At 71.6% G+C, this 112,524-nt stretch carries 107 protein-coding genes, 2 tRNA genes and 2 riboswitches (2 of these 111 only partly in view); of the genes, 49 read left to right on the forward strand and 60 right to left on the reverse strand.

Annotated features, from left to right (window positions below):
- A protein-coding gene (locus Q9S71_RS11195; protein WP_311862412.1) for a S1C family serine protease crosses the window boundary here: on the reverse strand, positions 1–691 show its beginning. Its footprint begins 761 nt before the window's first position; 691 of the gene's 1,452 nt are visible here — the first part of the coding sequence; its start codon is at positions 689–691; the stop codon falls past the left edge of the window.
- Positions 692–838: 147 nt separating this feature from the next.
- Between Q9S71_RS11195 and Q9S71_RS11200 the strand changes: the two genes are divergently transcribed.
- Positions 839–2,047, forward strand: coding sequence for an aminotransferase class I/II-fold pyridoxal phosphate-dependent enzyme (locus Q9S71_RS11200; RefSeq protein ID WP_311862413.1), 1,209 nt, complete (start codon positions 839–841; stop codon positions 2,045–2,047).
- A gap of 15 nt (positions 2,048–2,062) precedes the next feature.
- Here Q9S71_RS11200 and Q9S71_RS11205 read toward each other — a convergent pair whose 3' ends face one another.
- Together Q9S71_RS11205 and Q9S71_RS11210 are read right to left on the reverse strand one after the other, a co-directional pair.
- The gene (locus Q9S71_RS11205) at positions 2,063–2,872 is read right to left on the reverse strand and encodes a carbon-nitrogen hydrolase family protein (RefSeq protein ID WP_217530197.1); all 810 of its coding nucleotides are present in this window, start codon (positions 2,870–2,872) and stop codon (positions 2,063–2,065) included.
- On the reverse strand, positions 2,869–3,378 hold the full coding sequence (locus Q9S71_RS11210) for a DUF6328 family protein (RefSeq protein ID WP_311862414.1): 510 nt from the start codon (positions 3,376–3,378) through the stop codon (positions 2,869–2,871). Before Q9S71_RS11210 ends, Q9S71_RS11205 begins: the two co-directional genes overlap by 4 nt.
- Positions 3,379–3,461: 83 nt before the next feature.
- Here Q9S71_RS11210 and Q9S71_RS11215 point away from each other — a divergent pair.
- Positions 3,462–3,535: transfer RNA gene (locus tag Q9S71_RS11215), tRNA-Met, on the forward strand.
- Positions 3,536–3,603: 68 nt separating this feature from the next.
- On the opposite strand, the gene Q9S71_RS11220 is transcribed toward Q9S71_RS11215, so the two are convergent.
- Positions 3,604–3,957: a MarR family winged helix-turn-helix transcriptional regulator gene (locus Q9S71_RS11220; RefSeq protein WP_311862415.1), complete on the reverse strand. Its 354-nt coding sequence runs from the start codon at positions 3,955–3,957 to the stop codon at positions 3,604–3,606.
- A gap of 191 nt (positions 3,958–4,148) precedes the next feature.
- Here Q9S71_RS11220 and idi point away from each other — a divergent pair, with 191 nt between their 5' ends.
- Genes idi through Q9S71_RS11255 form a run of 7 tightly spaced genes read left to right on the forward strand, consistent with a single transcriptional unit; the run spans position 4,149 to position 9,722 of the window.
- On the forward strand, positions 4,149–4,697 hold the full coding sequence (gene idi, locus Q9S71_RS11225) for an isopentenyl-diphosphate Delta-isomerase (protein WP_064001841.1): 549 nt from the start codon (positions 4,149–4,151) through the stop codon (positions 4,695–4,697).
- Positions 4,694–5,758 (forward strand): polyprenyl synthetase family protein, encoded by a 1,065-nt coding sequence (locus Q9S71_RS11230; protein ID WP_311862416.1) that lies wholly within the window; start codon positions 4,694–4,696, stop codon positions 5,756–5,758. The genes idi and Q9S71_RS11230 overlap by 4 nt, the downstream gene beginning before the upstream one ends.
- Positions 5,755–6,639, forward strand: a complete 885-nt coding sequence (locus Q9S71_RS11235) for a phytoene/squalene synthase family protein (protein ID WP_311862417.1) — start codon at positions 5,755–5,757, stop codon at positions 6,637–6,639. The genes Q9S71_RS11230 and Q9S71_RS11235 overlap by 4 nt, the downstream gene beginning before the upstream one ends.
- On the forward strand, positions 6,636–8,189 hold the full coding sequence (gene crtI, locus Q9S71_RS11240; protein ID WP_311862418.1) for a phytoene desaturase family protein: 1,554 nt from the start codon (positions 6,636–6,638) through the stop codon (positions 8,187–8,189). Before Q9S71_RS11235 ends, crtI begins: the two co-directional genes overlap by 4 nt.
- Positions 8,190–8,194: 5 nt before the next feature.
- Positions 8,195–8,530 (forward strand): lycopene cyclase domain-containing protein, encoded by a 336-nt coding sequence (locus tag Q9S71_RS11245; RefSeq protein WP_311862419.1) that lies wholly within the window; start codon positions 8,195–8,197, stop codon positions 8,528–8,530.
- Positions 8,527–8,850, forward strand: a complete 324-nt coding sequence (locus tag Q9S71_RS11250; protein ID WP_311862420.1) for a lycopene cyclase domain-containing protein — start codon at positions 8,527–8,529, stop codon at positions 8,848–8,850. Before Q9S71_RS11245 ends, Q9S71_RS11250 begins: the two co-directional genes overlap by 4 nt.
- Positions 8,847–9,722, forward strand: a complete 876-nt coding sequence (locus tag Q9S71_RS11255) for a prenyltransferase (RefSeq protein WP_311862421.1) — start codon at positions 8,847–8,849, stop codon at positions 9,720–9,722. Before Q9S71_RS11250 ends, Q9S71_RS11255 begins: the two co-directional genes overlap by 4 nt.
- 25 nt (positions 9,723–9,747) lie before the next feature.
- On the opposite strand, the gene Q9S71_RS11260 is transcribed toward Q9S71_RS11255, so the two are convergent.
- A complete protein-coding gene (locus Q9S71_RS11260; protein WP_311862422.1) occupies positions 9,748–12,666 on the reverse strand; it encodes a UPF0182 family membrane protein in 2,919 nt (972 codons plus the stop codon).
- An 84-nt stretch (positions 12,667–12,750) separates the two neighbouring features.
- Positions 12,751–13,887, reverse strand: coding sequence for a YlbL family protein (locus Q9S71_RS11265; protein ID WP_311862423.1), 1,137 nt, complete (start codon positions 13,885–13,887; stop codon positions 12,751–12,753).
- 126 nt (positions 13,888–14,013) lie between these two features.
- Here Q9S71_RS11265 and Q9S71_RS11270 point away from each other — a divergent pair, with 126 nt between their 5' ends.
- Positions 14,014–15,432: a zinc-dependent metalloprotease gene (locus Q9S71_RS11270; RefSeq protein ID WP_311862424.1), complete on the forward strand. Its 1,419-nt coding sequence runs from the start codon at positions 14,014–14,016 to the stop codon at positions 15,430–15,432.
- 787 nt (positions 15,433–16,219) lie between these two features.
- On the opposite strand, the gene Q9S71_RS11275 is transcribed toward Q9S71_RS11270, so the two are convergent.
- Together Q9S71_RS11275 and nudC are read right to left on the reverse strand one after the other, a co-directional pair.
- Positions 16,220–17,932: an ATP-dependent helicase gene (locus tag Q9S71_RS11275; protein WP_311862425.1), complete on the reverse strand. Its 1,713-nt coding sequence runs from the start codon at positions 17,930–17,932 to the stop codon at positions 16,220–16,222.
- On the reverse strand, positions 17,929–18,831 hold the full coding sequence (nudC, locus tag Q9S71_RS11280) for an NAD(+) diphosphatase (RefSeq protein WP_311862426.1): 903 nt from the start codon (positions 18,829–18,831) through the stop codon (positions 17,929–17,931). The genes Q9S71_RS11275 and nudC overlap by 4 nt, the downstream gene beginning before the upstream one ends.
- Positions 18,832–18,895: 64 nt before the next feature.
- Between nudC and Q9S71_RS11285 the strand changes: the two genes are divergently transcribed.
- On the forward strand, positions 18,896–20,140 hold the full coding sequence (locus tag Q9S71_RS11285; RefSeq protein ID WP_311862427.1) for a phosphotransferase: 1,245 nt from the start codon (positions 18,896–18,898) through the stop codon (positions 20,138–20,140).
- Between the two features lie 24 nt (positions 20,141–20,164).
- Here the strand turns inward: Q9S71_RS11285 and Q9S71_RS11290 are convergent, their stop codons facing one another.
- Complete coding sequence (locus tag Q9S71_RS11290; protein ID WP_311862428.1) at positions 20,165–23,446, reverse strand: ATP-dependent helicase; 3,282 nt, start codon at positions 23,444–23,446, stop codon at positions 20,165–20,167.
- Positions 23,443–26,520: an ATP-dependent helicase gene (locus tag Q9S71_RS11295; RefSeq protein ID WP_311862429.1), complete on the reverse strand. Its 3,078-nt coding sequence runs from the start codon at positions 26,518–26,520 to the stop codon at positions 23,443–23,445. The genes Q9S71_RS11290 and Q9S71_RS11295 overlap by 4 nt, the downstream gene beginning before the upstream one ends.
- A gap of 166 nt (positions 26,521–26,686) precedes the next feature.
- Between Q9S71_RS11295 and Q9S71_RS11300 the strand changes: the two genes are divergently transcribed.
- Together Q9S71_RS11300 and Q9S71_RS11305 are read left to right on the forward strand one after the other, a co-directional pair.
- Positions 26,687–26,908 carry a DUF3107 domain-containing protein gene (locus Q9S71_RS11300; RefSeq protein ID WP_064001825.1) on the forward strand — a complete coding sequence of 74 codons (222 nt, stop codon included), beginning with the start codon at positions 26,687–26,689 and terminating at the stop codon, positions 26,906–26,908.
- 1 nt (position 26,909) lies between these two features.
- Entirely contained in the window at positions 26,910–27,200 is a 291-nt protein-coding gene (locus Q9S71_RS11305) for a hypothetical protein (RefSeq protein WP_311862430.1), read from the forward strand.
- 33 nt (positions 27,201–27,233) lie between these two features.
- On the opposite strand, the gene Q9S71_RS11310 is transcribed toward Q9S71_RS11305, so the two are convergent.
- Positions 27,234–27,968 carry a ferritin-like fold-containing protein gene (locus Q9S71_RS11310; protein WP_311862431.1) on the reverse strand — a complete coding sequence of 245 codons (735 nt, stop codon included), beginning with the start codon at positions 27,966–27,968 and terminating at the stop codon, positions 27,234–27,236.
- 144 nt (positions 27,969–28,112) lie between these two features.
- Between Q9S71_RS11310 and Q9S71_RS11315 the strand changes: the two genes are divergently transcribed.
- Positions 28,113–29,633, forward strand: coding sequence for a DEAD/DEAH box helicase (locus Q9S71_RS11315; RefSeq protein ID WP_311862432.1), 1,521 nt, complete (start codon positions 28,113–28,115; stop codon positions 29,631–29,633).
- A 14-nt stretch (positions 29,634–29,647) separates the two neighbouring features.
- Here the strand turns inward: Q9S71_RS11315 and Q9S71_RS11320 are convergent, their stop codons facing one another.
- Positions 29,648–30,523 carry a PHP domain-containing protein gene (locus Q9S71_RS11320; RefSeq protein WP_311862433.1) on the reverse strand — a complete coding sequence of 292 codons (876 nt, stop codon included), beginning with the start codon at positions 30,521–30,523 and terminating at the stop codon, positions 29,648–29,650.
- A gap of 56 nt (positions 30,524–30,579) precedes the next feature.
- Between Q9S71_RS11320 and Q9S71_RS11325 the strand changes: the two genes are divergently transcribed.
- From Q9S71_RS11325 to Q9S71_RS11335, 3 genes are read left to right on the forward strand one after another with little or no spacing between them, the layout of a single operon-like run.
- Entirely contained in the window at positions 30,580–31,593 is a 1,014-nt protein-coding gene (locus tag Q9S71_RS11325) for an endonuclease/exonuclease/phosphatase family protein (RefSeq protein ID WP_311862434.1), read from the forward strand.
- A 31-nt stretch (positions 31,594–31,624) separates the two neighbouring features.
- Entirely contained in the window at positions 31,625–33,043 is a 1,419-nt protein-coding gene (locus Q9S71_RS11330; protein ID WP_311862435.1) for an aminopeptidase P family protein, read from the forward strand.
- Between the two features lie 10 nt (positions 33,044–33,053).
- Entirely contained in the window at positions 33,054–34,829 is a 1,776-nt protein-coding gene (locus Q9S71_RS11335; RefSeq protein ID WP_311862436.1) for a gamma-glutamyltransferase family protein, read from the forward strand.
- Here the strand turns inward: Q9S71_RS11335 and Q9S71_RS11340 are convergent.
- Both Q9S71_RS11340 and Q9S71_RS11345 read right to left on the reverse strand, forming a co-directional pair.
- Positions 34,811–35,482, reverse strand: a complete 672-nt coding sequence (locus Q9S71_RS11340; protein WP_311862437.1) for an alpha/beta hydrolase family protein — start codon at positions 35,480–35,482, stop codon at positions 34,811–34,813. The two genes, Q9S71_RS11335 and Q9S71_RS11340, sit on opposite strands and share 19 nt — an antisense overlap.
- Positions 35,479–36,204, reverse strand: a complete 726-nt coding sequence (locus tag Q9S71_RS11345; RefSeq protein ID WP_311862438.1) for a YflT domain-containing protein — start codon at positions 36,202–36,204, stop codon at positions 35,479–35,481. The genes Q9S71_RS11340 and Q9S71_RS11345 overlap by 4 nt, the downstream gene beginning before the upstream one ends.
- A 72-nt stretch (positions 36,205–36,276) precedes the next feature.
- On the opposite strand from Q9S71_RS11345, the gene Q9S71_RS11350 reads away from it, so the two are divergent.
- Genes Q9S71_RS11350 through Q9S71_RS11360 form a run of 3 tightly spaced genes read left to right on the forward strand, consistent with a single transcriptional unit; the run spans position 36,277 to position 39,202 of the window.
- Complete coding sequence (locus Q9S71_RS11350) at positions 36,277–37,539, forward strand: magnesium transporter MgtE N-terminal domain-containing protein (protein ID WP_217530245.1); 1,263 nt, start codon at positions 36,277–36,279, stop codon at positions 37,537–37,539.
- On the forward strand, positions 37,539–38,069 hold the full coding sequence (locus Q9S71_RS11355) for a DUF1003 domain-containing protein (protein ID WP_064001814.1): 531 nt from the start codon (positions 37,539–37,541) through the stop codon (positions 38,067–38,069). The genes Q9S71_RS11350 and Q9S71_RS11355 overlap by 1 nt, the downstream gene beginning before the upstream one ends.
- Positions 38,066–39,202 (forward strand): Mrp/NBP35 family ATP-binding protein, encoded by a 1,137-nt coding sequence (locus tag Q9S71_RS11360; RefSeq protein ID WP_311862439.1) that lies wholly within the window; start codon positions 38,066–38,068, stop codon positions 39,200–39,202. Before Q9S71_RS11355 ends, Q9S71_RS11360 begins: the two co-directional genes overlap by 4 nt.
- A 20-nt stretch (positions 39,203–39,222) precedes the next feature.
- Here Q9S71_RS11360 and Q9S71_RS11365 read toward each other — a convergent pair whose 3' ends face one another.
- Positions 39,223–39,609, reverse strand: a complete 387-nt coding sequence (locus tag Q9S71_RS11365; protein WP_064001812.1) for a twin-arginine translocase TatA/TatE family subunit — start codon at positions 39,607–39,609, stop codon at positions 39,223–39,225.
- A 75-nt stretch (positions 39,610–39,684) separates the two neighbouring features.
- Between Q9S71_RS11365 and Q9S71_RS11370 the strand changes: the two genes are divergently transcribed.
- Entirely contained in the window at positions 39,685–40,323 is a 639-nt protein-coding gene (locus Q9S71_RS11370; RefSeq protein ID WP_311862440.1) for an O-methyltransferase, read from the forward strand.
- A 69-nt stretch (positions 40,324–40,392) separates the two neighbouring features.
- On the opposite strand, the gene Q9S71_RS11375 is transcribed toward Q9S71_RS11370, so the two are convergent.
- The 3 genes from Q9S71_RS11375 to dapE form a co-directional block, all read right to left on the reverse strand.
- Positions 40,393–40,566 (reverse strand): DUF3117 domain-containing protein, encoded by a 174-nt coding sequence (locus Q9S71_RS11375; protein WP_064506455.1) that lies wholly within the window; start codon positions 40,564–40,566, stop codon positions 40,393–40,395.
- 93 nt (positions 40,567–40,659) lie between these two features.
- Positions 40,660–41,859 (reverse strand): hypothetical protein, encoded by a 1,200-nt coding sequence (locus tag Q9S71_RS11380; protein WP_311862441.1) that lies wholly within the window; start codon positions 41,857–41,859, stop codon positions 40,660–40,662.
- Positions 41,841–42,917, reverse strand: coding sequence for a succinyl-diaminopimelate desuccinylase (gene dapE, locus Q9S71_RS11385; RefSeq protein ID WP_064001810.1), 1,077 nt, complete (start codon positions 42,915–42,917; stop codon positions 41,841–41,843). The genes Q9S71_RS11380 and dapE overlap by 19 nt, the downstream gene beginning before the upstream one ends.
- Positions 42,918–42,954: 37 nt before the next feature.
- Between dapE and dapD the strand changes: the two genes are divergently transcribed.
- A complete protein-coding gene (gene dapD / locus Q9S71_RS11390) occupies positions 42,955–43,899 on the forward strand; it encodes a 2,3,4,5-tetrahydropyridine-2,6-dicarboxylate N-succinyltransferase (protein WP_064001809.1) in 945 nt (314 codons plus the stop codon).
- Between the two features lie 4 nt (positions 43,900–43,903).
- On the opposite strand, the gene Q9S71_RS11395 is transcribed toward dapD, so the two are convergent.
- From Q9S71_RS11395 to Q9S71_RS11475, 17 genes are all read right to left on the reverse strand, one after another.
- Entirely contained in the window at positions 43,904–44,383 is a 480-nt protein-coding gene (locus tag Q9S71_RS11395; protein WP_311862442.1) for an SHOCT domain-containing protein, read from the reverse strand.
- Positions 44,384–44,414: 31 nt separating this feature from the next.
- Positions 44,415–45,710, reverse strand: coding sequence for a citrate synthase (locus Q9S71_RS11400; RefSeq protein WP_064001808.1), 1,296 nt, complete (start codon positions 45,708–45,710; stop codon positions 44,415–44,417).
- Between the two features lie 111 nt (positions 45,711–45,821).
- Entirely contained in the window at positions 45,822–46,937 is a 1,116-nt protein-coding gene (gene dapC, locus Q9S71_RS11405) for a succinyldiaminopimelate transaminase (protein ID WP_311862443.1), read from the reverse strand.
- Positions 46,938–46,943: 6 nt separating this feature from the next.
- Positions 46,944–47,264, reverse strand: a complete 321-nt coding sequence (gene fdxA / locus Q9S71_RS11410) for a ferredoxin (RefSeq protein ID WP_064001806.1) — start codon at positions 47,262–47,264, stop codon at positions 46,944–46,946.
- A 9-nt stretch (positions 47,265–47,273) separates the two neighbouring features.
- Positions 47,274–47,660, reverse strand: coding sequence for a DUF6113 family protein (locus Q9S71_RS11415; RefSeq protein ID WP_064002455.1), 387 nt, complete (start codon positions 47,658–47,660; stop codon positions 47,274–47,276).
- A 31-nt stretch (positions 47,661–47,691) separates the two neighbouring features.
- Positions 47,692–48,006: an AzlD domain-containing protein gene (locus Q9S71_RS11420; RefSeq protein ID WP_064001805.1), complete on the reverse strand. Its 315-nt coding sequence runs from the start codon at positions 48,004–48,006 to the stop codon at positions 47,692–47,694.
- Positions 48,003–48,707 (reverse strand): AzlC family ABC transporter permease, encoded by a 705-nt coding sequence (locus Q9S71_RS11425; RefSeq protein WP_311862444.1) that lies wholly within the window; start codon positions 48,705–48,707, stop codon positions 48,003–48,005. Before Q9S71_RS11425 ends, Q9S71_RS11420 begins: the two co-directional genes overlap by 4 nt.
- A 4-nt stretch (positions 48,708–48,711) precedes the next feature.
- Positions 48,712–50,625: a translational GTPase TypA gene (gene typA, locus Q9S71_RS11430; protein WP_253033964.1), complete on the reverse strand. Its 1,914-nt coding sequence runs from the start codon at positions 50,623–50,625 to the stop codon at positions 48,712–48,714.
- Between the two features lie 141 nt (positions 50,626–50,766).
- Positions 50,767–52,455 carry an ABC transporter family substrate-binding protein gene (locus Q9S71_RS11435; RefSeq protein ID WP_064001802.1) on the reverse strand — a complete coding sequence of 563 codons (1,689 nt, stop codon included), beginning with the start codon at positions 52,453–52,455 and terminating at the stop codon, positions 50,767–50,769.
- A 49-nt stretch (positions 52,456–52,504) separates the two neighbouring features.
- On the reverse strand, positions 52,505–54,619 hold the full coding sequence (locus Q9S71_RS11440; protein WP_311862445.1) for a dipeptide ABC transporter ATP-binding protein: 2,115 nt from the start codon (positions 54,617–54,619) through the stop codon (positions 52,505–52,507).
- Positions 54,612–55,538, reverse strand: coding sequence for an ABC transporter permease (locus tag Q9S71_RS11445; RefSeq protein WP_064001801.1), 927 nt, complete (start codon positions 55,536–55,538; stop codon positions 54,612–54,614). The genes Q9S71_RS11440 and Q9S71_RS11445 overlap by 8 nt, the downstream gene beginning before the upstream one ends.
- Positions 55,539–55,540: 2 nt before the next feature.
- Positions 55,541–56,524, reverse strand: a complete 984-nt coding sequence (locus Q9S71_RS11450) for an ABC transporter permease (RefSeq protein ID WP_311862446.1) — start codon at positions 56,522–56,524, stop codon at positions 55,541–55,543.
- A 141-nt stretch (positions 56,525–56,665) separates the two neighbouring features.
- Entirely contained in the window at positions 56,666–57,232 is a 567-nt protein-coding gene (locus Q9S71_RS11455; RefSeq protein ID WP_311862447.1) for a hypothetical protein, read from the reverse strand.
- Complete coding sequence (locus tag Q9S71_RS11460; RefSeq protein WP_311862448.1) at positions 57,229–58,950, reverse strand: ABC transporter ATP-binding protein; 1,722 nt, start codon at positions 58,948–58,950, stop codon at positions 57,229–57,231. The genes Q9S71_RS11455 and Q9S71_RS11460 overlap by 4 nt, the downstream gene beginning before the upstream one ends.
- The gene (locus Q9S71_RS11465) at positions 58,947–59,882 is read right to left on the reverse strand and encodes an ABC transporter permease (RefSeq protein ID WP_311862449.1); all 936 of its coding nucleotides are present in this window, start codon (positions 59,880–59,882) and stop codon (positions 58,947–58,949) included. The genes Q9S71_RS11460 and Q9S71_RS11465 overlap by 4 nt, the downstream gene beginning before the upstream one ends.
- A complete protein-coding gene (locus Q9S71_RS11470) occupies positions 59,872–60,801 on the reverse strand; it encodes an ABC transporter permease (protein WP_251580251.1) in 930 nt (309 codons plus the stop codon). The genes Q9S71_RS11465 and Q9S71_RS11470 overlap by 11 nt, the downstream gene beginning before the upstream one ends.
- Before the next feature lie 185 nt (positions 60,802–60,986).
- On the reverse strand, positions 60,987–62,627 hold the full coding sequence (locus Q9S71_RS11475) for a peptide ABC transporter substrate-binding protein (protein ID WP_311862450.1): 1,641 nt from the start codon (positions 62,625–62,627) through the stop codon (positions 60,987–60,989).
- A 195-nt stretch (positions 62,628–62,822) separates the two neighbouring features.
- Between Q9S71_RS11475 and Q9S71_RS11480 the strand changes: the two genes are divergently transcribed.
- Together Q9S71_RS11480 and Q9S71_RS11485 are read left to right on the forward strand one after the other, a co-directional pair.
- Positions 62,823–63,620 (forward strand): CPBP family intramembrane glutamic endopeptidase, encoded by a 798-nt coding sequence (locus tag Q9S71_RS11480; RefSeq protein WP_311862451.1) that lies wholly within the window; start codon positions 62,823–62,825, stop codon positions 63,618–63,620.
- A gap of 228 nt (positions 63,621–63,848) precedes the next feature.
- Positions 63,849–64,871 carry a hypothetical protein gene (locus tag Q9S71_RS11485; RefSeq protein ID WP_311862452.1) on the forward strand — a complete coding sequence of 341 codons (1,023 nt, stop codon included), beginning with the start codon at positions 63,849–63,851 and terminating at the stop codon, positions 64,869–64,871.
- A gap of 52 nt (positions 64,872–64,923) precedes the next feature.
- On the opposite strand, the gene gcvP is transcribed toward Q9S71_RS11485, so the two are convergent.
- The 5 genes from gcvP to Q9S71_RS11510 all read right to left on the reverse strand — a co-directional run bounded on the left by gcvP (position 64,924) and on the right by Q9S71_RS11510 (position 72,130).
- Entirely contained in the window at positions 64,924–67,713 is a 2,790-nt protein-coding gene (gene gcvP / locus Q9S71_RS11490; protein WP_422880363.1) for an aminomethyl-transferring glycine dehydrogenase, read from the reverse strand.
- A gap of 53 nt (positions 67,714–67,766) precedes the next feature.
- A complete protein-coding gene (gcvH, locus tag Q9S71_RS11495) occupies positions 67,767–68,147 on the reverse strand; it encodes a glycine cleavage system protein GcvH (protein WP_064001792.1) in 381 nt (126 codons plus the stop codon).
- Positions 68,144–69,262: a glycine cleavage system aminomethyltransferase GcvT gene (gene gcvT, locus Q9S71_RS11500; protein WP_311862454.1), complete on the reverse strand. Its 1,119-nt coding sequence runs from the start codon at positions 69,260–69,262 to the stop codon at positions 68,144–68,146. Before gcvT ends, gcvH begins: the two co-directional genes overlap by 4 nt.
- A gap of 11 nt (positions 69,263–69,273) precedes the next feature.
- A complete protein-coding gene (locus Q9S71_RS11505; RefSeq protein ID WP_311862455.1) occupies positions 69,274–70,638 on the reverse strand; it encodes an L-serine ammonia-lyase in 1,365 nt (454 codons plus the stop codon).
- Positions 70,639–70,712: 74 nt separating this feature from the next.
- A riboswitch (glycine riboswitch) is annotated at positions 70,713–70,805 on the reverse strand.
- Position 70,806: 1 nt separating this feature from the next.
- A riboswitch (glycine riboswitch) is annotated at positions 70,807–70,892 on the reverse strand.
- A gap of 65 nt (positions 70,893–70,957) precedes the next feature.
- A complete protein-coding gene (locus Q9S71_RS11510) occupies positions 70,958–72,130 on the reverse strand; it encodes a MarP family serine protease (RefSeq protein WP_311862457.1) in 1,173 nt (390 codons plus the stop codon).
- A 141-nt stretch (positions 72,131–72,271) separates the two neighbouring features.
- Between Q9S71_RS11510 and Q9S71_RS11515 the strand changes: the two genes are divergently transcribed.
- From Q9S71_RS11515 to Q9S71_RS11540, 6 genes are read left to right on the forward strand one after another with little or no spacing between them, the layout of a single operon-like run.
- On the forward strand, positions 72,272–72,949 hold the full coding sequence (locus tag Q9S71_RS11515) for an NUDIX hydrolase (protein WP_311862458.1): 678 nt from the start codon (positions 72,272–72,274) through the stop codon (positions 72,947–72,949).
- Positions 72,950–72,964: 15 nt separating this feature from the next.
- The gene (gene nadA / locus Q9S71_RS11520) at positions 72,965–74,293 is read left to right on the forward strand and encodes a quinolinate synthase NadA (RefSeq protein ID WP_311862459.1); all 1,329 of its coding nucleotides are present in this window, start codon (positions 72,965–72,967) and stop codon (positions 74,291–74,293) included.
- Complete coding sequence (gene nadB, locus Q9S71_RS11525; RefSeq protein ID WP_311862461.1) at positions 74,290–75,834, forward strand: L-aspartate oxidase; 1,545 nt, start codon at positions 74,290–74,292, stop codon at positions 75,832–75,834. The genes nadA and nadB overlap by 4 nt, the downstream gene beginning before the upstream one ends.
- Positions 75,834–76,691 carry a carboxylating nicotinate-nucleotide diphosphorylase gene (gene nadC, locus Q9S71_RS11530; protein WP_311862463.1) on the forward strand — a complete coding sequence of 286 codons (858 nt, stop codon included), beginning with the start codon at positions 75,834–75,836 and terminating at the stop codon, positions 76,689–76,691. The genes nadB and nadC overlap by 1 nt, the downstream gene beginning before the upstream one ends.
- A 1-nt stretch (position 76,692) precedes the next feature.
- Positions 76,693–77,832, forward strand: a complete 1,140-nt coding sequence (locus Q9S71_RS11535; protein ID WP_311862465.1) for a cysteine desulfurase family protein — start codon at positions 76,693–76,695, stop codon at positions 77,830–77,832.
- Entirely contained in the window at positions 77,832–78,794 is a 963-nt protein-coding gene (locus tag Q9S71_RS11540) for a glycosyltransferase family 2 protein (protein ID WP_311862467.1), read from the forward strand. The genes Q9S71_RS11535 and Q9S71_RS11540 overlap by 1 nt, the downstream gene beginning before the upstream one ends.
- Positions 78,795–78,813: 19 nt before the next feature.
- On the opposite strand, the gene Q9S71_RS11545 is transcribed toward Q9S71_RS11540, so the two are convergent.
- Complete coding sequence (locus tag Q9S71_RS11545; RefSeq protein ID WP_422880364.1) at positions 78,814–80,691, reverse strand: ABC transporter ATP-binding protein; 1,878 nt, start codon at positions 80,689–80,691, stop codon at positions 78,814–78,816.
- Positions 80,692–80,827: 136 nt separating this feature from the next.
- On the opposite strand from Q9S71_RS11545, the gene Q9S71_RS11550 reads away from it, so the two are divergent.
- On the forward strand, positions 80,828–82,303 hold the full coding sequence (locus tag Q9S71_RS11550; protein WP_311862471.1) for an MDR family MFS transporter: 1,476 nt from the start codon (positions 80,828–80,830) through the stop codon (positions 82,301–82,303).
- A 37-nt stretch (positions 82,304–82,340) separates the two neighbouring features.
- Here Q9S71_RS11550 and Q9S71_RS11555 read toward each other — a convergent pair whose 3' ends face one another.
- Entirely contained in the window at positions 82,341–82,478 is a 138-nt protein-coding gene (locus tag Q9S71_RS11555) for a hypothetical protein (protein ID WP_197471574.1), read from the reverse strand.
- An 86-nt stretch (positions 82,479–82,564) separates the two neighbouring features.
- Between Q9S71_RS11555 and Q9S71_RS11560 the strand changes: the two genes are divergently transcribed.
- A complete protein-coding gene (locus Q9S71_RS11560) occupies positions 82,565–83,125 on the forward strand; it encodes a type 1 glutamine amidotransferase domain-containing protein (RefSeq protein WP_064001780.1) in 561 nt (186 codons plus the stop codon).
- A gap of 51 nt (positions 83,126–83,176) precedes the next feature.
- On the opposite strand, the gene Q9S71_RS11565 is transcribed toward Q9S71_RS11560, so the two are convergent.
- Positions 83,177–83,728: a copper resistance CopC family protein gene (locus Q9S71_RS11565; protein WP_311862474.1), complete on the reverse strand. Its 552-nt coding sequence runs from the start codon at positions 83,726–83,728 to the stop codon at positions 83,177–83,179.
- Between the two features lie 138 nt (positions 83,729–83,866).
- On the opposite strand from Q9S71_RS11565, the gene Q9S71_RS11570 reads away from it, so the two are divergent.
- Entirely contained in the window at positions 83,867–84,037 is a 171-nt protein-coding gene (locus Q9S71_RS11570) for a hypothetical protein (RefSeq protein ID WP_311862476.1), read from the forward strand.
- A 10-nt stretch (positions 84,038–84,047) separates the two neighbouring features.
- On the opposite strand, the gene Q9S71_RS11575 is transcribed toward Q9S71_RS11570, so the two are convergent.
- Positions 84,048–84,968: a helix-turn-helix domain-containing protein gene (locus Q9S71_RS11575; protein ID WP_311862478.1), complete on the reverse strand. Its 921-nt coding sequence runs from the start codon at positions 84,966–84,968 to the stop codon at positions 84,048–84,050.
- Between the two features lie 128 nt (positions 84,969–85,096).
- Here Q9S71_RS11575 and Q9S71_RS11580 point away from each other — a divergent pair, with 128 nt between their 5' ends.
- Together Q9S71_RS11580 and Q9S71_RS11585 are read left to right on the forward strand one after the other, a co-directional pair.
- A complete protein-coding gene (locus tag Q9S71_RS11580; RefSeq protein ID WP_064001777.1) occupies positions 85,097–85,435 on the forward strand; it encodes a DUF7882 family protein in 339 nt (112 codons plus the stop codon).
- A gap of 30 nt (positions 85,436–85,465) precedes the next feature.
- Positions 85,466–86,407, forward strand: coding sequence for a helix-turn-helix domain-containing protein (locus Q9S71_RS11585; protein ID WP_311862480.1), 942 nt, complete (start codon positions 85,466–85,468; stop codon positions 86,405–86,407).
- Here Q9S71_RS11585 and Q9S71_RS11590 read toward each other — a convergent pair whose 3' ends face one another.
- On the reverse strand, positions 86,408–87,181 hold the full coding sequence (locus Q9S71_RS11590; protein ID WP_311862482.1) for an alpha/beta fold hydrolase: 774 nt from the start codon (positions 87,179–87,181) through the stop codon (positions 86,408–86,410).
- Positions 87,182–87,193: 12 nt separating this feature from the next.
- On the reverse strand, positions 87,194–88,267 hold the full coding sequence (gene ychF, locus Q9S71_RS11595) for a redox-regulated ATPase YchF (RefSeq protein WP_064001774.1): 1,074 nt from the start codon (positions 88,265–88,267) through the stop codon (positions 87,194–87,196).
- Positions 88,268–88,372: 105 nt separating this feature from the next.
- Here ychF and Q9S71_RS11600 point away from each other — a divergent pair, with 105 nt between their 5' ends.
- Positions 88,373–88,963 carry an exonuclease domain-containing protein gene (locus Q9S71_RS11600; RefSeq protein WP_311862484.1) on the forward strand — a complete coding sequence of 197 codons (591 nt, stop codon included), beginning with the start codon at positions 88,373–88,375 and terminating at the stop codon, positions 88,961–88,963.
- 57 nt (positions 88,964–89,020) lie between these two features.
- Complete coding sequence (locus Q9S71_RS11605) at positions 89,021–90,283, forward strand: DNA recombination protein RmuC (protein WP_311863250.1); 1,263 nt, start codon at positions 89,021–89,023, stop codon at positions 90,281–90,283.
- A 4-nt stretch (positions 90,284–90,287) separates the two neighbouring features.
- Here the strand turns inward: Q9S71_RS11605 and Q9S71_RS11610 are convergent, their stop codons facing one another.
- A complete protein-coding gene (locus tag Q9S71_RS11610; RefSeq protein WP_311862486.1) occupies positions 90,288–90,569 on the reverse strand; it encodes a hypothetical protein in 282 nt (93 codons plus the stop codon).
- 133 nt (positions 90,570–90,702) lie between these two features.
- Positions 90,703–91,692 carry a class II fructose-bisphosphatase gene (gene glpX, locus Q9S71_RS11615; protein WP_217530336.1) on the reverse strand — a complete coding sequence of 330 codons (990 nt, stop codon included), beginning with the start codon at positions 91,690–91,692 and terminating at the stop codon, positions 90,703–90,705.
- Positions 91,693–91,881: 189 nt separating this feature from the next.
- Between glpX and fbaA the strand changes: the two genes are divergently transcribed.
- A complete protein-coding gene (gene fbaA, locus Q9S71_RS11620; RefSeq protein WP_217530338.1) occupies positions 91,882–92,913 on the forward strand; it encodes a class II fructose-bisphosphate aldolase in 1,032 nt (343 codons plus the stop codon).
- A 58-nt stretch (positions 92,914–92,971) separates the two neighbouring features.
- On the opposite strand, the gene Q9S71_RS11625 is transcribed toward fbaA, so the two are convergent.
- The 3 genes from Q9S71_RS11625 to Q9S71_RS11635 all read right to left on the reverse strand — a co-directional run bounded on the left by Q9S71_RS11625 (position 92,972) and on the right by Q9S71_RS11635 (position 96,330).
- A complete protein-coding gene (locus Q9S71_RS11625) occupies positions 92,972–94,711 on the reverse strand; it encodes a peptidoglycan DD-metalloendopeptidase family protein (protein ID WP_311862488.1) in 1,740 nt (579 codons plus the stop codon).
- A gap of 63 nt (positions 94,712–94,774) precedes the next feature.
- Positions 94,775–95,299: a DUF6264 family protein gene (locus tag Q9S71_RS11630; RefSeq protein WP_311862490.1), complete on the reverse strand. Its 525-nt coding sequence runs from the start codon at positions 95,297–95,299 to the stop codon at positions 94,775–94,777.
- Positions 95,296–96,330, reverse strand: a complete 1,035-nt coding sequence (locus tag Q9S71_RS11635) for a 4-hydroxy-3-methylbut-2-enyl diphosphate reductase (protein ID WP_311863253.1) — start codon at positions 96,328–96,330, stop codon at positions 95,296–95,298. Before Q9S71_RS11635 ends, Q9S71_RS11630 begins: the two co-directional genes overlap by 4 nt.
- 85 nt (positions 96,331–96,415) lie before the next feature.
- On the opposite strand from Q9S71_RS11635, the gene xseA reads away from it, so the two are divergent.
- Genes xseA through Q9S71_RS11670 form a run of 7 tightly spaced genes read left to right on the forward strand, consistent with a single transcriptional unit; the run spans position 96,416 to position 102,287 of the window.
- Positions 96,416–97,711, forward strand: coding sequence for an exodeoxyribonuclease VII large subunit (gene xseA / locus Q9S71_RS11640; protein ID WP_311862492.1), 1,296 nt, complete (start codon positions 96,416–96,418; stop codon positions 97,709–97,711).
- 10 nt (positions 97,712–97,721) lie between these two features.
- Positions 97,722–97,943: an exodeoxyribonuclease VII small subunit gene (locus Q9S71_RS11645; RefSeq protein WP_064001765.1), complete on the forward strand. Its 222-nt coding sequence runs from the start codon at positions 97,722–97,724 to the stop codon at positions 97,941–97,943.
- Positions 97,943–98,566 (forward strand): DUF4245 family protein, encoded by a 624-nt coding sequence (locus tag Q9S71_RS11650; RefSeq protein WP_311862494.1) that lies wholly within the window; start codon positions 97,943–97,945, stop codon positions 98,564–98,566. Before Q9S71_RS11645 ends, Q9S71_RS11650 begins: the two co-directional genes overlap by 1 nt.
- A 32-nt stretch (positions 98,567–98,598) precedes the next feature.
- Complete coding sequence (locus tag Q9S71_RS11655) at positions 98,599–99,198, forward strand: carbonic anhydrase (protein ID WP_311863256.1); 600 nt, start codon at positions 98,599–98,601, stop codon at positions 99,196–99,198.
- 47 nt (positions 99,199–99,245) lie between these two features.
- Positions 99,246–100,643 (forward strand): class II fumarate hydratase, encoded by a 1,398-nt coding sequence (locus Q9S71_RS11660; protein WP_311862495.1) that lies wholly within the window; start codon positions 99,246–99,248, stop codon positions 100,641–100,643.
- Between the two features lie 10 nt (positions 100,644–100,653).
- Positions 100,654–101,634 (forward strand): sensor histidine kinase, encoded by a 981-nt coding sequence (locus Q9S71_RS11665; RefSeq protein ID WP_311283993.1) that lies wholly within the window; start codon positions 100,654–100,656, stop codon positions 101,632–101,634.
- Positions 101,631–102,287: a response regulator transcription factor gene (locus tag Q9S71_RS11670; protein WP_064001760.1), complete on the forward strand. Its 657-nt coding sequence runs from the start codon at positions 101,631–101,633 to the stop codon at positions 102,285–102,287. The genes Q9S71_RS11665 and Q9S71_RS11670 overlap by 4 nt, the downstream gene beginning before the upstream one ends.
- A gap of 60 nt (positions 102,288–102,347) precedes the next feature.
- Here the strand turns inward: Q9S71_RS11670 and Q9S71_RS11675 are convergent, their stop codons facing one another.
- The 3 genes from Q9S71_RS11675 to Q9S71_RS11685 form a co-directional block, all read right to left on the reverse strand.
- On the reverse strand, positions 102,348–103,703 hold the full coding sequence (locus Q9S71_RS11675) for an RNA 5'-3' helicase PhoH2 (RefSeq protein WP_253034002.1): 1,356 nt from the start codon (positions 103,701–103,703) through the stop codon (positions 102,348–102,350).
- A gap of 178 nt (positions 103,704–103,881) precedes the next feature.
- Positions 103,882–105,030: an aminotransferase class V-fold PLP-dependent enzyme gene (locus Q9S71_RS11680; protein ID WP_311862496.1), complete on the reverse strand. Its 1,149-nt coding sequence runs from the start codon at positions 105,028–105,030 to the stop codon at positions 103,882–103,884.
- A gap of 34 nt (positions 105,031–105,064) precedes the next feature.
- Positions 105,065–105,850 (reverse strand): isoprenyl transferase, encoded by a 786-nt coding sequence (locus Q9S71_RS11685; RefSeq protein WP_311862497.1) that lies wholly within the window; start codon positions 105,848–105,850, stop codon positions 105,065–105,067.
- Positions 105,851–105,969: 119 nt separating this feature from the next.
- Between Q9S71_RS11685 and trhA the strand changes: the two genes are divergently transcribed.
- On the forward strand, positions 105,970–106,674 hold the full coding sequence (trhA, locus tag Q9S71_RS11690) for a PAQR family membrane homeostasis protein TrhA (protein ID WP_311863259.1): 705 nt from the start codon (positions 105,970–105,972) through the stop codon (positions 106,672–106,674).
- Here trhA and Q9S71_RS11695 read toward each other — a convergent pair.
- On the reverse strand, positions 106,646–106,933 hold the full coding sequence (locus Q9S71_RS11695; protein WP_311862498.1) for a hypothetical protein: 288 nt from the start codon (positions 106,931–106,933) through the stop codon (positions 106,646–106,648). The two genes, trhA and Q9S71_RS11695, sit on opposite strands and share 29 nt — an antisense overlap.
- A 60-nt stretch (positions 106,934–106,993) precedes the next feature.
- Here Q9S71_RS11695 and Q9S71_RS11700 point away from each other — a divergent pair, with 60 nt between their 5' ends.
- Positions 106,994–107,398 (forward strand): DUF4307 domain-containing protein, encoded by a 405-nt coding sequence (locus Q9S71_RS11700; RefSeq protein ID WP_311862499.1) that lies wholly within the window; start codon positions 106,994–106,996, stop codon positions 107,396–107,398.
- A 71-nt stretch (positions 107,399–107,469) separates the two neighbouring features.
- Positions 107,470–107,949 (forward strand): transcription elongation factor GreA, encoded by a 480-nt coding sequence (gene greA / locus Q9S71_RS11705; protein WP_064001754.1) that lies wholly within the window; start codon positions 107,470–107,472, stop codon positions 107,947–107,949.
- 36 nt (positions 107,950–107,985) lie between these two features.
- Here greA and ilvA read toward each other — a convergent pair whose 3' ends face one another.
- The 3 genes from ilvA to Q9S71_RS11720 are packed head-to-tail and all read right to left on the reverse strand — an operon-like array spanning position 107,986 to position 111,024.
- Positions 107,986–109,233 (reverse strand): threonine ammonia-lyase, encoded by a 1,248-nt coding sequence (gene ilvA, locus Q9S71_RS11710; RefSeq protein ID WP_217530360.1) that lies wholly within the window; start codon positions 109,231–109,233, stop codon positions 107,986–107,988.
- Positions 109,230–110,417 carry an AI-2E family transporter gene (locus tag Q9S71_RS11715; RefSeq protein WP_064001752.1) on the reverse strand — a complete coding sequence of 396 codons (1,188 nt, stop codon included), beginning with the start codon at positions 110,415–110,417 and terminating at the stop codon, positions 109,230–109,232. The genes ilvA and Q9S71_RS11715 overlap by 4 nt, the downstream gene beginning before the upstream one ends.
- A gap of 40 nt (positions 110,418–110,457) precedes the next feature.
- Positions 110,458–111,024 (reverse strand): LemA family protein, encoded by a 567-nt coding sequence (locus Q9S71_RS11720; RefSeq protein WP_064001751.1) that lies wholly within the window; start codon positions 111,022–111,024, stop codon positions 110,458–110,460.
- A 112-nt stretch (positions 111,025–111,136) separates the two neighbouring features.
- Between Q9S71_RS11720 and Q9S71_RS11725 the strand changes: the two genes are divergently transcribed.
- The gene (locus tag Q9S71_RS11725) at positions 111,137–111,946 is read left to right on the forward strand and encodes a hypothetical protein (protein WP_311862500.1); all 810 of its coding nucleotides are present in this window, start codon (positions 111,137–111,139) and stop codon (positions 111,944–111,946) included.
- 11 nt (positions 111,947–111,957) lie between these two features.
- On the opposite strand, the gene Q9S71_RS11730 is transcribed toward Q9S71_RS11725, so the two are convergent.
- Both Q9S71_RS11730 and Q9S71_RS11735 read right to left on the reverse strand, forming a co-directional pair.
- Positions 111,958–112,030, reverse strand: a tRNA-Leu gene (locus Q9S71_RS11730).
- Positions 112,031–112,107: 77 nt separating this feature from the next.
- On the reverse strand, positions 112,108–112,524 hold the 3' end of the coding sequence (locus tag Q9S71_RS11735) for an NAD(P)/FAD-dependent oxidoreductase (RefSeq protein ID WP_311863262.1). 978 nt of this gene lie beyond the right edge of the window; only the last 417 of its 1,395 coding nucleotides appear in the window; its start codon lies beyond the right edge, outside the window; its stop codon occupies positions 112,108–112,110.

A 112,524-nucleotide genomic window follows, 5' to 3' on the forward strand; every position in this document is an offset into this window, starting at 1 on the left:
TCAGCCCGCTCGCCCCCGTCAGCTTGATCACGGCGAGGTCGTAGATCGGGTCGGTCCCGACGATCTTCGCGTCGTACACACGGCCGTCCGACGTGGTGACCCGGAGGGCCGCATCCGAGCTCGCGCCGTCGAGGGTGACGACGTGCGTGTTCGTGACGATGTAGCCGTCGGAGCTGAGGATCACACCCGATCCGGTGCCGCCGCCGTCCGACGACGTCGCACTGATCGTCACGACGCTCGGGAGGGTCTTGGCCGCGATCCCCGTCGTCTGATTCACGTTGTCGGGATCGTTGACCGTGACGGTCGTCGATCCGCGCGAGACCGAGGTGCTGCTGTTCGCAGCGAACATGTCGTTGCCGATCGCGGCACCGCCGAGACCCGACACCGCGCCGACGATGGCGGCGGCGACGAGGACGGCGACGATCTTGCCGGATCCGACCTTGGCCTCGGCCGCACGGGGCGCGTGAGCGTCGGGCTGGGGTGCGGTCGGCTGACCGGAGAAGCTCGCTCCCGGTGCGTGCTGTCCGCTCGCCTGCGAGCCGTGCGAGAAGAAACCACCGCCCGCGTGCGGGGCGCCGGATGCCTGCGGGCCGGCGGCCGACGGACCGGCGGCGCCCGAGTCGGGCAGCGGCGGACGCGGCGGCACGGGGGCGCCGGACGTGTTCGGGTCGGGGATGTTCGAATCGCTCATGGGACTGCTCCTTCTTCGAGGCGACTTCAGAGTGCTCCCGGAGTCTGTGGACCAGCTATGCCGACCCTCCGATCAGCCTATGGGAGTGGATGACGCCCCGGGTCGCGCCCGCGGAAGCCGCCCGGCGCCGGGCGATACGCTGGGCCGGTGCTGCACATCCCCGGTGCCTGGCAACGCGCAGCCCGCGGCGCCGGCCTCCTCTCCCCCGACGGGACGCTCGCGGCGACGATCTTCGCGGAGATCACCGCCGCCGCCGTCCGCCACGACGCGATCAACCTCGGCCAGGGCTTCCCCGACGAGGACGGTCCCGCCGAGGTGCTCGCCGCTGCCGTCGACGCGATCCGTTCCGGCGTCAACCAGTACCCGCCGGGACGGGGAATGCCGGTGCTCCGAGAAGCCGTCGCGGATCACCAGCACCGCTTCTACGGCATCGACCTCGACCCCGAGCGGCAGATCCTCATCACGGCGGGAGCGACCGAGGCGCTGACGGCGACCCTCCTGGCCCTGCTCGACGGACCGGACGATGAAGTGGTCGTCTTCGAGCCCTACTACGACTCCTACGCCGCCGCGATCGCCCTCGCGGGGGCCCGGCTCGTCCCGGTGCCGCTGCGCTGGCCCGACCTCGAACCGGACCTCGCCGATCTGCGCGCGGCGGTCGGCGAGCGGACCCGGATCATCCTCGTCAACGACCCGCACAACCCGACCGGAACGGTGTTCTCCGCGGAGGTGCGCGCCGAGATCGTGCGCCTGGCCGCACATCACGACGCCCTGATCGTCACCGACGAGGTCTACGAGCACCTCGTGATCGACGGGACGCACACGCCGATCGCGACGCTTCCCGGCGCCGCCGAACGGACCCTCACGATCTCCTCGGGCGGCAAGACCTTCCGCACGACCGGATGGAAGGTGGGGTGGGTGAGCGGCCCGGCTGACCTCGTCGACGCCGTCCTCGCGGTCAAGCAGTATCTGACCTATGTGAACGGCGCCCCGTTCCAACCCGCGATCGCCGTCGGCCTCGGGCTGCCGGACGCCTACTTCGACGACCTCGCCGCGACGCAGCGGGAGAGGCGTGACCTGCTCGGCGAGGGCCTGATCGCCGCCGGCTTCGACGTGTCGACGCCGGCCGGGTCGTACTTCACCGTCGCCAACGTCGGTCCGCTGCTGGATGCCGGAGAGGATGCGGCCGGGTTCTGCCGCACGCTGCCCGAACGGGTGGGGGTCGCCGCCATCCCCCTCACCGCCTTCGTGTCCGAGGACCATCGGGCGGACTACGCGGGCCTCGTGAGGTTCGCGGCGTGCAAGCGGACGGACGTCATCGCCGAGGCGGCGCGGCGCCTCGCGGCATCCGCTCGGTGAGACCCGTCCGGGACCTCACTCCCGCGGCACGACGCGGTAGCGGCGCAGCGCGAGCGCCGGATTGACTCGCCGGACCCGGTCAACCACCGCGGCGTCGACGGCGGCCACCGCGACATCGGTGGCGGTGCCGATGGAGGCCACCGGGACGCCCAGCGGATCGATCACGACGGAGTGCCCGACGCCCAGCGGCGGCGGGTGATCGGCGCCGGCAACGTAGAGCGTGTTCTCGATCGCTCGCGCCTGCAGGAGCGTCCGCCAGTGATCCTCCTTGAGCGGGCCCCGCACCCACTCGGCGGCCACGAGCACGACGTGTGCGCCGGTGTCGGCGAGGATCCGGGCGACTTCGGGGAAGCGGAGGTCGTAGCAGGTCATGAGGGCGAAGCGGATGCCGTTCACCTCGAACGTCTCGGGCGTCTCGATCCCGCCCGGCTCCACCCAGTCCGATTCGCGCTGCCCGAACGCGTCGTAGAGGTGGAGCTTCCGGTAGCGCGCGACGACACCGCCGGCGTCCACGGCGACGACGGTGTTGCGCACGCGATCGCTGCTCGCGGCCCGTTCGACGAGGCCCGCGACGATGTGGACGCCGTGGCGGGCGGCGAGGTCCGTGAGCGCCGTCACGAAGGGGCCGTCGAGGTCCTGCGCGTGCGCGGCGAGCGAGGCGTCGAACGGGTCGACGAAGTAGCTCGAGTACTCGGGGAAGAGGACGATCCGCGCCCCGCGCGAGGCGGCGCGCGCGACGAGGTCGGAGATCGTGTCGAGGTTGGCCGCGTCATCGGCGGCCGGCGCGAACTGCGCGACCGCGAGGCCGAGCGGGGTGACGGTCATGGAGTGCCTTCCGAGCGACGGCGCGTGACGAGCGGGACGATGAGCCAGAGGGCCGCGATCACGACGGCCAGGCCGACTCCCGCCACCCAGGATGCCGCACCGCCCACGACGACGTCGAATACGAACGTGACGACGCCGACCAGCAGGGCCGACACCAACACGAGCGCGCCGATCATGCAGAGATGACCGAACCGGACGATGGCGGGCTTGGCGCGACGGGCGAACAGGATGCGGTGCACCGAGACCGGGGCGAGGGCCACGACGGCGCTCAGCGCCGAGAGGACCACGAGCACGAGGTACCCGAGCCGCTGCGAGGACTCCAGGTCGCCGAAGGAGGGTTGGAACGCGAGGGCGAGGAGGAAGCCGGTGAGGATCTGCGTGCCCGTCTGCAGCACACGCAACTCCTGCAGCACCTCGTTCCAGTTGCGGTCGGCCCGTTCGTCGCGGGTCTCGTCCCGCCCGTCGGGCTGTGCGTCGGCGGAGGCATCGGTGTCGCGGCGGACCATGCGTTCCATCCTGCCGACAACGGGCCGCATCCCCGGACCGATTCGCGTGCCCGCGAAACCCGTGCTAGTGTTTTCTCTTGTGCCGCGGGGTGGAGCAGCTCGGTAGCTCGCTGGGCTCATAACCCAGAGGTCGCAGGTTCAAATCCTGTCCCCGCAACAAGAAGAAGAAGGCGCTCCCTCTCCGGAGGGGGCGCCTTCTTCGCGTTCGGACCACGGATCGAGCCGTCACTCGGGCAGCATCGCCCGCTCCATGTCGGCGAGGAACCGCACGATCGTGCGCAGTTCGTCGTCGGAGTACGGTTCGGTCGCCTCCCGCATCCGCCGCAGCCGTTCCCCGAAGTGCTTCCGGAAGGTCGCACGCGCCTCGTCGGTGAGCGCGACGATCCGCGACCGTCGGTCGTGCGGGTGGGGCTTGCGGACCAGGTAGCCGTCGGCCGTCAGCCGGTCGAGCAGTTTCGTCGTCGATGCGGTCGAGATCGCAAGGTGCGTCGCGAGATCGTGGGGCTTCACGACCTCGCCGTGCTGCTCGCGGATGATGAGCATGCGGAGGGCCGCGAGGTCGGTCGTGTTCATGTCCATGTCGCCGCGCATCGAGGCGTACATTCGGTCCAAGGCGTCCGAGAAGGCCCGCACCGCCTCGAGCGCGCCAAGCACAACGACGTCGCGCTCGTTAGCCGGAATCCATGGTTCCGCCACCATTGGACACCTTTCCGGTCGGTCTGTAGCATGTCGATTGATCGCTAGATAATCTAGCAAATTACGGAGGAATCGTGTCGGACATCGAATACGTCGTTCTGCTGGACGACGACGGACGCGACATCGGCACGGCTCCGAAGGCTAGCGTGCACGGGACCGACACCGCACTCCACCTCGCCTTCTCGTGCCACGTCTACAACGATCGCGGGCAGCTGCTCGTCACTCGACGCGCGCTCAGCAAGGCCGCCTGGCCGGGCGTCTGGACGAACTCCTTCTGCGGACACCCCGCCCCCGCCGAACCCGTGCTCGACGCCGTCCACCGTCGGGCGGCGTTCGAGGTCGGCCTCACCCTCCGCGACGTCTCCCTCGCCCTCCCGCTCTTCCGATACCGGGCCACGGACGCCTCGGGCATCGTCGAGCACGAGATCTGCCCCGTCTACGTCGCCTACACGGACGACGAGCCGCGACTGAACCCCGACGAGGTCGCCGAGGCCCGCTGGGTCGACCCCGCCGACCTGGATGCCTCGCTCACGACGACGCCGTGGGCCTTCAGCCCGTGGCTCGTGCTGCAGGCGCAGCAGCTCGAGCTGTTCGCCCCGCACGAGCAACGGAGGGCCTCGTGATCGGCCTGCCCCCCGCCGCCTGGCGGGAGATCGACGATGCGCTCGAGGTGGCGCTCGAGCGGCTCCGGGTGCGCTCGGCGGCGCTCGGCGAGGCATCGGCGGCTCTCGGGGACGCCACCGCGGCCTCTGCGACGGGGGGCAAGCGCCTCAGGCCCGCGCTCGTCGTCGCCGCCTTCGAGGCGTTCGGCGGTGATGCCGGCCGCTCCCCCGGCCTGTGGCGCGTCGCGGCCGCCTTCGAACTGCTCCACGCCGCCTTCGTCGTCCACGACGACCTGATCGACGGCGACGTCGAGCGGCGCGGCATCCCGAACGTCGTCGGCCGCTTCCGCGAACGCGCGCGCGTGCGCGGCGGGGACGAGGACGAATCGCGACTGCTCGGGTCGGCGGCGGCGGTGCTCGCGGGAGACCTGCTCCTGTTCGAAGCGACCCGGCTGATCGCGACGGCACCCGTCACGTCGCCCCAGCGTGCGGCCCTGTTCGTCCTGCTCGACGACGCGGTCCTCGTCTCGGCGGCCGGGGAGCTCGCCGACGTCGAACAGTCCATCGGCGCGGACCTGCCGCCGACGGACACGCTCCTGCGCACCGCGCGCGACAAGACGGCCTTCTACTCGTTTCAGGCACCGCTGGCCGCCGGCGCCCTGCTCGCCGGCGCGAACGACGACCAGCGCGCGGCGCTCGAGGCGGCCGGGTCCGCCATCGGCGTGGCGTTCCAGCTGGCCGATGACCTGATCGGCACCTTCGGCACCCGTGCCGAAGCCGGGCGCGAACCCGGGGCGGACCTGCGCGCCTCGAAACGGACCCCCCTCATCGCGATGGCGGCCGAGACCGAGGCCTGGCCCCAGATCGCCTCGGCCCTGGCGATGGCGCCCACCGGCCCGATCGCGATCGAACACGCCCAGCGCGAGCTGACGGCGAGCGGCGCCCGCGAACGCACCGTCGAGATGATCGCGCAGACGCTGCGCTCCGCGCGGACCCTCGCCGCCGACGCCGCGCTCCCCCGCGACGCCGTCGTCCTCCTCGCCGCACTCACTGCCGCCGTGGAGGACCGCATCCCCCGATGACCGACACGCTCTACGACGAGACGGCGGTCGCCGCCGCGGCATCCGTCATCCGCGCCTACTCCACGTCGTTCGGCCTCGCGACGAGCCTGCTCGGGCCGCGCGTCCGGCCGCATGTGCGGAACGTCTACGCCCTCGTCCGCGTCGCCGACGAGATCGTCGACGGCGCAGCCTCCGCCGCGGGAGTCCCGCTCGGCGAGCAGCGCGACGTGCTCGACGCACTCGAAACCGAGACCTACGCCGCGATCGAGCGCGGCTTCAGCGCGAACCTCATCGTCCACGCGTTCGCGCGGACGGCGCGGGAGTGCGGCATCGCGCGGCACCACATCGAACCCTTCTTCGCGTCGATGCGCACCGACCTCGAGCGCGCCGAGCACGACGAGGCGTCGCACGACGACTACGTCTACGGCTCGGCGGAGGTCGTCGGGCTCATGTGCCTGCAGGTGTTCGTGAACGCCGGCGCGGGAGTCCCCCGCGACCCCGATGCCGTCCTGGTCACGGGGGCGCGTCGGCTCGGCGCGGCGTTCCAGGACATCAACTTCCTCCGCGACCACGCCGACGACGCCGGGCGGCTGGGACGGGACTACCTCGGTGTCGGCGACGGCGCGACGCGCCGCCGCGAGGTGCTCGCCCGCATCGACGGGGACCTGGATGCCGCGGCCGCGACCATCCCGCTGCTCCCCGCCGACTGCCGGGTCGCCGTCGCCACCGCGCACGGCCTCTTCGCCGAACTCACCGAACGGCTGCGCCGCACCGAGAACCTCAGCGTCCGGGTCCGCGTGCCCACGCCGGTCAAGGCGGCGATCGCCGCCCGCGCGGCCGTCGCGCACCGTCGGCCCCTCACCCCCCGCACGACACGACAGAACCGGAGAACCCCCGAATGAGCCGGCGTATCGCGATCATCGGTGGCGGCATCACAGGACTGGCGACCGCGGCGCTGCTCGCCGACCGCGGCGACCGGGTGACCGTCTTCGAGGCGTTGGACGACGTCGGCGGGCGTGCCGGGAGCTGGGAGAAAGACGGTTTCCGGTTCGACACCGGCCCGAGCTGGTACCTCATGCCCGAGGTGTTCGACCACTTCTTCGCCCTCCTGGGCACGAGCGCCCGGGAACAACTGGACCTGGTGCGCCTCGAACCGGCCTACCGCGTCTACCACGAGGGCGAGCGGGAGCCCTTCGACGTCGTGTCGGGTCGGAATGCCGCCGTCGCGGCCTTCGAGGCGCGCGAACCCGGCGCCGGCGCCGAACTGGCGACGTACCTGGACTCGGCGGGCGAGATCTACGACCTCGCGGTCTCACGGTTCCTGTACGACCCGTACGTGTCCCTCAAGGGCCTCGCCCACCCCGACGTCCTCCGCAAGCTCGGCACCCTTCTGCCGCTGCTCCTGCGCCCCCTCTCGACCCACGTCGAGAAGAAGTTCTCCGACCCCGTGCTGCAGCAGGTGCTGGGTTACCCGGCCGTCTTCCTCGGCGGATCGCCCTACGACGCACCGAGCCTGTACCACCTCATGAGCCACCTCGATCTCGACGACGGGGTGCTCTATCCGCGCGGGGGCCTCGTGCAGGTGATCCGGGCGATCGCGCGCCTGGCCGAAGACCGGGGCGCCGAGATCCGCACCGGCACCCCGGTCGAACGGATCCTCACCGAGGGGGGCCGGGCCACCGGCATCCGCCTGGCCGACGGCACCGTCGTCGCGGCCGACCACGTCATCTCGACGGCGGACATGCACCACACCGAGACGGTTCTCCTCGAGCCGGAGCTGCGCTCGCGCAGCGACGCGTGGTGGGACAAGCGCACGCCGTCGTTCGGCGCGCTGCTCATCCTCCTCGGTGTCGAGGGGGAACTCCCCCAGCTCGAGCACCACACCCTCCTGTTCACGAAGGACTGGAAGGCGAACTTCGACGCGATCTTCGGCGAGGGGGCCGCGGACGGCATCCCGGACCCCGCGTCGCTCTACGTCTGCCGCCCCAGCGCGACGGACGACGACGTCGCGCCGGCCGGGCACGAGAACCTCTTCGTCCTCGTCCCCATGCCCGCCGCCCCCGAGCTCGGCCGCGGCGGCGTGGACGGCGCCGGCGACCCGCGGATCGAGGCGGCCGCCGACGCCGTCATCGCGCAGATCGCCGACTGGACGGGCGTCCCCGACCTCGCCGACCGCGTCCGCGTGCGTCGCACGATCACGCCCGGCGACTTCGCCGCGGACTTCGGCTCATTCCGGGGCGGAGCGCTCGGACTCGCGCACACGCTCCGACAGTCGGCGATGTTCCGACCGGGCCTGCGCTCGAAGGTCGACGGACTGCTCTACGCCGGCCAGACCGTGCTCCCCGGCGTGGGCCTGCCCATGTGCCTCATCTCGGCGGAGCTCGTCGTCAAACTGCTCGACGGCGACACCTCCACCGGGCAGCTGCCCACCCCGGCGCACGCGAAGGGCTGAGCGCGGTGGCGGGACTGTACCTCGTCGCCCTGACCGTCTCGGCGCTCGGGGTGCTCGCCGTCGACCTCCGGCACCGCCTCGCCCTCGGTGCCGCCCCCGGGAGGAAGCTGCTGCTCATCGCGTGCGGCACGGTCTTCCTGCTCGTCTGGGACATCGCGGGCATCGCGAGCGGCGTCTTCGTCCGCGGCGACAGCCCGCTGCTGCTCGGCGTGGACCTCGCCCCGCACCTCCCGCTCGAGGAACCGGTCTTCCTCGCCTTCCTGTGCCACCTGACCCTCGTCGTGCACGCGATCGCCCTGCGCGTCGCCGCGCGGCGACGTGCCGGGCGGGAGGCGGCGTGACGTACCCGCTCCTCGTCGTCCCGTTCGCGCTCGTCACCGTCGTCGTGACCCTCGTCTCGGCGCGGCGCCCGGGCGCCCCGGCCCGCCTCAAGGCCTCCCTGTGGACCGCGCTCGTCCTCGTCGCCTTCACCGCGGTGTTCGACAACCTGATGATCGCGGCCGACCTGTTCACCTACCCCGAGCAGCACATCAGCGGCATCCGCATCGGCCTCGCACCGATCGAGGACTTCGCCTACCCGATCTGCGCGGCCTTCCTGCTGCCCGCGATCGGTGCCCTCCTTCCCGCGCCCCGCCGTCGTTCGCAGAGGGATGCCGCATGAGCCCGGCGCTGTTCGTCCGTCAGCTGTTCGTCTCCTCACGACCGGTGAGCTGGATCAACACGGCGTACCCGTTCGCCGCGGCGTACCTGCTCAGCGCACGCGAGATCGACCTCGTGCTGGTGATCGGGACGATCTTCTTCCTGATCCCGTACAACGTCGCGATGTACGGCATCAACGACGTGTTCGACTACGAGTCCGACCTCCGCAACCCCCGCAAGGGCGGCGCGCACGGAGCCATCCTCGACAAGCGGCTGCACCCCGCCGTCCTCTGGGCGTCCGTGCTGCTCTGCGCCCCGTTCGTCATCGCCCTCGTGATCGCGGGGACCCCGGCATCCTGGCTCGTCCTCGGCCTGAGCCTGCTCGCGGTCGTCTTCTACAGCGCGCCGCCGCTGCGACTCAAGGAGCGGCCGTTCGCCGACTCGATCACCAGCAGCATCCACTTCTTCTCGCCCGCGGTGTACGCGCTCGTCCTCACCGGCGCGATGTGGACGCCGCAGCTCGTCCTCGTGATCGTCGCATTCGCCCTCTGGGGCGTGGCGTCGCACGCGTTCGGCGCCGTGCAGGACGTCGTCGCCGACCGCGAGGCGGCGATCTCCTCGATCGCGACGGCGCGCGGCGCCGCGTGGACCGTGCGGTTCTCGCTCGTCGCCTACGCGGCCGCCGGCGCGCTCATGCTCGCCACGGAATGGCCGGGACCGCTGGCCGCGATCGTCGCCATCCCGTATCTCGTCACGGTCTGGCCGTACCGCTCGATCCGCGACGCGGATGCCTCAGCCGCCACCCGCGGCTGGGACCGCTTCCTGTGGCTGAACCAGATCGCCGGGTTCCTCGTGACCCTGCTGCTGATCTGGTGGTGGCTGCTCGTCCGGTGAGCCGCCACCACCCGATCGGTCGGGGTCACTCCCCGTCGAGCTGGATCAGTCGGTCGATGATGTTCGTCAGCCGCTCGTCCTGCTCGCCGTAGGCGGCCCAGTCGCCCTTCTGCATCGCATCGTCACGGGCGAGCATGACCTCGCGCGCCTCCTGCAGCAGGCGAGCGGTCTCGTCGCCGACACCGGCCGGCGGCGTGGACGTGCCGTCCGTCGGCTCCGGCGACGGGGTCGCTCCGGGTGTCGCCGACGGCGTCGGGGTCGTCCCGTCGTCGCCCGCGGTCGCGCCGGAGTCGCCGCCGAAGAGCTTGTCGAGTGCCTGCTGGAGGGTGTCCTCGAAGGCGACCTGCTTGCCGAAGGAGACCAGGATCTTCCGCAGCTGCGGCAACTGCGTTCCGCTGGAGGCCTGCACGAAGACCGGCTGCACGTACAGCAGGCCGCCGCCGACGGGCAGGGTCAGCAGGTTGCCGTTCAGGACGTCCGACTGGCCCTGCTGCAGCAGGTTGACCTCACGGGCGACGCTCGCGTTCGAGCGGAACTCGTTCTGCACCTGTCCGGGACCGGGAACGGACACGTCCGCCCCGATTTCGAGCATGCGGAGCTTGCCGTAGTCCTCGCCCTTCTTGCCGGCCTCGGAGCCCGCGTTGGAGTCCACCGCGAGGTAACCGAGCAGAACGTTGCGCTCGTCCTCACCGACCGAGGCGGGTATGAACGAGGTGAACATCGAGAACGAGGGCTTGTCCTGCCCCGGCATCTGCATCGTCAGGTAGTACGGCGGCTGCAGGTTCGCCGGCGTCACCGGGTCCTGCGGCGTGCGCCACGCGTTGTCGCGACGGATGAAGGACTGCGCGTCGTCGACGTGGTAGGTCCCGAGCATGGCGCGCTGCACCTTGAACAGGTCCGTCGGGTAGCGCACGTGGCTCATGAGGTCGCCGGACATCTCGCTCACCGGCTTCAGAGTCGACGGGTAGATCTTCTGCCACGCCTTCAGCAGCGGGTCTTGGTCGTCCCACGCGTACAGCGTCACCGAACCGTCGTAGGCGTCGACGGTCGCCTTCACCGAGTTGCGGATGTAGTTGACGTCGTCGAGCGCGACGCGCGGCTGCGTGTTGGTCGTGTCCGAGATCGCATCCCGCAGGCTCACGATCGAGGAGTACGGGTAGTTGTTGCTGAGGGTGTAGCCGTCGATGATCCACACCACACGACCGTCGACGACGCTCGGGTAGGGGTCGCTGTCGAGCTCGAGGTACGGCGCCACCTTCTGCACGCGATCGCGCGGGTTGCGGTCGTAGAGGATCTGCGACTTCTCGTTGATGCCGTCGGAGAAGAGGATGTCGGTCGACTGGAACTTCAGCGCGTACAGCAACCGGTTGAAGGGGTTGCCGATGTTCGGGCCGCCGTCGCCCGCGAACGTCGTACGGGTCTGGTCGGCGCCGTCCTCACCGCGGGGGTAGTCCAGCTCGACGGGGTCGCTGCCCTCGGGGGCTCCGACGATCGAGTACGGCGGCGACGACTCGCCGAAGTAGATGCGCGGCTCGTACTCCTCGTTCTGCGTGAGGTCGCCCGCGGTCGGGATGCCGCGCTCGAGGAAGACGGGGTTGCCGTCGTCCGTGCGCTCGTTGCCCTTGGCCGCGACGACGCCGTAGCCGTGCGTGTAGACGAGGGTGTTGTTGTACCAGGACTGCGCGGTGCCCAGCTGGTCGAGGTTCAGCTCGCGGACCGAGACGACGGCATCCTGCGTCTTGCCGTCGATCTCATAGCGGTCGACGTCGAGCGGATTCTGGAACTGGTAGTACGAGCGGTACTGCTCGAGCTGGCGTACCGTCGGGCCGATGATGGCGGGGTCCATGATGCGGATCGACGCCGTCGTGTCGGCGTCCGCGCGAAGCTGACCCTGCTCGGCGGTCGTGACCGCCTCGTACGGGGTCTTCTCGAGCCCCTCGATGCCGTAGGCGAACTTCGTCGCGTCGAGGTTGCGCGTCACGTAGGGCGCTTCGTACGTCTCGAGGTTCGGCGCCACCTGGAACTGGCTCACCGCCCACGGGTAGGCGACGCCCACCACGAGCGAGGAGACGATCAGGAGCGCGGTGCCGATCAGCGGGAAGCGCCAGCGGCCGATGATCGCGGTGACGATGAACAGCGCCGCGACGATGGCGGCGGCGACGGAGAGGATCGCAAGTCCGGGGATGACCGCGTTGACGTCGACGTAGCTCGCGCCAGTGAAGCGCTCGCCCTGCGTCGTGAGGGTCTTGTACTGGTCCAGCCACAGGCTTACGGCCTGCACGGCGAGGTAGAGAGCCGCGACGACGGCGAGCTGGATGCGGGCGGCCTTCGAGATGCGCAGCTCGCGCTGGCCGACGCGCACCGATCCGTAGAGGTAGGAGACGACGACGGTGACGAGCAGGCAGATGAGCAGGACGGCCGAGGCGAACCCGAGGACGACGCTGTAGAACGGCATCTGGAACAGGTAGAACCCGGTGTCCAGACCGAACTGCGGGTCCTTCTGGCCGGTGGAGACGCCGTTCGCCCAGAGCCACACGGTCTCCCACTGCGCGGAGGCCGCGAAGCCGGCGAAGAAGCCGAAGAAGACCGGGATGCCCCACATCGCCAGGCGTCGCAGCGGTTCGACGACCTCCTGGTAGTGGTCGAGCTGCGAGCTGAGTCGCGCGTAGACCGGACGGAGCCGGTAGGCGAGCTGGATGGCCGCGAATACCGGCAGCGCCATCGCGGCGAAGCCGACGAGGAACATGACCACGCGGGCGGTCCACTGCGTCACCAGGACGCCGTCGAAACCGAGTTGCCGGTACCACTGCCAGTCGGTGTACAGGCCCGCGAACGCGAAGAACGCGATCACCAGGACGACGAGCACGCCGACGGTGATGGCGATCGTGCGACGAACGGGATTCGGAGGTGTGGACGTGGCAGGCCCGGCAGGTGTCGAGGTCACCCTCTCATCCTAGGCGGGGGTCATCGGGCGCGCGGCCGGGGCGCGGTGCGCTCTGGGCGGAATCGCAGGGGCGGGATGCCGCGCTCAGCCGACCGTGCACACGGGCAGGTCGTCGACGCCCTCCCCCGTGCGGATGGCGTCGAGGGCGGCGAGCGAGTCGTCCAGGGTCGCGACCGGGATGACGCGCAGGTCACCCGGGATGTGCCCGACGACCTCGTCGCAGTTGCGCTGCGGGGCGAGGAAATAGTCCGCACCGGCATCCAGCGCTCCGTAGAGCTTCTGACGGATGCCGCCGATCGGACCGATCGTGCCGGCCGAGTCGATCGTGCCGGTGCCGGCGACCTGCTCGCCGCCGTTGAGCTCGCCGGGGGTCAGGGTGTCGATGATGCCGAGGGCGAACATCTGACCGGCGCTCGGACCGCCGATGCGGTCGAGCTGAATCGTCACGTCGATCGGGAAGTCGAAGTCGCGGGCCGTCGTGATCCCGATGATCCAGACCGGGCCGTCCGCCGTCTCGCTGCGCACCGGGGTGACCGAGACAGTGCGCTCGGCGTCCCCGCGACGGATGACGAGCTCGACCGGGTCGCCGCCGCCGTCGTTGATGACGGAGCGGAGCTGCGCCGTGTCGCCGACCGGGGTCCCGTCGGCGCTCACGATCTCGTCGCCGACCTCGAGGATCCCGCTCGAGGGCGAGTCCTCCGTGAGGGCGCCGACGCCGACGTGCGAGCGCACCTCGTAGCCGAGCTGCGTGAGCGCCGCCGCCGTCGCCTCCTTCTGCGAGTCGACCATCAGGGCGGCGTTCTCCTCGTTGCGCTGCTCGGTGGTCGTCCCGGCGGGGAACACCTGGTCGATCGGCAGGACCGCCTGGGACGGGTCGAACCACGCCATCGCCAGCTCAAACCACGACGGGGTGCGTTCGCGGTTGCCGGCGATCTGCACGGTGGTGAGGTCGAGGGCACCGGCCGTCGGATAGGTCTCCGCGCCGCGGACGGAGATGAGCGGGACCTCCTCACCGTCGGTGTTCTCGGCCGAACCGAGGGTGTTGACGACGGGTCCCTGGCGCTGGATGACGAACCCGGTCGGGAGGAAGCTCAGCACCAGGAGCGCCACCAACGCGATCACGAGCGCCCAGACGCCCACGGAGAAGCGACGTGACCCGCCGGAGCGCCGCGGCTCGGCAGAGCGCGACGGGGTGGCGGTGGCGTCCTCGAAAAGCGACACGCGGGTCCTTCCTCCGGCGCTCGTTCGCGGCCGGCGTACACGGGATGTCTCCCGCTCGGACCGGGCGGAGAAAACCTGCCATTAGCGTAGAACGAGACGTCTCCCCCCTGCTGAAAGGCGCCTGACATGACCGATGACGCGGACCGGACCGGCGACGATCTGCCCGGCGACGAAGATCTCGCCGAGATGCTCCGCCGGATGCTGGGCGGTCAGGGCGGGATCGACCCCGACCAGCTGCGGCAGCTGTCGGGGATGGGGATCGACCCGGCCATGATGCAGAGCATCATGCGCCAGTTGCAGGCGGCGATGGCAGGAGACGACGGCGACGACGGCGTGGACTGGTCGGCGGCGAAGACGCAGGCACTCCACATCGCCAACCGCGACGGACTCGGCATCACGGCGGGGGCGCGCATCGAGTTCGACCAGGCCTTCGCGCTGGCCTCGCTCTGGCTCAGCGAGGCGACGACGATCGGCGAGCTGGCCCAGACGCCCCGCCCGATCACCCGCGGGCAGTGGGTCGAGGCCACGCTCCCCGTGTGGCAGGAACTCGCCGAGCCGGTGGCGACCTCGATCAGCGACGCCCTCATGGCGGCGCTCGAGTCGCAGACCCCGGAGGAGATGCGTCCGGCCATCGAGGGCGCCGGCCGCCTGATGCGCCGCGTCGGCGGGGCGCTGTTCGCCGGCCAGCTGGGGGCGGTGATCGGCAAGCTCTCGCTCGAGGTGGTCAGCGGCGGCGATGTCGGCATCCCGCTCATGCCCACCGGCGAGGCCGCGATCCTGCCGCAGAACTTCGCCGACTTCGGACGCGACCTGGAGATCGAGGAGGACCAGCTCGCCCTCGTCCTCGCCACCCGCGAACTCGCCCACGCACGCCTGTTCCGTCACGCGAAGTGGCTGCGCCTGCACGTCATCTCGCAGGTGACCGACTTCGCGCGCGGCGTCCACGTCGACACCGACGCGCTCGAGGACCTCGCCTCGCGGTTCGACCCGTCCTCCCCCGACGAGCTGAAGGCCGCGATCGAGAGCGGCGCGCTGCTGCCGCAGCGCTCCGAGGCGCAGGTCGCGGCCCTGACCCGGCTCGAGAACCTGCTCGCGACCATCGAAGGCTGGGTCGACGTCGTCACGGCGGACGCGACGACCCGCGTGCCCTCCGCCGACCGCATCGCCGAGGCGGTCCGCCGTCGCCGGGCCGTCGGCGGTCCCGCCGAGCAGGCGATGGCGTCGCTCGTCGGCCTCGAGCTCCGTCCGCGACGGCTCCGGGAAGCCGCGGCCATGTGGCGGGCCGTGACGGATGCCGTGGGTTCCGCTGCTCGCGACGGTCTCTGGGACTACCCCGACCTCATGCCCACGGCCGAGGACATCGACGAGCCGGCTGCACTCATCGCGCGACTGCAGGCGCGTCAGCGGGGCGAGGAGCCCGAGCGCGACGCGTTCGACGACGCGCTCGAGGCGCTGCTCGACGAAGAGGCCGGCGGACAGGACGACCCGTCCACGGGCGACGCCGCGGGCGGGGACGACGGTCCCACCGGGCCGCGCCCCGTCTGACCCGCGCCTCCTCCACAGGGCCCGCCTGCGCCCATGGCACGACGGGCCTGTGGAGGGCACACCCGCCGGCGGCGGCATCCCGGCCAGAATCGCGGCATGCTGCGTCTCGCGCCCTCCCACCCGCCGCTGTGGCGGACACCCACCAGCGTGCAACTCGGCATCGACGACGAGCGCCCGCTCACGGGCCTGCAGCCCTGGCAGGAACGTCTGCTCGACGCGCTGGTCGACGGCATCCCGGACGCTCGCCTCGTACCGCTCGCGCGGGAACTCGGCGCGGGCCCGGGTGAGGCGAACGCCTTCCTCATCCGCATCCAGGACGCCCTGGTCGCCGACGCCGCGCCGGTCCCGCCGATCCGCATCGAGCTGCCCGCCGACCTCGGCCACGACGACGAGACGACCCTCGTGGCGGGCCTCGCGGCGGCGGGTCTGGAGATCGACGCGTGCGAGCGGTGGGCGCTGCCGCCCGGGCCGGGCCCGGTCGTGGTCGTCGCCGCCCAGCTGATCGATCCGCACCGCGCGGCGCGCCTCACGGCGGAGGACACCCCGCACCTGCCGATCGAACTCGCCGGCGACCGTGTCGTCGTCGGCCCGCTCGTCGTGCCGGGCCGGACGGCTTGCATCGCGTGCCTCCACGCGGACCGGCGCGACCGCGACGCGGGCTGGCCGCTCGTCGCGGCTCAGCTGCTCGCGCGCCCGTCCGTCGCGACCGAGCCGCTCCTGCTCGTCGAGGCGGCGGCGCTGGCCGCCCGGTTGCTGCGCACGGGCGACGCGGGACGGTCGGTCGTGCTCACCGCGGCGGACGGACAGCGCGAGACCCGCGCGCACCGCCCTCACGCAGCGTGCCTCTGCCGATCTCCTGAAGGAATCTGGAGCGCTGACGCTCCCGGTTCCCCGACCGTCGAGCCCACGAGAGCGACAGCGTACGCGCGGCCCGCGTGACACCCACGTAGGTCAGGCGACGCTCCTCGTCGATCTGCTCGAAGCTCGTCGCGTACGAGATCGGGAGCAACCCCTCGCTGAGGCCCATGAGGTGCACGTGCGGCCACTCGAGGCCCTTCGCGGCGTGCAGCGTCGCGAGGGTCACCGTCCGCATCGCCGGCTCGTGCTGCGCCTTGGCGCGCGCCGTCAGCTCGTCGGCGAACGCGCGGAGCGTCGTGCCCTCGGGCGCCTCCTCGGCGAGGCGGAGCACGGCGGCGCGCGCCTCCCAGGCGTCGCGCAACGCCCCGCCCGCCGGCGGCGCCTCGTCGGTCAGCCCCAGCGACCGGAGGACGTCGCGGACGGTCGCGAGGAACGACCCCGACAGGGGCGCCACGGAGGCGCCGCGCAGGGCGAGGAGGGCCTGGCGCACCTCGGGCAGGTCCCAGAACCGCTTGCCGCCGAGGACGGTGGCGGGGATGCCGCGGGCCGAGAGCGCGGCCAGCAGCGGCGCCGACTGCGCGTTCAGCCGGTACAGGACGGCCACGTCGTGCGGGTCGACTCCGGAGGCGAGCTGCGCGGCGATCCGCGCGGCGATGCCCTCCGCCTCCGCGGCGTCGTCGTCGTACGCGGTGACCTCGGGGGTGGGCCCGGCGGGCGCGGGGGTCGAGAGCTGCAGTGCCCCGGGGCGCCCGCGCATCAGCTCGTTGGCGACCGCGAGGACCGCGGCATCCGATCGGTAGTTGCGCTCCAGGCGCACGACCGTCACGTCGTCGTCCCGCGTGGCGAAGTCCAGGAGGTAGCGGGGATCGGCGCCGGCGAAGGAGTAGATCGTCTGACTCGCGTCGCCGACGACGCAGAGGTCGCGGCGATCCCCGAGCCACAGCTCCAGCAGCCGGTTCTGCACCGGCGACACGTCCTGGAACTCGTCGACCGTGAAGTGCCGGTACTGCTCGTGGACGGCGGCGGCGACCCGCGGCTCCGACTCGATCATGCCCGCGCACGCGAGCAGCACGTCCTCGAAGTCGAGCTGCCGCCGTTCGTCCTTCAGCTTCTCGTAGGCGCGCTGCAGGGCGATGAGGGGGTCCAGGGCCAGACCCGGGATGCCGCCGGGGCGATCGACCGCGTACTGCTCGATCGAGCGCATCGTGACTTTGCGCCATTCGATCTGCGACGCGACGTCGCGGAGGGTGGAGGCATCCAGCCGCAGACCGATCCCGTCGGCGGCATGCGAGAGCAGACGCACCTTGCTGTCGACGATGGCGGGAGCGGTGTCGCGCGCCACCTGCGGCCAGAAGAAGTTGAGCTGCGCGAGCGCGGCGGCGTGGAAGGTGCGCGCGGCCACGCCCTCCACGCCGAGGGCGCGCAGGCGGCCACGGAGTTCACCGGCGGCCTTCGTCGTGAAGGTCACGGCCATGACGCGTTGCGGCGAGTACGCACCGGTGTCGACGCCGTGGGCGATCCGGTGCGTGATGACCCGCGTCTTGCCGGTCCCCGCGCCGGCGAGCACGCAGACGTGCCCGCGCAGCGTCGACGCCGCTTCGCGTTGCCGCTCGTCCAGGTCTGCGAGGGGGTCGACGCTCACTCCCCCACCCACCGAAGGATGAGGCTGCGCGCGATGGACGCACGGCCGGGCAGGCGGATCTCCCCTCGGCCGGCGAGGGCGTCACGGATCTCGTCGCGGGTGAACCAGCGGACGTCGAGGATCTCCTCGCCGTCGGCGCGGGCCTCCGCATCCGCGACGGCGTGGGCGGTGAAGCCGAGCATGAGCGAGCGCGGGTAGGGCCACGCCTGCGACCCGCGGTACACGATCCGATCGAGCCGGACGCCGGCCTCCTCCGCGACCTCACGCTCGACGGTCGTCTCCAGCGATTCGCCGGCCTCGACGAACCCGGCGAACGTCGAATAGGTGGGGATGTCGCCCCAGGCCGCGTTCCGGCCGAGCAGCAGACGCTCGCCGTCGGCGCTCGCGACGGCCACGATCACGGCGGGATCCGTCCGCGGGAAGTGCTGCCGGCCGCACTGCAGGCAGCGTCGGGACCAGCCGGCCTGCTCGACGCGCGTCTCTCCGCCGCACGCGGGGCAGAACGGCGCGTCGATCAACCACCGCCCGATGCTGAGTCCCTGCACGAAGCGTCCGGCCTCGTCGGCGTCGAGGTCGCCGCCCACCGCGCGGAGCCCCGCCCACTCGACGCCCGGGATCATGGGCTCGTCCGCGGATGCCGGGAGCGCTGCGACGGCGACGGGGCGGTGCGCGTCGTCGCGGCCGAGGAAGGCCCATACGGCTCCGTCCGGGACGGCGTCGGGGGCGACCCACTGCAGCGTCGCCGGGCTCCCGACCGGGGCGCGGTCCCCGTGCAGCAGCAAAACGCGGGTGTCGGCATCGGTACGGATGCGGTCGAGCAGACCGTCGTCGAGTCGCTCCTGCGCCGCGCGGTCGATGACCGCGCGCGCCAGGGGCGGCGGGACGTCCTTCGTCGTCATCGAGGACCTCTCTTGCGGGCGTGGCGCCGGTGCGCGGGGGCGTGCCCCGCCTACCCTGGGGGGCATGGCACGCTCTCCTCTCACTCTAGCCGCGGCTGCCACGGCGGCTCTCTCGCAGGCGACGGGTGTGCGCACGGCCATCACGGGCGCCGCGGCCCTCACCGAGGGAGCAGGCGGGCGTTTCGACAGCGCCGTCGTCCACCTCGACGACGGCTCTCGCCTCGTGGTGCGTGTCCCCGAGAGCGACGAGGCCGAAGCCGAGGCCGTCCGAGAGACGACGGCGCTGGCCGCCCTCACGGCGGGGGTCCGCGCCATGATGCCCTTCCGGGCTCCCGAGCACGTCGGACAGGCGCGCCTCGGCACCCGCACCGCCCGCGTACAGACCTACCTGCCGGGCTATCGGGTCGATGCCGCGCACGTTCCGCCGGGTCGCGGGGTGGCGACCGCCCTCGCGGCGGCGATCGCCGGCATCCACGACCTGCCGACCTCGATCGTGCAGGGCGCGGGGCTCCCCGCCCGCACCGCGGCCCAGGTCCGCACCGACACCGAGCGCCTACTCGACCGCGCCGAGGCGACGGGCCGTCTGCCGTTCGGCCTGCTCCGCCGCTGGAGCCGCGCCGTCGCCCTCGACGCGCTCTGGAACGTCGAGCCCACCGTCACCCTGGGTGGCGTCGACCCGTCCGCCTTCACGCTGACCGACGTCGACGGGGTGCCGACGGTCTCGGGGCTGCTGACGTGGGGCGGCCTGAGCATCGGAGACCCGGCCGAGGACCTGCGCTGGATCGCGAGCGCTCCCGACGCGGCATCCGACGTCGTCGTCGCCTACAGCGCCGCCGCCGGCCGCTCCCCCGACACCATGCTCGCCGAGCGGGCCCGCCTGCACGCCGAGCTCGAGTTCGCGAAGTGGCTCGTCCACGGACACGATTCCGCCTCCGAGACGGTGACCGCGGATGCCGTGGCGCTGCTCGAGTCGCTGGACGAGAGCGTCCGCGACGAACCGCCGATCGGCAGCGGGACGATCAGCGTCGACGACGCCATCGCCGCGCTCGGGCGAGTCCCCGCCGGCGCGGCCGAGGCCGTCGACACCTCGATGCACACCGACGCCTACGACCCGGGTCTCATCGACGGCCTCCTCGACGAGGACGCCGAAGCCACGGCCGCGCCGGCAGCGTCGGACACCGTCGACCAGGAGACCGAGCCGATCGAGTTCAGCGACTGGCCGGGAACCGACGACGCACCCGCCGCCGAGGAGAGCGATCCCGACGACGCCGCGAAGAACGCGCTGCGCCGGTGGACGGGCACGGCCTGACCCCTCCCCGGACCGCCCACCGGTTCAGCCGCGCAGGATGAGGCCGTCGGCGACGTAGAACAGCGCGACGTCGATCCGCTCCATCGGCACGCCGTGCTTCGCGTGGTACGCCCGCCGGTAGAGCTCGAGCTGCAGCATCCGCTCCGTGCGCTCCGCCGCGGTGCGGGGCGGGCGCCCGGTCTTCCAGTCCACGATCTCGATCCGGTCGCCCCGGCGGTAGACGGCGTCGAGCTTGCAGATGACGACGTGCGGCCGGCCGTCACCGAGCGGATCCGGTTCGACGAAGTCGATCTCGGTCTCGACCTCGATCGGCTGCAGATCCCCCCACTCCGAGGCGAGGAACGCCTCGCGCAGCCGGTCGAGCGCCTCGGCGTCCGCCGGCGACGCCGAGGTCGCGTCCTCGTCGTCGTCCCAGAGGACGTCGTCGGCCGACCGCGCGCGGCCCACCAGTCCGGAACGGTGCTCGACCCACGCGTGGAAGAGCGTGCCCAGCCGCGTCTGACGATAGGGACGTTCGGGCAGCGGCCGGGCCGCCGCGGTCGCGGCCGCGCCGTAGTCCGCCATGAAGTCCTTGAACCGGGATGCCGGGATGCGCGTCGGTGCGTGCGGCGACCGCCCCGCGGCCCGGGCGGCCCGCTCGGCCAGCAGGAGCTCGAGGTCGCGCGTGGGTGTCGCCGGGGCGGCCGCCATCGCCTGCCGCACCCGCGCCGCCGCGTCCCGCACCCGCGCCGACCGCGCCCCGAGCGGGTCGATCGGCCACTCGAGGGTCGCCCGCGCCCCCTCGTACGGGTTCTCCGTCGTCTCCGACTCGGGCAGGGGCGCCTCGAGTTCGTCCGCGATCTCACGGGCGAACCGGCTCACGACGCGCGGCTTCTTCGTCCCCGCCCAGGGGGACGCCGAGATGAGCAGGTGCTCGCGGGCCCGGGTCACCGCGACGTACGCGAGCCGCCGCTCCTCGGCGAGGTGACGCTCGCGGATGCCGTCCTTGAACGCCGCGTGCTCCCGCTTGAGGTCCTGCTGCGTCGGGGCGTCGTGCGCCGACCACAGGAACGCGGGCAGCCACTCGCGGTCGCCGCGGAAGGGGTACGGCAGGACGCCGAAGCCGAGCCACCCTTGCGCGTCCCGGAGTGCGGCGGGCAGCTCGTCCTCGACGGCACGGACGACGGCGACGGCATCCCATTCCAAGCCCTTGGATCCGTGGATCGTGAGCAGTTGGACGACGTCGTCCTCGGGCGGCTCCGTCCGGGGCGCGAACTCGTCGATGCGCTCGGCCCGGTCGAGCCAGGCGAGCAGGCTGGGCAGCGAGCCGCGCTCGTCGGTCTGCAAGAACCCGTGCAGCTCGTCGACGAACGCGCGCAGCTGATCGGAGGCCGTGCGCGCCGGTCCGCGGGACTCGTTCGCCGCGAGTTCGATGTCGAGGCGCAGCTCGTTCTCGATGAGTCGGACGAGCTCGGGGATGGGAAGCCCCGCGGCCCGGCGCAGACCCGCGAAGACGGCGCCGGCGTCGCGCAGCCGCTCGCGGGCGGCGGGGGTGAACCCGGCCAGCCACCCGTGGTCGGGCTTCTGCCGCGCGACGAAGTCGAGCGCGGCGACGAGCGAACCGCCCTCGTCGCCGGCGGAGGCGCGGATGATCTCGGCGAGCTCGGTCGGCAGCGGCTGCAGCGCAGTGTCGTGCCGCACCAGCCGCGCCGCGACCTGCGCGAGTTCGCGGAGGTCCGCGAGCCCCACGGACCACCGCGGGCCGGCGAGAAGTCGGATGAGCGCGGAGCCGGACCGCGGATCGCTGATGACCCGCAGCGCGGAGACGACGTCGACGACCTCCGGGGTCGAGAGCAGTCCGCCGAGCCCCAGGATGCGGTGAGGGATGCCGCGACGCCCGAGCGCGTCCGCGAAGCGCAGCATGTGCTTCTTGCTGCGCAGCAGGACCGCGCCCGTCGTCGCCCGTCCGGCGCGGTGACGCTCGCTCCGGACGTCCGCGAACCACGCCGCGACGGCATCCGCCTCGGCGTCGAGGTCGTCCTCCACCACGATGTCGACCCGCCCCGCCGGCGCCCCCGGACGGGGCCGGAGGGAACCCACCTCGACGGGCGCGTCCAGCGGAGCGAGCACCGCACCCGCGGCGCGCAGGACGTCGACGCCGTTGCGCCAACTGGTGAGGAGCGCGTAGCTGCGACCGGCGGCATCCGGGTCGAACGAACGGGTGAAGTCGCCCAGGTTCCCCGCGCTCGCCCCGCGCCAGCCGTAGATCGACTGGTGCGGGTCGCCGACGGCCATGACGGCGGTGCCCCGGAAGAGGGTCGCGAGCAGGTCGGTCTGCACGACGGACGTGTCCTGATACTCGTCCAGCAGGACGACCCGGTACCGCTCGCGCAGCTCCGCGGCCACCGCCGGATGCGACCGGACCACCTGGAGCGCCCCGGCGACCTGATCGGAGAAGTCGATGAGCCCGCGGCGGCGCTTCTCGGCCTCGTACGTCCGCGCGAGGGCGACGAGCACGGACAGGCCCGACACCTTCTCGGCCGCCGTCCGCACCTCGGCGTAGACGGAGGTCCCGGCGCGCTGGCTGGGACGCTTGAGGACGTCCCGGAAGGCCGTCGAGAACGCGTCGAGGTCGTCCAGCTCGACGAGGTTGTCGACGCTGTCGCGGGCGATCCGCAGCGCCGCGTCGATGATGGTCGACGGACGCTCGGCGCGATCGGGCAGACGGGGGTCGTCGGAGGAGAGCACGACCTGCCGCATGAGCAGCCACGCCGCCGACTCGCTCATCACGACCGCCTCGGCATCACGACCGATGCGGACGGCGTTCTCGCGGACGATGGCGTCGGCGAAGCTGTTGTACGTCGACACCGCCGGCCGCTCGAGCAGGGCGTCCGCGCCGTCACCGCCGGGCGACTCGGGTGCGAGGGCGTCGAGCGCCGCACGTCGAGCGGACTCGGGAGCACCGGACCGCTCGAGCTCGCCGAACACCGCGAGCCGCCCCTCGGCGTGGAGCCGACCGAGGTGCGGGAGCAGGCCGCGCCGCTCGAACTCCACGAGGCGACGCAGCCGCGAACCGATCCGTTCCGCGAGTTCGCCGGCGGCCTTGCGCGTGAAGGTGAGCCCCAGCACCTCGTCCCGGCGCACGAGACCGTTCGCGACGAGCCAGACGACACGACCGGCCATCGTCTCGGTCTTGCCGCTGCCGGCGCCCGCGACCACGAGCGCCGGCGCCAGCGGCGCTGAGATGACGGCCGACTGCTCCGCCGTCGGCGGGAACTGCCCGAGGGCCGCCGCGACGGCCTCGGGACTCAGGAGTGCGGGGGTCACGCCGAGCTCACCGGTCCGATCGTGTGGATGCGGCAGAGTCCGCGGGTGTGGTCGTCACGGCAGTGCTCCTCGAACGGGGCGACGAACGATGTGCCGCGCATGATCCGCACCGCCTCGTCGACGCGTCCCAGGAACGCGGCCCGCGTCTCGTCGTCGAAAGGCTCCTGCCTCGGCTCGGCGTACGGGCCGTGACGGGTGCCTTTCAGGACGAGGAGTTTCGCACCCCCGGGCTCCGCTCCCGCCGCCGCGGGGATCGCACCGCGCTCGAACGCCAGCTGGTAGGCCGCGAGCTGCGGGTTCTCGAGGGCGGCGCGCTCACCCGTCGCCTCGCTGCGCCCCGTCTTCAGGTCGACGATCACGACGCGTCCGTCCCGGGTGCGTTCGACGCGGTCGATGTACCCCGAGAGGATCGCCGGGTGCGCGGCATCCGGCACCGGGAGCTCGACCTCGAAGTGCGGTTCGGCGCCGACGAGCGTCGTGCCCGCCCGCTCGGTGTCGCGCAGGTATGCGGCGAGCCGGGTCACGAGGTCCCGCGCGCGACGGCGCTCCGCCTCATCGATCCAAGGCGCCTCGAACTCCAGCTGAGACCAGCCGTCCTCGACGTACGACCACAGCGCCTCCTCGTCCGCCGTCGCGACGTGCTCGAGCGCGCCGTGCAGCAGCGTCCCGAGCCCGGCGACGGCCGTACCGGGATCCCCGCCGAGGTCGCCGATCGCCCAGTCGAGCTGGCACTGCTCGAGAGCATGGATGCGGGAAGGCGACACGCGCAGCGGCGCGACGTCGAGATCCCGCAGCGGCGCGGTGCTCGTGGGTTCCGCGAGGCCGTACCACTGCGCCGGACGCGCGCCCGGCACACCCGCCGCGGCGAGGAGCGCGAGCTGGCCCGCGGCATCCTCCCGGTCGGACTCCGACGACCGCGGGTCGGTGAGCCGGCGGCGGTGCGCGGCGACGAGTCCCCGCAGCGTGAGGGGGTGCTCCGCCGAGCGCGGCGCCGGAGAGGCGGGCGGGAGGAGGTCGAACAGGACGCTCGGACCGGTGTCGTCGTCGTCGACGGCGGTGACGACCAGCCGCGAGCGGGCGCGCGATACGGCGCGGGCGAACAGCCGCAGCTCGTCGTGCAGCACCGCGCGACGCCGGTCGGCGGTGTCGAGGTCGGTGTCCTCCTCGGCCAACCGCGCCGTCTCGAGGAGGCTCCCTCGCAGCCGCAGGTTCGGCCAGACGCCGTCCTGCACGCCGGCGACGACGACGGTGTCGAACTCGAGGCCGAGCGCCGCGGCAGGCGTCGAGATCTGCACGCCGCTGGCGACGGTGCCGGTGCGGAGGCGATCCTCCGCGACCTCGGAGTGCAGCAGCGCGCGCAGGTGGTCGATCGGCGCGGTCCCGTCCTCCCGCTCGCCGTGCCGCTTGGCCGCTTCGAAGAGCGCCACGACGGCGTCGAGGTCGCGGCGGGCCTGGTCGGCCAACGGTCCCTGGCCGTCGGCCAGCGTGCGCAGCTGCCGCTCCAGCCCGCGCTGCTCCCACACGGCCCACAGCAGCTCGTGCGCCGTCGCGCCCGCCCGGATCTGCTCGGCGACCTCGGCCAGCGTGCGCGACAGTCGCGCGGCGCGCCGGGCCTCCGGGGTGTCCACGACGTCGAATTCCACGGGATGACGCACCCCCGACGCGAGCAGCTCGCGCGCGGACCGCTCGCCGCCGCGGCGCAGCTCCGCGTGACGCAGCGCCGCCCGGAGCCGGCGGAGTTCGACGGGGTCGAGACCACCGCCGACGAGCACGTCGAGCACCTCGTCGTCGCTGTGTGACTCCGCGGAGACGGCCGCGAGGTCGACCGCCCGGAGGAGATCCCGGACGATGGGCGTCTCGGCGAGGGCGCGCGCAGGCCCCACCGCCGCGGTCGGGACGTCGCGCGCCGACAGCTCCGCCTCGAGCGCCGTCACCTGTCGGGAGTCGTGCGCGATGACCGCCAGCTGCTCCCAGGGGACGCCGTCGTGGACGTGCCGTTCGCGCAGCAGGCGTGCGATGAGGTCGACCTCCTCCGCGCCGGAGCGGAGCGCGAAGGCGCGCAGGCTCTCGTCGGGTTCGACGCCGACGGGCGGATGCCGGTGGGCGACCAGTCCCGCGGCGCCGATGCGCGAGGTGACCTGGGCGACGAGGTCCCGCTGGGCGGGCGTGCCGCGGTGGATGCGGTCGAGGACGTGCGTCCGCGTCGCGAGGCGGGCGAAGTTCTCGGGGCGCGCGCCGCGGAAGGATCCCGAGCCCACGTCGGGGTCTCCGAAGGCGAGCACGGCGATCCCCCGCCGTCGGCACGCCTCGAGCAGTTCCACGCCGCCGAGGGTCAGCTCCTGCGCGTCGTCCACGAGGATCGCCCGCAGTCCCGCCACCGCGCCGAGCGCCGGCGAGCCGGCGGGGGCGTTGCGGAGGAGCCCGACCGCCTCGCGCACGAGACCCGCGGCGTCGCGGTGGGCGCCGCGCATGCGCGCGCGGACCGAGCGGTACTCCCGCGCGAACGAGGCGAGCGACGCCCAGACCGGACGGTCCGTGGCGGCGGCGCGCGCGGCGAGTTCCTCGGGCTCGATGCCGAGCGTCGTCATCTCGGCGAGGAAGGCACGGATCTCGGCCCGGAGCCCGGGAGTGTCGCGGATGTCGGCGGGCAGCCATTCCGGCCAGCGCGACGGGCCGTCGGCCTCGTCCTCGGCGTCGCCCGCCAACAGGTCGCCGATGATCCGGTCCTCGTCGGGCCCGGTGAGCAGCTGCGGCGGCTCGTCGCCCGCATGGACGGCGTGCGACCGCACCACCTGGTACGCGAAGGCGGGGACCGATCGCGCGAGCGGACCGCTCGTGGCGACGCGCACGCCGACCGCGAGCCGGTCGCGCAGCGCGGTCGCGGCCGTCCGTGTCGGGGTGAGCACGACGACCTCGTCGGGACGCATCCCGTCGTCGATGAGTGCGACGACGCGGGAGACGAGCGTCGCCGTCTTGCCCGATCCCGGCGCACCGATCACGACACCGGATGCCGCCGGTTCGAGACCCACGACGACCTGCTGCGCCGCGTCGAGGGCGAACGGCAGGTCGGGCATGGGCTCCACGCTAACCGGAGCGACGGACACCCGCCCCCCGGCGCCCCGCGTGGCGCGGGGCGGGCCGTTCGCCGACAGCGAGCGGCCGCGCGCGTCCGGGCCGGGAGCCGGTGTCGTAGGCTCGAGACGCGCCCGGAGACCCGGGCCGGGAAAGGCAGGCATCACCGTGGAGATCCGCATCGGCATCGCGAACTCGCGCGAGCTCGGCTTCGACTCGAACGAGACGGCCGACGCCGTGAAGCAGACCGTCACCGCCGCTCTCGACAGCGGCGCGACCTACGTGACCCTCACCGACTCCAAGGGCGCCACCTACGTCATCCCCACGGCCGGCATCGCGTTCGTCGAGGTCGGGACCGACCAGTCGCGTCGCGTGGGCTTCGTCGCCTGACATGCTCGTCGTCCTGGCGCTGGTCTTCGGGGCGATCGCGGGGATGGCCGTGCACTTCGCCCTGCCGCAGCGCTCGCTCCGCGGCGTCGCGATCGGGCCGCTGCTCGGCGCTGCCCTCGGCACCGTGACGTGGACCGCACTCACCTGGGCGGGTCTCGGGCCGGATGCGGCGTGGATCTGGCTCGCCAGCGTCCTCGTGCCGGTCGTGCTCACCGCGGCGGACCTCGTGCTCCTCACCCGCACGCGCGCGGCGCGGGACGCCCGGACCCGTCGCGAGCTCGGCATCGCCTGATTCCCGACGCGGATCCGCCGCCCTAGGCTCGCCTCAGGCGTCGAGGCCGATGCTCGTCATCCGGCGCGAGTGGGCCCCCAACAGCTGTGTGAACACCGGCTCGACCTGCTTCTCGTCGTCGACGTCGAGCGCTCCCGGGCGCTCCGTCGTGCTCGGCCGCAGCGCGGCGCGCGCGACCAGGAGGGTGTCGCCGACGAGGCGCCTCCCCCACAGGCTCAGCAGGGAGCGCAGTTCGTCGTCGTCCGAGATCGCGTCGGTGATGATGCCCACGAGCGGGGAGCGGTCGGCATCCGCTCGGAGGATCGCGGCCGCCCGGCGTCCGGTCTCGCCGTAGCTGCCGGACAGGGATAGATAGAAGTCGTCGAGCAGGCCCGCCGTCAGGTGGACCGACAGCATCGTCTCGAGGGGCCGCGCGCCGTGGGTGGCCCGGCGGAAGGCGTCGAGGGGCTCGCGGAACGGCAGCATCAGCTCGAGCGGGTCGTCGCCGCGGTCCCGGATGAGGGCGACGAGTGCCTGGTGCTTGAACAGCGCGGCGCCGGCCGCGCGTGAGAGCGACTCCTTGTGCCCGAGCTCGGGGCTGCGCTCGATGACCGAGCTGAGGGTCTCGACGTAGCCGAGCTGCAGGTAGGCCGCCTGACCGAGATAGGTGGCGAGGTCGGGAGCGAGCTGCTCGAAATCGACGCGCCGGACGTCGCTCGCCTCGTCGCGCGAACGCAGCCGAAGGATGCGCCCGGGGGGCCGCCGTCGCTGCCAGAACCACCTCACCACGGCACCAGCCTACGGGGCGCGGCGGACCCCTCCGGTAGGGTGGTGGGGTCCCGGCGTCGGATCGGGACCCCGCGCCTGGGGCTGAGTGAAGGGCGTGGACCCCTCATCACGGCGGCATCTCACCGCCAGACAGGCACGGAAAGCATGACCACGTTCGCAGAGCTCGGCGTCGACCAGGACATCGTCGACACCCTCGCCGCCAAGGGCATCGTCGACACGTTCCCCATCCAGGAGCAGACGATCCCGCTCGGCCTCCCCGGCCAGGACATCATCGGCCAGGCCAAGACCGGCACCGGCAAGACCTTCGGCTTCGGCATCCCCGTCGTCCAGCGACTCGGCCTGAACCCCGAGCCCGGCGTCAAGGCCCTCATCGTCGTCCCGACACGCGAGCTGGCCGTCCAGGTCTACGAGGACATGGACATGCTGACCTCCGGCCGCGCCACCAGCGTCGTCGCCATCTACGGCGGCAAGGCCTACGAGGGTCAGATCGATCAGCTCAAGGCCGGTGCGCAGATCGTCGTCGGCACCCCCGGTCGCCTCATCGACCTCAACAACCAGCGACTCCTCGACCTCTCGAACGCGACCGAGGTCGTCCTCGACGAGGCCGACAAGATGCTCGACCTCGGCTTCCTCCCCGACATCGAGAAGATCTTCCAGAAGGTCGCGCCCGTCCGCCACACCATGCTCTACTCGGCGACGATGCCCGGCCCGATCGTGGCCCTCGCGCGCCGGTTCATGTCGAACCCGATCCACATCCGCGCGAGCGACCCTGACGAGGGCCTCACGCAGGCCAACATCAAGCACCTCGTGTACCGCGCGCACTCGCTCGACAAGGACGAGGTCATCGCCCGCATCCTGCAGGCCGAGGGCCGCGGCAAGACCGTCATCTTCACGCGCACCAAGCGCGCCGCGCAGCGCCTCGTCGACGAACTGAACGACCGCGGCTTCAGCGCCGGGGCGGTCCACGGCGACATGAGCCAGGAGGCGCGCGAGCGCTCGATGGCCGCGTTCAAGGCCGGCAAGCGGGACGTCCTCATCGCCACCGACGTCGCCGCCCGCGGCATCGACGTCGACGACGTCACCCACGTCATCAACCACACGATCCCCGACGACGAGCAGACCTACCTGCACCGCGCCGGCCGCACCGGCCGCGCCGGCAAGACCGGCATCGCGGTGACCTTCGTCGACTGGGACGACCTGCACAAGTGGGCCCTCATCAACCGCGCGCTCGACTTCGGCCAGCCCGAGCCGCTCGAGACGTACTCGTCGAGCCCGCACCTGTTCGAGGACCTCGACATCCCGGCCGGCACGAAGGGCCGCATCACCGCGGCGCCCAAGGCGGCCCCCGCACGGTCGAGCGCCGCTCCCGCCCGCGCGGCGGACGCCGCCGCCGACGCGTCCGGCGAGGCGGGCACGCGTCGTCGCCGCCGCCGGCGTTCCGGCAGCGGTGAGGCGAAGGTCGGCTCCACCTTCACCGAAGGGGCGGATGCCGCGGCATCCGACGCGTCCTCGGCGTCCGCCGACAGCGCGGACCGCGCGGTCGACGGCGCCGGCACGCACGACGGCGCCGGCAAGGAGCACCACGACGGCAAGCCCGCACCAGCGCGCCGGCGGCGCCGCCGTCGGGGCGGATCGGGCGCAGGCGCGCCCGTCGCGGGGGCCTGATTCCGCTCGTCGCGCTACGGCGTGACGAGCGAGCTGCCCGACCCGAGGGCGACGATCCTCGCGATCGCGTCCTCGGACGTCGTGTTCTCCCCCGGCACGTTGGGCTTCCCCCGGCCGTGGTAGTCGCTCGAGCCGGTCGCGATGAGGTCGCGCGCGGCGACGAGCCGCCGCAGTTCCCCGAGCGCGGGTTCCACGTTCTCGCGATGGCCGAGCTCGAAGCCCGCGAGACCCGCCTCGAGCATGTCCCGCACGAGACGCTCGGGCAGGAGGCCGGCGCGGCCCGCCGGGTGCGCGATCACCGGCACTCCCCCGGCGCCGGCGACGGCCGCCACCGCCGCGACCGGGTCGGGCGCGTACAGGGCGACGTAGTAGTCGCTTCGAGGGGACAGGATGCCGCTGAACGCCTCGCCGCGGTCGCGGACGTGGCCGCGGGCCACCAGGGCGTCGGCGATGTGGGGCCTGCCCACCGTCGCCCCCTCGGCGGTCTGCGCCTCGATGTCCTCCCACGTGAGGTCGTAGTCGCGGCCGATCCGTTCGGCCATGGTGCGCGCACGAGAGAGCCGGGAACGCCGGATGCGGTCGGTCAGGGCGCGCAGCCCCGCATCGTCCGGGTCGACGAGGTAGGCCAGGACGTGCACGCTCCGCCATTCGTGCCGCGCCGAGAGCTCCATGCCCGGCAGGAACGACATGCCGAGCGACGCGGCCGCGTCGGCGGCTTCCGCCCATCCCGATGTCGTGTCGTGATCCGTCAGTGCGGCGGTCCGGATCCCGTGGCGGTGCGCCGCGGCCATGACCGCCGCGGGCGGCTCGGTGCCGTCGGAGTGATCCGAGTGCAGGTGCAGGTCGCCGGGTCCGAACGGGCCGGACGGAGCGGAGGACCCTGCGGACATGGACACGAGCGTACCGCGCGCAGAAACTCCCCAGCCTCCCCGCCTAATCTCGTGGTGTGCTGCGACTGACGGGGATCCTCTTCACGATCGCCACCGCCATCGTCGCCGCCGTCCTGACGTGGCCGCAGTTCTTCCGCCTCGAGCAGACCTTCCCGATCGCGCAGCTCGTGTCGCTGCGCCCGGTGCTCGCCGTCGGCTTCGCGGTTCTCGCGCTCGTCGGCCTGCTGATCTGCCTCGGGCGCCGCACCCGCGGATTCGGCGCCGGGCTCGCGATGATCGGCCTCCTCGCGAGCGGGGCGAACGTCGGCATCCTCGTCGTCCGCGGCGTCGGGACGACGGGCCTGCCCGAGAAGACGGCTGACAGCATCCGCGTCATGACGTGGAACACCGCGGGTCCCGCCACCGACGTCGATGCGATCGTCACGACCGCCATCGCGATGGACGTCGACATCGTCGCACTCCCCGAGACGAACGACGACACCGGCGAGGCGATCGCGATCGCGATGCGCGAGCGCGGCAACCCCATGTGGGTGCACGAGGAGAACTACCAGGGGTGGGACGCGACCTACACGACCCTGCTCATCTCCCCCGACCTCGGCGACTACGCCGTCGTCGAGTCCGACGCATCCGGCACCACCAACACCTCGGTCGTCCCCAGCGTCGTCGCGATGCCCGTCGACGGCGACGGTCCCATCGTCGTCGCCGTCCACGCCGTCGCGCCTCGCCAGGGCGACATGGACCACTGGCGCAGCGACCTGCGCTGGCTCGCCGACCAGTGCGCCAGCGACGACGTCATCATGGCCGGCGACTTCAACGCGACGGTCGACCACATGAGCCGGCTCGGGACCGACGGCGGCACGATGGGCCGCTGCCACGACGCGACGACGGCGACGGGCAACGGCGCCGTGGGGACCTGGGACACCGCGTGGCCGGCGCTGGTCGGCGCGCCGATCGACCACGTCATGACGACGGATGCCTGGCGGCCGACCGGGTCGGTGGTCGTCACCTCGCTCGACGGTTCGGGCGGCGATCACCGTCCGGTCATCGTGCAGGTGGAGCGGGCGGGCTGACGTCCCGCGCGGTCGGTGGGAGACTGGGAGGATGACCACCGACGATCGCGACACCATCGCACCGGAGACCACCGAGACCGCGGCCGCAGCGACCACCAATCGCAAGCAGCCCTTCCCCGCCGGCTTCCTCGACTCCATCTCGACGGGCTGGGCCGAGCGTCCCGCGTCGCTGCCCGAGCAGCGCGCCGAGGCACCGTACGCCGCAGCGCGCCGCGCGGCGGTCTCCGCCGCGTTCCCGGGCTCGCGCCTGGTCGTCCCCGCAGGCTCGTACAAGCAGCGCTCGAACGACACCGACTACCCCTTCCGCGCGCACTCCGCGTTCTCGCACCTGACGGGGTGGGGCGCCGACGCCGTCCCCGACTCGGTGCTCGTGTTCGAACCGACCGGCGACGGCCACGACGTCACGCTGTACCTGCGCGAGCGCGCCGATCGGACGACGACCGAGTTCTACGCCGACGCCGCGATCGGCGAGTTCTGGATCGGCCCGCGCCCCGCGCTCGACGCGGTCGCGGCGGACCTCGGCATCCCCACAGCGCACATCGATGCCTTCCAGCGCACGGCGGAGGACCGCACGGTCGAGGTCGACGACGAGCTCACCCGGTTCGTGTCCGAGCTGCGCCTCGTGAAGGACCCGTACGAGATCGCCCAGATGCGCCTCGCGGTCGAGGCGACCGGCCGGGGGTTCGACGACATCGTCGCCGAGCTCCCCCGCATCATCGACACGCCCCGCGGCGAGCGTGCCATCGAGGGCGTTTTCCACCTCCGCGCGCGCACCGACGGCAACGGCGAGGGGTACGACACGATCGCCGCTTCGGGTCCGCACGCCTGCTACCTGCACTGGACCCGCAACGACGGCGCGGTCGTCCCCGGCGACCTGGTGCTGGTCGACGCGGGCGTCGAGGTCGACAGCCTCTACACGGCCGACATCACCCGCACCCTGCCGGTCTCGGGGACGTTCTCCGCCGTGCAGCGCCGGATCTACGACGCCGTCCTCGAGGCGGCGGATGCGGCCTTCGCCGCGGCACGCCCCGGGGTGAAGTTCCGCGCCGTCCACGAGGCGGCGATGGCCGTCATCGCCGCCCGCACGGCCGAGTGGGGCCTGCTCCCCGTGACCGCCGAGGAGGCGCTCCACGCCGACAAGGGCGGGCAGCACCGCCGGTACATGGTGCACGGCACGAGCCACCACCTGGGCATCGACGTGCACGACTGCGCGCAGGCGCGGCGGGAGATGTACTACGACGGCGAGCTCGAGCCCGGCATGGTCTTCACGATCGAGCCCGGGCTCTACTTCCAGATCGACGACCTCACGGTCCCCGAGGAGTACCGGGGCATCGGGGTGCGGATCGAGGACGACATCCTCATGACCGAGAACGGCCCGGTGAACCTGTCGGCGGACATCCCTCGCACCGCGGACGAGATCGAGGCCTGGATCTCCCGCGCCCGCTCCTGAGGACGCCTCGATGTCCGCCGCCGGGTACACCCCGCCGCCGTCGTTCACGACCCGCCCGCAGCTGACGGGGACGTTCGGCATGGCCGCGTCGACGCACGCCACGGCGACGGCGACGGCCATGGCGGTGCTCGAGCGGGGCGGGAACGCGTTCGACGCCGCGTGCGCGGGCGGGTTCGTGCTGCACATCGTGGAGCCGCACCTGAACGGTCCCGGCGGCGACCTCGTCGGTCTCTTCCAGCCGGCGGATGCCGCGACCCCCACGGTCCTCATGGGCCAGGGCGCGGCGCCCGCCGGCGCGACGATCGCGCACTTCCGCGCCGAAGGCCTCGACCTCGTGCCGGGCGCGGGCGGACTCGCCGCGGCCGTCCCCGCCGCCGTCGACGCGTGGCTGCTGCTGCTCCGGGACCACGGCACGTGGCCGCTGGCCGACGTCCTGTCGTTCGCGATCGGGTACGCCGAGGACGGCCATCTGCTTCTCCCCGCGGTATCGGCGACCATCGGCCGGGTCGCCGACCTGTTCCGGGAGCACTGGCCGGCCTCCGCCGGCCTGTGGATGCCCGGCGGCGCCCCCGCCGCTGCGGGCGCCCTGCATCGCAACCCCGCGTACGCCGCGATCCTCCGACGCCTCGTCGCGGCGGGCTCGGGCGACGACCGGATTGCGGCGATCGACGCGGCACGCGCCGAATGGCGCCGGCTCCTCGGCGACGCGTGCGACGTGCTGGCCCGCCCGCACCGGCACTCCAGCGGCACCGACCACGCCGCGGTCCTCACCCGCGCGGACCTCGTCGACCCGCCGGCGGGGTACGAGGAGCCCCTCTCCATCCCGTTCCGCGGTCGCACGGTGTTCAAGGCGGGCGCGTGGACACAGGGCCCCGCACTCCTCGAGGCGCTCCGGATCCTCGACCCGCTCCCCGACGACCGCCTCGATCCCGCGACCACGGCGGGCGCGCACACCCTCGTCGAGACGCTCAAGCTCGTCCTCGCCGACCGCGACGCCCACTTCGGCGAGGGAGCGGACGCCGCAGCCCTCCTCGCGGACGACGTCGTCGCCGCACGTCGGGCCGACCTCGGCGATCGGGCCTCGTCGCAGTGGCGCCCCGCGCGCCTGGCGGATCGGGACCCGTGGCGCCCGCCGCTCCGACGCGACGGCGCCGCCGCCGCGGGCACGGGCGAACCGACCGTCGCCCGTTCGGGAGCGACCCGCGGGGACACCTGCCACATCGACGTCGCGGACCGCTGGGGCAACGTCGTCGCGGTCACGCCATCGGGCGGGTGGCTGCAGTCGTCCCCCGTCATCCCCTCGCTCGGCTTCTGCCTCGGGACACGCCTGCAGATGACGTGGCTCGACGAGGACTCGCCCGCGGCGCTCCGACCCGGCGCGCGGCCGCGCACGACGCTGTCGCCGACGCTCGTGCACGACGGCGCCACCCGCATCGCCATGGGGACGCCCGGCGGCGATCAGCAGGACCAGTGGCAGCTGCCGATGCTCCTGCGCATGTTCGTCGGCGGGTACACCGCGCAGCAGGCGATCGACGCCCCCACCCTCCACACGACGGGCATGGTCGACTCGTTCTGGCCGCGCACCTGGGATCCGACGGGAGTCGTCGCGGAGGACCGTCTCGGCGACGAGGTCCTCGGCGGCCTCGCCGACCGGGGCCATCGGGTCACGCGTGCGGGCGACTGGTCGCTCGGACGGCTCTCGGCCGTCGGGGTCGACCGGGCCACCGGCATCCTGTGGGCGGCGGCGAACCCCCGCGGTGTGCAGGGTTACGCCGCGGGGCGCTGAACCCGCTCGCGCAGCCACGGGAGCGCGGCAGACGCGGTCGCCGCACCCACTTCGTCCGCCGGCAGAGCACGGCCGGCGACCTCGAACGAGTGCCGGGCACCCTCGAACCAGAGGATGTCCGCGTCCCGGCACGCGGCGACCGCGGCCTCCAGGTCACCGAGCGGCTGCAGGAACGGGTCCTTGGTCCCCGACAGGAACAGCTGGGGCGCGGCGACGGCCGGCAGGTGCGCCGTGCGGGCGTTCTCGGGCTTCCCCGGCGGGTGCAGCGGATAGCCGAGGTACACGAGCGCGTCGGGGGCGATCCGACCCTCCGCCGCGGCCATCGACGCCATCCGCCCACCGTAGGACTTGCCCGCCGCCACGAACGGGATGCCGGGGGTCAGGCGACGGCAGAACTCCTCGACGGCGGCCCACGTCTCGATCGCGTGCGCGGCGGGCCCCGGCATCCGTCGTCCTGCCTGACGGTACGGGAAGTCGAACCGCATCGTCGTGAACCCGGCGGCGGACCACGCGCCTGCCGCGCCGGCGAGGAACGGGTGCTCGTGCCCCGCGCCCGCGCCGTGGGCGAGCGCGACGATCGCCGTAGGCTCGGGGGCGGCGTCGATCACCACGGCCAGTTCGACCCCGCCCGCGGGCAGGGTGACCGGGATCATCGCGGCGCGTCGGGAGCGGGAGGCTGCGCCGGTGCGCCGCCCTGCTGCGGCGTCGTCTGCGGCGGCGTCACGGGCGGGACGGGCGCCGGGTCGACGCGCTCGCCGTACCGGGGCGGCTCGGCCGGGTCCACGTGTTCGCCCGGCGCGGGTGCGGGGTCGACGCGCTCCCCCGCCCCGGGGACGGGAGCGGCCGGGTCGACACGCTCGCCGTAACGCGGAGGCGCCGTCATGTCGGTCGGCGGTGCCGGCGGGGCGGTCGGGGCCGCCGCGGCGCCGAGCAGTTCCTTGGCGCGGCCGAAGCTGCGAGGCAGCACCGTCACGTCGTAGTGGTCGGCGATGACCTGGGTCACCGAGGTGAAGTCGCGACGACGGCGCAGGATCGAGTAGCTGATGATGCTCATGAGCATGCCGAGCGCGATGCCGACGAGCATCACGCCGACGAACAGCTGCAGGGCGGCGCCGGGGCTGCCGAGCACGAAGATCGCGGCGAACAGTAGACCGAGCAGGACGCCGTTGATCGCGCCGGACCGCGCCGCGGTCGCGTATCCCAACCGACCGGTGACGCGCTCGACCGAGCGCAGCCCGCGTCCGACGATGGCGATGTCCTGCGCCGGGACGTCCGCGCCGATGAGGGTCGACACCGACTTCTGCGCCGCCTCGTACGACGAGTACTCCGCGACCGTCGCACCGTGTTCCTTCGGGGCCCCACCCATCATGCTCATGGCCTCAGTCTCCCACGCGAGCCTTTGCGTGGGCGCAGGGAGCGCGAGGGATCCGCCGACTACGCTGGTCGGGTGAGTACGCAACGGGTCTTCGTCGCGCGCCTGACCGGGTGCGCCGTCTTCGACCCCGCGGGCGACCGTCTGGGGAAGGTCCGCGATGTGGTCGTGATCTACCGCAAGGACGACCCTCCGAGAGTGGTCGGGCTCGTGGTCGAGATCCCCGGCCGACGCAACGTGTTCCTGTCCATCGGACGGGTCACCTCGATCGCGAGCGGCCAGGTCATCACGACCGGCCTCATCAACGTCCGCCGCTTCGAGCAGCGCGGCGGCGAGGTGCGTGTCATGACGGAGCTCATCGGCCGCAACGTGCACCTCACCGACGGGTCGGGCTCCGCCGTGATCGAGGATGTCGCCATCGAGCGCGACCGCCTGGGCGACTGGCAGGTGGGGCAGTTGTTCCTGCGCCGCCCCAAGACCAGCGCGTCGCCGTTCGCCAAGGGGCCGACGACCTTCGCGCAGTGGAACGACGTGCGCGACGAGCAGGTCGCGGGACAGACGCAGTCCGCCGAGCTCCTGGTCGCCTCATACTCCGAGCTCAAGCCCGCCGACCTCGCCAACACGCTCCTCGACCTCCCCGAGGAGCGCCTGCTCGAGGTGGCGGAGGAGCTCCCCGACGACCGTCTCGCCGACGCCCTCGAGGAGATGCCCGAGGACGAGCAGGTGCACATCCTCGAAGCCCTCGGCGACGAGCGCGCCGCCGACATCCTCGACGCGATGGAACCGGACGACGCGGCCGACGTGCTGGGTCAGCTGTCGGATGCCCGCGCCGGACAGCTGCTCGACCTCATGGAGCCCGAGGAGGCCGAGGACGTCCGCGCCCTCCTCGAGCACGGCCCCGACACCGCGGGCGGTCTCATGACCAGCGAACCGATCGTGCTGTCCGCCGACGCGACCGTCGCCGAGGCGCTCGCCCTCATCCGCCGGCACGAACTGCACCCCGCCCTCGCGGCCGCCGTCTTCGTGACCCTGCCGCCCTACGAGACCCCGACGGGGCGCCTGCTGGGTGTCGTGCACTTCCAGCGGATGCTGCGCTACCCGCCACACGAGCGGCTGGGCGCCATCATCGACGACACCGTCGAGCCCGTCACCGTCTCGGCCAGCGCCGCCGAGGTCGCCCGTCTCCTCGCGAGCTACAACCTCGTCTCGCTGCCCGTCGTCGATCAGGCCCGCCACCTCGTCGGCACGGTCACGGTCGACGACGTGATCGACTACCTGCTGCCCGACGACTGGCGATCGCAGGACGCGCCGCGACAGGGTCCGGAGGTGCGGCGATGATGGCACGCGCGCCGAAGTCCGGGTTCGAGGCGCCCCGCGGGCGGCGCACGAGCGTGCTCAGCCGCACCCCGCAGCCCTCCCGCGACCGCTTCGGTCGGTTCACGGAGTGGATCGCCCGGGCGATGGGGACCCCCGCGTTCCTGCTCATCCTGACGCTCTTCTGCGTCGCCTGGATCGTCTGGAACACCGCCGCGCCCGAGGGACTGCGCTTCGACGATGCGGCGCTCGGGTTCACCGCCCTGACGCTCATGCTGTCGCTCCAGGCCTCGTACGCCGCTCCCCTCATCCTCCTCGCCCAGAACCGGCAGGACGACCGGGACCGCGTGCAGATCGAGCAGGACCGTCAGCGGGCCGAGCGCAACCTCGCCGACACCGAATACCTCGCCCGCGAGGTCGTGGCCCTGCGGATGGCGCTCACCGACATGCAGGACGAGATGATCAGCCGCGACGTGCTCCGCCAGGAGCTCAAGGCCCTCATCGAGCGTCTCGACGAGCGCGACCAGCCCGGCGACGACGCCCGCTCCTCGTGAGCACCCCCGCGACGGCCGACGACGTCCGCCGTGCCGTGTCCGCCGTCATCGACCCGGAGCTGCGGCGCCCGATCGGCGAGCTCGACATGGTTCGGGAGATCGCCCTCGACGAGGGGACCGCGCACGTCGGCATCGCCCTGACGATCGTCGGATGCCCCGCCGCGGACCGCATCGAGCGGGACGTGCGGGATGCCGCGGCATCCGTCCCGGGCGTCGACGACGTCCGCGTCGACGTGGGCGTCATGACGGCGGCGGAGCGCTCGGCCCTCGTCGAGCGGATCCGCGGCGCGCGTCGCATGCCGTTCACCGCCGACGCGCTGACCCGTGTCATCGCGGTCACGAGCGGCAAGGGCGGTGTGGGCAAGTCCACCCTCACGGCGAACCTCGCCGTCGCCCTGGCGACGCGAGGGTTGGCCGTCGGGCTGATCGACGCGGACGTGCACGGCTTCTCGATCCCGGGACTCCTCGGCCTCATCGGCGAGGACGGCCGCCCGCCGCAGCCGACCCGCCTCGACGACCTCATGCTGCCGCCGGTCGCCCACGGCGTGAAGACGATCTCGATCGGGATGTTCCTGCCGGAGGGCTCCTCCCCCGCCGTCGCCTGGCGCGGGCCGATGTTGCACCGCACGGTGCAGCAGTTCCTCACCGACGTGCACTTCGGCGACCTCGACGTGCTCCTCATCGACATGCCACCGGGGACCGGGGACGTGGCGATCTCCGTGGGTCAGCTCCTTCCGCACGCCGAGGTCCTCGTGGTGACGACGCCGCAGGCGGCCGCGGCCGACGTCGCCGTCCGCAGCGGCGTCGTGGCGCGTCAGACGGGCCAGCGCATCGTCGGCGTCATCGAGAACATGGCGGCCTTCGCCCTTCCCGACGGCACCCTCGTCGACGTGTTCGGCGCCGGCGGCGGGGCGGCGGTCGCCGCCGAGCTATCGACCGACGACGCCGCGGTGCCGCTCCTCGGCTCGATCCCGCTGAGCCCTGCCCTCCGCCGCGGCGGCGATGAGGGCGAACCGGTCGTCCTCGCCGATCCCGGTGATCCCGCGGCGCGTGCGATCTCGGCGGTCGCCGACACCCTCGTCTCGACGCGCTCCTCGCTCGCCGGTCGCGCCCTCCCCGTCTCCCCCGCCTGAGGAGAGACGGATGCCGCCGGTCAGGTGGCTTCGGAGTCGAACGGGACGACGCCCGCATCGACCGCATCGACCGCCGTCGTGACCTCGGGTGCCGGAGGCGCCGCGACCGCGGTCATCGCCGCCGCCCCGGCGGCGACGGGCTTCACGGGCGCGTCGTCGATGAGCGCCTCGCGGATGATGCGCCGGGGGTCGTACTGCCGCGGATCGAGCTTGCGCCACTCGATCTCGTCGAAGTCGTCCCCCATCTCCTCCTTGACGCGGGTCCGCGCGCCGTCTAGCCAGTCGCGGACGCGGCGCGTCAGACGTGCGAGGGAGGCCGCGTAACCCGGCAGGCGCTCGGGCCCCAGCAGGAGTGCGGCGATGAGCGCGATGAGGAGGATCTTCTCCAGATCGAGCCCGTTCGACATGCTTCCCAGGTTACCCGTGCGCCTGAGGGTTGCGGCATGCGGGCCCGCCTAGGCTGGGCGGAGGAGGTTCACCACATGGGAGATCACGAGGCGGTCCGGAGGTTTGCTGCCGAGGCGACGGTCGAACCCGATGCCATCGCCCGGGCGCGAGCGCACGCCCTCGAGATCGGCGCGAATCCGATCAGTCCCGAGGTGGGCGCGCAGTGCGCGGTGATCGCCGCGGCGAGCCGCGCGCTGAACATCGTCGAGATCGGCACCGGCGGCGGCGTCTCGGGGCTGTGGCTGCTGCACGGGTCCCCCCGGGCGACACTCACGACGATCGACAAGGAGCCCGAGCACCTCGCCGTGGCGCGGAAGGCGTTCACCGACGCCCGCGTCCCCGCCGCCCGCGCGCGCTTCATCACGGGCCGCGCCGCCGACGTCCTGCCGCGGATGAACGAGGCCTCCTACGACATCGTCCTCATCGACGCGGACCCGGACGGCGTCATCGAGTACGTCGAGCACGGCCTCCGGCTCGCCCGGGCGGGCGGAACGGTGCTCGTCCCGCGGGTCCTGGCCGGCGGCGCCGTCGCCGACCCGGTCCGTCGCGGCCCTCTCGAGACGGCGTACCGCTCGCTGATCCAGGAGACCCAGGCCTCCCCGGCGGTCCTCGGGGCCCTCTCGATCGTCGGCGAGGGACTCCTGCAGCTGACGACCGTCGCCGACCCGGGCTGATCCCGGCGCACGCCGGATACGCCGAAAGGCCGGTCCCCACGGAGACCGGCCTTTCGCATCGAGTCGGGGTCAGGCGGCGCCGACGACCCCGCTGAGAACACTGTGGAGTTCCTTCGCCTCGTCGTCGTTCACCGAGACGACCAGTCGACCGCCCCCCTCGAGTGGAACACGCACGATGATGAGGCGGCCTTCCTTGACGGCCTCCATAGGTCCGTCTCCGGTGCGCGGCTTCATGGCTGCCATTGTGGGGCTCCCTTTCGTCTTCGGCCTTCCCCATTAGTCTACCCAATGGGCTGATCGCCTTCGGCGCGCGCGCCTCTCAGCGGACGCTTATCGTCACGGAATCCGGTAGAACGTGTCGCCGAGCGCGAGCATCTCGTGGATCCACAGCCACTGCCCGCCGAGGCACAGCACCAGCATCCCGATCCGCCACCATCGTGAGGGCGGGACCGCCACGGCGGCGGCCACGGGCGTGAGGGGCAGCAGCAGCCGGAAAACGCTCGACTGCGGGAAGAACACCGCGAGCAGGTAGACGAGGTAACTCGCGCCCCACAGCCGGATCTCGGGCCCGAGACGGCGCACCTGGGGTGCCCGCACGAGGAGCGCGGCGGCCCCCACGACCAGGACGGCGAGGGCGATCGGTCCGAGCATCGGCGGCAGCCCCCAGATGCCGAACCAGAGCGAGGATGCCTGCACGAAACCGGCGAAGGGGACGAACTGCTCCTCGGAGCCGACCCAGCTGCGCCGCCAGGCGAGCTCGGTCTCGAGGTACGCGGAGGGATCCCCCGTCGCGACACCGGCGATGACCTGCCAGGCGAATCCCACGATCGTCGCGAGGGCGCCCAGGGCGATGATGTGGACGATGTGCGGGGTCGGCAGCGGATCGACGCGCCGCCGCATCCACCGATGGATCCCATAGAGGCCCAGCAGCAGGGCGAACGCGAGCACCCCCGGCCGGGTGAAGCCCATCAGGACGACGAGCGGATAGATCCAGCCGAACCGCCGGCGCTGGAGCGCCCACAGCGCGAGGAACAGCCAGACCAGCAGGAGCGACTCGGCGTACCCCATCTGGAACAGGGCGGCGAGCGGACCGTTGGCGAAGAGCACCACCGCCCAGAGCGACGCCGTCTCGCCGAGGCGTCCGCGCAGCAGCACGAAGAGCACCACGGATGCCGCGTACCCGGCCCCGAGCGCCAGCACCACCGCTCCCGCCGGGTAGCCGCCGAGGACGGCGCCCAGCGTCCGGGCGAGCACGGGGAACAGCGGCATGAACGCCCACGGGTTCTCGGTCACCTGCCCGGTGTCGTTCACCGGGAGCTCGGACGGGTAGCCGCGATCGGCGATCACCCAGTACCACTGGGCGTCCCATCCCATCGCGAGCGACGGGATGGTGGCGTCCGCGCCGAAGCGCGAGGTGGGTCCGGAGAGGCTCGCCGCGGCCCAGAAGAACAGGGTCGTGACGAGGCGTGCCGAGAGGTAGACGGCGGCGACGGTGCCGGCGACGGAGGCTGCGGACCTCAGTCGCCGCTCAGCCATGCCCGCAGGCCCCGCTCGACGTCCTCGATCTGCGCGATCGGCACGCGCTCCTCGTCGTGATGGGCCAAGTGCGGATCGCCCGGGCCGTAGTTGACCGCGGGAACGCCCATCGCCGAGAACCGCGCGACGTCGGTCCAGCCGTACTTCGGCTTCGGCACCGCGCCGACCGCCGCGACGAACTCCCGCGCGAGCGGCGCGTCGAGCCCTGGCCGGGCCCCCTCGGACAGGTCCACGATCTCGACCTCGAATCCCGCCAGGACGTCGCGCACGTGCGCCTCGGCGGCGGCGGCATCCCGGCTCGGAGCGAAGCGGAAGTTGACGTCGACCTCGCAGGCGTCGGGGATGACGTTGCCGGCGATGCCGCCGCGGATCGCGACGGCGTTGAGGCCCTCACGGTAGAGCAGTCCGTCGACCTCGATCTCCCGCGGCCGGTACTCGGCGAGCCGAGCGAGGATCGGAGCGGCCTTGTGGATCGCGTTCTCGCCGACCCACGCACGGGCGCTGTGCGCGCGCACGCCGGAGGTGCGCACCACCGCGCGGAGGGTGCCGTTGCAGCCGCCCTCCACCTGCCCGTCGGAGGGTTCGCCGAGGATCGCGAAGTCGGCCGCGAAGAGGTCCGGACGGGATGCCGCGAGCCGATTCAACCCGTTGAGGTCGGCGGCGACCTCCTCGTGGTCGTACCACATCCAGGTGATGTCGACACGGGGATCGGTGAGCTCGGCGGCCAGCTTCAGTTGGACGGCGACACCGGCCTTCATGTCGACGGTGCCGCGGCCCCAGAGGTACGGCTCGCCGTCGACCTCGATGTCGCGGGTCGGGACGTTGCCGTTGATGGGGACCGTGTCGATGTGCCCGGCGATCGCGACACGCTGCGCGCGCCCGAGGCGGGTGCGCGCGACGATCGTGTCGCCGTCGCGGTGGACCTCGAGGTGCGGCAGCTCCGAGACGGCCTCGAAGATCGCGTCCGCGAGGACGGTCTCGTCGTCCGACACGCTCGGGATGTCGCAGATGGTCCGTGTCAGGTCGACAGCGGTGGAGCGGAGGTCGAGCCGGGGCATGACGTCGAGTCTAACGACGGCCCGATAGCCTGGAACCATGAGTGACGCACGGTGGGTCTGGGGCATCGGTCTGGCGACGACGAGCGAGGACGGCACCGTCCTCGACACCTGGTACCCCGCACCGGCTGTCGGCCGGGCACCCGCCGAGGTGGACACGACCGACCTCGCCGCCCACGCCGGCGACGACGAGCGGCGCGCCGTCACCGTCGGTGTCGTCGTCGTCGAGATCGACCTCGACGCGCCGCCCGCGGGCACCTCCGACGCCTACCTCCGCCTGCACGCGCTCTCGCACCGCCTCGTCGCCCCGAACGAGCTCGACCTCACCGGCATCTTCGGGCACCTGCCGAACGTCGCGTGGACGAGCGCCGGACCGATGCACCCGCAGGATCTCACCCGTCTGCGCCCGACGCTGCAGCGCGCCGGCATCCAGGTCGCCGGGATCGACAAGTTCCCGCGGCTCACCGACTACGTCGTCCCCTCGGGCGTGCGCATCGCCGACGCCTCGCGCGTCCGGCTCGGGGCGCACCTCGCGCCGGGGACCACGGTGATGCACGAGGGGTTCGTCAACTTCAACGCCGGGACGCTCGGTGCCTCGATGGTCGAGGGACGGATCTCGCAGGGTGTCGTCGTCGGCGACGGTAGCGACATCGGCGGCGGCGCGTCGATCATGGGCACGCTCTCGGGCGGCGGCAGCCACCGGGTCTCGATCGGTCGCCGCACCCTGCTGGGCGCGAACGCCGGCATCGGAATCTCCCTCGGCGACGACTGCATCGTCGAAGCGGGTCTCTACCTGACCGGCGGGACCAAGGTCGTTCTCGTGGGCGAGACGCCGCGGGCCGACGGCACTGTGCCGACGGCGAAGGCCGCCGAACTGTCGGGGCGGAGCGGCATCCTGTTCCGGCGCAACTCGCTCACGGGCGCCGTCGAGGCCGTGCGTCGCGAGGGCGTCGGGGTCACCCTCAACGCCGACCTGCACGCCTGAGGGGTCAGCCCTTCAGGACGGCGGCCCGCGCCTCGCGGTGCTCCTCGTCGCTGATGATGCCGCGCGCCCGGAGACCGTCGAGTTCGATCAGGCGCTGCTCGATGGTCGGCACGGCAGGGGTCGGCGCGGCAGGCGGTGTCGCGACCGCCGGCTCGGATGCCGCGGGCGCGAGCGCGTCGCTGCGCAGCACCTTGGCGGCGATCTGCGCATCCACGGTCAGCGGGTCGATCCCCGCGTCGCTCAGGATGCGATACTTCCGCGCGCGGATGACGAGCCCGAAGACCGCCCCGACGATGCCGAGCACCAGGACCAGGCCGAAGACGGCCGAGAACCCCGACGCCATCCCGTCCATGCCGGTGGGATCCATGACCCCGCCGTCGTCCACGCCCGGCGGCACGCCGATCACCCCGTCATCGATGTACCCGCTGTCGTCGACGAAACCCGAATCGTCGAAGGTCAGTCCTACCCCCGGCATCCACCCCATGGGCACACCCTAGCGGGGTGCGGGGCGTGCGTCAGCGGGAAACGGGGTAGTCCCGCTCCGTCGCTCCCGTGTAGAGCTGCTGCGGGCGACCGATCTTGGTCTGCGGGTCGTTCTGCATCTCGCGCCAGTGCGCGAGCCAGCCGGGAAGCCGACCGATCGCGAACAGGGGCGTGAACATCCGTGTCGGGAAGCCCATCGCCTTGTAGATGACGCCGGTGTAGAAGTCGACGTTCGGGTAGAGGCGACGCTCCTTGAAGTAGTCGTCGTTGAGCGCGATCTCCTCGAGCTCGTTGGCGAGGGCGAGGAGCGGGTCCTCGACGCCGAGTTCGCGGAGGACCTCGTCGGCGGATTCCTTGACGAGCTTCGCGCGCGGGTCGTAGTTCTTGTAGACGCGGTGCCCGAAGCCCATGAGCTTGACGCCGTCTTCCTTGTTCTTCACCCGCTCGACGAAGCGCTGCACGCTCTCTCCCGAGTCACGGATGCGCGCGAGCATGTCGAGGACGGCCTCGTTCGCGCCGCCGTGGAGCGGCCCGTAGAGCGCGTTGATGCCGGCCGAGATCGACGAGAACTGGTTGGCCCCGGTCGACCCGACGAGCCGCACGGTCGAGGTCGACGCGTTCTGCTCGTGGTCCTCGTGCAGGATGAGCAGCCGCTCGAGCGCCCGCGACATGACCGGGTTGATCTCGTAGGGTTCGGCGTTGTTGCCGAAGTTCAGCTTGAGGAAGTTGTCGACGAAGCTCAGCGAGTTGTCGGGGTAGAGGAACGCGTGCCCGATGCTCTTCTTGTGCGCGTACGCCGCGATCACGGGGAGCTTCGCGAGCATGCGGATCGTGTTGAGCTCGACGTGCTCCGGGTTGTGCGGGTCGCTCTGGCCCTCGTAGTAGGTCGAGAGCGCGGCCGTTGCGGCCGAGAGGACCGACATCGGGTGCGCGGTATGCGGCAGAGCTGAGAAGAAGTGCTTGAGGTCCTCGTGCAGGAGCGTGTGGCGCCGGATCTTCTCGTCCCAGCCGGCCAGCTCGTCCGCCGTGGGAAGCTCGCCGTAGATGAGGAGCCAGGCGACCTCGAGGTAGGTGCTGTGCTGTGCGAGCTGCTCGATCGGGTACCCGCGGTACCGCAGGATGCCCTGGTCACCATCGATGTACGTGATCGCGGACTTCGTCGAAGCGGTGTTCACGAAGCCGTAGTCGAGCGAGGTGTGCCCGGTCTGCTTCGTGAACGTCGAGAAGTCGACGCTCGGTACCCCTTCGCTTCCGGCGACGAGCGGGAGCTCCGCGGTCGTGTCACCGATGGTCACGGTGGCCTTCTGAGGGGTGTCCGCGTTGGTCACGAAGCCTCCTTGCGGTCGTCGGGAGCGGTCTCTACAGCCTAACGGGGAGATGGCGCCTCTCCTGACGCGCCCAACGGATCGCGGCATCCGTGAGAGGAAACCTACGAAACGCTACGATCCCGCGGATGCCGTCAGTCGCCGCGCCGCGGCGGCGATGCGCTCGTCGGTCGCGGTGAGCGAGAAGCGCACGTGCTGCGGGTGGTGCGCGCCGTAGAAGTGGCCGGGACCGGCCAGGATGCCGAGCTCGGCGAGCCGGCCGAGCGACGTCCAGGCGTCCTCCCCCGCCGTCGCCCAGAGGTACAGGCCGCCCTCGCTGTGGTCGATCCGGAACCCGGCCGCCTCGACGGCGGGCTTCAGCACGTCGCGCCGCGCACGGTACAGCGCGCGCTGGTGCTCGACGTGCGGGTCGTCCTCGAGGGCGGCGACCATCGCGTCCTGCACGGGACCCGGGACCATGAGTCCGAGGTGCTTGCGCGCCGTCACGAGCCCCGCCACCAGATCCGTGTCGCCCGCCAGGAACGCGGCGCGGTACCCGGCGAGGTTGGACTGCTTGCTGAGCGAGTAGACCGACAGGAGCGCGGTGAGGTCGCCCTCGGTGACGCGCGGATCGAGGACGCTCGGCACCGCGGCATCCGCCCACGGTCCGTCCCAGCCCAGCTCGGCGTAGCACTCGTCCGAGGCCAGGACGGCACCCAGCTCGCGCGCGCGACGCACGGCGCGGCGGAGCTCGTCGACGCCCAGCACGCGGCCGTCGGGGTTGCCGGGAGAGTTGAGCCACACCAGGCGGGTCGTCTCGGGCCATTCGCCCGGATCGTCCGAGGCGAGCGCGGTCGCGCCGACGAGGCGGGCACCGACCTCGTACGACGGGTAGGCGGCGCGGGGGTGCACGACGGTGTCGCCGGGGCCGAGCCCGAGGAGCAGCGGCAGGAGCGCGACGAGCTCCTTCGAGCCGACCGTGGGGATCACGTGCGCGGGAGTCAGGCCGGGGACGCCGCGGCGCCGCGCGTACCAGGCGGCGATCGCTTCGCGCAGCGCCGGGGTGCCGACGGTCTGCGGGTAGGCGTGCGCATCGGTCGAGCGCCGCAGGGCGTCCGCCACGACGCCGGGCGTCGGGTCGACCGGAGAGCCGATGGAGAGGTCGACGATGCCGTCAGGATGCTGCCGTGCGCGCGCGGCGTACGGTGCGACGGCGTCCCACGGGTAGTCGGCGAGATCGCGGACGCTCATGGACGGTCAGTGCGCCTGCGGCGGAAGACCCGCGATGACGGGGTGGTCCTTCGCGATCACACCGACCTTCGCGGCACCGCCGGGCGAGCCGATGTCCTCGAAGAACTCGACGTTGGCGGTGTAGTAGTCCTGCCACTCGGCGGGGAGGTCGTCCTCGTAGTAGATCGCCTCGACCGGGCAGACCGGCTCGCACGCACCGCAGTCGACGCACTCGTCGGGGTGGATGTAGAGCGACCGTTCGCCCTCGTAGATGCAGTCGACGGGGCACTCGTCGATGCAGGCACGGTCTTTGACATCCACGCACGGGAGAGCGATCACATACGTCACACGACGAGTCTAGTTCGTGGAACGGAGCCGGGATGCCGACGGCCACGCGACGACGAGCGCGGCCACGAGCGGCACGACGAAGGTCCAGATGAGCCCGGGCGTGATGGTCGCGCCCTCCGGTGGCGCCGGGACGACGACCGAGCCGCCCGGCCCCTCGTTGGCGAAGAGGAGCGTCGCGAGCATGGCTCCCAGGCCGCAGGCCAGAGCCGACGCGCGCTCCCCCGTGAGGATGCGGACGGCGACCAGCAGGGCGATGAAACCGAGCGAGGCGACCAGCAGGCCGACGGGGACCACACCCCACACCGCCGCCTGACCGATGGTGCCGGCCACGCCGTAGACGACGCCGATGACGGCGGCGAGGATCCACGTGGCGACGCGGGCGAGCAGGGCGTTCACCACGACAGTCTAGGCGCGCACCCTGGGGCGATCACGCCGCCCAGCCCCACAGGCGCAGGAGCGCCGCGGTGGCGGCGGCCGCGACCACGACCACGAGGAACGGCGCACGGATCACGAGCAGGCCCGCGGCCACGAGGACGGCGGGCAGCCGCGCATCGACGACGACCGCCTGGCCCGCACCCAGCGTCTGCACGACGACGAGAGCGGCGAGCAGGGCGACGGTGAGCAGGTCGATCGTCCGCGACGGGCGCGGCGCGTCGAACCACGCCGGCGGCACGAGATACCCCACGGTCTTCAGCGCGACGCAGACGATCGAGGCGAGCAGGATGGCGTGCCACAGGGTCATGACGCGGCCTCCGTGGTGGTCTCGCGGGCGCCGAGCCAGTTCGTCCAGCCGACGACGAGTGCGACGACCGCGGCGACGAGGACGGGAAGCCCCGGCATGAGCAGCGGGGTCGAGATCGCCGCGACGACGGCCGCCGCCGCCCCCACCGCGATCGCCTGACGCCGGCGCAGACGCGGCCAGAGCAGTGCGAGGAACGCAGCCGCGGCCGCGGCATCCAATCCGTAGGTCCGGACGTCACCGAGGACGTCGCCCAGCAGCGCTCCCGCGAGGGTCGTGAGGTTCCAGCCGAGGTAGATGCCGATGCCGGTCACCCAGAAGCCGATGCGGCGGGCACCGGCATCCGTCTGCGCCAGCGCGACCGCCGTCGATTCGTCGATCGTGAAATGGGATGCCGCGGCGCGCCGCCAGAAGCCCGTACCCACGACCGGCGACATGCGCAGTCCGTAGGCGACGTTGCGCATGCCGAGCAGCCCCGCCGACGCGATCGCCGCGCCCGCGAGACCTCCCCCGCCGATCACACCGACGAACGCGAACTGCGATCCGCCGGTGAACATGAACAGGCTGAGGACGCACGTCTGCCAGACGTCCAGACCCGAGGCGACCGCGAGGGCGCCGAAGGACACCCCATAGGCGCTGGTCGCGAGGACCACCCCGAGGGAGTCTCGCCACGCCCGTCCGGTGGGCTGCTCCTCCCCCGTCACCGCGTCAGGAACCGGCGTCCTGGCGCTTCAGGCGCGAGGCGGCGCGGCCGCGCTCGGTCGCGTCGAGCACGACCTTGCGGATGCGCACCTTCTCGGGCGTGACCTCGACGCATTCGTCGTCGCGGGCGAACTCGAGGCTCTCCTCGAGGGTGAGCACGCGCGGCGGCGTCATCGACTCGAAGGAGTCCGAGGTCGACGAACGCATGTTCGTGAGCTTCTTCTCCTTCGTGATGTTGACGTCCATGTCGTCGGCGCGCGAGTTCTCGCCGATGACCATGCCCTCGTAGACCTCCTCGGTGGGCTGCACGAAGAACGACATGCGCTCCTGGAGAGCGATCATGGCGAACGGCGTGACGACGCCGGCGCGGTCGGCGACGATCGAGCCGTTCTGACGGGTCGAGATCGCGCCCGCCCACTCGTCGTAGCCGTGCGAGATCGCGTTCGCGATGCCGGTGCCGCGCGTGATGGTGAGGAACTCGCTGCGGAAGCCGATGAGACCGCGCGAGGGGACGATGAACTCCATGCGCACCCAGCCGGTGCCGTGGTTGGTCATCGTCTCCATACGGCCCTTGCGGCCGGCCATCAGCTGGGTGATGGCACCGAGGTGCTCCTCGGGTGCGTCGATCGTGAGGTGCTCGAACGGCTCGGTGAGCTTGCCGTTCTCGTCGCGCCGGGTGACCACCTGCGGCTTGCCGACGGTGAGCTCGAAGCCCTCGCGGCGCATGTTCTCGACGAGGATCGCCAGCGCGAGCTCACCACGGCCCTGGACCTCCCACGCGTCGGGCTGGCCGATGTCGACGACCTTCAGCGACACGTTGCCGATGAGCTCGCGGTCGAGGCGGTCCTTCACCATGCGGGCGGTGAGCTTGTGCCCCTTGACCTTGCCCATGAGCGGCGAGGTGTTGGTGCCGATCGTCATCGAGATGGCGGGGTCGTCGACCGTGATGGCCGGGAGGGGACGGATGTCCTCGGGGTCGGCGATGGTCTCACCGATCGTGATGTTCTCGAAGCCCGCGATCGCGACGATGTCGCCGGGGCCGGCGGACTCGGCGGGGTAGCGCTCGAGCGCGCGGGTCATGAGCAGCTCGGTGATGCGGGCGTTGCTCGTCGTGCCGTCCGCGCGCACCCAGGCGACGGTCTGCCCCTTCTTGAGCGTGCCGTTGAAGACGCGCAGGAGGGCGAGACGGCCGAGGAACGGCGAGGAGTCGAGGTTCGTGACCCACGCCTGCAGCGGAGCCTCGTCGTCGTACGACGGAGCGGGGACGTGCTCGAGGATCGCCTCGAACAGCGGCTCGAGGTCGTCGTTGTCGGGCAGCGAGCCGTTGTCCGGGCGCGTGCGCGAGGCGGCGCCGGCGCGGCCCGAGGCGTAGACGACGGGGACGTCGAGCAGCGCGTCGACGTCGAGGTCGGGCACGTCGTCCTGCAGGTCGGAGGCGAGACCCAGCAGCAGGTCGTGCGCCTCCTCCTCGACCTCCGCGATGCGGGCGTCGGGACGGTCGGTCTTGTTGACCAGGAGGATGACGGGGAGCTTGGCCTCGAGCGCCTTGCGCAGGACGAACCGGGTCTGCGGGAGCGGGCCCTCGGAGGCATCCACCAGCAGGACGACGCCGTCCACCATCGACAGGCCGCGCTCGACCTCGCCGCCGAAGTCGGCGTGACCGGGGGTGTCGATGACGTTGATCGTGATCGGCTGCTCGGTGTGGATGCCGTTGTACGTGATCGCCGTGTTCTTGGCGAGGATCGTGATCCCCTTCTCACGCTCGAGGTCGTTCGAGTCCATCGCGCGCTCTTCGACGTGCGCGTGCTCGCCGAACGAGCCGGTCTGGCGGAGCATGGCGTCGACGAGCGTCGTCTTGCCGTGGTCGACGTGCGCGACGATCGCGACGTTACGGAGGTCAGGACGGAGGGCGTGCGCCATGAAGGGAGTTCCTTGCAGAGAGGGATGATGCCGGGATGCCGGCAGTCCACTTTACCGCAGCCCGCGACACGCCGACGGGGCGAGGACCTTTCGGTCCCCGCCCCGCCGTGCATCAGGTGATGCGGGTGAGCGATGCTCGGATCACTCGGTGTAGCCGACCAGCGACCAGTCGATGTTCTTGAACGTCGCCGTGCCGTAGTTGGCGAGACCCTCGTCGGTCGCCACCACCTCGGGGTACGGGTAGATCGGAACGCTCGGCAGGAAGTCGGCGATCACCTCGTTGATCTGCTTGGCGATCTCCAGACGCTTGGTCTCGTCGAGCTCGGCGTTGGCCTGCTCCCACAGGTCGGCGAGACGGTCGTCCGTCACGCGCGCGTAGTTCTGCGGCGAGTCCGCCGGCGTGTAGATCGTCTCCGCGGACGAGATCGGGAACAGCGTGCCCTGCCACCCGAACGTCACGGCCTGGAAGTCCCCGGCCTCGATGTTCGTGAAGTAGTTCTCGCTGGGGACCTCGTTGAGGGTGACCTTGACGCCGATCTTGGCGAGGGCGTCCTGGACGCCCAGCGCGCGGTTGATGTTCGACTGCGTGCCCGCCGGAACGGTGATCGCGAACTCGAGCGGCTTGCCGTCCTTCGTCCAGGAGTCGCCCTCCTTGGTCCAACCGGCTTCCTCGAGCGTCTCCTCGGCCTTGGCCGGGTCGCTGCCGATCTTCTCGTCGAAGACGTCGCTGTAGCCGGCCTGGCCGGGCATGAAGATCCAGTCGCCGAGCGTGGTCGCCGGGGCGCCCAGGGGCTCGTTGGCGACGCGGGCGATCAGCTCGCGGTCCATCGCCATACCGATGGCCTTGCGGACGTTGACGTCGTCGAACGGCGCCGCGGTCGCGTTGAAGGTCAGGTGCGACCAGGTGACACCGCCGGAGCGGCCGACGACGGATCCTGCCTTGGCACTGGCGGTCTCCAGAGCGTCGGGCGTCTGGATCTCGATCGCGTCGATCTCGTCGTTGGAGTAGGCCTGCGGCAGGGTCTCCTGCGCGATGACCTTGAAGGTGATGCTGTCGAGCTTCGGCTTGTTGGCACCCCACCAGTTCGGGTTGGGGACCAGCTTGAAGATCTTGGCGCTGTTGTCGATCGAGTCGACGACGTACGGGCCCGCGGAGGGGACGGCCTCGGACGCGAAGCCGCTGTTGAAGGCCTCCTTGTCCTTGGCGATGTCCGCCGGGAGCACCGGGGTCAGGAACAGGCTCGGCCAGTCGGCGTAGGCACCCTTGAAGGTGACCGTGTACTCGAAGTCGCTGACGACCTCGGCCTTGTCGATCGCGTCGAACACCGACGACGGGACCGTCTCGTAGCCGTCGGCGGCGCCGCCGGCGGCGGCGTAGGTGGCGACGTAGTCCTCGGCGGTGATCGGCTTGCCGTCGGGCCACACGGCCTTCTCGTTGAGCTTGACCGTGACGACCTGGGGCGACTCGCTCGTCAGTTCGATCGAGGTGGCGTAGTCGGGGTTCGCGGTCCAGCTGCCGTCGTCCGCGACGACCCACATCGAGGAGAGCGTGGGCTCGAGGAGCCGCTGGACGTCGACGTTGGCCGCGAGTGCGTGGTTCGGGTTCCAGCTGCCCTCGTCCGTCGGGCTGCTCGTGACGGAGAGGTTGAGCGTGCCCCCGTCGGTGAGGTCGCCGTAGTCCACCGTCTCGTAGCCGACCAGGGGGAGCGATTCGGGCGACGCCGAGGAGGACGGCGACGGCGACGACGTGGTCCCGCCAGCACAGGCGGTGAGCATGAGAGCTCCCGCGCTGAGCACAGCAAGACCCGCAAGTGCTGTCTTACGGATCATGTGCATCTACTTTCTTCTTGGGTCCGCCGGAAAAGACGGAGTTCAGGGGTCAGGTGACGACGAGGACGTTCTTCTCGACGTGGTGGCAGGCCACCTCGACGCGGCCGCGCCGCGCCAGATCGGGGTACTCGCCGAGGCAGAGCCGCTGGTCGTCCTCGGGCAGGAGACGGAACAGCGGGCAGCGGGTGCGGAAGCGGCATCCCTGGATCTCCACGGCCGGGCTCGGCAGGTCGCCGTCGAGCAGCACGCGTTCCCGGGTGCGCTCGATGTGCGGGTCCGGGATCGGCGCCGCCGACATGAGGGCCTGGGTGTACGGATGCCGCGGGTTGCTGAAGACCTCGGCGATCGGTCCGGACTCGACGATCCGGCCGAGGTACATGACCGAGACGTCGTCGGCCAGCTGGCGGACGACCGCGAGGTCGTGGGCGACGAACACCATCGACAGGCCCAACCGGTCGCGGAGGTCCTGCAGGAGGTTGATCACACCGGCCTGGATCGACACGTCGAGGGCCGAGACCGGTTCGTCGAGGACGAGCACCTTCGGGTTCGTCGCCAGGGCGCGGGCGATGCCGATGCGCTGGCGCTGACCGCCGGAGAACTCGTGCGGGTAGCGGTCCGCCATCGCGGGGTCGAGGCCCACGAGCTCGAGGAGTTCGACGACGCGCTCGTCGCGCTGGGCCTTGGGGACGTCGTGCACGAGTAGCGGCTCGGCGATGACCTCTCCGATCGGCAGGCGCGGGTCGACGGCGGCCGCCGGGTCCTGGAACACGATCTGGATGTCGCGGCGCAGCTCCCGGCGTCCCTTGCGGGTCAGCGAGGCGACGTCCTTGCCGTCGAAGGTGATCCGCCCGCCCTGCGGGGCGGTGAGCTCCATCATCTCGAGGATGGTGGTGGTCTTGCCGCACCCCGACTCGCCCACGAGGGCGAGCACGCGCCCCTCGCGGAGGTCGAAGGAGACACCGTCCACGGCCTTGACGTCACCCACGCGACGGCGGAACACGCCGCCGCGGTAGAGCGGGAAGTGCCGCTTGAGGTCGCGCACCTCGACGATGGGAGCCTCCGTCGTCTCGGCGACGACCTCGGCCGGCAGCGGCTCGGGCCGCGGGAAGATGTCGGAGCGCCGGAGGACACCCTCGGCGAGTTCGTCCGAGCGATGGCACGCGGCGAGCTGCCCGACGGCCTTCCCGGCGGGGACGAGCTCGGGCTCGACCTCGTGGCACACCGCGATCGCGGCGGGGCAGCGTGCGGCGAAGGGGCAGCCCTTCGGGAGCGAGCCGAGGGACGGCGGGCGACCCTCGAGCGGGACGAGGCGTTCGGTGCCTGCGGTGCGGATGTTGGGCACCGATCGGAGCAGACCCACCGTGTACGGCATGACGGGCTCGCGGAAGATCGTCTCGACGCTGCCGTACTCGACCATCTTCCCGGCGTACATGACGCCGACGTTGTCGGCGTGACCGGCCACGACACCGAGGTCGTGAGTGATGAGCGACACGGCGGCACCCGTGATCCGCTTCGCCTCCTCGAGCACTTCGAGGATCTGCGCCTGGATCGTCACGTCGAGTGCGGTCGTCGGCTCGTCGGCGATGATGAGGCGCGGGTTGTTTGCGATCGCGATGGCGATCATCGCGCGCTGCCGCATCCCACCCGAGTACTCGTGCGGGAACGCCTTGGCACGGCGCGGGGCGTCGGGGATGCCGACGATCTTGAGGAGCTCGACGGCGCGCGCGGCGGCGGCCTGCTTGCTGAGCGCCGAGTCGTGCAGTCGCAGCGCTTCGGCGATCTGATCGCCGACGGTGTAGACGGGGGTCAGCGCCGACAGCGGGTCCTGGAAGATGATCGCCAGTTCGCGGCCGCGGATGCGGGAGAGCCGCCGGTCGTCGAGCGACAGCAGGTTCTGCCCCTGGAAGAGGATCTCGCCCTCGATCTGAGCCGTGTCGGGGAGGAGACCCATCACCGCGAGCGAGGAGACCGACTTGCCAGAGCCGGACTCGCCCACGATCCCGAGGAACTCGCCCTCGTGGATCGTGTAGCTGACGTCGCGGACGGCGCGCACGGGTGACCCGTCGCGCTGCGGGAACGTGACGGAGAGGTTCTTGACCTCGAGGATCGGGCGGCCGCGTTCGCGGGCGCTCGTCTCGATCGAGTGCAGCAGTTCGTCAACCACGGTTGGCTCCGGAAGTGGGGTCGATGGCGTCGCGCAGAGCATCGCCGACGAGGCTCAGGCTCAGGAGCAGGACGACGAGGGTCGCCGCGGGGAAGACGAACAGCCAGGGTCGGGTGGCCGCGGCGGTGTTTCCGGCGGCGATGAGGGTACCGAGCGAGACTTCGGGCGCCTGCACGCCGAAGCCGAAGAAGCTGAGGCTCGTCTCGGCCAGGATCATGGCGCCGACACCCAGCGTGGCGTCGATGATGAGGAGGGAGGCGACGTTCGGGACGACGTGGCGGGTGACGACCGACCACGTGCCGAAGCCCATGTAGCGCGCGGCCTTCACGAACTCGCGCTCACGCAGCGAGCGTGTCTGCGAACGGATCACCTGCGCCATGATCATCCAGCCGAACAGCGCCAGGAAGAAGGTCATGACGATCCAGCCGGACTCCCGGAAGAACGGGAAGAGCAGCACGAGGATGAAGAAGGCGGGCAGCACGAGCAGCAGGTCGATGAACCAGGCGATGACCTTGTCGCTCCACCCGCCGACGTACCCGGCGATCGCTCCCACGAAGCCCGCGATGAGCGTGGCCAGCGGACCCGCGACGAAACCGACGATCAGGGAGATGCGCAGGCCGGCCATCGTCTGGGCGAACAGGTCGTAACCGAGCGTGTCCGTACCGAACGGGTGCGCGGCGCTCGGCGCCTGGTTGAGGGAGAAGTAATCGCGCGTGGTGTGCGAGATCGGCCAGACGAGCGGACCGACGACCGCCCACAGGACGATCGCGACGAGGACGATCGTGCCGATCCAGAACTGCTTCGACGAGCGCAGGCGCTGCCAGATCAAGCGCGAGCGCGTGAGCGGCTTGCGGGTCTTCTGATCCGCGGAGACCGAGAGCTCGGCGACCTCGGCGGACTGTTCGAGAGGGATGACCATGATTACCTCCGCACGCGCGGGTCGAGGGCGGCGTACAAGACTTCTGAGAGGGTCGACGAGCACAGGATCAGGACCGCGACGAACATCGTCGATCCCGCCACCGCGTTGATGTCGTCCTGCTGCACGGCTTGGATCGTGAGTTCGCCCATCCCGTGCCAGCCGAACATGATCTCGAGCATCGTCGCCCCGGCGACCAGGGTGCCGAAGCTGTAGGCGAAGAACGTCGACATGGGGATGAGCGCGACGCGCACACCGTGACGCACGAGGGCGGACCCGCGGGTGCGGCCCTTCGACCGCGCGGTGCGGATGTAGTCCGCGCCGAGGACGTCGAGCATCGCGCTGCGCTGGTACCGGCTGTACGAGGCCGCTGCGCCCAGGATCAGGACGAGGGTCGGCAGCAGCAGGTGCGAGAGGCGGTCGCCCAGCTGAGGCCAGAACTCATTCGGGATGCCCGGCGAGTACTGACCGGTGAACCGGATGATCTGGGACCCCGCCGCCTGGTTGAAGTAGGTGGCGAGGATCATGAGGAGGATCGCCATGACGACGGTGGGGGTCGCGAACAGCAGGTAGGACGCCGCCGTGACGATGCGGTCGCTCGTGCGGTACTGGCGCACGGCGCCCCAGACGCCCAGGATCACGCCCAGGATGGCGCCGATGATCGAGCCCACCAGCAGCAGCTGCAGGCTCACCCCGGCGCGGACGAAGATCTGCTCGACGACCGGCTGATTGCCCGTCGTGAGGCCGAGCGAACCCTGGGTGAAGAGATTGCCGAGCCACCGGAAGAGGCGGAGCAGGAGCGGGTCCTCGGGGTTCACACCCCAGCGGTCCAGGATGCCGTCGATCGTCGACTGCGGAACCGGAGGGTTCCGCTGCAGGAACCGTCGCTCAGGGACGAGTCCGATGCTCGCGAGCACGTACGCCAGCGACGTGGCGACGAGGGTGAGGATCGCGTAGTTCAGGATTCTCCTGATCAAGTACAGCGTCACGCGTCTCGGGTGTCCTCTCCGGCCGTTCCGGCGTCGAGGACGCCTTGCCTAACGGGGCTTCGCTGCCCCGCCCGCACAACGCTAACAAACATGCCCACAGATCCGTCGAAACGGTGAACAGTTCGTTTCACGATCTTTACTTCACGGATGCACAAGTGTCACAGAGGCGATCGTGAAGGCCGCGAGGGCGACTCCCACGAGGAGCGCGGGGACGTCCCAGCGCGAGGTCGCGACACGCTCGGAGGGCGTCGCCGCCTCGCGCAGCGCTTCCATGACCAGCGCCGCATCCGCCGACGGCTCGGGCGTCCGCGTCATCCGTCGGCGCGGGGGGAAAGGTCCGCCCCAGCAGTCGATGCGCCGGCCGCCGACGAGGACGACACGCAGCTGCGCGGACTGCACGACCTCCTCGACAGAGGACCACGGCAGATCGTGGATCCGGAGCGCGTTGATCACCACGGCACCCTCGCGATCGGCCCTCACCTGCGACCGCCAGAAGAGCAGCCACGCCCCCCAGCCGATCAGCAGGAGCGGGGCGGTCCACTTCGCCAGGAAGAGCCAGCTCCCCCGCACCGCCGCATCCCCCAGGAAGAAGGCGAGCATCGCGACGACCACCCAGAAGGACAAGAGGGTCGAGGAGGCGCGGAACACCCGAGGGCGGAGGAAGCGAGCATCGCGCCCGCCTCCCCCGCCCTCGGTGTGGTTCGTCACGCACGCCCCCCGAGCGGGATGTCCGCACCGGGGATCGCGTCGAGCAGGCGCCGGGTGTACTCCTGCGTCGGCGAGGCGAAGATCTCGTCCACCGTGCCCTGCTCGACGACACGGCCCTGCTCCATGACGCACACGAGGTCCGCCGCGACCCGGACGACGGCGAGGTCGTGGGTGATGAACAGGTAGGTCAGGTCGAGCTCGGACTGCAGCTCCGCCAGCAGGCGCAGGATCTGGTCCTGCACGAGCACGTCGAGCGCCGACACCGCCTCGTCGAGGACGACGATCGACGGCTTGAGGGCGAGGGCTCGCGCGATCGCGATGCGCTGACGCTGACCGCCCGAGAGCTCGTTCGGGTAGCGCCACGCGACCTCGCGCGGAAGCGACACCTGCTCGAGCAGCTCGAACACACGGTCGCGTCGGGACTTCTCGTCACCCACGCCGTGTACGCGAAGCGGTTCGGCGATCAGCGCACCGATGCTGCGGAGCGGGTCGAGCGACCCGTACGGGTCCTGGAAGACCGGCTGCATGCGACTGCGGAGGGCGAAGACCTCCTTGCGGTTCATGCCCGAGGTGTCCGCACCGTCGACGATCACGGCGCCGCTCGTCGGCTGCTCGAGCTGGAGCACCATCTTCGCCACGGTCGACTTGCCCGACCCCGACTCCCCCACGAGGGCGAGCGTCTTACCCCGCGGGATCTGGAAGGAGACACCGTCCACCGCGCGGAACGGCTCGCTGCGGAAGCCGCCCGAGCGGATCTTGTACTCCTTGACGAGATCGCGCACCTCCACGACGGGCTTCGCGTCGACGACCTCGTCGAGGTGCTCCACGCCGCGCCGCTCGGCCACGGCCTGGATGCGCTGCGACGCGAGGCTCGGGGCAGCGGCCACCAACCGCTGGGTGTAGGGGTGCTGGGGGTTCTCGAGGATGACCCGGCTCGGGCCCGCCTCGACGATCTCACCCTGGTTCATCACGACGATCCGGTCGGCGCGCTCCGCCGCGAGTCCGAGGTCGTGCGTGATGAAGAGGACGGAGGTGCCCTTCTCGCGGGTGAGCGAGGCGAGGTGATCGAGGATGACCCGCTGCACCGTCACGTCGAGCGCGCTGGTGGGCTCGTCGGCGATCAGGAGCTTCGGGTCGGCGGCGAGACCGATGCCGATGAGGGCGCGCTGCCGCATCCCACCCGAGAACTGGTGCGGGAACTGGTGCATGCGCCGTTCCGCATCGGCGAGCCCGGCCTGCTTGAGCACCTCGATCGCGCGCTGCCGCGCCTGCCTGCGGCTGGAGGCGAGACCGTTGGCTCGCACGGCCTCCTCGACCTGGAAGCCGATCGACCAGACCGGGTTGAGGTTCGACATCGGGTCCTGCGGGACGTAGCCGATGTCGCGACCACGGATCGCCTCCATGTCGCGACGGCTCGCCTTCGTCAGGTCGACCCCGTCGAGCAGGATCGATCCGCTCGTCACCTTGCCGGTGCCCGGAAGCAGGTCGATGACGGCAGCGGCCGTCGTCGACTTACCCGAACCGGACTCGCCCACGATGGCGACGGTCTCTCCCGGGAAGACGTCGAGGTCGACCCCGTGGAGGACCTCGCGCTCCTTCTTGCCGTTCGAGAAGGCGACCTTCAGGTCGCGGATCTGGAGAAGGGGTTGCGACACGGCGCTCTCCTTGTGGCTGCCGCGCAGCGAAGCGCGGCTCGACGGGTTCTCGGTGGCGCTCATCGCTGGGCCCTCGACTTCGGGTCGACGGCGTCGCGCAGGAGCTCGCCGAGGGTGATGAAGGCGAGGACCGAGATCGTCAGGGCGAGCGACGGCCACAGCAGGGCGAACGGCGCCGTGCGGATGGACGACTGCGCCTGGCTGATGTCCGCGCCCCACGACACACCGCCGAGGCCGACACCGAGGAAGGACAGGGTCGCCTCCGCGACGATCGCGGTGCCGAGGCCGAGCGTCGTGACGACGATGACGGGAGCCATCGCGTTCGGGATGACGTGGCTGAGCAATGTCCGGAAGCGCGACAGACCGATGGAGATGGATGCCGTCACGTAGTCGGACTGCTTCACCCGGAGGACTTCGGCGCGTGCGATACGAGCCGTGCTCGCCCACGAGAATCCACCGATCGCGAGCGCGAGGACGAAGACGTTCTTGTACTCGGCGAGGACCGACATGACCACGACCGCAGCGACGATGTAGGGGATCGTGAAGAAGACGTCACCGACGCGCGAGAGCAGCGAGTCGAGGAATCCGCCGTAGAAGCCGGCCAGTGTGCCCATGATGAGGCCGATGACCGTCGAGATCACGGTTGCCAGGACACCGACCGACATCGACACACCCGTGCCGTGGACGACGCGCGACCAGATGTCGCAGCCGAGGTAGGTGAATCCCAAGGGGTGGCCCGCCTCCGGTCCGCCGTTGCTTTTCGCGAGGTCGCACGCGCCGCCCGACGGGGCGACGGAGGTGAAGAGGTTCGGCGCGACCGCCATGACGACGATCAGCAGCGAGAAGACGATCGAGATCCAGAACGTCGGACGGCGACGCAGGTCGCGCCAGGAATCGAGCCAGAGGTTGCTCTTCTTCTCGGACAGGCGCAGCTGGTCGACCACCACCGTCTCGGTGCGGGCGGGCGCCACGTAGTGCGTGGAGTTACTTGACATAGCGGATCCTCGGGTCGAGCAGGCCGTAGAGAAGGTCGACGGCCAGGTTCACCAGCACGTAGATGACGACGAAGATCGTGACGAAGGAGACGACCGTCGGGGTCTCGTGGCGGATGATCGCGTTGAAGAGGGTGTTGCCGACGCCGGGGACGTTGAAGATGCCCTCCGTCACGGTGGCGCCAACCATGAGGACACCGAACTGGGTCGCCGTGTCGGTCACCATGGGGATCATCGAGTTGCGGAGCACATGGACGGGGATGACCCGGCGACGCGGCAGGCCCTTCGAGTAGGCGGTGCGGACCCAGTCCTGCCCGAGCGACTCGATCATGGACGCACGCGTAAGACGCATGCTCGACGCGTAGATGCTGAGACCGAGGACGATCGCGGGCAGCCACAGGTCGCCCCAGTCGTTCTGACCGCCGACGGTCGGCTTGAACCAGCCGAGCTGCACGCCCAGGAAGTACTGCGCGAGGAAGCAGAGGACAAAGATCGGGATGGCGATGAAGATCAGCGCCGTCACGAGGGCGCCGTTGTCGAAGATCGAGCCCTTCCAGACAGCGGACAGTGCACCGATGACCAGGGCGAGCACGAAGGCGATCGCGACGGACATGATGGCCAGGCGCATGGTGACCGGGATGGTCCGCGCGAGGACGTCGTTGACGCTCTGACCGGAGAAGGTGTTCCCGAAGTCGAGGCGGAGGACGCCGCCGAGGTAGTTCGCGTACTGGACGATGAACGGCTCGTTCAACTTGTACTGGTCTCGGATCGCGTCGATGACCGCCTGCGGCGGCTGCTTGTCTCCGAACAGTGCGGCGATCGGGTCGCCCGGGAGTCCGAAGACCATGTAGTAGATCAACAGGGTCGCGCCGATGAAGACCGGAATGACCTGAAGGATCCGTCGGAGGATGTAATAGGCCACCCTCGGCCCCCTTTCAGGGAAAAGACGTATCAGTGCTGACGCACGAAGAAGGGCCCCGCTCTGCGGCGCCCCTGTTCATCCATCCTCTGCCCGTCCCCTGTGAGAACGGTGAGACAGGCGGGTCACGCCACGAGGCGGTGACGGGTGACCGTCACCGCCTCGTGCGAGGTGATGCTGTGTACGGGTTACTTGGTGATCTCGTAGTAGAGCGGCACCGAGTTCCAGCCGAACTCGACGTTCTGCACTCCGTCGGCCCAGCCGCCGTTCACGTTGGAGTACCACAGCGGGAGCGCCGGAAGGTCCTCGAACAGGACCGACTGCGCCTCGAGGAGGGTCGCGTTGCGCGCAGCCTCGTCGGTCTCGCTGATGCCCTTGGCCAGCAGGTCGTCGAACGCCTTGTCCGAGTACTTGCCGTCGTTCGAGCCGGCGCCGGTCGCGTAGAGCGGGCCGAGGAAGTTGTACAGACCGGGGTAGTCGGCCTGCCAACCCGAACGGAAGGCGTTGACCTTCTCGTTGTCACGGGCGTCGAGGTAGCTCGCGAAGTCCGGGAAGGGCTGGCCCACCGCGGTGATGCCGAGCGTGCCCGAGATCGAGTTCGCGACCGCGTCGACCCAGGTCTGGTGACCACCGTCGGCGTTGTAGGCGATCGTGAAGTCCTCGCCGCTGTAGGGCTGGATCGCGTTCGCCTGGTCCCACAGCTCCTTGGCGAGCTCGGGGTCGTACTCCAGGACCTCGTTGCCGGGGACCGAGTCGCTCCACCCGTCGATGACGGGCGAGGTGAAGTCCTTGGCGGGGGTACGGGTGCCCTTGAAGATGACGTCGGTGATCTGGTCGCGGTTGATCGCGTGCGAGATCGCGGCGCGGCGCAGCTTGCCCTCTTCGTCGGTCTGGAAGCCGTCGACCCACTCGGGGATCGTCAGCGACTGGAAGATGGCGGCGGGCTGGTTGACCGCACGACCGTCGAGGTCGGACTCGTAGGTCTCGAGCGCGCTGTCCGGGATGGCGTCGAGCACGTCGAGGTTGCCGGCCTGCAGGTCCTGGTACGCGGCATCCTGCGTCGCGTAGAAGACGATGTCGAGACCGCCGTTCTTCGCCTTGCGAGGACCGTCGTAGTCCTCGTTCGGGACCAGGTCGATGCGGACGTCGTGCTGCCACGCGCCCTCCTCGGCCAGCTTGTACGGGCCGTTGCCGATCGGGTTCTCGCCGAACGCCTTCATGTCCTCGAACGCGACGTCGGGGAGCGGGTAGAACGCCGAGTAGCCGAGACGCTGCGCGAAGTCGGATGCCGGCTTGTTCAGCGTGATGGTGAAGGTGTGGTCGTCGACCTGCTTCAGACCGGTCAGCTCCGAGTCCTTCTCGTAGCTGAAGCCCTCGATGTCCTCGAAGAAGTACGAGGCGTTCTGCGCGTTCGCGAGCAGCGCGCCGTAGTTCCACGCCTTGATGAAGTTGTCGGCCGTGACCTCTTCACCGTTCGTGAACGTCAGGCCCTTGCGGATCTTGACGGTGAGCTGCGTGGGCGAGTCCGTGGTGATCTCTTCGGCGACGTCGTTGACGACCGAGCCGTCGGCCTCGTAGGAGATGAGCCCCGCGAAGATCGAGTCGACGACCTTGCCACCACCGGTCTCGTTGGTGTTGGTGGGGATGAGCGGGTTCTGGGGCTCGGAGCCGTTGGTCGTGATGACCGCATCCGTCGAACCGCCGGTGCCCTCGGTCTCGGTACCGGTGCCGCCGCCGGAGCTGGCGCAGCCGGCGAGAACCAGGCTGGTGGCGCCGAGCAGGGCGAGGCCCGCGACGCCGATCTTGTTGCGCTTCAAAGTGTCCTCCATGAGACCTAATGAAAGCCCGGGTCGAGGCTTCGCGACCCAGGCGTGATGAGAAGCACACTAAGCAGCTTGAGCGCAATGCGACAAATCTCTCACAAGACCGTTACACAGCCTTTACTTGAGAAGCCGTCGATGAAGCAGTCTGATCGGTGGGCCCACCGGCATCCCACTCATACGAACTCGTGCCATTCTGACCGGATGGCAGCGTTCACGGATCTCCCCACGGATTCCTCGTCGCGGCGGCGGGCACGCCTGTGGTGGGAGATCGCCATCGTCCTCTCACTCTCGCTGGGGCGCTCCGCGGTGTACTCCGTGCTCTCGCTGATCGAGGCGCTGACCCGTGCGCCGCTCGGCGACCAGCAGACCTCGCTCAACCCGGGCGCCGCGCCGTCGGAGGTCTGGGATGTCATCTCGCAGTTCCTGTCGGCGCTGTTCGGTTTCGCCCCGGTCGCGCTCGCGATCTACCTGCTCTGGGAGCCCGCCCGGTCGGGCTTCGCGAAGATCGGCCTGACGTTCGAGAGGTTCGGCCGGGGCCTCGTCGGCGGCGTGCTGCTCGTGCTCGTGATCGGCGTCCCGGGCCTCGTGCTCTACGCCGTCGGGCGCGAACTCGGGATCACCGTGCAGGTGGATGCCTCGCCGCTGGACTCGTCCTGGTGGACCGTGCCGCTGCTGCTGCTCGCCGCCGTCCGGGCGGGGCTGCTCGAGGAGGTCATCATGGTCGGCTACCTGTTCGACCGCCTGCGCCTGCTCGGCTGGAACACCTGGACGATCATCCTGTCCACCGCGGTGCTGCGCGGCTCGTACCACGCATACCAGGGCTTCGGTCCCCTGATCGGCAACATGGCCATGGGCGTCGTGTTCGGCTGGGTGTACTCCCGCTGGGGCCGCGTCATGCCGCTCGTCGTCGCGCACGTGCTCATCGACATCATCGCCTTCGTCGGGTACCCGCTCGCCGCCGCGTGGTGGCCCGGGGTGTTCGGCCCGCCCGGCGGCTGAGTCGCGGGGCGGTGCGGCGCGGCATCCCGGGCCTGGGTCTTTTTCCCGCGAGACTGCACGGGCGGGCCGAGACGGCGGCGTGGCGCCGCCGTCTCGCGCGTCGGGTGCAGTCTCGGGGGGGATCGGTGAGGCGGGGCGGTTCCTCCACCGCGGGCGCTGGGGGCGGGGTGTCCACGGGGCGGAGCGCGAGCGGGTCGGTGCCGGGGGCGGGTCTGGAGCATCGGGGGTATGCCCGCGATCGCCCGCCCCCTGCCCTTTGTCCGTCCCGCGCCCGTCGCCTGCCCCGTGCCGCTCCTGCGGGCGCGGGACGTTCCGCACGCCGCGCGCGTCGCGGCTCGCGGTGAGCTCGTGTCGGTCGTGCGCGGGGTGTACGCGCCGGCGGGGTTGTGGCGGAGGCTCGCTCCATGGGACAGGTACCTCGCGCGCATTCACGCGACACTCCTCACGCACCCGGGGCTGGTGCTGAGCCACGAGTCGGCCGCGGCGATCTGGGGGATGCCGGTGCTCGGCGACCCCGGCGTGGTCCACGCTCTCGGCGACCCGACCCGCACCTCGCGCCTGCACGCCGGCCTCCGGATGCACACGACGACGGGAGCGCGGGACGTCGTCGACCTGGGCGGGTTCGCCGCGGTCGCACCCGCGGACTGCGCCGCCGACCTCGCGCGGGCTCGGCACGTGGTGGCGGGGCTCATCGCGGCGGACGCCGCGCTGCGGCTGGACCCGGCGGCATCCGTCGAGTCGCTCGTCGAACAGAACGAGCATCGACCGAGCTCGCGGGGGCGACGCATCGCCCGGTGGCCCCTGCATCGTGCCCGGGCGGAGGCGGAGTCGACGCTCGAGTCCGCGAGCCGGGCGATCATCGAGCTGCTCGGCTACGAGCAACCCGAGCTGCAGACCGAGTGGACCGGGCAGGGCGCGACCGACCGCACCGACTTCTGGTGGCCGGGAGCGGGAGTCGCCGGCGAGGCGGACGGCGACCTCAAGTACGACGGCCGATTCGGCGACCCCGGATCGTTGTTGCGCGCGCGCCGCGAGCGGGACCACCGCCTTCGGTCTCGAGGCATCCGATCGGTCGTGCACTGGGGATGGTCCGATGTCGCCGACCCCGATGCGCTGGACGGCATCCTGCGCGGCGCGGGCGTCCCGCGCGTCGCGCTTCCCGCCCCGTACCGCCTCGCGACCGCCCGGACCGCCCTAGACTCTCGCCACCCCACCGCGAGACTGCATACGCGCGCCGAGACCGGGGTCTGAACCCGCTGTCTCGACGGCCGTGTGCAGTCTCGCGGAAAATGGGGCGCGGGGGTCAGGCGAAGGCCTCGATCGGCGGGCAGGCGCAGACGAGGTTGCGGTCGCCGTAGGCGTTGTCGATGCGGCGGACGGGCGGCCAGTACTTGGTGCGCACGATGCCGGGCACGGGGTACACGGCGGTCTCACGCGGGTAGGGGTGCGCCCACTCGCTAGTGACGACGGATGCCGCGGAGTGCGGCGCGTTCACCAGCGGGTTGTCGTTCGCCGGCCACTCCCCCGCGGCCACCGCATCCGCTTCGGCCCGGATCGCGATCATGGCCTCGACGAACCGGTCGAGCTCGGCGAGGTCCTCGGACTCGGTCGGCTCGACCATGAGCGTCCCCGCCACCGGGAACGACATCGTCGGCGCGTGGAAGCCGTAATCGATGAGCCGCTTCGCGACGTCGTCGACCGTGATGCCGGTGGCCTCCTTGAGCGGGCGGAGGTCGAGGATGCACTCGTGCGCGACGAGTCCGCCCTCCCCCGCGTACAACACCGGGTAGTGCCCCTCCAGCCGCCGCGCGACGTAGTTCGCCGCCAGCACCGCCGCGGCGGTCGCCTGCCGGAGCCCCTCGGCGCCCATCATGCGCACGTACGCCCACGAGATCGGCAGGATGGATGCCGAGCCGTAGGGCGCCGCCGACACCGGACCGCCGTCGAAGACGTGCCCGCCGGCGTGCTCGGCGCGCTGCGCCATCGGGTGCGAGGGCAGGAAGGGCGCGAGGTGCGCCTTCGCCGCCACCGGACCGACGCCGGGCCCGCCGCCGCCGTGCGGGATGGCGAACGTCTTGTGCAGGTTCAGGTGCGACACGTCGCCGCCGAGGTCGCCGAACCGGGCGAACCCGAGCAGCGCGTTGAGGTTCGCGCCGTCGACGTACACCTGACCGCCGGCGTCGTGCACCGCGCCGGTGATGTCCATGACGTCGTGCTCGTACACGCCGTGCGTCGACGGGTAGGTGATCATGAGCGCCGCGAGGTTGTCGGCGTGCGCCGCCACCTTGGCGCGCAGATCGGCCACGTCGACGTTGCCGGCCTCGTCGCACGCGACGACGACGACCCGCATCCCGGCCAGGACGGCGGATGCCGCATTGGTGCCGTGCGCGGACGACGGGATGAGGCAGACGTCGCGGTGCACGTCGCCGCGGGAGTGGTGGTAGCCGCGGATGGCGAGCAGGCCCGCGAGTTCGCCCTGCGAGCCGGCGTTCGGCTGCAGCGAGACCGCGTCGTACCCGGTGACCTCCGCCAGCCACGCCTCGAGCTGCTCGATCATGACGAGGTAGCCGGCGACGTCGTCCGCCGGGGCGAACGGGTGCACCCGGGCGAACTCGGGCCATGACACGGCCGCCATCTCGGTGGCCGCGTTGAGCTTCATCGTGCACGAGCCGAGCGGGATCATTCCGCGGTCGAGCGCGTAGTCGCGGTCGGCGAGCTGCTTGAGATAGCGCATCATGGCGGTCTCGGAGCGGTGCGTCGTGAACACGGGATGCGTCAGGTAGTCGTCCGTGCGACGCAGCGCCTCGGGCAGGTGGGCGTTCCGGTCGCGCAGCGGCACGAACACCTTCGACGAGTCGACGCCGAAGACGGATGCCACGGCCTGCAGGTCGGCGACGGTCGTCGTCTCGTCGACGGAGACCCCGACCGAATCGCTGTCGCGGAACCAGAGCTGGTAGCCCCGGCGCCGCGCGTCGGCGATGACGTCTTCGGCGCGCCCGGGCGTGCGGACCACGAGGGTGTCGAAGAAAGCGTCGTGGAGCACGTCGGCGCCGGCCTGGACGAGCCAGTCGCGCAGCAGCGACGCCTTGGCGGTCGTCTCCTCGGCGATCCACTTCAGGCCGTCGGGGCCGTGGTACACGGCGTACATCGACGCCATGACGGCAAGCAGCACCTGCGCGGTGCAGATGTTGGAGGTCGCCTTCTCGCGGCGGATGTGCTGCTCGCGGGTCTGCAGCGAGAGTCGGTACGCCGGCGCGCCCGACGCATCCATCGACACGCCGACGAGACGGCCGGGCAACTGACGCTCGAGCCCCGCGCGCACCGCCATGTAGCCTGCGTGCGGGCCGCCGAAGCCCATCGGCACGCCGAAGCGCTGCGTCGTGCCGACGGCGACGTCGGCGCCCATCGAGCCGGGCGAACGCAGCAGCGTCAGGGCGAGCAGGTCGGCCGCGACGACGACGAGACCCTTGTGCGCCTGCACGGCCGCGACGACCTCGGACGGGTCCCAGACCCGCCCGGTCGCGCCCGGGTACTGGACGAACGCACCGAAGGCCTCGGGGATCTCCGCGAAATCGGTCTCGACGATCTCGACGCCGACGGCGGCTGCGCGGTGGTGCAGCAGCGCCTTGGTCTGCGGCAGGGCGTCCGCGTCGACGAGGAACACGTTCGATGCGGACTTCGAGGCCCGGCGGGCCACCAGCATCCCCTCGACGACCGCGGTCGACTCGTCGAGCATCGAAGCGTTCGCCGTCGCGAGCCCGGTGAGGTCGGTCACCATCGTCTGGAAGTTGATGAGCGCCTCGAGCCGGCCCTGCGAGATCTCGGGCTGGTAGGGGGTGTACGCCGTGTACCAGGACGGGTTCTCCAGGACGTTCCGCTGGATGACGGACGGCGTCAGCGTGTCGTAGTAGCCGAGGCCGATCATCGCTCGCGCCGAGCGGTTCTGCGACGCGAGGTCGCGGAGCTCGGCGAGGGCCTCGGCCTCGGTCGCGGCGGGCGGGATGATGCTCTCGCGCTCGGCGACCTGGATCGCATCGGGGACGGCGGTGCCCATGAGATCGTCGACGGACGGACGCCCGAGGACGCGGAGCATCTCTGCCTGCGCGGCCGAGTCGGTGCCGATGTGGCGATCGCGGAAGACCGAGCTCACGCCTCGCCGCCCGTCAGCGCGACGTAGGCGTCGCGGTCGAGGAGGTCGCCCGTGGGCGCGCCGTCCACGCGGATCTTGACGAGCCACGCGTCGAACGCGCCGGCGTTGACGGAGGACGGGTCGTCCACAACGGCGTCGTTGATCTCGACGACCTCGCCGGTCAGCGGGGCGTAGAGCTCGCCGACCGACTTCGTCGACTCGATCTCGCCGCAAGTCTCGCCCGCGGTGACGGTCGTGCCGACGGCGGGCAGCTCGACGAAGACGACGTCACCGAGCTTCTCGGCGGCGTAGTCGGTGATTCCGACGGTCGCGACGTCGCCGTCGAAGGCGATCCACTCGTGCTCGGCGGTGTAGGACAGGGCGGTCAGGTCGGTCATTTCTGTCTCCGGTAGAAGGGCAGGGCGGTGACGGTCGCGGGGATGCGGGTCCCCCGGACGTCGATGGTCAGGGCGGTGCCCTCAGCGGATGCCGAGGGGTGGACGAGGGCCATCGCGACGGGATGGCCGAGGGTCGGGCTGAGCGCTCCCGAGGTGATCTCGCCGACGGTGTCGTCGCCCGCGAGCACGGCGTAGCCGGCACGGCCGGCGCGGCGGCCGTCGGCAACGAGCCCGACGAGGACGGGCGCCTCGCCGAGGTCGCGGGCGGCGAGGCCGTCCCTGCCGACGAAGTCCTCCTTGTCGGCGGCGACGACGCGGCCGAGCCCCGCCTGTGCCGGCACGATGTCGCGCGAGAGCTCGTGGCCGTAGAGCGGCATCCCCGCTTCGAGGCGCAGCGTGTCGCGCGCGGCGAGCCCGGCGGGGACGAGCCCCGCGTCGCGGCCTGCCTCGGTCACGGCCTGCCACAGGCCCTCGGCGACCTCGTTCGACACCATGAGCTCGAAGCCGTCCTCACCGGTGTACCCGGTGCGCGCGACGAAGAGGCTGCGGCCCTGGAACGAGCCCCGCGCCCACGAGTAGTAGGTCATGTCGGCGAGGGCGGGGGCGACGTCCGCGATCCCGGCGGTCGACTCGAGGATGCCGCGGGCCGCCGGGCCCTGCACGGCGATGAGCGACATCCGGTCGGTGATGTCGTCGATGCGCGTGTCGCCCGCCTCGACGGCGGCGAACGCGGCCGCGACCTCGGCGCGGTTGCCGGCGTTGGAGATGACGAGGAACTCGTCGTCGGCGATCCGGTACACGATGACGTCGTCGACGATGCCGCCGTCGGCGGCGAGGACGAGGGAGTACTTCGCCTTGCCGACCTTCATCGTCGACAGGCGGCCGGCCAGCGCGCGGTCGAGGAACGCCGCGGCATCCGGTCCATCGATGCGGAACTCGGCCATGTGCGAGATGTCGAAGATCCCCGCCGCACGGCGCACCGCGTGGTGCTCGGCGAGGTCCGACGTGTAGCGGACGGGCATGAGCCAGCCGCCGAAGTCGGTGAAGGACGCGCCGAGCCGCTCGTGCAGCTCGTGCAGCGGCGAACGCCGCGGCTCGGTCGTGGTGTCGGTCATGCCGTCTCCGCTCAACATTCCACGACGCTGACCGCGAGGCCGCCGAGCGCCGTCTCCTTGTACTTGCTGCTCATGTCGCGCCCCGTCTCGCGCATGGTCACGATGACCTCGTCGAGGGACACGCGATGGGTGCCGTCGCCCCACAGCGCCATCTTGGCCGCGTTGATCGCCTTGGCCGCCGCGATCGCGTTGCGTTCGATGCACGGGATCTGCACGAGACCGCCGATCGGGTCGCACGTGAGACCGAGGTTGTGCTCCATCGCGATCTCGGCGGCGTTCTCGACCTGGAGCGGCGAGCCGCCGAGGACCTCCGCCAGGCCCGCTGCCGCCATCGACGACGCCGAGCCGACCTCGCCCTGGCAGCCGACCTCGGCGCCCGAGATGGACGCGCGCGCCTTGTAGAGGACGCCGATCGCGGCGGCCGTCAACAGGAACGGCACGACCACCCCTTCGCGGGGGCGCGCCGGCGCGGCGTAGTGGGTCGCGTAGTGGAGCACGGCGGGGATGATGCCGGCCGCGCCGTTCGTGGGAGCCGTGACGATCCGTCCGCCCGACGCGTTCTCCTCGTTGACGGCGAGGGCCACGAAGTTCACCCACTCCTGCCAGAGCGCGGGATCGTCGCCGGTCGGGTCGTCGCGCCGCAGGCGCGCGTGCCAGGCCGGAGCCCGTCGCGGGACGCGCAGGCCGCCCGGCAGCATCCCCTCGCGCGCCGCCCCGGAGGCGACACTGTCCACCATCACGTCGGCGAGGTGGAGGATGCCGGAGACGATGTCGTCGTCGGTGCGGGAGACCCGCTCGTTGCGCCGCTGGACCTCGGCCATCGAGAGGCCCTCGCGCTCGCAGTGGGCCAGGAGCTCCGCGGCCGTCTCGAATGGGAAAGGCACGGGCGCCGCATCCGCCGTGCCGGCAGCCTCGCCGTCGCGGACGATGAACCCGCCGCCGGTCGAATAGTAGACGGCCTCGTCGAGGAGGGCGTCGTCCGCGTCCCACGCCTGCACCCGCAGTCCGTTCGTGTGCGCGGGCAGGATCGTCAGCGGGTGCAGGACGATGTCGTCCTCGCACAGCGGCACGTCGCCCGTGCCGCCCAGCCGGACGCGACGCGCCTCGGCGATCGCGGCGGTGCGCTCCTCGACCTCGGCCGGGAGGACCTCCTCCGGCTGCAGCCCTTCGAGTCCCAGCAGCACGGCGGTCAGCGTGCCGTGGCCGCGACCCGTCGCCGCGAGGGAGCCGTACAGGTCGACCCGCACCCGCGCGGCACGGTCCGCGTCGATGCGCGAGACGAAATCGGCGGCCGCGCGCATCGGACCCACCGTGTGCGAGCTCGACGGCCCGATGCCCACGGTGAACAGGTCGAAGACGCCGATGCTCAGGGACATCGTGTCGACCCGGCGGAGGGGTGAGGTGAGGGGAACAACGGAACTCCTGACGGCGCAGCGGGATGCGGGTGAGTTCCTCCCCCTCTGTCATCGGCCTGAGAGATTTCGCGGGCGATGCCCGCTTGCCCCGTCGGCGGGCACCGGAAGGGTGCCGCTTTTCAGAGTGACCATGTCGGCTCGGTACGGGGGCCTGAGAGATTCCGGGGAGGGATTGCTCCTTCGGCAGCCACGAGGGCTTCTCCCGAGCAGACGCGATGGTCCGGTGTGCGGTTGTGAGCGCGAGCCTATCACCGGGGCCCGCCGCGCCGATACGGCCCGGTCAGTCCGTCGTGCAGGCGCCGGAGGAGACGGTCGCGTCGCCCGGCGAGACCTGGAGCGCGGGGCGCAGTTCGGCGGTCGTCATGGCGTACCCGCGGGTCGCGTCGTCCTGGCCACGGGCGAAGACCACACCCGCCACCTCGCCGTCCTCGGTGAGGAGGGGACCGCCCGAGTTGCCCGGACGCACGTTCGCCTCGAGAGCGTAGATCTCGCGCGGCTGCGAGCTGTCCTCGTAGATGTCGGAGACGACGGCGCTGCCGACCGAGAGGACGTAGGCGGCACTGCTCGTGAAGGGACCGCCCAGCGGGTAGCCCTGGACGGCGACGGGGGTCCCCGCCGCGACCGGGTCGACGATCTCGAGCGGTGCCGCGTCGAGGCCGTCGACGCTGATGACGGCGAGGTCGTCGATGGGGTCGAAGTAGACGATGCGGCCCTCCTCGGCATCCCGTCCCGGCAGTTCGACCAGCGGCTCGTCGACACCGGCGACGACGTGGGCGTTCGTGACGACGAGATCGGGCGCGGCGACGAACCCCGACCCGGTGAGCGACGCACCGCACGCGTAGGCGTTGCCGCTGATGCGGGCGACGGATGCCGCGGCCCGCTCGAGCGCGGGATCGTCGAGCGAGACGGGGGGCGCCGTCGGCTCCACCTCGGGCGCCAGGAGCTCCCCGACGCGCGGGATGCCCTCGTCGACGATGAAGCCGCGGAACTCGGCGAGCGCGGAATCGACCGCCGGCGGGGTGAGGGCGTCGAGGGCGCCCAGGACGCGGGAGGACGCGACGGCGGGGGCGACCACCGGCATCCCGGAGCCGACGATCGCGCCGCTCGTGAGCAGCAGCACGACGGCGGCCGCGGCGGTGTTCACGACGCCGCCGAGGATGCGGTCGATCGGGGCGAGCCGTGCGCGGTCGACCCCGCGACGCAGGCGTCTGCCGACGGCCGTCCCGAGCGCGGCGAGGAGGGCCACGATGCCGAGGGCGATGATCGCCAGCACGAGGCTGCGATACTCCCAGCCCGTGAAGGCGGGGGCGATGACGGGGGTCAGCCACACGGCGACGACAGCGCCGAGCACGATGCCGACGAGCGTGCCGGCGGTGGCCACGAGACCGCGCAGGAGTCCGCCGAACAGCGCGGCGATGAGCACGAGCACGACGATGATGTCGACGACGAGCACGACGGGCCTCCCTTGACGAGTCCGCCCGGGAGAGCCGGCGGTTCCTCCCGATCAGCGTAGGCCGCCGCTGCTGGGAAATCGGTTCGTGTTGCGGTTCTGGTCATATCGACTCTAAGATCGACCTCGGCAGTTAAGGTCACCATGACAAGAACAACCTCCTCTCCCCCCATCGGCGTCGCCGTCTCGACCGTCATCTTCCGGTTGCGGCGCGAGGCCGACGACGCGCGCCTCGAGCTCCCCCTCGTGCGCCGCACCCGCGATCCCCACGAGGGTCAGTGGGCGCTCCCGGGCGGCTGGGTCGATCTCGCGGAGAACCTCGAGTCCACCGCGTCGCGCACCCTCGCCGAGACGACGGGTCTCGCGCCCAGCTACCTCGAGCAGCTCTACGCGTTCGGCGACGTCGGCCGCTCCCCCGGGCGTGTCGTGTCGATCGTCTACTGGGCGCTCGTGCGCGAGGACATCGCCCGGGCGACCGAGCAGCACAACGTGGCGTGGTTCGACGCGACCGCCCTTCCGGCGCTCGCGTTCGACCACAACCACATCGTCGACTACGCCCTCTGGCGCCTGCGCAACAAGGTGGGCTACAGCCGCATCGCGCACGGCTTCCTGCCCGACCGCTTCACCCTCGCGGAACTCCGCGAGGTGTACGAGGCGATCCTCGGCCGTCGGCTCGACCCCGCCAACTTCCGACGGCAGGTCGAGGGGTCGGGCACCCTCATCCCCACCGACGACTTCCGCACGGGCAGCCACCGGCCCGCGCGGCTGTACCGCTACAACCAGGACGTCGAGCTGGCCGATCGCGGCCCGCTCCCGCAGTGAAGGACCCGAACCGACATGAGCGCCACCCCCGTCACCCTCCAGCCCCGCCCCGTGGATCCCAGCCCCGTGGACCCCAGCGTCGACCACGAGATCCAGGCGATCGTCGCCGGTGAGCTGACGACCGAGACCTGCACCACCGACCTCGCCGCGGGGCCGTGGACCTTCGACACCCGCCCCGGGTACGGGCCCGGCTCGTCCATGGGCGACGTCATCCCGACCGGGGCTCCTCGCCAGGGCGAGCTCCCCGCCGAGTACCGCGAGGCCGGCGAGGAGGAGCTCGCCGCACGGATCGTCGCCGCCAAGGCGACGCTCGGCGACCGCGTCGTGGTGCTCGGGCACTTCTACCAGCGCGAAGAGGTCGTCACCCACGCGGACTACGTCGGCGACTCCTTCCAGCTGGCCAACGCGGCGCTCGAACACCCCGAGGCGGAGGCGATCGTCTTCTGCGGCGTCCACTTCATGGCCGAGACCGCCGACCTCCTCTCCCGTCCCGAGCAGTCCGTCATCCTCCCGAACCTGGCCGCGGGCTGCTCGATGGCCGACATGGCCGACATCGACCAGGTCGAGGAGTGCTGGGAGCAGCTCGCCGACGTCTACGGCGACATGGACACCCCGGATGTCGAGGGGCTGCTCCCCGTCATCCCGGTGACCTATATGAACTCCTCTGCGGCGATCAAGGGCTTCGTCGGTCGTCACGGCGGCATCGTCTGCACGTCCTCGAACGCCCGCACGGTGCTGGAGTGGGCGTTCGCCCGCGGCCGGCGGGTCCTCTTCTTCCCCGACCAGCATCTGGGGCGCAACACCGCGAAGGCGATGGGGGTCCCGCTCGAGCGGATGCCGATGTGGAATCCGCGCAAGCCCCTCGGCGGCTCAACCGAGGCCGACCTCGAGGACGCCCGGGTCATCCTCTGGCACGGGTTCTGCTCGGTGCACCGCCGTTTCACCGTCGACCAGATCGCCCAGGCGCGCGCGGAGCACCCCGGCGTCCGCGTGATCGTCCACCCCGAGTGCCCGATGGACGTCGTCGACGCCGCCGACGAGGCGGGGTCCACGGACTACATCCGCAAGGCCATCGCCGCCGCGACCGAACCGACGACGTTCGCGATCGGCACGGAGATCAACCTCGTCCAGCGCCTCGCTGCCCAGTTCCCGCAGCACGAGATCTTCTGCCTCGACCCCGTCGTCTGCCCGTGCTCGACGATGTACCGCATCCACCCGGGATACCTCGCGTGGGTGCTCGAGGGCCTCGTGGCCGGCGAGGTGCGCAACCGCATCCAGGTCCCGTCGGACGTCGCGGTTCCTGCGCGGATCGCCCTCGAGCGGATGCTGGCGGCGAAGCCGTGACCACGGTCGTCGTCGTCGGTTCGGGGATAGCGGGCCTCACCGCGGCCCTGCACGCCGAGGCCGCCGGCTGCCGGGTCACCCTCGTGACGAAGGCGGCACTGACCGAGGCGAACACCCGCTACGCGCAGGGCGGCATCGCCGGCGCGCTCTCCCCCGCCGACCGCACCGCCGACCACGTGCGGGACACCCTCGTCGCGGGAGCCGGCCTCGCCGATCCGGGCGCCGTCGCCGTCCTGGTCGAGGAGGGTCCCGACCGCATCCGCGAACTGATCGCCGCCGGTGTCGACTTCGATCGCGACGAGTCGGGAACCCTGCGGGGCGGGCTCGAGGGCGCGCACTCCTTCCCCCGCATCCTGCACGCGGGCGGCGACGCGACCGGCGCCGAGATCGAGCGCGTTCTGGTCGCCCGAGTGCGTGCGAGCCGGGTGAGCGTCCGCGAGCACGCGTTCGTTGCGGAGCTCGTGCGCGAGACCGGTCGGGTCGCGGGGGTGGAACTCCATGGCGGCGAGCGGATCGAGGCGGATGCCGTGATCCTCGCCACGGGCGGAGCGGGCGAGCTCTTCGCACACTCCACGAACCCGATCGTCGCGACGGGGGACGGCATCGCGCTGGCGGCGCGCGCCGGCGCCGCGGTGCGCGACCTGGAGTTCGTGCAGTTCCACCCGACCGTGCTCGCCGTCGGCGAGGCGTTCCTCGTCTCGGAGGCCGTCCGCGGCGAGGGTGCGGTCCTGCGCGACGAGACCGGCAGGCGCTTCGCCCTCGAGGCGCACCCCGACGGCGAACTCGGTCCGCGCGACGTCGTCACCCGGGCGATCGCCGCCGCGATGGCGCGCCAGGGCGGCCGGCCCGTCCTCCTCGACGCGACCGGCCTCCACAGCAGCGACCCCGACCGCCGCGCGGCCTTCCTCGCGGCGCGCTTCCCGACGATCGACGCCGCGGTCCGCGCGCGCGGCCTCGATTGGGCCCGCGAGCCGATCCCCGTCACCCCGGCGGCGCACTACCTCATGGGCGGGGTCGTGACCGATCTCGACGGCCGCACCGACGTCCCGGGTCTCTACGCGGTCGGCGAGGTCGCCCGCACCGGCGTGCACGGCGCCAACCGGCTCGCCTCGAACTCGCTGCTCGAAGGCGCCGTGTTCGGCGCTCGCGCCGGGGCCGCCGCGGCGACCGACGCGAGGCGCCCCTGGCCCGTGCCCACGGGAGCGCCGGCATCGCCCGTCGTCGAGCCGGCGACCGCCGGCATCCTGCATCCGCCGTTCTCGCGGCGTGCGCTGCAGGACCTGATGTGGGCGGATGCCGGGGTGTCCCGCGACGGCACGGGGCTGACGCGCGCGGCCCGCACGCTCGCCGCGTGGCGGGCGGAGGCGCCGGCGCCGGTCACGGTCCGCGCTCACGAGGACGCGAACCTCCTGCAGCTCGCGCAGCTCGTCGTCGCCGCGGCGACCGCACGCACCGGATCTGTCGGGTCCCATCTGCGCACCGACGATCTCGCCGCCCTCGCCGCCCCGACCGCCCGCACCGACCTGGAAGGCGCTGCCTGATGCTCTCCCCCGCCGTCATCGAGACGACCGTACGCGCCGCCCTCGCCGAAGATGCGCCGTGGGGCGACCTCACGAGCGAGGCGCTCATCCCGGCATCCGCCACCGCGACGGCGGAGCTCGTCGCGCGCGAGTCCGGCGTGTTCAGCGGCGGCGAGGTCTTCGCGGCGGCCTTCACCCTGACCGATGCGCGCGTGGCGGTCGACGTGCGCGCCGCGGACGGGACTCGGTTCGCCCCCGGCGACGTCCTCGCGGTCGTCACCGGGCCTGCCGGCGCGGTGCTCACCGCGGAGCGCATCGGACTGAACTTCGCCCAGCGGATGTCGGGGGTCGCCACCCTCACGGCGCGCTACGTCGACGCGGTCACCGGCACCGGTGTGCGCATCGCCGACACGCGCAAGACGACCCCGGGCCTGCGGGCGTTCGAACGCCACGCGGTCCGCAGCGGCGGCGGCGCGAACCACCGGTACTCGCTGTCGGATGCCGTCATGGCCAAGGACAACCACCTCGCCGTCCTGGTCCGCTCCGGGATGTCGGTGACCGACGCCCTCCGCGACGCGAAGACGCGGCTGCCCCACACGACGCACCTCGAGGTGGAGGTCGACCGCCTCGACCAGATCGAGGCCGTGCTCGCCGCCGGGATCGGCACGATCATGCTCGACAACTTCTCGCTCGCCGACCTGCGGACCGGTGTCGCCCAGGTCGCCGGACGCGCGACGGTCGAGGCGTCGGGCGGCGTGTCGCTCGACACGGTCCGCGCGATCGCGGAGACCGGCGTGGACGTCATCTCCGTCGGCGCCCTCACCCATTCGGCGCGCGCGCTAGACCTGGGGCTCGACGTCCGCATCGACGAGGCCTGACGTGCTCTACCTCGACCACGCCGCCTCCGGCCCGGTGCGCGCCGAGGTGCGCGAGGCGATGCTGCCCTTCCTGGGCGACCGGTTCGGCAATCCGTCGAGCCACCACACCGTCGGGGAGGATGCCGCGGGTGCGCTGGAGGACGCGCGGCGGCGGGTGGCCGCGGTGCTCGGCATGCGTCCGGGGGACGTGGTCTTCACGTCCGGGGCGACGGAGGCGAACAACCTCGCCATCAAGGGGGTCGCCGTCGCCGCCCTCCTGCGTCACGGGCGCCCCGGCCACGTCGTCACCACCGCGATCGAGCACGAGTCCGTCCTCGCCTCGGTCGACCACCTCGAACGCGTCCACGGCGTGCGGGCGACCCGCCTGCCGGTGGACCCCCACGGCATAGTGGACCCCGCGGTCCTCGCCGGCGCGCTGCAGGACGACACGGTCCTCGTGTCGGTCGGGTACGCCAACAACGAGATCGGCACGGTGCAGGATGCCGCAGCCCTCGCCGCCGTCACGGCGGGCAGCCGCATCCCCCTCCACCTCGACGCGGTGCAGGCGGCGGGATGGCTCCCGCTGTCGGGGACCGGCGCCGACGCGCTGTCGCTCGCGGGCCATAAGATCGGTGCGCCGCAGGGGATCGGCGTCCTCGCCGTCCGGGGCCGCGTCCCCCTGGAGCCCGTCCTCCACGGCGGCGGTCAGGAACGCGATCGGCGCAGCGGCACGCAGAACGTCGCCGGCGCGGTCGGATTCGCCCTCGCACTCGAACTCGCCGAACGGGAGCGCGACGCCGCGTCCGCCCGGGTCGGCCCCCTCCGGGACGCCTTCGTCGCCCGCGTGCAGACGCTCGTCCCCGAAGCGGTCCCCACGGGGCATCCGACACGCCGCCTCCCCGGCACCGCGAGCTTCACGTTCGCGGGGGTGAGCGGCGAGGCCGTGCTCCTCGAACTCGAACGCCGCGGGGTGGTCTCCTCGAGCGGTTCGGCCTGCGCGGCGGGCAGCGACGAACCGTCGCAAGTCCTCGTCGCGCTCGGGATCGCCCCCGAGGTCGCGCAGACGTCCGTGCGGTTCAGTTTCGGCCACCACGCCGCGGGCGACCCGACCCGGATCGCCGACGCGGTCGCGGCCTCCGTCGCGGCGGTACGATCGCGGTGATGAGCTCCCCGACCGTCACCGTCATCGTGCCCGGCCGCGATGTCGGCGCCTTCGTGGACGAGGCCCTCGCCTCCCTCCGCGCCCAGACCCGCAGCGACTTCCGCGCGATCCTCGTCGACGACGCCTCGCGGGACCGGACGGCCGAGGCCTTCGCCGCCACCGCGGCGGCGGATCCCCGCTTCCGCCTCGTGCGCCACGAGGTCGCCCGCGGCCTCGGCGCATCGCGCAACGAGGCGCTCGAGCTCGTCGACACCCCGCTCGTCGGCTTCTTCGACGCTGACGACGTCATGACCCCTCGCGCGCTCGAGATCCTCGTGGGGAGCCTCGAGGGCTCCGGCAGCGAGGTCGCCGTCGGCGCGTACGTCCGACTGCGAGCGGATGCCGCGGGTCACTACGCCCCCGGGGTCGTGCAGCCGTGGGTCGCCGCCTCGACCTCCCCCGCCCGACGCGGCACGAGCCTGGCGGAACACCCCGACGTCTCGGGCAACATCGTCGCGTGGTCGAAGGTGAGCCGCCTGGACCTGTGGCGCCGCGAGGGCCTGCGGTTCACGGAAGAGAAGGCGTATGAGGACCAGGTCGTCGCCCAGCAGCTCTACAGCGCGGCCCAGGGCATCGACGTGGTCCCCGACGTCGTCGTCCACTGGCGCGAGCGCGCCGATGGCACCTCCATCACGCAGCGCCGTCACGCGGTCCCCGTCCTGCAGGACTACCTCGACGGGATGAGCGGCGGCCTCGGGGTCCTCGACGCCGCCGGACGCACCGCCGCCGCGCGTTCGCGGGTGCGCCTCATCCTCGGAATGGACGTCCCCGCCCTCGTCCGGGTCGCCGAACACCACCCCGACGACGCCTACCGGAAACTCCTCGGCGCGTTCACCCGTGGACTCACCGAGCGCGCCGAGCGCGACGGCATCCCTCTCGACGAGGACTCCGCGGCGCTCCGCGCCGCCGCCCTCGCCTGGTGACGCGTGGGCGCGGTGCGGATCAGACCGCGCCCTCGATGCGCCCCGCCGCGATCTGCTGGGCGGCGAGCTCCGCGTAGAGACCGCCGAGAGCGAGGAGCTCGGCCTGCGTGCCGGACTCGACGATGCGCCCGCCGCTCACGACGTGGATGACGTCCGCGGCGACGACGGTCGAGAGCCGGTGCGCGATCGACAGGGTGGTGCGCCCGCGCGCCGCCTCGTCGATCGCCTCCTGCACGACGCGTTCCGAGACCGTGTCGAGCGCCGAGGTCGCCTCGTCGAGGAGCAGCACGGGCGGGTCCTTGAGCAGCACGCGCGCGATGGCGATCCGCTGCTTCTCGCCGCCCGAGAGCCGGTACCCGCGCTCGCCCACGATCGTGTCGTACCCGTCTTCGAAACCCGCGATGACGTGATGGATGTTGGCGGCGACGCACGCGGCCTCGATCTCGGCATCCGTCGCCTCCGGCCGGGCGTAGCGCAGGTTGTCGCGGATCGAGGCGTGGAAGAGGTACGTCTCCTGCGACACGATCCCGATCCGGTCGATGATCGAGGCGTGCGCGAGGGTGCGGACGTCGGCACCGGCGAACAGCACCGTGCCCGCCGCCGGCTCGTACAGGCGCGGGGCGAGGTAGAGGATCGTCGTCTTGCCGGCCCCCGACGGTCCCACGAACGCGACGTGCTGGCCCGGCTCGGCGACGAAGGACACGCCGTCGAGCGTCGCGGGGCTCTGCGGACCGGCATCCGGATACCGGAAGGACACGTCGCGGAACTCGATCCGTCCGAGCGGACCCGGCGCCGCCGTCACGTCGATCGCGTCGGGGCGGTCCGTGATCGCGGGGCGCAGGTCGAGGTACTCGAAGATGCGGGCGAACAGGGCGCGCGAGGTCTGAACGTCCAGCGCCACGCGCATGAGGCCCATGAGCGGCATCAGCAGGCGCGCCTGCACCGTCGTGAAGGCCACGACCGCACCGGCCGTGATGGCGGGGCCGTCGCCCGAGATGAAGAGGCCCGCGACGAGGTAGATGACGGCGGGCACCGAGGACATGATGATCTGCACGACGGCGAAGAAGCCCTGACCGCTCATCGCCTGCCGCACCTGCAGGCCGATCTGCGTGCGGTTCTCGGCGGCGTACCGCTCGGACTCTGCGCGCTGGCGGTTGAACGACTTCGACAGCAGGATGCCGGAGACGCTCAGGGTCTCCTGCGTGATCGCGCTGAGCTCGGAGAGGGACTCCTGCGTCTGCCCCGCGATGCGCGCCCGCACCTGGCCCACCCGGCGCTGGACGAGCACGAGGATCGGCATCATCACGACGGCGATGAGGGTCAACCGCACGTCGATCAGCACCATCGCGACGAGCGCCGAGATCACCGTGACGGTGTTGCCGAGGATGCTCGTCACCGTGTTGGTGAGCACGCCCGAGACGCCGCCGACGTCGTTCTGCAGACGGGACTGGATGACGCCCGTCTTCGTGCGGGTGAAGAAGCCGAGGTCCATGGCTTGCAGGTGCTCGAACATCCGCACCCGCAGATCCCCCGTGACGCGGTTGCCGACGGTCGAGGTGAGCCAGGTCTGCGCGATGCCGAGCCCCGCGCCGAGCACGAACAGCGCGATCATCGAGAGGACGAGGACACCGAGCAGGCCGAGCCGCGGCGACGAACCGTCGACGGGGAAGAGCGCGTCGTCGAAGATCCGCTGCACGAGTAGGGGCGGGATGACGCCGACCGCCGCACCCGCGACGACGAGGACGGCCGTCACCGCGAGCCGGCGGCGGTACGGCCGGAACAGCGCGGCGACGCGGCGGCCGAGGTCGGGGACCTCGGGAGCCGACGCGTTGCGGCGGCGCTGGGCCTCCTCGTCGACCGCGCGGAACCCGCCCCGCCCGCCTCCGGGTCCGCCCATGCTCATCCCGTCACCATAACCCCGCGCCGGGGTCGCGGCGCCGGCGCGGGAATGCCTGGCTCACAGCATCCGTTAAGCTGAACGGCTCGCCCGGGCCCGGCACCTCCGCCGCATCCCGCCCACTCGAAGGATCCCCGTGCCCCTTTCGGACACCGCTTCCACTCCCGTCGTCCCGACCGATTCGCGACCCGCCAGAACCGGTCCGGTCATCGCGCTGCTCGTCGTCGCCGCATTCGTCGTCATCCTGAACGAGACGACCATGTCGGTCGCACTGACCGACATCGTCGCGGACCTGGACATCACCGTCGCCTCGGGTCAGTGGCTGACCACCGGCTTCCTGCTGACGATGGCTGTCGTCATCCCGTTGACCGGCTTCCTGCTCGAGCGCTTCCCGCTGCGCTCCGTCTTCTTGGCCGCGATGAGCCTGTTCGCCGCCGGCACGCTTATCGCCGCCCTCGCTCCCGGCTTCGGCTTCCTCCTCGTGGGCCGCATCGTGCAGGCCAGCGGCACCGCGATCATGCTGCCGCTCCTGTTCACGACGGTCCTCAACATCGTTCCCCCGTCGCACCGCGGACGGATGATGGGCCTCATCTCCGTCGTCATCGCGGTCGCGCCGGCGATCGGCCCGACCGTCTCCGGCGTGATCCTGTCGACGCTGACCTGGCACGCGATCTTCTGGGTCATGCTGCCGATCGCCCTCCTCGCCCTGGCGCTCGGAGCGGTGTGGGTCAAGAACGTCACCACGACGCGACCCGATGCGCGCTTCGATCTGCTCTCGGTCCCCCTGTCGGCCTTCGGCTTCGGCGGGCTGATCTACGGCTTCAGCGCGATCGGCGAATCGGCATCCGGTCACACCCCTGTGCCCGTCTGGATCCCGCTCGCCGTCGGCGCCGCATCCCTCGTCCTGTTCGTCCTGCGCCAGCTCCACCTGCAGAAGACCGACAGCGCCCTTCTCGACCTCCGGACGTTCCAGACGCCGGCCTTCTCGCTCGCGATCGTGCTCGTCGTCATCGTGTTCATGGCGCTGTTCGGGTCGATCATCCTGCTCCCCATCTACCTCCAGCAGGTCCTCGGCCTGGACGTGCTCGGGGTGGGGCTCGTGCTGCTCCCCGGCGGCATCCTCATGGGCGCGATGGCGCCGTTCGTCGGCAACGCGTTCGACCGCTTCGGACCGACCCCCCTCGTGATCCCGGGGATGCTGCTGGCCGCCGCGGCCCTGTGGGGCATGACCTTCTTCGGTCCGGACACCGGTGTCGCCTTCGTCATCGCGGTGCACCTCACGCTGAGTCTGGGGCTGGGACTCACGTTCACCCCGCTCATGACGTCCGCGCTCGGCTCGCTCCCCCGCCGGTTCTACCCGTACGGTTCGGCGACGGTGGGCACGCTGCAGCAGGTCGCCGGCGCCGCCGGCACCGCCGTGTTCGTCGCGATCATGACCGTGGTCACGGCCGGCGCCATCGCCGACGGCAGCGACGAGGTCATCGCCAAGGCCGACGGCATCCACGCCGCGTTCCTCGTCGGTGCGATCGTCGCCACGGCGGCGGTCGCCCTCGCCTTGTTCGTCCGCAAGCCCGCCGAGGGCGAGGTCGATCTCCCGGCCGCGGCGCACTGATCCCCGCCGCGCCTTGACGCCGCCGGGCGGGGAGCCGTCAGTCGATGCTGCAGCTGCCGCCGCCGCAGCACCCGGCGCCCTGATCGAGGATCTGGAGCGACGGCTTCTCGTCCGCGGCATCGGTCGTCGTGGGGACGGGCTGCAGGTTCGGGGTCGGCAGGTTCGAAGTCGCCATGTCGATCAGCCTACGCCGCACAAACGCGGGCAGGGCCGCCGTCAAGGGCCCGCCACCGGCGCGGGCCGCGGCGTAACGTGCGGGCCATGAGCAGCACCGACGGAACCCTCAGCGGAAAGCGTGTCGCGTTCGTCGCGACCGACGGATTCGAAGACAGCGAACTGACCTCGCCCTGGCAGGCGGTGACGGATGCCGGCGCCACCGCCGTGCTCGTCTCCCCCGACGCCGGCAGCATCACCGGCAAGAACGGGCACGAGCAGCGGGTCGATGTGACGACCGAGGAGGCGGAGGCCGCGGACTTCGACGCCCTCGTCCTCCCGGGCGGTGTCGTGAACGCGGACGACCTGCGCCTGGACAAGGCCGCCGTCCGCCTCGCGCGCGACTTCTTCGCGCAGCACAAGCCGGTCGGCGCGATCTGCCACGCGGCCTGGCTGCTCGTGGAGGCCGACGTCCTGGGCGGGCGCACCCTGACGAGCTACCCGAGCCTGCGCACCGACCTCGTCAATGCCGGGGCGACGTGGCAGGACGAGGAGGTGGTCGTCGACGCCGGCCTCGTGTCGAGCCGCACCCCCGACGACCTGCCGGCGTTCGACGCCAAGCTCGTCGAGGAGATCGCCGAAGGACGTCACGCGGCGCAGACCGTCTGACCCACCGGATGCCGCACCCCCGCAGGCGCGCGGGGTGCGGCATCCGTCGTCTCAGCTCTCGTCCGACCGGGTCCGGCGACGGGAAAGGACGATGCCGACGACGACGGCGATCACGGCGACCGCGATCACCGAGCCCACGACGACCGGAAGCAGCGCACCGTCGTCGCCCGGGAGGGCCTCACCGGCGACGTCGTCGGAGGTGATGGGAGCGCCGCCGCCGACCGTGAACGGGATGGTCCCGCTGATGGGGTGCCCGTCGCTGGAGACGACGCGCCACTCGACGACGTAGCCGGCGGCCGGCAGCTCCCCGTCGAGCGCCATCGTGAGGGTGTTGGTGTCGATGGTCGGATCGCCCTGCGCCCAGTCGCGCCCCGCCGCGTCGAAGACCGCGACCGTCGCCCCCTCGGTCATGATGGCGGCCGAATATGTGAGGGTGATCTCCGCGGGCGCCTCGGCCAGGTCGGCGCCGGCGGCCGGGGAGCTCCCGACGAGCTCGTCGTGCGCTGCGGCGGGGTTCGCGACGGTCAGGACCGCCGCCAGAGCGACGACGATGCCGGCGAGGGCGGCGCGGACGGAGGCGGGGAGGGACGAGAGGACGCGCATGCCTCGATTCTCCCGCGTCCGGCTGTGCGGGAGGTCTGTGCGACCGGCGCTAGCGACCGGCCCCGTTCGGCGCAAGGCGGGCACGACGCGACGGGCTGCGGGATAGCGTTCACGCACGACACGACGAGAGGACCGGCGATGACCGACGAGACCGCAGGAGTCGACAAGCCCGAGGACCGTGGCGCACCGAGTGCGGAGTACGACGTCCGGGTGAGCGAGCACGACGGGGTGACGCGCATCGACATCGCCGACGACGCGGTCGCCCGCCCCGGGCCCGGACCGGGTCAACCCGAGGCCGACGAGGACTGACCCGCGCGCGTCAGAGCCCGAGGAGCTCGTGGGGCGTCGTCCCGTAGCTCCGCAGGTGGTGACGGGTGAGCCCCGTCTCGGTGAACCCCCAGCGTGAGGCGATCTCGGCGACGGTCACCGTCCCGTCGAGCGGGGCGCGCAGAATGTCGGCGTGCGCGGCATCCAGCCGGACCGCCGTCAGGTGCTCTGCGGGGGTGCGTCCCGGAACGGAGTGGGTGCGGAACGCGCGGTCCAGCGCCGCCGAGCCGACACCCGCCGCAGCGGCGGCGTCGTCGATCGTGATCGGCAGCGAGGCGTGGTCCTCGAGGAAGGCCACTGCCGTCCGGTAGGCGGCCTGCTGCTGCGCGATCGTCTCGCGCCGGACGCGGGCATCCTCGACGGCGGCGAACGTTTCGAGGGTGGTGACCGCGAGCGAGCGGAAGACGGACGCGCGGACGAGGTCGTTGCCGAGGAGGGACTCGGTGTCGAACGCCAGCGCTGCGGCGGAGCGCCACGCCCGGGAGAGAGCCGGAGTGGACGGGGCGGTACCGCCGAATCGCAGCGTCAAGGTGTCGTCGTTGTACACGGTCCGCGCAACGTCCGTCAGGACCTCGACGGGGAACGCGACGACACGGACCCGGGCGTCCTGGAGTCGGCAGTCCAGTGTCCCCGGCTGGAACAGCACGGGATCCTCGGCGGTGCCTCGGACGCCGTCGACCTCCCATTCGTAGCGGTCGTCGCTCTGCACGACGATGACGGCCTCGAGCTCGCAGGACGCGCTGTAGCCGCCCTCCACGTGCAGCCGGCGGAGACCGAACCGCTCGTCGCCGGTGCTCGATTCCTCGAAGACGAGGTCGTCGGCGTCGAGTTGGGCGTTGCCGTAACTGCGCCGGATGTAGGCCTCGGCCTCGCCGAGGTCCGCGGAGCGGAAGTGCTCCTCGAGCACGGTCATGGGGTCTCCTCACACCGGTGCACGGGTCTCATCCTATGATCCCCCCGCGGTCTCCGGGCCGGCCGGATCGATGTGCGCAAAACGGATACCCGTGCGCATAATGGATACACCACCGCAGGAGGAGCACCGTGGGAAAGTTCATCTACAACGAACGCATCCGTGTCGATTTCGAGGACCGGGTGCTCGCCCACCTGCAGGTGGTCATCACGACCAAACTGCGCCGAGGCGAGTCGTTCACGTTCATGTGGCGCAACGACCAGAGCCTCGGCGACGGCCGACAGGTCGTCTGGCTCCACCCGGGCGCCGACCTGAACTTCCAATACTTCGGAAGCCGGCAGCCGAGCCTCAACCCCGCCTGGCTCGACGCGCTCAGCTACGTCGCGAATTCCCCCTCCGGCCTCTACCTCGTGCCCGAGCCGCAGGGAAGCGCCGCGGCCGGGGTAGGGTCATCGGAGCGGATCGGGTGATCCGGCGCCGGGTCGGCAGGAGAATGCGGCATGGGCGTTGACGTCGATCCGAAGGTCCGCGACGAGACCATCGTCGCGAGCGACGCCGCAGGAGTGCAGAGCGCCGTCGCGCAGCTGAGTACCCGGATCGCCGTCCGCGACATCGGCTCCCCCCTCGCCCTCCGGCAGCGGATCGTCGGTGACGACCGCCTCCTGCTGACCTCGTTCGGCATCGACACCCACCTGCACGTCGAGTCCGCCATCACCGGCGCGGTCGCGATCGCCCGGCGCCGGGAGGGCGACCTCCGCACCGTCACCAACGGCGAGGAGGTCGACGCGGGCCGGCCGTTCCTGCTGCGGCCCGGGCGAGCCGAGTCGTGGTCGCGCGAGGTGACGGCCGACATCCTCAGCGTGGATCTGCCCGCCCTCGGCGCCTTCACCGGTCACGACGAGTCCGCACTGCACTTCGGTGCGACCCACATTCTCTCCCCCGAACTGCAACGGCACTGGGACCTCACGATCGACCACGTCACCCGTGTCTTCGACGATCCCGAGCTGCTGCACAACCCCCTCATCCGTCAGGCCGCCGTCGATGCGGTCTTCGCCGCGACGCAGCACGCGTTCGACATCCGATCGGTCGCGGACCGGCCCGACACCCGCGCCGGAACGGATGCCGTGGGTCGGGCGACCGCATTCATCGACGCGCACCTGGCCGACCCCCTCAGCGTCGGCGACATCGCGCGGGCCGCGCGCCTCAGCGTGCGGGGGCTGCAGAACGCCTTCGCGCGCGTGCTCGACACCACACCGGCCGCGTACGTGCGCGGCGCACGTCTCGCCGCCGTCCGGGCGGAACTGGTCGCCGCCGAACCGCCGCAGACGACGGTCGCCGACGTCGCCCGGCGCTGGGGCTTCGCCCACCTGCCGCGCTTCGCGCAGCACTACCGCGCGGAGTTCGGCGAGCAGCCCAGCGAGACGCTGCGGCGCTCCCGCTGATCAGTCCCAGCCGAGGTAGTCCTCGATCTGGAAGGCCGTCTCCCCCGGGTGGGTCATGGGGAAGAGATGGCCGGCACCGGGCAGCCGCACGACGCTCGTGCGGTCGGCCGCGGTCGCCTGCAGATCGTCGCCGTTCGCCGGCGGTGTGATCGCGTCGTCGGCGCCCTGGATGATGAGGATCGGAAGGGATGCCGCGAGGGTCGCCCAGTCCGCGACCGGGGTGGAGGCGAGGGCGCCGCTCTGCAGGTCCTCGACCTCGAGGTCGCGCGAGCGGGCGAACACGTCCCAGGCCAGCGCGGTGTCGATCCCGGGGCCGACGAGGGTGCGGACGGCATCCGCGTCGGGGGCCTCGACCGGCGTGGCGAAGGCGGTCTGGAGAGCGCGGGCGGCGTCGTCCTGGAGCGGACGCGTCGACTCGACACCGAGGAGCAGGACTCCGCTGACCCGGCCGGGGTGGTCGAGGGCGACCGTCCGCGCGACCGCGCCGCCGAACGCGTGACCGCCGATCCACGCCGCGGCGATCCCGAGGTGGTCGAGGACGTCGATGACGTCCTGCGCCAGGTCGTGCATCGACACCGCAGCGGGGCCGGGGCGCCGCGAACCGATACGGACGATCCGGAACCCCTCCTCCTCGAGGATGCTCGCGAGCCCGCCGAGGTAGGCCACGTCGAGGCCCTGAGCGGGGATCAGGACGAGGGCGGGACCCTCCCCCTCGTCGATGAACGGGATGGCACGAGCCTCGGCGTCGAACACCTGGCGCTGGATCTGTGACATGGGAGAGGTCCTTCAGTTGTTGAAGCGGAACTCGACGACGTCGCCGTCCTGCATGACGTAGTCCTTGCCCTCGAGGCGCGCCTTGCCCTTGGCCCGCGCCTCCTGGACCGAGCCGGTCGCGACGAGATCCTCGAACGAGATGACTTCGGCCTTGATGAAGCCCTTCTCGAAGTCGGTGTGGATGACGCCGGCGGCCTGCGGCGCCTTCCATCCCTTGCCGATCGTCCAGGCGCGGGCCTCCTTGGGGCCGGCCGTCAGGTAGGTCTGCAGCCCGAGGGTGTCGAACCCGACCCGGGCGAGCTGGTCCAGGCCCGACTCGTCCTGCCCGGTCGAGGCGAGCAGTTCGGCAGCATCCTCCGGGTCGAGCTCGGCGAGCTCGGACTCGATCTTCGCGTCGAGGAAGACGGCCTGGGCGGGCGCGACCAGCGCGGCGAGTTCCGCCTTGCGGGCGGCATCCGTGAGGACGGCCTCGTCGACGTTGAAGACGAAGATGAACGGCTTGGCGCTGAGCAGGCCGAGTTCGCGGATGGGCGAGAGATCGATCCCGGATGCCGAGAGGAGCTCGCCGCGCTGCAGCGCCTCCTGCGCGGCCTTCGCCGTCTCGAGGACCGAGGGGTCGAGCTTCTTGCCGCGCACCTCCTTCTCGTAGCGCACGATCGCCTTCTCGAGGGTCTCGAGGTCGGCGAGCTGGAGCTCGGCGTTGATCGTCTCCATGTCGTTCTTCGGGTTCACGGCCCCGTCGACGTGGACGACGTCGTCGTCGGCGAACCCGCGGACGACCTGGGCGATCGCGTCGGCCTCGCGGATGTTGGCGAGGAACTTGTTGCCGAGGCCCTCGCCCTCGCTCGCACCGCGCACGATGCCGGCGATGTCGACGAACGACACCGTCGCGGGCAGGATGCGCTCGGACGAGAAGATCTCCGCGAGGGTGTCGAGCCGGGGGTCCGGCAGGTTCACCACGCCGACGTTCGGCTCGATCGTCGCGAACGGGTAGTTCGCCGCGAGCACGTCGTTCTTGGTGAGGGCGTTGAAGAGGGTGGACTTGCCGACGTTGGGCAGTCCGACGATTCCGATGGTGAGAGCCACGGGCATCCACTCTACGCGGCGGGCGCGCGGCGCCGCGCCCGCCGGTCCCGGTTCCCGGCGGCGCGCCTCCGCCGGGGCGGGCCTCCCGGCGGCGAAGGTGAGGGCATGCCCTTGGACTTCACCGCGATCGACTTCGAGACGGCGAATCCCTCCAACGCCTCGGCGTGCGCCGTGGGAGTGGCCCGGGTCCGGGGCGGTCGCGTGGTCGCCTCGGAGGGCTGGCTGATCCGCCCCCCGGCCGGCCACGACCGCTTCTTCGAGGTCAACGTCGGCATCCACGGGATCCGCGAGTCCGATGTCGTGACGGCCCCCACCTGGACGGAGCAGCTGCCGCGCCTGCTCGATTTCGTCGGCGACGACATCCTCGTCGCCCACAACGCCGGCTTCGACATGCGGGTCCTCCGCACGGCATGCGAGGTCACCGGTCACGTCCCGCCGGAGGCCCGCTACCTCTGCAGCCTGCACGTCGCGCGCAAGACGTACGACCTCCCGTCGTACCGGCTCCCCTTCGTCGCCGCGGCCGCCGGCCACCTCGACTTCGCCCACCACGACGCCGCCGCCGACGCGCTCGCGTGCGCGCAGATCGTCATCGATGCGGCCGCCCGCGCCGGGGCGGGCGACCTCGTCGAGCTCGCGATGCTCCTGGGCGTCCGCATCCCGCAGATCCCCTCCGCCGTGCCCGCCACCGCCGCCTGAGACCCCTCGCCCGCGCGGCGCCGACGGATGTCGGAGGCGTGGGGCACCATGACGGACATGGATGCCGTCTTCTCCGTCGTACTCGCCGTGCTCTGCCTCCTCGCCGGCGCCGTCGCCGCGGGCGCGGTCGTCTCGGCTCGTGAAGCCGGGCGGCGGGGCGCGCTCCAGGCGCAGGCCTCGGCGGCCGAGGCGGCCCGCGACGCCCTGCAGGTCCAGCTCGACCAGCAGCGTTCGCTCCACCGCGACGTGACGGCCCGCATCCACGCCGAGCAGGCCGCGCGCGACGAGCGGGAACGCCGCGAGCAGACGGTGCTGCGCGCGCTCGCCCCCGTGCAGGAGACCCTCGCCGCGATGCAGCAGAAGGTCGATCACCTCGAGCGCGACCGGCAGGAGCAGTTCGGGTCGCTGGCCGAGCAGCTGCGCCGCGCCCAGGAGTCCGACGAGGCGCTGCGGGCCACGACCGAGTCACTCGCCGGCGCTCTGCGTTCCAACGGCGCGCGCGGTGTGTGGGGCGAGACGCACCTGCGCCGCATCGTCGAGTCCGCGGGTCTCACGCGTTACGTCGACTTCGACACGCAGACCTCGATCTCGACGGATGCCGGGGCCGGACGCCCCGACATGATCGTCCGGCTCCCCGGCGACAAGGCGCTGGCGGTCGACGCGAAGGCACCGTTCGACGCCTATCTCGAGGCCAGCGCCATCCCCGTGACCGCCGTCGGTGAGGAGGCCGCACGGCGCAGCAGACTGCTCGCCCGGCACGTCGCCGCCGTGCGCGGCCACATCGACGCGCTGGCCAAGAAGAAGTACTGGGCCGGGATGCCGTCGAGCCCCGAATTCGTCGTCTGCTTCATCCCGAGCGAGTCGCTGCTCGCCGCCGCCCTCGAGGAGGACCCAGCCCTCCTCGAGTACGCGTTCGGTCGGCGGGTCGCCCTCGCCTCCCCCGTGAACCTGTGGGCGGTCCTCAAGACCGTCGCCTACACGTGGACGCAGCAGGACGTGTCCACCGAGGCGCGCCGGCTGTTCGATCTCGGCAACGAGCTGTACCACCGCCTCGGCTCGCTCGCCGGTCACGCCGACGATCTCCGGCGCGCGATCGAGCGCACCGTCGACAGCTACAACCGGTTCGCCGGGTCGCTGGAGACCCGCGTCCTGGTGAGCGCCCGGCGATTCCCAGGGATCGACGACACGCAGCTCGAGGCGCTGCCGTCTCCGACCACGATCGAGTCGACGACCCGCCGACTCACGGCGCCCGAACTGCTCGAGGATCGCGAGCAGTCGGCCGATCTCGGCGAACTGCGCGGACGCCTCGCGAGCGACTGAGCGCTCAGGAGGGGAAGAAGGTCATGAGACCCACGACGCCGATGGACACGGCGAGGAACGCGCCGATGAGCCACCACGCGTTCACTTCGTGCCCGGGGGGCATGCGACGGCGCAGGAGGACGTCGGGACGGCGCGCCGGGTCGTCGACCACCGGGATCGGGGCGGTCGCCGGACGCACCCCGCCGGTCACCTGACCCACGATCGGGATCTGGCCCGTCGGCGTGACGGGAAGGTGACCCGTGAGCGAGAGCTGGCCCGTGCGCGGGTCACTGGATGCGGTCGACATGTGAACTCCTGGGGGCGGTGGCGAGTGCCGGGGACAGCTGACACCACGGTCCATTGTGCCAGAGGGGTCGCGCCGGATCCTGGGTTGACGCTCAGCGCGCGTGTCCGCTACGACGCCTCGGCGACCGGTCGGGTCAGAGCCACTTCGAGGTGAGGTGCTCCGACGAGATCCGTCGCAACGTGCCCGAAGCCCCGCGCAGGACCACGCTCTCGGTGTAGACGAAGTCGCCCACCCGGCGCACCCCCGCGACCAGTTCGCCGTTGGTGACACCGGTCGCGACGAAAAGGGTGTTGTTCCCGCGGACGAGGTCGTCCGCTTCGTACACGTGGTCGTCGAGCCGGAGACCCGCATCGATGCCCCGCTGCTTCTCGTCGTCGTCGCGCGCCCACAGCCGCCCCTGGATGTGACCCCCGAGCGCCTTGATCGCGCAGGCCGTCACGATGCCTTCGGGGCTGCCGCCGATCCCGACGCACATGTCGGTGCGGGCGTTGTGCCGCGCGGCGTTGATGCCGCCGGCGACGTCGCCGTCGCTCATCAGTCGCGTGCCGGCGCCGGCCTCGCGGATCTCCTCGATGAGCTTCGCGTGGCGCGGCCGGTTCAGGACCGAGACAACGAGTTCGTCGACGGGCTTGTCGAGCGCCTTCGCGAGGCGACGGATGTTCTCGGCGATCGGCAGGCGGATGTCGACCACGCCGACGCCGGCGGGGCCGGTCACGATCTTGTCCATGTAGAAGACCGTCGAGGCGTCGAGCATCGCCCCGCGGTCGGCCACGGCGATGACCGACAGGGCGTTGTTGCGCCCTTCGGCGGTGAGCGTCGTGCCATCGATGGGGTCGACGGCGATGTCGCACTGCGGTCCGCGCCCGGTACCGACACGCTCGCCGTTGAAGAGCATGGGGGCGTTGTCCTTCTCGCCCTCGCCGATAACGATGACGCCGTCGAAGTTGACCGTCGTGAGGAAGGCGCGCATGGCGTCGACGGCCGCGCCGTCGGCGAGCTCCTTCTTGCCGCGCCCGATGAATGGGACGGAGCGGATCGCGGCAGCCTCGGTCGCGCGGACCAGCTCCAGCGCGAGGTTGCGGTCGGGATGCAGCGGACTCATGTCGGCAGTCAGGCTCACCATGGGCTCAGCCTAGGCCCGGCCTCCCTCCCGCCCCCCGGATTCCGTGGTGATGGACACGAAGGAATGCCGAATCTTTCCATCGGTGAAGAGAGCGGCCCCGCGTGATGCGCAGGGCGACGCCGAACCGGAGCGGATGCCGACCCTTCGATAGAGTTGGCCTGAATCCACACCCCTTCCCGAGGAGCTCACATGCCCGTCGCCACCCCTGACCAGTACGCCGACATGCTGGATCGCGCGAAGGCAGGCGGATTCGCCTACCCCGCGATCAACGTCTCGAGCTCGCAGACCATCAACGCGGTCCTCCAGGGCCTGACCGAGGCCGGCTCCGACGGCATCCTCCAGGTCACCACCGGCGGCGCCGACTACTTCGCCGGCCACACGGTCAAGGGCCGCGCCACCGGCGCCCTGGCCTTCGCGAAGTACGTCACCGAGGTCGCGAAGAACTACCCGATCACTGTCGCCCTCCACACCGACCACTGCCCGAAGGACGCTCTCCCCGGCTTCGTCCTCCCCCTCATCGAGGCTTCCGAGGCCGAGGTCAAGGCCGGTCGCAACCCGATCTTCCAGTCGCACATGTGGGACGGATCGGCGGTGCCGCTGGATGAGAACATCCAGATCGCGCAGGATCTGCTCCCGCGCATGAAGAACATCAACGCCATCCTCGAGATCGAGGTCGGCGTCGTCGGGGGCGAGGAGGACGGCGTCGCGCACGAGGGCTCGAACGACGCCCTGTACACGACCGTCGCCGACGTGACGAAGGCCGTCGAGGCGCTCGGCCTCGGCGAGAACGGCCGCTACATCTCGGCGCTGACCTTCGGCAACGTCCACGGCGTGTACAAGCCGGGCGGCGTGAAGCTCCGCCCCGAGCTCCTGGGCGAGATCCAGGAGGGCATCGCCGCGCACTTCGGCACCGGCCCGAAGCCGCTCGACCTCGTCTTCCACGGCGGCAGCGGCTCGTCCGACGAGGAGATCGCCCTCGCGGTGAGCAACGGCGTCGTGAAGATGAACATCGACACCGACACCCAGTACGCCTTCACGCGCTCGGTCGCCGGTTACATGCTGTCGAACTACGAGGGCGTCCTGAAGCTCGACGGGGAGGTCGGCAACAAGAAGCTGTACGACCCGCGCGCCTGGGGCAAGGTCGCCGAGTCCGCGATGGCCGAGCGTGTCGTCGCCGCTACGCAGCAGCTCGGCTCGGCCGGCAAGTCGCTCGGCGTCTGAGCAGAGCGACCCCCACGACGAAACCCCGGTCCGCACGGACCGGGGTTTCGTGTCGGGCTCAGTACCGGGCGGTGCCCAGGACGTCACGCGGGTACAGGGCGTAGCGCACCCCGTCGACGGTGAAGGCGGTGTGCAGGTGGGGGCCGGTCGAACACCCCGTGGAACCGACGGACCCGATCCGCTGTCCGGCGGCGACGGTCTGACCCGTCTTCACCGAGAAGGCGCTGAGGTGGGCGTACACCTGCTCGAGCCGCATCCCGTCGACCGTCGAGGTCACGACGACCTCTTTCTGCTTCGTGGTGTTGGGCGCCCAGGAGGGGCAGCCGGTCCGGATCCACACCTCGCGGACCGAGACGGTCCCGCCCCGCATCGCGTAGACGGGCGTCCCGGTGGGCGCGGCGATGTCGTCGCCGCTGTGGCCCGAGTAGGTCGTGAAGGTGCCCGAGGGGCGCAGCGGGTACGCCCACCCGTAGCGGCCGGGCACCGACGGCCCGGCGGCTGTCGCGTCAGGCTGGGCGGACATCGCCGCGCTCGTCCAGAGGTCGTCGCCGTCGCCGTCGACGAGCCGGAGCACCCCGTCGTTGCCGAGGATCGCGGCCCTCGCCTCGAGCCCGGCGGTCTGGGAGGACCACACCGAGACGCCGCGCTCGTCGAGCAGGAGCAGCTCCCCGTCGCCCGAGAAGAGGAGGCTGGCGTCGAAGGTGCCGGTCGTCCGCGCAGTCCTCACGAGGGCGTAGTCGCGCGTGAGCGCCACATTGCCGTCGCCGCGCAGCCCGAACGTGTAGCGACCGTCGGGTGAGGTGAGCATCATGCCTGGACGGAGGGTCGTCCCGGGGGTCATCACGGACCCGAGCGAGAGGGCCACGGTTTTGCCCGCCGAGGTCGTCGTGACGCTCCGATGATTCTTCTTGACGGCGGTCACGGAGACGCTGACCGAGCGGCCGGCGGCCCACGTCGGGACCTCCCAGCTCGTCCCGGTAGCGCCCTCGATCGCTCCGCCGTCAACCCGCCACTGCACCTTCAGCTGCTCGGGCGCCGGTCGCCACGAACCCGGGCTCACGGTGAGCGTCTTGCCCGCCGCGGCAGTCCCCGTGATGGTCGGCTTCGGTGTCGACGTGAAGGGGGCGAGCACGCCGATCCCGGCGGAGGTGCGAACGGCCGGGGTGTAGCCCGCCTTCGTGCCGGTGACGCGCACCGCGACGGTGGTACCGGCATCCGCTCCGACCAGACGGTACGTGCGCGCCGTCGCTCCCGCGATCGGGGCGCCGCCGCGGAGCCACTGGTACGCGAGTGCGGTCCCCGCGGGAGCCCAGGTGCCGGGGGCCGCCGTCAGCGTGGCGCCGACGGTGCCCGCGCCCGAGATCGTGACGGCGGACGGCGGCGTCAGAAGGCGCGCCACGACCACCCCCGCGCTCGTCCGCACGAGGGACGTATACCCGGTCTTGGCGACGGTCACGCGGACCGACAGGGTCGCGCCGGCATCGGCGGTCGCGGGGGTGTACGTCGCCCCCGTGGCGCCGGGAAGCACGGCTCCCCCGCGCATCCACTGGTAGGCGACGGTGACGGGAGCGGGGCCGAACCCGACGACGGTCGCCGCGAGCTTCGCCCCGACGGCGGGGGTTCCGGTGACGGCCACCGTGCCCGCGGTCAGGGCCGCGGCGGTCGGCGCGGGGGTCGCGGCGACGGGGGTCGCTGCGGGAGTGGATGCCGCCGCGGCGGGCCCGCCGGCCAGAAGCAGACCGATCGTCGCGGCCAGAGCGACGGCGGTGGAGGCGATCCTCCGGGGTGTGCCGGTCACGATTCCCCTCCCGAGATGACGCACGCGAGGGAACACCCGCAGCAGCCGTAAAAGTACCAGGTGCTAGGAACCGAGCGCGAGGCCCCGCACGAGGCCCGGGTCGCCGAAGATCGGGATCACGAGGCAGACGCTCACAATCACGAACGTGACGATGGCGCCGACGAGCGGGATCCACCAGCTCGCGCGGCCCTTCGCGAGCGACCACCACGACAACCCCGCGGTGAGAACCCAGCCCACCGCGAAGACGGTCGCGCCGACCCCGCCCCACAGCGCGCCCTGCGCCGTGTTGGTGAACTCGCCGTCGACGCCGGCGACTTCCATCCAGGTCTTCGCGAACGACGTGAAGTCCACCAGTTGCGGGATGGCGCCGATGACGGTCACGAGGCCGTAGGCCAGGAGCGCCACGGTGATGATGCGGTCCGCCATCCGCGTCGGACGAGCCGCCACGGTCGTCGCCGGGGCGGTGGGCGGATGCGGCGGGTCGACGGGTGCCGCCGGTTCCAGCTCCGGCTGCCGTATCGCGGCGCGCTGCTGCTCGGGCGTCGCGTACTCCCCGTACTGCGGTCGCGGTCGGGGGTCGTCGCTCACGGGCGGGTCCGTCCCCCGAGGGCACGGTCGTCGGGGCGGCCGGAGCGGTCCTGACGGAGTTCCTTCGGCAGCGAGAACATGAGGTCCTCCTCCGCCGTCTTCACCTCGGCGACATCCCGGTACCCCGCGCCGGCGAGGTCCTCGAGGACCTCGGTCACGAGCACCTCGGGGACTGACGCGCCCGAGGTGACACCGACGGTCTCGACGCCGTCGAGCCACTCCTGCTTGATCTCGTGGGCGTAGTCGACGCGGTACGCCGCCTTCGCGCCGTATTCGAGGGCGACCTCGACGAGCCGGACGCTGTTGGACGAGTTGGCCGAGCCCACGACGATGACGAGGTCGGCATCCTTCGCGACCTTCTTGATCGCGACCTGACGGTTCTGCGTCGCGTAGCAGATGTCGTCGGAGGGCGGATCCTGGAGGTTGGGGAATCGCTCGCGGAGGCGGCGGACGGTGTCCATCGTCTCGTCGACCGACAGCGTCGTCTGCGAGAGCCACACGACCTTGTCGGGGTCCTTCACCTCGACGGTGTCGGCCTCTTCGGGCGAGTTGACGACGGTGACGTGGTCGGGCGCCTCACCGGCGGTCCCCTCGACCTCTTCGTGACCGTCGTGCCCGATGAGGAGGATCTCGAAGTCGTCGCGTGCGAACCGCACGGCCTCGCGGTGCACCTTGGTGACGAGCGGGCAGGTCGCGTCGATGGCCTGCAGTCCGCGGTCGGCGGCGGCGTTCACGACCGCGGGCGAGACGCCGTGCGCGCTGAAGACGACGTGCGCGCCCTCCGGGACCTCGTCGACCTCGTCGACGAAGATCGCGCCCATCGACTCGAGCTCGGTCACGACGTGGATGTTGTGGACGATCTGCTTGCGCACGTAGACGGGCGCGCCGTAGCGCTCGAGCGCCTTCTCCACCGCGATGACGGCGCGGTCCACGCCCGCGCAGTAGCCGCGCGGAGCAGCGAGGAGGACGCGCTTGGAGCCCTGGACGGGGATGTCGACGAGCCGCCCGCGGGCTCCCGGGATTCGGGGCATCGGCAGCGAAACGGCAGGTGAGGTCACCCCTCGATTGTACGAAGCCCCGGCTGGGTGGGGGACGTGTGCAGCAAGATGGGTGTCCGTGACGACTTTCCAGACCGAGCCGGGCGCCGTCCCGCCGCCGGACGCCGTGCACCCGCGGGACTCCTCCCCCGACACGCCGACCTCGGTCTCCCGACTGAACGAGACCATCCGCGACTTCGTCCAGAAGTGGGGGTCGGTCTGGGTCGAGGGCGAGATCACGGCCTGGAACCTGCGGGGCGGTCACGTCTTCGGACGCCTGAAGGATGCCGCCGGCGACGGCATGCTCTCGTTCCGGATGTGGTCCTCGACGCTGCAGCGCACCCCCGACGACCTGAAGATCGGCGACCGCGTGATCGCCTGCGTCAAGGCGGACTACTTCACGAAGACCGGGGATTTCACCTTCACGGTCTCGTCGATGCGCCACACCGGCCTCGGCGACCAGCTCGAGCGGCTCGAACGCCTCCGCGCCACGCTCCGGGCCGAGGGCCTGTTCGATCCCGCACGCAAGAAGCCCCTCCCCTTCCTCCCCCACGTGATCGGACTGATCACGGGCGAGCGCAGCGACGCCGAGAAGGACGTGCACCGCAACGCCGAGCTGCGCTGGCCGCACGTCGTCTTCCGCACCGTGTACGCCGCCGTCCAGGGTGACCGCTGCGTCCCCGAGACCCTCGCCGCCCTCCGCACCCTCGACGCCGATCCCGAGGTCGACGTCATCATCGTCGCCCGCGGCGGTGGCGACCCGCAGTCGCTGCTGGGGTTCAGCGACGAGCGGCTCGTCCGCGCGGTGGCCGCGGCATCCACCCCCGTCGTCTCGGCGATCGGGCACGAGAACGACCACCCGCTCCTCGACGAGGTCGCCGACCTGCGTGCGTCGACCCCGACCGACGCGGCCAAGCGCGTCGTGCCCGACGTGTCCGAGCAGCGCGCGCTCGTACAGCAGCTGCGCAGCCGCGCCCGCACACGCCTGACCCAGCGCGTGTCGCACGACATCGCCGCGCTCGCACAGCTGCGCTCGCGTCCCGTGCTGCGGGACCCCGAGTCGATGCTCACCGGTCGCGCCCAGGAGGTCGTGGCGCTGTCGTCGCGCGGGCGCGACGTCATGCGACGGCGATGGGATGCCGCGGCCCGCACGACGGCGGAGCTGCGGGCGTCGCTGCGCGCCCTCTCCCCCGGTGCGACCCTCGACCGCGGGTACGCGATCGCGCACCTGCCGGGCGGCGCCATCGTCCGCGACGCCGCGCAGGCCCCCGTCGGCACGGACGTCGTCGTCACCGTCGGTCGCGGCTCCTTCGCGGCGCGCTCGTCCGGCGAGGTGTCGGAGGCCGGGGCGGAAGGCCCGTCACCCGCGAACTAGGATGGAGGCCATGACGACCGACGCCGGGGATGTGTCGACCCTCTCCTTCGAGCAGGCCCGCGACGAACTCGTGCAGGTGGTCGCACAGCTGGAGCAGGGCTCCCCCACCCTCGAGGAGTCGCTCGCCCTCTGGACCCGCGGCGAGGCCCTCGCCGCCCGCTGCGAGGAATGGCTGCTCGGCGCGAAGCGACGCCTCGACGAGGCGCGTCCCGACGGCGGAACGGCGCCCTGATGGCCCGGCCCCGCATCGTCGCCGAGCTCGGCCGACCCGAGACACCCGAGGAGACCGCCGCGCGCAAAGCCGCGGCCTCCGAGCGCTACCGCTCGAGCAAGACCTTCCGCAACCTCATCGCCGCGCTCATCGTGTGCGTCGGCATCATGGCCGTCGTCTACCTCGGGGTCCCCCGCGGCACCCCCGCCGACATCCCCGAGGCCGACGTCCCTGCCGCCGCCGCAGAGGCGGAGCGGACCGCCGGGCACGGTGTGATCGTCCCCAGCGCGCCCGACGAGTGGCGCGTGAACTCCGCGAAGGTCGAGGGCGGCGAATGGCGCGTCGTCTACGCGCCGTCGACCGGCTACGTCGAGGTGACGCAGGCCTTCGCCCCGCCGGAGGGCTGGGTCTCGAGGGAGCTCGGCGGGTACGCCCCGACCGGGACGACCACGATCGACGGCATCGAGTGGGACGTCTACGACCTCCCCAGCGCCGTCGACACCATCGACTACGCCCTCGCCACCACGGCCGGCACCGACACCGTCGTCATCGGCCTGGCAGCCTCCACTGACCGCGGCGCCGCCGAGACCGTCGCCGCGAGCCTGGGCGACCAGATCCGCACCCTGAGAGAGGAGCTCCGTTGAGCACGACGACCCCCGCAGACGTCTGGACGGCCATGCTGGAGGGCAACCGGAGATTCGTCGCCGGTGAGCCGCGGCATCCCCGGCAGGACGCCGAACGCCGTCACGAACTCGCACACGCGCAGCGTCCGACCGCTGCCCTGTTCGGCTGCTCCGACTCGCGACTGGCCGCCGAGATCATCTTCGACGAGGGCCTCGGTGACCTGTTCGTCATCCGCAACGCCGGCCAGGTCGTCTCCGACTCGGTCGTCGGCAGCCTCGAGTACGCCGTCGCCGTGCTGAACGTCCCGCTCATCGTCGTCCTCGGCCACGACGAGTGCGGCGCCGTGCGCGCGGCCATCGACTCGACCGCGGCGGATGCGCCCGCCCTGCCCGCGAACATCTGGCGACAGGTGGCCCCCATCGTCCCGGCCGTCCGACGCGTGCTCACCGCCCACGAGGGCGCCACGGCGCAGACGGTGGATGCCGAAGAGGTCGGCCGCGAGCACCTCCGCGACACCGTCGCCGGCATCCTGCGCTCGTCCGAGCTCATCAGCGAGGCCGTCGCGGAGGGTCGCGTCGCGATCGTCGGCGCCAACTACCGCCTCGCCGACGGCACGGCGATCCCCGACGTCGTCGTGGGCGACGTCGCCTGAGCTCAATCCCCCGCACGACAGTCACTGAAACGAGGACGTGAACGACCATGACTGAGCCGACCGAGTACCGTATCGAGCACGACACGATGGGCGAGGTGCGTGTTCCGAAGGACGCGCTCTACGCCGCGCAGACTCAGCGCGCGGTGGAGAACTTCCCGATCTCGGGCTCCGGCCTCGAGTCGACGCAGATCGCGGCCCTGGCACGCATCAAGAAGGCGGCCGCGCTCGCCAACAAAGAGCTCGGCACCCTCGACGGCGCCATCGCCGACGCGATCGCCTGGGCGGCGGACGAGGTCGTCACCGGCGCGTACGACGAGCACTTCCCGGTGGACACGTACCAGACCGGCTCGGGCACCTCCTCGAACATGAACATGAACGAGGTGCTCGCCACCCTCGCGACCCGCAAGCTCGGCGCTCCCGTCCACCCCAACGACCACGTCAACGCCTCGCAGTCGTCGAACGACGTGTTCCCCACGTCGGTCCACATCGCCGTCACGCAGGCCCTGATCGACGACCTCATCCCCGCCCTCGACCACCTCGCCGTGGCGCTCGAGGAGAAGGCCGAGGCGTGGAAGAGCGTCGTCAAGAGCGGCCGCACCCACCTGATGGACGCCACCCCGGTCACGCTCGGCCAGGAGTTCGGCGGGTACGCGCGTCAGATGCGTCTCGGCATCGAGCGCGTGCAGTCGGTCCTCCCCCGCGTCGGCGAGGTCCCGCTCGGCGGCACCGCCGTCGGCACCGGCATCAACACGCCCCTCGGGTTCCCGCAGAAGGTCATCGCGCTGCTCGCGGCCGAGACCGAACTGCCGATCACCGAGGCGAACGACCACTTCGAGGCGCAGGCCAACCGCGACGGGCTCGTCGAGGCCTCGGGCGCCCTGCGCACCATCGCCGTCTCGCTGACGAAGATCAACAACGACATCCGCTGGATGGGATCGGGGCCGAACACCGGTCTCGGCGAGCTCCACATCCCCGACCTGCAGCCGGGCTCGTCGATCATGCCGGGCAAGGTCAACCCGGTCGTCCCGGAGGCGACCCTCATGGTCGCCGCCCGCGTCATCGGCAACGACGCGACGGTCGCCTGGGCCGGGGCATCCGGGTCCTTCGAACTGAACGTCGCGATCCCCGTCATGGGCACGGCCCTGCTCGAGTCGATCCGACTGCTCTCCAACGCGATGCGGGTCCTCGCCGACAAGACCGTGTCGGGTCTCGTGGCGAACGAGGAGCGCGCAGCGGCCTACGCCGGCATGTCGCCGTCGATCGTGACCCCGCTCAACAAGCTCATCGGCTACGAGGCCGCCGCGAAGATCGCGAAGCACTCGGTCGCCAAGGGGATCACGGTGCGCGACGCGGTGATCGAGCTCGGGTACGTCGAACGGGGCGAGCTCACCGAGCAGCAGCTCGACGAGAAGCTCGACCTCCTCTCGATGACCCACCCTGGTTGATAATCGGAGCGTGAACAGCGCCGCCGCACCACCGCGACGGGGCACGCCGGGACTCGGGATCCTTCTCGCGGTCGCCGCGGCGGGCCTCGTCGGCGTGGGTGCGGCGGCGTTCGTCGTCGTCCTGCTCACCGCCCCGCAGGCAGCCGGCTGGACCGCGCTCGTGTGGGGCGCGACCGCCGTCCCCGCCCTTGCGGGCGTGGGCGTCGTGGGGTGGGCAGTGCTCGAACGGCGGGGTGCGGCATCCCTCCCCTCGGGTGACACGGTCGAGGGGGCGTTCGAGAACCAGCGACGCCTGCTGGACGACGTGCGTCACGAGCTGAAGACGCCCATCACGATCGTGCGCGGTCACCTCGAGATGATGGATGCCGCCGACCCCGACGACGTCGAGGCGATCCGCTCCCTCGGGATGGCGGAGCTGGACCGCATGACACGCCTCATCGGCGACATCGACGTGCTGGCCGCGGTCGAGGGCGGTCAGTTGTCGACGGGGGACGTCGACCTGGCCGCCCTCACGCAGCGGGTCTTCGAGATGGTCGGGGTCATCGGCGATCACGCGTGGCGCGTCGAGCAGTGCGCGGACGGGGTCATCCGCGCCGACGGCGACCGCCTGCTGCAGGCGTGGCTGCAGCTGGCCGACAACGCGACCAAGTACTCCCCCGCCGGCACCGCGATCGAGATCGGCAGCGCCGTCCACGCCGGCGGCGCGCAGCTCTGGGTGCGCGATCACGGCCCCGGCATCCCCCCGGCCGTCCGTCACCGCATCTTCCGCCGCTTCGACCGCGGCACCGGCAAGCGCCACGTCGGCGGTTCCGGATTGGGACTCGCGATCGTCGATGCGATCGCGAAGGCGCACGGCGGGCACTGCGCCGTGGCGGACACCCCCGGCGGCGGTGCTACGTTCACCCTGGAGATCCCGACCGGCACCCGGGGCGCCCTGCCGTCCCCGATCCGCGCCGGCGACGTCCTCCTGCAGCGAGAGGCCACTGAATGACCCGCATCCTGATCGTCGACGACGAACCGCACATCGTCTCGCTCGTCTCGCGCGCCGTGCACGCCGAGGGCTACGAGGCCGTGGGGGCCGACGACGGCCCCGAGGCCCTCGAGATCGCGCTGGCGGGCGAGATCGACCTCATCGTCCTCGACGTCGGGCTGCCGACGATGGACGGTTTCGACGTCCTCCGCGAGCTGCGCGGCTCGGGCGACACGACACCGGTGATCATGCTGACGGCCCGCAGCGGCACGAGCGACACGATCGAAGGGTTGGATGCCGGGGCCAGCGACTACGTCCCCAAGCCGTTCGCGGTCGCCGAGCTCATGGCGCGGGTCCGCTCGCGCCTGCGCGACAGCGCCGCGAGCGCGCCGACCACCCTCACGCGCGGCGGGGTGACGCTCGACATCCTCGGCCGGCGGGCCACCGTCGACGGACGGGACGTCGAGCTGTCGTCCCGCGAGTTCGCCCTCGCCGAGCAGTTCCTGCGCAACCCCGGCGACGTCCTCACGCGCGAGGTGCTGCTGAGCCGTGTCTGGGGTCTCGACTTCGACCCGGGTTCGAACGTCGTCGACGTCTACGTCCGCTACCTCCGTGCGAAGCTCGGCGCCGACCACATCGTGACGGTCCGCGGCGAGGGATACCGCTGGGAGTGAGCGACGGACACGGCGACGCCCCCGGCCGATCGGTCGGGGGCGTCGCCGGTACGGACGGGGTCAGCTCAGCTCGCCGGCCTCCAACAGGTCGGTGACGAGTGCGGCGATCGCCGAGCGCTCCGACCGCACGAGGGTCACGTGGCCGAACAGGTCGTGGCCCTTGAGGGTCTCGATGACCGACGCGATGCCGTCGTGACGGCCGACCCGCAGGTTGTCGCGCTGCCCCACGTCGTGGGTGAGGACGACGCGCGAGTTCTGGCCGATGCGGCTGAGGACCGTCAGCAGGACGTTGCGCTCGAGAGACTGGGCCTCGTCGACGATGACGAACGCATCGTGGAGCGACCGACCGCGGATGTGCGTGAGCGGCATGACCTCGAGCATCCCCCGCGCCACGACTTCTTCGAGGACGTTGCCGGTGACGACGGACCCGAGGGTGTCGAAGACCGCCTGCCCCCACGGGTTCATCTTCTCCTGCTGGTCGCCGGGCAGGTAACCGAGCTCCTGACCGCCCACCGCGAACAGCGGTCGGAAGACGATGATCTTCTTCTGCTGCTGCTTCTCGAGCACCGACTCCAGTCCCGCGCACAGGGCGAGCGCCGACTTGCCGGTGCCGGCTCGGCCGCCCAGCGAGACGATGCCGACCTCCGGGTCGAGCAGGAGGTCGATCGCGATGCGCTGCTCGGCGGAACGCCCGTGCAGGCCGAAGACGTCGCGATCCCCCCGAACGAGGCGGTAGGAACCGTCGCCGGTGACCCGGCCGAGGGCGGAGCCGCGCTCGGAGTGGATGACGAGACCGGTGTTGACGGGGAGCCCGCGCACGTCCTCGCTGACACCCACCTCGCTGTCGTAGAGGTCGCTGACCTCGTCGCCCGACAGGTCGATCGAGGCGATACCGGTCCATCCCGAGTCGACGGCCTGTTCGGCCAGGTACTCCTCGGCGTGCAGACCGAGCGAGGCGGCCTTCACCCGCATGGGGAGGTCCTTCGAGACGACCGTGACCGCCTGACCCTCCTGGCTCAGGTGCATCGCGACGGAGAGGATGCGGGTGTCGTTGTCGCCCAGCCGCATCCCCGCGGGGAGGACGGTGGGGTCGGTGTTCGTGAGCTCCACGCGGAGCGTCCCGCCGGCGCCGACCGGCACGGGGAAGTCGAGTCGGCCGTGTTCGACCCGCAGCTCGTCGAGGTGGCGGAGGGCCTGGCGGGCGAAGTAGCCGATTTCGGGATCGTGACGCTTGCGCTCGAGCTCCGTGACGACGACGACCGGCAGCACGACGGAATGCTCGGCGAAGCGGAACAGCGCGCGCGGATCGCTCAGCAGGACGGAGGTGTCCAGCACGTACGTGCGGAGATCCTGGTCCTGGGCCGCGTCCGCGGTCCCGTCCTGGTGCTGCTGCTTCTCAGGTGCTCGTGTGGCCACAACCCACTCCCGCCCCGGGTGGAACCCACCCGGCAGTCACGAGTCGACCTGGGGTCACGAGTCGTGAGAGGCCGACTCGAACAGGCGCTTTGCCCGTTGGGATGAACGTAGGCGCCCCGAGCGACACGGCGGCGCCGCGACACGCCGCCGGATGTGTCGGATGCGTGAACTCTCCGTGTCAGCCGAGGAGCGGCAGCACGGCGGCGGGCGGGGAGACGATCGGACCCGACTGGGAGGCGGCGAGAGCGCCCTCGAGGAGGTCGAAGGCGGCGTCGGAGGTGCCCGCGTGCGGGGAGACCCGGATGAGCCCGTCCCGCACGGTCGCGATGACACCCGCGTTGGCGAGTTCGGCGGCGATGACCCCCGCGCGCCCCGGCTCGGGGGCCAACGCCACGATCCCGGCGTGCCGGTCGCGATCGGTGAGGACCGGGATGCCGTGGGCGTCCGCGATCGCCATGACCCGTCGCGCGTTCTCGGCGACGAGCCCCGCGACGGCCGGGATGCCGGCCTCCGTCATCTCGCGCAGGGCGGCGCTCAGGCGACCCGCGGCCTGCGGGTCCGGCCGCGAGACGGCGTACGCGGCGGCGTCCGCCCTGGGCGGACCCACCTTGAGGTCGCCGAGTTCCGCGTCGGTGCCGGCGACACCCGCGAGCACCGGGGCGATGCGTTCCCGGGCGCGGGCCGTGAACCGCGCGAAGCCCGTCCCGCGGCCGGCGCGGACCCACTTGTACCCGTGCCCGGCGACGACGTCGGCCGCCGCCCAGTCGACGTCGACGACGCCGAACCCCTGGATCGCGTCGACGACGAGCAGTCGGTCGCCCACGACCTCCCTCAGGGCGGGCAGGTCGGCGAGGTAGCCGGTCCGGTAGTCGACGAGGCTGACGGCCACCGCCGTGACCTCGTCGGTGAGCGCCTCGCGCACGGCGTCGGGGGTCACGCTCGCGATCGCGGGATCGAGCTCGCGGACCGTGAGGGCGCCCCGGATGTCGGCGGCGCGGCGGGCCGCGACGGGGATCGTCGGGTACTCGTTCGGCGAGAGGACGACCGTCCCCGACAGGCCGAACAGCGCATGGAACAGGGCGTCCGTCGTGGACGGCACGAGGGTGACCTCGTCGGCGTCCGCCGCGAGCACCTCGGCCACGAGCGCGCGGGCCTCGTCGACGTGGCCGGCGACGAGGTCGATGCCGGAGGGACGGCCGGTGGCCGAAGCCTCCTCGTCGGCACGCGCTTCCTCCCGCACCGCGGCCGACAGGGGCCCGAAGGAGGCCCAGTTGAGGTAGCCGGGGTCGACGTCGAAACCGGCCAGGTAGGACTCGAGATCGCTCACCGACCGATTTTCCCACGGATGCCGGGGGCGCGTCTCAGCTGCCGAAGCGCCGATCGCGGTCGCCGAAGTCGCGGATCGCGCGCAGGAAGTCGACCTCGCGGAGGTCGGGTCCCAGGGCTTCGACGAAGTAGAACTCGCTGTGCGCCGACTGCCAGAGCAGGAAGTCGCTGAGCCGCTGCTCGCCGGAGGTGCGGATGACGAGATCGGGATCGGGCTGCCCGCCGGTGTAGAGGTGCTCGCCGATCTGTTCGGGCGTCAGGCTCTCAGCGAGTTCCTCGAGGGAGCCGCCCTTCTCCTGATGCTTCGAGATGATGCTGCGGACGGCGTCCACGATCTCGCCGCGCCCGCCGTACCCGACGGCGAGGTTGACGTGCAGGCCGGTGTTCTCGCGGGTGCGCTCCTCCGCCGTCCGGAGACCGTGCGCCAGCACGGGCGGCAGCACCTCGGCGCGGCCGACGTGCTTGACCCGCCAGCCCGGCTCGTGCGAGAGCGTCTCGGCGAGGTCCGCGATGATCTCGATCAGATCGGTGAGCTCCTGCGAATCCCGTTTGACGAGGTTGTCGGTGGAGAGCAGGTACAGCGAGACGACCTGGATGCCGAGCTCGTCGCACCAGCGGAGGAACTCGTGCATCTTGGCGGCGCCCGCACGATGACCGTGCGAGACGGTGGTGTACCCGAGCTGACGCGCCCACCGACGGTTGCCGTCGATCATCATCGCGACGTGGTGCGGCACGGTGCCCGCGTCGATCTCCCGGCGCAGCCTCGAGCTGTACAGGCGGTACAGCAGACCCCGTCCTTGAGTCGAGGAGGCGCGGGTCACACGGCTACGCTACTCCGGCCCGCCGATCGCGGTGAGCAGGGGCGCGTATTCAGCCTCGCGCATGGCGGCGAGCGTAGGCTCGTCGCGTGACCCGACACGATGCCGACGGCGGCGCCGAGATGCCTCAGCTCCCCCTCCTCGAAGCGGGTGCGGTCGATGCCCAGGTGGAGGTCCGACCGACCTGGCGCGGCTGGATCCACGCCGGAACCTTCCCCGTCGCGATCGCCGCGGGCGTGGTCCTGATCGCGCTCGCACAGGGGGCTCCGGCGAAGTGGGCGGCGGCCGTGTTCATGGTCACGTCGCTTCTGCTGTTCGGCAATTCGGCGCTGTACCACCGGTTCGACTGGGGGCCGCGGACCAAGGTCGTCCTCAAGCGCATCGACCACGCGAACATCCTGCTGCTGATCGCGGGCACGTACACGCCGATCGCGACGCTCGCCCTCGCCCCCGGGCAGGGCACGCTGCTGCTCGTCCTGGTGTGGTCGGGAGCCCTTCTCGGCATCCTCTTCCGGGTGTTCTGGATCCACGCGCCCCGCTGGCTCTACGTCGCCCTCTACCTGCTGCTCGGCTGGGCCGCCGTCATGTACCTCGGCGACCTGCTGCGGGCGAGCGTGGCGATGATGGTGCTCGTGATCGTCGGTGGCCTGCTCTACACCGGCGGCGCGGTCGTGTACGCGATGAAGCGCCCGAACCCGTGGCCGGGGCACTTCGGGTTCCACGAGATCTTCCACGTCTGCACCGTGCTCGCGTTCCTGTGCCACTGGAGCGCCTGCCTGTTGATCTCGCTGGAGCCCCTCAGCCCTTCGCTGGGTCTCCCGGGCTGACGTCGCCCGGCGCGGCGCCGGGGTCGTCCCCGGGGCCCTCGCCGCGTGCGGCCGCTTCCTCCGCGTCGAGCATCTCGTTGACGTCGGAGCGGTACTGCGCACGACGGATGCGGCGGAGCATATCGATCGCGAGGAGCACGATGACCACGGCCACGATCGCGATCGCGATGAACCCGGCGACACCGGGGGTCACCGCCTCCGGCGGGGGCGTCGTCGGGGTGGGACTCGGCGAGACGGCGAGCCATCGCAGATCCGGCATGTGACCTCATTCCTCAGCCAGAGCGAATAGCCTGGAATCCCAGCCTAGAACGGATGCCGCATGACCCTGACCGACGTCGACCGCAAGCTGGCGGATCGGTACGGCCGCACGCGTTCCGCGGCGTCGCGTCGGTGGACCTGGGTGGTCATCGGGGCCATCGCCGTCGCCGCGACGGGGCTGCTGGGGTGGACGACCGTCTCGAACGCCGTCAACTCCGTCGACGCCGACACGACGGGCTTCACCCTCGTCGACGACCGCACCGTCGAGGTCCGTGTGCAGGTGACCGTGAATCCCGGCACGGCGGTCGCCTGCTCGCTGGAGGCGCAGGACGCCGAGCACGGGATCGTCGGCTTCGCGGTCGTGGAGGTCCCGGCATCCGAGGATCACTCCCGTATCATCACGGAGCGGATCCCGACCACCGCGCGCCCCACCACGGGTTTTGTCCGCTCCTGCTGGATCATCTAAGCTGAAGGTTCTCGCGCCCCGGTGACTTGCCGGGGCGTTTGGCTTACCCATCGACCGCACCGGGAGATCACGTGTCCGAGACGTTCCTGACCCAGGAGGCCTACGACCGCCTCGCCGCCGAGCTCGAGGAGCTCTCGACGACGGGCCGCGAGGAGATCGCCAAGCGCATCGAGGCCGCCCGCGAAGAGGGCGACCTCAAGGAGAACGGCGGCTACCACGCGGCCAAGGACGAGCAGGGCAAGCAGGAGGCCCGCATCCGGACCCTCCAGCAGCTGCTGAAGGATGCCAAGGTCGGCGTCGCCCCTGAATCCGACGGCACCGTGCAGTCGGGCACCGTCGTCACCGCGATCGTCGCCGGCGGCGAAGAGGTGTTCCTGCTCGGCAACCGCGAGATCGGCGCGAACAGCGAGCTCGACGTCTACAGCGAGGCCTCCCCCCTGGGCGAGGCCATCATGGGCCTGCGCGAAGGCGAGAAGACGAGCTACACCGCTCCCAACGGGCGCGAGATCACCGTCGAGGTCGTCAAGGTCGAGACCTACTCGGGTCAGTGACGCGGGCGGGTCGATGACCCGGGTGCGCCGGCACGCTCAGTTCGGGACGACCGTCGGGGCGTAGCCGGCGTCCTGCAGGATCGCGAGGACCTGCGCGCGGTGCTCCTCGCCGCGCGTCTCGACGCTCAGCTGCAGGATGACCTCGCTGATCTGCAGTCCCTGTCCGTGGCGGGTGTGCAGGACCTCGATGACGTTCGCCCCGACCACCGACAGCAGCTCCGACACCCGCGCCAGCTGACCGGGACGGTCGGGCAGCGGGATCTGCAGCGTCATGTACCGTCCGGATGCCGCGAGCCCGTGCGCGACGACGCGCTGCAGCAGCAGCGGGTCGATGTTGCCGCCCGAGAGGATCGCCGCCGTGGGACCCGACGCGGTCACCTTGCCGGTGAGGATCGCGGCGACGCCCACGGCGCCGGCGGGCTCGACGACCTGCTTCGCGCGTTCGATGAGCACGAGGATCGCGCGCGCGATGTCGTCGTCGCTGACGGTGACGACCTCGTCGATGAGGTCGCGGATGATGTCGAACGGGATCGCGCCGGGCCGCTTGACCGCGATGCCGTCGGCGATGGTCGGCGAGGTGCGCTCCGCGTCGATCGGGTGACCGGCGATGAGCGAGCCGGGGTAGCCCGCGGAGTTCTCGGCCTGCACGCCGATGATGCGGATCGTGCGACCCTCCGCCGCGGCGCGGGCCTTCGCGGCGGCGGCGACTCCCGCCGCCAGTCCCCCGCCGCCGATGCCGACGACGATGGTCTCCAGGCCCGGGATCTCGTCCATGAGCTCGAGCCCGAGGGTGCCCTGGCCGATGATGATGTCGTGGTTGTCGTAGGGCGGGATGAAGACCGCACCGGTCCGCTCGGCGAACTCCTGCGCGAGGCGGAGCGGGGTCTCCACCGTCGCGCCCTCGAGGATGACGTCGGCGCCGTAGCCCCGCGTGGCGAGGAGCTTGGGGACGGGGACGCCGAGCGGCATGAAGATCGTCGCGGGGATGCCGAGGGTCTGCGCACCGAGTGCGACACCCTGCGCGTGGTTGCCCGCTGAGGCCGCGACGACGCCGCGCGAGCGCTCCTCCGCCGTCAGGCGCGACAGCCGGTAGGTCGCCCCGCGGATCTTGAACGACCCGGTGCGCTGCAGGTTCTCGAGCTTGAGGTGCACGGGCGCGCCCAGCACGCCCGAGAGGAACTCCGAGTCCTCGACGGGCGTCCGCGAGACGACGCCGGCGAGTTCGGTCGCGGCGGTCTCGAACTCGGCCAGGGTCGGGGCGGCGATCTTCGCCTGATCGGTCACGCGGTCATCCTCCTGCGTCGCGGCACGGTGCTCCAGATGAGGTCGTCGGGGCCGGGGTCCACCGGTTGCTCCCACCCGCGCCGCGAGAGGTAGAGCCAGACGACGTTGACGAAGGCGGCCAGCGGCACGGCGAACACCGCGCCGGCGATCCCCGCGACCATCGCCCCGCCGGCGACGGCGAGCACGACCGCGAGCGGGTGCACCTTGACCGCCGAGCCCATGAGCAGCGGCTGCAGGACGTGGCCTTCCAGCTGCTGCACGCCGAGGACGATGACGAGCATCCACAGGGCGATCCAGGGTCCGTTGTACACCAGGGCGAGGAACACGGCCAGGGCGCCCGTCAGGACCGCGCCGACGAACGGCACGAAGGCGCCCAGGAAGACGAGTACGCCGATGGGAGCCGCCAGGGGCACCCCGAGGAGGGCGGCACCGACGCCGATGCCGATGGCGTCGATGGTGGCCACCAGCAGCTGCGTCCGCGCGTAGGTGATGACGGTACGCCAGCCGGCGCGGCCGGCTCCGTCCACGGCGGAGCGTGCGCGCACCGGGAAGAGGCGGACCGTCCACCGCCAGATCCCGCCGCCGTCGGCGAGCGTGCAGATCAGGATGAACAGGGTCAGCAGGATGCCGGTGGCCACATGACCGAGCGTGGAGCCGATCGCCAGGGCGCCCGACAGCAGGAGTTGGGCCTGCTCCTGCAGGATGCCGAACGCCTGCCGGACGGCGTCGTCGATCTGGCCGCCGGTCAGGTGCAGCGGTCCCTCGATGAGGTAGTCGCGGAACTGCGCGATGCCCTGGACGGTGCGGTCTCGGACGGAGGCGGCATCCTGCGTGATCTGCCAGATGGCGATCCACAGCAACCCGACGACGACGGCGATGGTCAGCAGCAGGGTCAGGATGAGGGCCAGCCAGCGCGGCAACCGCCGCTGCAGCAGCCACGAGAACAACGGCCACACGAGGGCTGTGATGAGGATCGCCGCCAGCAGCGGGATGATGAGCAGGCGCAGCTGGATGACGATCCACACGAGCACCGCGATCGCCGCGGCGAGGACGAGGAAACGCCACGCGTAGGCGGTCGCGATCTTGAGACCCCGCGGAACCGTCTGGGACACCTCGGTGGAGACGGTGCGCGCGCGGAGCGCGTCGAAGAACCCGTTCCGGTGCTTGTCGTCGGTGCCGCTCACTGGGCCATCCTAGGACGTGCGCCCCGGGCGACGCGGCGCGTCAGAACTGGATCCGCGGCGGCTCGGCGATCGCCGCACCGTCGACCACTTCGAAGAACTCCCGCTCGCCGAATCCGAGCCGTCGGGCGAAGAGGTTGTTCGGGAAGACCTTGATCTTCGTGTTCAGCTCGCGGACGCCGCCGTTGTAGAACCGGCGGGACGCCTGGATCTTGTCCTCGGTGTCGACCACGGCCTGCTGCAGCTGCAGGAAGTTCTGGCTCGCCTGGAGCTGCGGGTAGGCCTCGGCGACGGCGAACAGCGACTTCAGCGCCTGCTGCATGTGGCCTTCGGCGACGCCCGCATCGGCGGGGGTGGTCGCGGTCAGGGTCTCGGCACGTGCCTGAGTGACGTTCTCGAAGACCGCCTTCTCGTGCGCCGCGTAGCCCTTGACGGTCTCGATCAGGTTGGGCAGGAGGTCCGCGCGGCGCTTGAGCTGCACCGTGATGTCGCTCCACGCCTCATCGACCCGCACGTTCAGGGCGACGAGCGAGTTGTAGGTGGCCCAGAGGTAGACGCCGACGATGACGAGGAGGGCGACGACGACGAGGACCGGGATGAGGATTTCCATGAGTCTCCGATCGATTGCCTGATCATCCTAACGAGGCCGACCCGGTGGATGCGGGCGCCCGGCCGCAGTTCCCAGGCGTTGCACACGGGGTGCGACTTGTAGTGTCGGTGGGGTGACGGGTCTGCGCACGCATCGGTACCTCCGACTCGCCCTCGTCGGCATCGTCGTGGCCCTGGCGGCATCCGTCCTCATCGAGCTGATACGCAGTGGCGGGCGGCCCCTCCCGTCCATCAGCGACTACTACTACTCCCCCGCGGGCGGCGTCTTCGTCGGCGCGCTGACCGCTGCCGGCGTCGCCCTGCTGGTCCTCTCTGGCCGCGACACGGAGTCCATGCTCCTCGACATCGCCGCCGTGTTCGCCCCGCTGATCGCCATCGTCCCCACCGGCTACCGCGGTGAGCCGTCCGTCCCGTCGGAGGTCCTGCCCACCGTCCGGAACGGGGTCGGCGTGTACCTGACGATGGTGACGATCCTCGTCGCCCTGGGCATCGTCCTGGCGGCACGCGGGGACCTGGCCTGGCGACGGGTGGCGATCGTCGGGGGCACCGCGTCCGCGGTCGTCATCGCTCTCGCGACCCTCGCATTCGCCCCGGGCCCTGCGGCTGTGTTCCCGTTTCCCGGTGGGATCAACCTTCACCTGGTCGCGACGGTCTGCTTCTTCGCGATGTTCGCGGCGGTCCCCTGGGTGACGTCCTTCGGCGAGGATCCCCCTGCGGCGGGGTATCGCCGCGTCTACCTCGCGGTGTCCGTCGTCATCGCGGCGGCCCTCGTCACGACGGTCGGCGCGGCGATCGCGAATCCGGACACGGTGGGCGTGCTGATCGGCGAAGCGGTCGCCCTGGGCGCGTTCGCCGCGTACTGGACGGCGCAGACTATCGAACGATGGCGGGATGCGGACCCGCCCAGCATCCTGCCGCGCTGACCGGATGGCCGTGCCCCCGCTGGGACTCGAACCCAGACTGAAGCGATTTTAAGTCGCCTGCCTCTGCCATTGGGCTACGGGGGCCTCCGTCAGGGTATCCCGGAACACCAGAAGACCCCCGCCCCGGCGGAAGCCGGAACGGGGGTCTCACGGACGCGTGGTCAGCTCGCGGCGACCTTGCCGGTCTTCTCCGCGGCGACCGTCTTCGGGTCGATCGCGGGGGTCTCGGGGGCGGCCGGACGCGGACGCGCAGCGAACTCCTCGAAGACGTACCGGGGGTTCTGCAGCGTCTCCATCGAGACGTTGTCGCGGCCGAGCCAGAAGTTCTGCCACCAGTCGCCGACGACGCGGAACTTGCGCTCGAAGGTCGGCATGGCGAGACCGTGGTACCCGCGGTGCGCGATCCAGGCGAAGAAGCCCTTGATGGCGATCTTGCCGGACTGGAAGACACCGTTGTAGAGACCCAGGCCCGCGACGGCGCCGAGGTTCTTGTGGAAGTACTCCTTCGGCTCCTCGCCGCGCAGGACGGCCACGATGTTCTTGGCGAGCAGCTTGCCCTGACGGACCGCGTGCTGGGC

The sequence above is a fragment of the Microbacterium gawkjiense genome (genome assembly GCF_031932225.1).
Lineage (GTDB): Bacteria > Actinomycetota > Actinomycetes > Actinomycetales > Microbacteriaceae > Microbacterium > Microbacterium gawkjiense.

What these genes read in the sequence shown, in the direction of transcription:
- Q9S71_RS11205 (WP_217530197.1), bottom strand. Translation starts at nt 2,872, where the DNA reads ATGACCGTCACCCCGCTCGGCCTCGCGGTCGCGCAGTTCGCGCCGGCC.
- Q9S71_RS11210 (WP_311862414.1), bottom strand. Translation starts at nt 3,378, where the DNA reads ATGGTCCGCCGCGACACCGATGCCTCCGCCGACGCACAGCCCGACGGG.
- Q9S71_RS11220 (WP_311862415.1), bottom strand. Translation starts at nt 3,957, where the DNA reads ATGGACATGAACACGACCGACCTCGCGGCCCTCCGCATGCTCATCATC.
- Q9S71_RS11235 (WP_311862417.1), top strand. Translation starts at nt 5,755, where the DNA reads ATGACCGACACGCTCTACGACGAGACGGCGGTCGCCGCCGCGGCATCC.
- crtI (WP_311862418.1), top strand. Translation starts at nt 6,636, where the DNA reads ATGAGCCGGCGTATCGCGATCATCGGTGGCGGCATCACAGGACTGGCG.
- Q9S71_RS11255 (WP_311862421.1), top strand. Translation starts at nt 8,847, where the DNA reads ATGAGCCCGGCGCTGTTCGTCCGTCAGCTGTTCGTCTCCTCACGACCG.
- Q9S71_RS11270 (WP_311862424.1), top strand. Translation starts at nt 14,014, where the DNA reads ATGACCGATGACGCGGACCGGACCGGCGACGATCTGCCCGGCGACGAA.
- nudC (WP_311862426.1), bottom strand. Translation starts at nt 18,831, where the DNA reads ATGACGACGAAGGACGTCCCGCCGCCCCTGGCGCGCGCGGTCATCGAC.
- Q9S71_RS11285 (WP_311862427.1), top strand. Translation starts at nt 18,896, where the DNA reads ATGGCACGCTCTCCTCTCACTCTAGCCGCGGCTGCCACGGCGGCTCTC.
- Q9S71_RS11295 (WP_311862429.1), bottom strand. Translation starts at nt 26,520, where the DNA reads ATGCCCGACCTGCCGTTCGCCCTCGACGCGGCGCAGCAGGTCGTCGTG.
- Q9S71_RS11305 (WP_311862430.1), top strand. Translation starts at nt 26,910, where the DNA reads ATGCTCGTCGTCCTGGCGCTGGTCTTCGGGGCGATCGCGGGGATGGCC.
- Q9S71_RS11315 (WP_311862432.1), top strand. Translation starts at nt 28,113, where the DNA reads ATGACCACGTTCGCAGAGCTCGGCGTCGACCAGGACATCGTCGACACC.
- Q9S71_RS11320 (WP_311862433.1), bottom strand. Translation starts at nt 30,523, where the DNA reads ATGTCCGCAGGGTCCTCCGCTCCGTCCGGCCCGTTCGGACCCGGCGAC.
- Q9S71_RS11330 (WP_311862435.1), top strand. Translation starts at nt 31,625, where the DNA reads ATGACCACCGACGATCGCGACACCATCGCACCGGAGACCACCGAGACC.
- Q9S71_RS11335 (WP_311862436.1), top strand. Translation starts at nt 33,054, where the DNA reads ATGTCCGCCGCCGGGTACACCCCGCCGCCGTCGTTCACGACCCGCCCG.
- Q9S71_RS11340 (WP_311862437.1), bottom strand. Translation starts at nt 35,482, where the DNA reads ATGATCCCGGTCACCCTGCCCGCGGGCGGGGTCGAACTGGCCGTGGTG.
- Q9S71_RS11345 (WP_311862438.1), bottom strand. Translation starts at nt 36,204, where the DNA reads ATGAGCATGATGGGTGGGGCCCCGAAGGAACACGGTGCGACGGTCGCG.
- Q9S71_RS11355 (WP_064001814.1), top strand. Translation starts at nt 37,539, where the DNA reads ATGGCACGCGCGCCGAAGTCCGGGTTCGAGGCGCCCCGCGGGCGGCGC.
- Q9S71_RS11365 (WP_064001812.1), bottom strand. Translation starts at nt 39,609, where the DNA reads ATGTCGAACGGGCTCGATCTGGAGAAGATCCTCCTCATCGCGCTCATC.
- Q9S71_RS11370 (WP_311862440.1), top strand. Translation starts at nt 39,685, where the DNA reads ATGGGAGATCACGAGGCGGTCCGGAGGTTTGCTGCCGAGGCGACGGTC.
- Q9S71_RS11375 (WP_064506455.1), bottom strand. Translation starts at nt 40,566, where the DNA reads ATGGCAGCCATGAAGCCGCGCACCGGAGACGGACCTATGGAGGCCGTC.
- Q9S71_RS11380 (WP_311862441.1), bottom strand. Translation starts at nt 41,859, where the DNA reads ATGGCTGAGCGGCGACTGAGGTCCGCAGCCTCCGTCGCCGGCACCGTC.
- dapE (WP_064001810.1), bottom strand. Translation starts at nt 42,917, where the DNA reads ATGCCCCGGCTCGACCTCCGCTCCACCGCTGTCGACCTGACACGGACC.
- dapD (WP_064001809.1), top strand. Translation starts at nt 42,955, where the DNA reads ATGAGTGACGCACGGTGGGTCTGGGGCATCGGTCTGGCGACGACGAGC.
- Q9S71_RS11395 (WP_311862442.1), bottom strand. Translation starts at nt 44,383, where the DNA reads ATGGGGTGGATGCCGGGGGTAGGACTGACCTTCGACGATTCGGGTTTC.
- dapC (WP_311862443.1), bottom strand. Translation starts at nt 46,937, where the DNA reads ATGAGCGTCCGCGATCTCGCCGACTACCCGTGGGACGCCGTCGCACCG.
- Q9S71_RS11420 (WP_064001805.1), bottom strand. Translation starts at nt 48,006, where the DNA reads ATGACCCTGTGGCACGCCATCCTGCTCGCCTCGATCGTCTGCGTCGCG.
- typA (WP_253033964.1), bottom strand. Translation starts at nt 50,625, where the DNA reads ATGGCGCACGCCCTCCGTCCTGACCTCCGTAACGTCGCGATCGTCGCG.
- Q9S71_RS11435 (WP_064001802.1), bottom strand. Translation starts at nt 52,455, where the DNA reads ATGATCCGTAAGACAGCACTTGCGGGTCTTGCTGTGCTCAGCGCGGGA.
- Q9S71_RS11445 (WP_064001801.1), bottom strand. Translation starts at nt 55,538, where the DNA reads ATGGTCATCCCTCTCGAACAGTCCGCCGAGGTCGCCGAGCTCTCGGTC.
- Q9S71_RS11460 (WP_311862448.1), bottom strand. Translation starts at nt 58,950, where the DNA reads ATGAGCGCCACCGAGAACCCGTCGAGCCGCGCTTCGCTGCGCGGCAGC.
- Q9S71_RS11465 (WP_311862449.1), bottom strand. Translation starts at nt 59,882, where the DNA reads ATGTCAAGTAACTCCACGCACTACGTGGCGCCCGCCCGCACCGAGACG.
- Q9S71_RS11475 (WP_311862450.1), bottom strand. Translation starts at nt 62,627, where the DNA reads ATGGAGGACACTTTGAAGCGCAACAAGATCGGCGTCGCGGGCCTCGCC.
- Q9S71_RS11480 (WP_311862451.1), top strand. Translation starts at nt 62,823, where the DNA reads ATGGCAGCGTTCACGGATCTCCCCACGGATTCCTCGTCGCGGCGGCGG.
- Q9S71_RS11485 (WP_311862452.1), top strand. Translation starts at nt 63,849, where the DNA reads ATGCCCGCGATCGCCCGCCCCCTGCCCTTTGTCCGTCCCGCGCCCGTC.
- gcvP (WP_422880363.1), bottom strand. Translation starts at nt 67,713, where the DNA reads ATGCTCCGCGTCCTCGGGCGTCCGTCCGTCGACGATCTCATGGGCACC.
- gcvH (WP_064001792.1), bottom strand. Translation starts at nt 68,147, where the DNA reads ATGACCGACCTGACCGCCCTGTCCTACACCGCCGAGCACGAGTGGATC.
- gcvT (WP_311862454.1), bottom strand. Translation starts at nt 69,262, where the DNA reads ATGACCGACACCACGACCGAGCCGCGGCGTTCGCCGCTGCACGAGCTG.
- Q9S71_RS11505 (WP_311862455.1), bottom strand. Translation starts at nt 70,638, where the DNA reads ATGTCCCTGAGCATCGGCGTCTTCGACCTGTTCACCGTGGGCATCGGG.
- Q9S71_RS11515 (WP_311862458.1), top strand. Translation starts at nt 72,272, where the DNA reads ATGACAAGAACAACCTCCTCTCCCCCCATCGGCGTCGCCGTCTCGACC.
- nadA (WP_311862459.1), top strand. Translation starts at nt 72,965, where the DNA reads ATGAGCGCCACCCCCGTCACCCTCCAGCCCCGCCCCGTGGATCCCAGC.
- nadC (WP_311862463.1), top strand. Translation starts at nt 75,834, where the DNA reads ATGCTCTCCCCCGCCGTCATCGAGACGACCGTACGCGCCGCCCTCGCC.
- Q9S71_RS11540 (WP_311862467.1), top strand. Translation starts at nt 77,832, where the DNA reads ATGAGCTCCCCGACCGTCACCGTCATCGTGCCCGGCCGCGATGTCGGC.
- Q9S71_RS11545 (WP_422880364.1), bottom strand. Translation starts at nt 80,691, where the DNA reads ATGGGCGGACCCGGAGGCGGGCGGGGCGGGTTCCGCGCGGTCGACGAG.
- Q9S71_RS11555 (WP_197471574.1), bottom strand. Translation starts at nt 82,478, where the DNA reads ATGGCGACTTCGAACCTGCCGACCCCGAACCTGCAGCCCGTCCCCACG.
- Q9S71_RS11560 (WP_064001780.1), top strand. Translation starts at nt 82,565, where the DNA reads ATGAGCAGCACCGACGGAACCCTCAGCGGAAAGCGTGTCGCGTTCGTC.
- Q9S71_RS11565 (WP_311862474.1), bottom strand. Translation starts at nt 83,728, where the DNA reads ATGCGCGTCCTCTCGTCCCTCCCCGCCTCCGTCCGCGCCGCCCTCGCC.
- Q9S71_RS11570 (WP_311862476.1), top strand. Translation starts at nt 83,867, where the DNA reads ATGACCGACGAGACCGCAGGAGTCGACAAGCCCGAGGACCGTGGCGCA.
- Q9S71_RS11575 (WP_311862478.1), bottom strand. Translation starts at nt 84,968, where the DNA reads ATGACCGTGCTCGAGGAGCACTTCCGCTCCGCGGACCTCGGCGAGGCC.
- Q9S71_RS11585 (WP_311862480.1), top strand. Translation starts at nt 85,466, where the DNA reads ATGGGCGTTGACGTCGATCCGAAGGTCCGCGACGAGACCATCGTCGCG.
- Q9S71_RS11590 (WP_311862482.1), bottom strand. Translation starts at nt 87,181, where the DNA reads ATGTCACAGATCCAGCGCCAGGTGTTCGACGCCGAGGCTCGTGCCATC.
- Q9S71_RS11600 (WP_311862484.1), top strand. Translation starts at nt 88,373, where the DNA reads ATGCCCTTGGACTTCACCGCGATCGACTTCGAGACGGCGAATCCCTCC.
- Q9S71_RS11605 (WP_311863250.1), top strand. Translation starts at nt 89,021, where the DNA reads ATGGATGCCGTCTTCTCCGTCGTACTCGCCGTGCTCTGCCTCCTCGCC.
- Q9S71_RS11610 (WP_311862486.1), bottom strand. Translation starts at nt 90,569, where the DNA reads ATGTCGACCGCATCCAGTGACCCGCGCACGGGCCAGCTCTCGCTCACG.
- glpX (WP_217530336.1), bottom strand. Translation starts at nt 91,692, where the DNA reads ATGGTGAGCCTGACTGCCGACATGAGTCCGCTGCATCCCGACCGCAAC.
- fbaA (WP_217530338.1), top strand. Translation starts at nt 91,882, where the DNA reads ATGCCCGTCGCCACCCCTGACCAGTACGCCGACATGCTGGATCGCGCG.
- Q9S71_RS11635 (WP_311863253.1), bottom strand. Translation starts at nt 96,330, where the DNA reads ATGCCCCGAATCCCGGGAGCCCGCGGGCGGCTCGTCGACATCCCCGTC.
- Q9S71_RS11645 (WP_064001765.1), top strand. Translation starts at nt 97,722, where the DNA reads ATGACGACCGACGCCGGGGATGTGTCGACCCTCTCCTTCGAGCAGGCC.
- Q9S71_RS11650 (WP_311862494.1), top strand. Translation starts at nt 97,943, where the DNA reads ATGGCCCGGCCCCGCATCGTCGCCGAGCTCGGCCGACCCGAGACACCC.
- Q9S71_RS11655 (WP_311863256.1), top strand. Translation starts at nt 98,599, where the DNA reads ATGCTGGAGGGCAACCGGAGATTCGTCGCCGGTGAGCCGCGGCATCCC.
- Q9S71_RS11660 (WP_311862495.1), top strand. Translation starts at nt 99,246, where the DNA reads ATGACTGAGCCGACCGAGTACCGTATCGAGCACGACACGATGGGCGAG.
- Q9S71_RS11670 (WP_064001760.1), top strand. Translation starts at nt 101,631, where the DNA reads ATGACCCGCATCCTGATCGTCGACGACGAACCGCACATCGTCTCGCTC.
- trhA (WP_311863259.1), top strand. Translation starts at nt 105,970, where the DNA reads ATGCCTCAGCTCCCCCTCCTCGAAGCGGGTGCGGTCGATGCCCAGGTG.
- Q9S71_RS11695 (WP_311862498.1), bottom strand. Translation starts at nt 106,933, where the DNA reads ATGCCGGATCTGCGATGGCTCGCCGTCTCGCCGAGTCCCACCCCGACG.
- Q9S71_RS11700 (WP_311862499.1), top strand. Translation starts at nt 106,994, where the DNA reads ATGACCCTGACCGACGTCGACCGCAAGCTGGCGGATCGGTACGGCCGC.
- Q9S71_RS11720 (WP_064001751.1), bottom strand. Translation starts at nt 111,024, where the DNA reads ATGGAAATCCTCATCCCGGTCCTCGTCGTCGTCGCCCTCCTCGTCATC.